Below are 115,343 nucleotides of genomic sequence, written 5' to 3' on the forward strand. Positions count from 1 at the left end.
TCCTTTTCGTTCATCATAGATGGTTTGAATCTGCTGTTTCAGTTCTCCGTCTCTATCCCACTCCTTCTGTGCAAGATATCGATAATACCCACTCCTCGATACACCAAGAAGTTTGGAGAGTTCGGTAATCGGGTACAATGCTGCCACATTCTCCATCACACGATACTTTTTTCTTACACCTCCCGCATCCAGATTTCCAAACACTTTTTTAGAATTTCGTTCTCCCGTTTCAATTTTTTCACATGTCGATCTTGATCGATGTACTCTGGACGTCGTCCACGCTGATCCAAAAGACCGAACTCCCCAAGTTGTTTGTATTTCCGCATCCATTTTTTTACTCGATCCTTATCCTGGATTCCTAAATGCTCAGTGATACGTCTGTATGTCCACTTCTCCTCTACATGCAATCGTATTGCCTCCATTTTCAACGACAAAGGATAATGCTTGAACTTTTGACCTTTGATAGCCATAAAAAATTCACCCCTTAAAGTAACATCGGTTATCCCAAGGGGTTTTTCCAATGTCTACTTTAAGGGGTGCACTCTAAATCGGACAGGGACTTTTGTTGTCTCAACACTCCCGACAGCGCGGGCAGCTGCTGCTGTTCTTCGCCGTGTGCCGGTTTACAGCTTTTTCATCGCCTGGTAGCTGGCTTCGATGGTGCGCTCAATATCCGCTTCCGTATGGGCCAGTGAGACGAACATGCCCTCAAACTGGGACGGCGGAATCATGACGCCTTCTTCCAGCAGGTAGCGGAAGTAGCGGGAGAAGCGCTCCAGATCGGATGTCTTGGCTGTCTCGTAGTTGACGACCGGCGTCTCCGTAAAGAACAGGCACACCATGGAGCCGACGCGGTTTACCGTATGCGGGATGCCCAGCTTCCGTGCGTTGTCCGCCAGTCCTTCTGCCAGGCGGGAAGAGAGTGCATCCAACCGCTCGTAGACCCCGTCCTCACCCAGTATCTGCAGCGTGGTCAATCCCGCTGCCATCGCCAGCGGGTTGCCGGACAGTGTGCCTGCCTGGTAGATCGGTCCCGCCGGTGCTACGTGCTGCATGATGTCCCGCCGGCCGCCGTATGCGCCGACCGGCAGGCCGCCGCCGATCACCTTGCCCATTGTCGTCAAGTCAGGGGTGATGCCGTACAGCTCCTGCGCGCCGCCGCGGGCAACGCGGAAGCCGGTCATCACTTCGTCAAAGATCAGCAGTGTTCCGTAGCGCTGCGTAATCTCCCGCAAGCCCTCCAAAAAGCCTGGCTGCGGCGGTACGACCCCCATGTTGCCGGCGACGGGTTCCACAATTACCGCAGCCAAATCTTCGCCGTACGCTTCAAACGCCATTTTCACGCTTTCCAGATCGTTGTACGGTACGGTGATCGTATGAATGGCCGTCGCTTCCGGCACACCTGGGCTGTCGGGCAGTCCAAGCGTGGCCACGCCAGAGCCCGCCTTGATCAGCAGGCTGTCGGCATGTCCGTGGTAACAGCCCTCAAACTTCATGATTTTGTTCCGCTTGGTATAGCCGCGCGCCAGCCGGAGTGCGCTCATCGTCGCCTCCGTGCCGGAGTTGACCATCCGCACCACTTCGACCGACGGGACGATCTCGCAGACCAGCTTGGCCATGTCCGTCTCCCGTTCGGTCGGAGCGCCAAAGCTGGTGCCAAGCGCAGCCGCTTCCTGGATCGCGGCAAGTACTTTCGGGTGGGCATGGCCCAGAATCAGCGGCCCCCAGGAACCGATGTAGTCGATGTAGGTGTTGCCGTCCACATCGACGACGCGCGCTCCCTCTCCTTTGGCAATGTAGACGGGATTGCCGCCCACGCTTTTAAACGCCCGTACCGGGCTGTTTACTCCGCCCGGTATGTACTGCTGTGCTTCCGCAAACAGCCGGATCGATTTTTCCATCTTCATCGCCTGCTCACCTCGCCAGCCATTTTGCCACGTCTTTGGCATGATAGGTAATGATCAGGTCGGCACCGGCCCGCTTGAAGCCGACCATCGTTTCCATGACAATCCGCTCTTCGTCGATCCAGCCGTTGGCCGCCGCCGCTTTGACCATGGAGTACTCGGCGCTCACGTTGTAGACGACGATCGGCAGATGAAAGGACTCACGCAGGCGCAGCACCATGTCCATGAACGCCAGCCCCGGTTTGACCATCAGGAAGTCAGCCCCCTCCGCCACGTCGGAAGCTGCTTCGCGCAGCCCTTCACGGGCGTTGGCCGGGTCCATCTGGTACGCCTTGCGGTCGCCCGACTTGGGCGCGGAATGAGCCGCATCCCGGAATGGGCCGTAGAACGACGAGGCGTATTTGACCGCGTAGGACATGATCGGCACGTGAGTAAAGCCGGCTTCGTCCAGCGCCGCACGAATTGCCGCCACAAAGCCGTCCATCATGTTGGACGGTGCGATGATGTCTGCTCCCGCTTTCGCCTGCGAGACTGCCGTCTTTGCCAGCAGCGTCAGCGATTCGTCATTGACTACGTCGCCGTCGCGCAGCACGCCGCAGTGGCCGTGGTCGGTGTATTGGCACAGACAGGTGTCGGCGATCACGACCAGTTCAGGATGTCTTTCCTTGATCTGACGGATGGCTCGCTGCGTCACGGCGTCGTCGTTGTAGGCTTCCGAACCGCAGGCGTCCTTGTGCTCCGGCACACCGAAGACCAGCACGGACTGGATGCCCAACGCTGCCACCTCGTCAATTTCCTCGTTCAGGCGGTCCAGCGAGAAGTGATAGACGCCCGGCATGGAGGGAATTTCCTCCTTGATATTCGAACCTTCCACCACAAAGATCGGGTAGATCAGATCCTCCACACGAACGTGGTTTTCGCGTACCAAGCTGCGCATCGCCGCGCTGGAACGAAGCCGGCGATGACGGTCAAATGTGAGTGCCATGTACATCCCCTCCCAGATTTGCTGTTAACGCTTGCAACAAGCCGTCCACCGTGTACTCCCTGGCCACGGCGTGAACCGGCAGGCCGAGGCGCTTGGCCGTCTCAGCCGTAACCGGCCCGATGCAGGCAATCCGCACGGAGGCCAGCAAGCCGTCCAACCCGTACGGGGCCATCACCTGCGTGAAGTGCTGCACCGTGGATGAACTGGTAAACGCAATCGCGTCGATTTCCCCCCGGCGCAGCCGCTCCGCCGCTTCCGGGGCATTCGCGCCGTCGATAACCGTTTCATAGGCGTCCACCTCGGTCACCTGCAGCCCCATGCGGCGCAGTTCATCCGGCAGCGTCTTGCGGGCGATGTCTGCCCGCGGCAGCAGCACCCGCTGGCCCGGTGTCAGACGCCCCTGGAGCGCGGTGAGCATGCCCTCCGCCACGTAGTCGGACGGAATCACATCCGCCGTCCAGCCGTGTTTTGCCAGTTCGGCAGCTGTCTTGGGTCCGACCGCCGCCACGAGGCCGGTCATCCGATCCGGACTCACGCCCAACTGCCGCATTCGCTCCAGAAAAAAGCGGACGCCGTTGACGCTGGTGAACATCACCCAGTCAAACGAATCCAGGCGGCCAATTGCGTCGTCAAGCGGTCCCGTGTCGGTCGGCGGCACCATTTTCAGCAGCGGAAACTCGTATGCCTCGCCGCCCAGCGCCTCAATCTTTTCCACCAGCTCGCGGGCCTGGCTGCGGGCTCGCGTCACCATCACCCGGACGCCGGAAAGCGGCAGGCGATCCTCGCCAATCGGCGTCAGCCGGTTCATCCCAGATTCTCCTTCTGCACCTCTGCCAGCACCTCGCCGGCTCCTTCCGCCAGCAGGGTGTCAGCCAGTTCCCGGCCGAGTGCGTCCGGATCGGTGCCGGAGACTGTCCGCTTGAACACCCGTTTTCCGTCAGGCGACGCGACCAGACCGGTCAGTGTCACGGTCGGCGCGGCATCGCCCGGCGCTTCCGCCACGGTGGCGTAAGCCCCGATCGGCACCTGGCAGCCGCCCTGCAAACGGTGCAGGAAGCTGCGCTCTGCCGTCACCGCCAGGCGGGTCGGCGGGTCGTCCAGGCGGCGCAGCAGCGCGAGCGTCTCCTCGTCGTCCGCCCGGCACTCGATGGCCAATGCCCCCTGCCCAACCGCCGGCACGCTGATCTCTACCGGCAGATACTGGCTGATCGTTCCGTCCCACTTGACCCGCTCCAGTCCGGCCGCCGCCAGGATGATGGCGTCGAAATTGCCTTCGTTCAGTTTGCGGATGCGCGTATCGATATTGCCGCGCAGCGATTCGATCTGGATGTCCGGCCGGTAGGCCAACAGCTGTGCGGAGCGGCGCAGGCTGCTCGTGCCCACCAGCGCCCCGTGCGGCAGCTCATCCAGCGTCTTGCCGTCCTTGGACAAGAGCACGTCGCGGGGGTCCACCCGCTTGGGAATTGCCCCGATCACCAGTCCCTCCGGCAGCTCTGCCGGCATGTCCTTCAGACTGTGCACGGCCAGGTCCGTCTCCTTGTCCAGCAGCGACTGCTCGATTTCCTTGACGAACAGTCCCTTGCCGCCCACCTTGGACAGGGTGACGTCCAGGATGCGGTCTCCTTTCGTGACGATTTCGTGCAGTTCAAACGACGCCTCGGGCGCAAGCCGTTTCAATTGGTCCACGACCCAATTGGTCTGGGTGAGCGCCAGCATGCTGCGGCGCGTTCCTACCTTCCAGTTTCTCATGGTAGCCTCCTTGCGTGGCGGTTACAGCCATCTGTGAAATGTGGAGATGTCGGTGGCCAGAAAGTTGACCAAGAGCAGCAGAAACGCCGTCAGGTTAAACTGGGCCAGCCGCCGCATCTGCCAGGTGTCGCTGAAACGCTTGTACAGCCAGTACGAATACGCCCCCAGCACCAGGGTCGACAGCAGCACCTTGGCATCGAGCCAAAACTTCTCGGGCAGGACCACCCTGCCCCAGATGATCCCGAGAATGATTGCCAAGAGCAGCATCGGCACCCCGACCATGTTCATCCGGTACGCGTACGCTTCCAGCATGTCGAGGCTGGGCAGCCGCCGCAGCAGCGGCGTCCAGCGTTTTTCTTTCAGCATCTTGTGCTGCAGCAGGTACATCGCCGAAAAGATCATCGACAGGGAAAACGCCCCGTAGCTGAACAACGCCAGCGTGATGTGGATCAAGAGCAGGTCCGACGTGAGCGTTTCCGATATGGCCGTCAACGGCGTCTCCGGCAAAAACATGGAGAGCACCAGCACGACAAAGCCGATCACATTGGTAAAGAATACCAGCAAATCGATGCGAAAAAAATAATTAATCAGAAGTGACAGGGAGACCAGCACCCAGGAATAAAAAAAGAGCGTCTCAAACAGTGTGATGACGGGAAAGTACGATTTCGCCGCCACCTGTGAGACGAAAAAAGCGGATTGCAAGGCCCAAACGACAGCAAGCAACCCGAAAGCCAGGCGATTGACTTTCCGGTTGCTTTGCAAGAAGTCGTTGAAATAGAAGAGAACACTTGCAGCGTAGAGAAAGATCGTCAGGTCGTAGATCCATCTCGCGTCGGCCATGTACGCTCTCCTCTCTTTCCATTTCGGTCCCTACTCGCGGAAGCCGGACGCAACGACCTGCTCACGAGAGGACAAGTGTTTTTTTTTCTCTTTTTCCCAGTCGGCTTCCCGCTCAAACCGCTCCAGGGTCTCTTCCAATGCAAAGATGGTTGAGAACATGTCCAACACGTCGTCCCCGTTCGACTTGGCCGCCATCTCTTTCAGACGGACGACCGGATCGTGCAATAACTGATTAATCATGCCCTTGGTCGTCTTGCGAATGATGTGCAGCTCGCGTTCGGTCAGGTTGGACAGCTTGTTCTCCATTTTGCGCATTCCTTCGCTGTGGATCGCCTCCGCCTTTTCACGCAGCGCGGCAATCAGCGGTGAAACGCCCAGCGTCTGGTACCAGGTGGTGAAGGCGACGATTTCATCGGCAATCATCCCCTCCAGCCGCTCCGCCTCGCGGGAACGCTCCGCCAGGTTGCTGGCGACAATACCTTCCAGATCATCAATATCGTAAAGGTAGACGTTATCCAGTTCGTGCAGGCCGGGGTCCAGATCCCGCGGCACAGCGATGTCGATCATAAACAACGGGCGGTGTTTGCGACGCTTCATGATCGGCATGAGCTGTTCCTTGGTGATCACATAGCCTGCAGCTCCTGTGGAGCTGATGACGATGTCGGCGGTGAGCAGTGCCTCAGGCAACTGCTCCATCGTACAGGCGTCCCCTTTGAATTTCTCCGCCAACATCCGGGCACGCTCCAGCGTCCGATTAGCGACCCGCACGTGCTGTGAACCGTTGGCGTGCAGGTGTTTGGCGGTCAGCTCGCTCATTTTGCCCGCGCCGACGATCAGCACTTCCTTGCCCGCGAAGGAGCCAAAAATCTTTTTCCCCAGTTCCACCGCGGCGTAGCTGACGGAGACAGCGTTTTGGCCGATCCCCGTTTCCGTGTGGGCCCGCTTGGCAAACGTGACCGCCTGCTTGAACAGCATGTTGAACACCGTTCCGGTCGTCTTGAGCTGCTGGGCGAGCAGGAAAGCGTCCCGTACCTGTCCGAGGATTTGCGTCTCGCCCACCACCATGGAGTCAAGGCCGCAAACGACACGGAACAGGTGTTCAATCGCTTCTTCGTTTCCTTTTATATAAAGATGTTGCTTGAACGACTCTTTGTCGACGCCAAACCACTCCGCCAGAAATCTCAGCACGTAGTCCCGCCCCACGTTCAACTGATCGCAGACCACGTAGATTTCCGTGCGGTTGCACGTTCCGAGAATGACGCATTCCGCTATGCTCTTCGTCTGGGAGAGGAGATGAAGAGCGCGTGCTGTCCCGTCATCGCTGAACGTGAATTTTTCCCGAATTTCGACTGGTGCTGTTTTGTAATTAAGACCCAGCAAAAGGATATCCATAATGTCCTCCCGGTATTACATGCCAGTCGGCTCTGTGTAAAATGCACTATTATTATAACATTATGTCCCCAAACGACCACTTGTAAATGTGAAAAGTTTATTAACGGGTGCAGCTGGGTCTTGATCCTACAGGCGAAACCGCTTCGTGATTCGCTGCAGCGACATCGTCTTCTCGGCCAGTGTCTCTGCTTCCTCTGCCAGCAGATGCACGCCGCCTGCCTGCTGCTCTACGGCGCTGGCCGCCGCCGAGACGCTCTCCGCAATCTGGCCTGCGATCGTCTTTACCTGGGTCAGCGTCTGGCCGATCGCCCCGCAGTGCTGGGCAAGCCGCTCGGCCCACGCGGCGTTTTGGGCCGACAGTGCCTGGTTGGCGTCCACCACCACCTGCAGGCTGCGGATCGCCTCACCCGCTTCCCGCACGTGACGGCTGGAGCGTCGCAGGTCGTCCAACTGGCGCTCCACTTCTGCCGCCGTCTCGGTCACGTCCGCATGAATGGCGGCTGCGGTGGACAGGATGCTGTCCGCAAACTGCGCGGTCTCCTCCGCCAGCTCACGAATCTCTGCCGCCACCACGGCAAAGCCCCGGCCGTGTTCCCCGGCTCGAGCCGCCTCAATGGATGCGTTGAGCGCCAGCATATTGGTCTGCCGGGCAATCTTGGTGATCGCCGCCACCTGCTGCCGAATCTGTTCCGCAGCCTGTGCCAGTTGGCGGATCGCTTCCGCCGTTTCGGCCATGCCGGACTCCGCTTGTCCCACCTGGCGGGAAGCTGTCTTCACCGCATGGTTGCCCCGCTCCGTGGTCATCGTGGCGCTCTCGCTCATCTCTCTCGTCTTGTTCAGGGCCGTCTGCATCTCCGTCAGCATGGCTGTCATTTCCTGCAGGTGCTCGACCGCTTCGGCGGCCACGTGGGCCTGTTCCTCGGTCCCCGACTGAAACTGCTGCATCATGCCGCTCAGTTCGTCAAAGGTGTCCCGCAGTTCCCGTGACCGCAGCGCCTGCTTGCGGCTGATCTCCCCCGTGCTGTCCGCCGCACCCGCGATCTCGCTTACGATGTTCTGGATGCCGATCGCCATCTTGTTTAGTTCCAGCCCCGTCTGATGAAATTCATTGCGCGAGCGGGTGACCACTTTCCGGGTCAGATCGCCGGACGAGACGGCCCGGGTCAGCTCGCGCCATTCCTGCAGGCTGGTGCGCATGATCCGGTATATCCACAGGCTGCCGATCAACCCCGCGCCGAGCGAAACGAACGCCCATACCGCCGTTTCGGCAAGCGGCAGCCCCCTCCCAAGCAAGGCCGCCCATCCGCACAGCGGCGGGATACAGCCGAGACCGATCAGCGCCGGTCCCAAAAACGGCCGGTGCAGAATCGTGCCCATCCGGAGGACGTACCGTCTGCCGCCAAATGTGCCGATCGGAGCGGCGGTGTCGATCAGCCGCTCGCCCGTGTTGCGCAGGTAAAGCTGGGAGAGGACTTCGCGCGCCGCGGCTGCACGCCGTCCCACCTCGTCGTCAAACACGATGCCCTCCCGCAGCCGGTTGGTATGGATGTGTCCGTATCCCGTCTCGTCGACAATGACGAAGTATTCGCGATTCCCCAACTGCTCGTCCAGAATCCTTCGGACAGCTTCCCGTTTCTCCTCCAACCCGCTGCTGCCTGCCAACAGCTCGGCCAACCGCTGGGCGGTGCGGGTCACTTTGGTTTCCGCCCGGCGGGCCCGCCGCGACCGAAGTACGGACTGATTCATGTGAATCCCCCTTTTGACTTTTCTTTATTTTCCGATATTTACATGCAATTGCCAAGCTGAACTCCACCTGTGCTTGATTTCCCCTCTGGCATGCCGTATCATGCAGGCATGGAACCGAAACGTTTGCAATCGTCTGAATCATTCGGAAGGAGAGAAACAACCGTTGAAAAAACAATGGATGGCTGACGTGACCCTGTTTCTGATCGCGTTTGTCTGGGGAGCCACGTTCCTCGTCGTCCAGCAGGCCATCGCCGCTCTGCCGCCCAACGCCTTCAATGCGGTGCGCTTTTCCATCGCCACTCTCTTTCTGCTCGCCATCCATTGTCTGATCGATCGCGAGCAGCTGAGGAGCTGGAACTTCCCGCTGATCAAGGCCGGATGTCTGATCGGATTTTGGCTCTGTCTGGGCTACGCCCTGCAGACGGTTGGATTGATGTACACCACACCGTCCAAAGCGGGCTTTATTACCGGTCTGTCGGTAGTGCTGGTCCCGCTGTTTTCCTTTCTGATCCTGCGCGAGAAGATCAAACCTGCCGCCATCACCGGCACGCTGATCGCCGCCTGCGGGCTCTACCTGCTGACGAAAACCTCGTCGCTTGCGTTCAACCTCGGCGACGTGCTGGTCTTCGGCTGCGCCATCTGCTTTGCGCTGCAGATCGTCGCCACCGGCAAATACGCTCCTCGATTTCCTGCCCTCCCGCTGGCGATCGTCCAGTTGGGGACGGTGGCCGCGCTGAGCTGGGGGTATGCGCTGTTGTTCGAGGACTGGCGCCTTGCCTTCGACCCGGCGGTGCTGCTGGCGCCGGAAGTGGCGCGCGGTCTGATCGTGACCTCGATCTTTGCCACCGCGCTCGCCTTTTTGGCCCAGACGGCGCTGCAAAAGAAGACGAGTTCCACCCGTGTGGCGCTGATCTTCTCCCTGGAGCCGGTGTTTGCCGCGCTCACTTCGTACCTGTGGATTCACGAAGTGCTGACAGCGCGGCAATTGGCGGGATGCGCCCTGATCTTTACCGGAATGATCCTGGCGGAGCTGCCGATCCAGGAATGGTGGAAAAATCGGCGCATCAGGCTCAATCAGGATGATGGCAGCCGAGAGTCGGCGTAATGAACAGTGACAGATAAAAAAACGGGGCTGGCTTTTGTGCCAGTCCCGTTTTTTCACATTTTCACATTTTCACAGCACACAGACGGGTGCGGTTTGCCCGCTTGCCCCACGCAGATACGCGCTTGGTTACCTCGTCTGTTTCAACTCCAGCAGCACCGCTTCCACAAACAGTTTCATCACGTTGCCGCACACCTTTTGCGGCAACCGTTCGGTCCGCTTCATCCAGCGCTTCAGCCGAAACAGGTGATACGCCGCCGTGAGCGTCCGGCCGCTTGTGCCCGCCTCGATCATGGCGGTAACCGACTGCCCGACCTTGGCCCAATGCCGGTACTTTTCCACCCAGCCGCCAATTTCGGCGGCCAGTTTGCGGTTGCGCATCCGCTCCATTAAGTGCAGCGCCGTCTCTTCCATATCGGCAAACAGACGTCCGAGCATGCGCAGTCCCGCCTGCCTGTCCCCGTACAAAAACTGAAAGCGAAACTGCAGAAACGCCTCCAGCAGCGCCGGCGACTCGGTCTCGTTGAGAAACGAACCCTGCACATTGTCTGCGAAGCGGAGTACGGCGGCGGCGTCTTCCGGACCGGCCACTTCTTCCACGGCCTTGGCCCATGCCAAGGCTGGATCGTACCCTTCCGGATCGCGCAGGTAAGCCGCTGCCGTCAGGAGCGGTATCTTTGAGCTCTCCGCCCGCGCCATCGGATTGGCCACGTATCCGGCTACGTGCCGCCACAGACCGGGATCGCGGTGGCGCAGCGGGCCAATGTGCAGCTCATCGGCCATCGCCAGGTCGTTTACCGGATAATTGTCCCAAATCAGCGGTTTGTGCCCCGTCCGTTCTGCAAAAAAGCGGGCGTCCGCCTCGGGCAAAAACGGCGAGCAGACAAAGCGGCCGGTCCAAAACAGGTCGATTGACTCCGGCAGGCGCTGTCCCAGTTCCGTGATGTACGGTTCGTCGCCCATGCCGTGATACTGGGTGGGACAAACGGTCAGCTCCACTCGCTCCTCCCAGCCATCGATCACCTCGTGCAGCTTCAGCACTACTTCCGCGTGCGCTTGCGCCAGCGTGCGGTAGCGGCTTACGTCCGCCGGATGCATCAAGGCCAGCGGGATGTCGTCAAACAGCAGGGCGAAGTGACGCACGCCCCGTTCGTACATGGACCGGTACTTTGCCAACAGGCGGGAAACATGGCTGTCATCGGCGTACTCCATATTCAAGCCGGGGCTCAAGCAGTAGACAAACCGCACCCCGGACTCCCGAGCGCACGCCATCCAGCCCTCCATCTGCTCCAAAGCCTCGGGCGGATGCGGCTCCTGCCAGCGTTCCCGCAAATAGGGATCGTCCTTGGGCGAGTAATAGTACGTATTAAACCCATGCCGCCCCAAAAAGCGAATCATGTCCAGCCGCTCCGCATTCGTCCACGGAGTGCCGTAGTAACCTTCGATTACACCGCGTACGGGAAAAAACTCACGGTTGTGCATGGACACCCCTCTTTTCCCGCAGGTGTTACGACGGGGCGTTGCCCGATTCCACCGTTTCCGGCGTCCCGCCTGCGAGATCCTGCTCAACTTCAGGGGCAGTTTCTTCCTGACGCTGCAAGCGGCGAACGATTTCACCCCACAGTTCGTCCCGTCCCTGGCCCGTTTCCGAAGAAAAGATAATGAGTGCATCGTCACCGCGCATCTTGAGTTGTTCGCGGATTACTTTCGTATGCTGAAGCCAGCGGCCGCGAGCGATCTTGTCCCCCTTGGTGGCCACGACCACGGTGGGAATGCCGATTTCCTTGCACCAGTCGTACATCGCCACATCATCCTTGCTGGGCGCGTGGCGGATGTCCACCAACTGAATCACAAACCGCAGCTCCTTGCGCTGCTTCAGATAATTTTCAATCATTTTGCCCCATTGCTGTTTCAGCGATTTTGCCACTTTGGCGTAGCCGTAACCGGGGAAGTCGACAAAATAGAGCATGTTGTTGACACGAAAGTAGTTCAGCGTCTGTGTTTTTCCCGGCTTGGAACTGGTACGGGCCAGCCCCTTGCGATTCATCATTTTGTTTAACAGCGAGGACTTGCCTACGTTGGAGCGGCCCACCAGGGCGATCTCCGGCAAGCCATCTGTCGGGTACTGTTTGGGTCCGACGGCGCTGATGACAAACTCAGCCGATGTGATCTTCATCGCGTTTCACCAACCGCTTGCCGGGTAAGCGCGTTGCGCAGGACCTCGTCCATGTGTTCCACCGTGATCAGTTTCAATTCCTTGCGCACGCTTTCCGGGATGTCTTCGATGTCTTTTTCGTTTTCCTTGGGCAGGATCACCGTCGTCAGTCCGGCCCGATGAGCGGACAGCGCCTTTTCTTTCAGTCCGCCGATCGGCAGCACACGGCCGCGCAGGGTGATCTCACCGGTCATGCCCACCTCTTTGCGCACCGGGATGCCGGTCAGGGCAGAGACGAGCGCCGTGGCGATGGTGATGCCGGCAGACGGACCGTCTTTGGGGATCGCTCCTTCCGGCACGTGAATGTGGATGTCGTTTTTCTCGTGGAACTCGGGGTCGATGTTCCACGCGGCGGCGCGGGAACGGATGTAGCTGAATGCCGCCTGAGCCGACTCCTTCATGACGTCACCGAGCTGACCGGTCAGCGTCAGTTTGCCCTTGCCAGGCAGAATGCTCACTTCTACGTTCAGCGTGTCGCCGCCCGCCTGCGTCCAGGCCAGGCCGGTTACGGCACCCACCTGGTCTTCCCGCTCAGCCAGGCCGTAGCGATAGCGCGGTTTGCCCAGCAGGCTCTCCACCGTTTTGGGCGTCACCACGACCCGCTTTTTCTCGCCGCTGACGATCAGCCTGGCTGCTTTTCGGCAGATGTTGGCCGCTTCCCGATTCAGGTTGCGCACGCCCGCTTCTCTGGTGTACTGACGAATTACCTTCAGCATCGCCTCTTCGTTCATCTGCAGCTTATCCCTGCCCAGCCCGTGCTCTTCCATCTGCTTGGGCAGCAGGTAGTCGCGCATGATGTGCAGCTTTTCCAGCTCGGTGTAGCCGGCGATGGAGATGACCTCCATCCGGTCCAACAGCGGGCGGGGAATCGTATGCGTGCTGTTGGCCGTCGTGATAAACATCACGTTGGTCAAATCGTAGGTCTCCTCGATGTAATGGTCGCTGAACTTGTCATTCTGGTTGGGGTCCAGCACTTCCAGCAGCGCGGAAGCGGGATCGCCGCGAAAGTCGGAGGCCAGCTTGTCGATTTCATCCAGGAGAAAGACGGGGTTGATCGTGCCTGCCTGTTTCATCCCCTGGATGATCCGGCCCGGCAGCGCACCCACATAGGTGCGGCGGTGGCCGCGAATCTCCGCCTCGTCACGCACCCCGCCCAGCGAGATGCGGACAAACTCCCGCTCCAGGGCACGCGCAATGGAACGGGCGAGCGACGTTTTCCCCACGCCGGGAGGCCCGACCAGGCAGAGGATGGGACCGCGCATGGAATTGACCAGCTTTTGCACCGCCAGATACTCCAATACCCGTTCCTTCGGTTTTTCCAGCCCGTAGTGGTCTTCGTTCAGCACCTGTTCCGCGTGATGGATGTCCAGATTGTCGACGGTCCTGCGCGTCCACGGCAGGGACAGCAGCGTGTCGATGTAGGTCCGGATCACCGCTCCTTCGGCGGACGTGGTCGGCATTTTCTCCAGGCGCTCCAGTTCTTTCTCGATCTTGTTCTTGATCCGCTCGGGAGCGTCGGATTTCTCCAGCTGGGCGCGCAGTTCATCCACTTCACTCTGCCGCCCGTCTTTTTCGCCCAGCTCTTTTTGGATCGCTTTCATTTGCTCACGCAGGTAGTATTCCTTCTGCGTCCGCTCCATCTGCTTCTTGACGCGGTTGCTGATCTTGCGCTCCAGTTCCAGCACCTCGCGCTCGTTGTTGAGGATGTCGAGGAGAATGTTGAGCCGCTCCTTGATGTTGGTCGTCTCCAAAATCTCCTGTTTGTCCTTCATTTTCAGCGGCAGATGGGAGGCGATCACGTCGGCCAGCCGACCCGGTTCCTCGATGTCGCTTACGGATGTAAGCGCCTCCGGTGAAATCTTTTTGGACAGCTTGATGTACTGTTCAAAATGGCTAAGCACGGCGCGCATCAGCGCTTCCACTTCGTTCTCGTCAGCCTTTTCCTCTTCCAGGTACGTGATCGAGACCTGGAAGAAATCATCCTGCCGTATATATTCATCGATTCGGGCCCGCTGCAGGCCTTCCACGAGGACGCGAATCGTGCCGTTCGGCAGCTTCAGCATCTGTTTGACCCGTGCGACAGTGCCGACGCTGAAGATTTGCTCGGCGCTGGGTTCTTCTATGTGGACTTCTTCCTGCGTCGCCAACAGGATCTGGTTGTCATCCACCATGGCCTGCTCCAGGGCGCGGACTGATTTTTCCCGTCCCACATCCAAATGGAGTACCATGGATGGATACACAAGCAGTCCGCGCAACGGGAGAAGCGGTATCTCTCGTTTACCGGAACGTTCGCCCAAGCTTATGCACCTCTCCTTGATCTGTACGAATTGCCTGCTTAACATGCAAAAACGGCTCAGACAGCCGTTTTTGAACATCGCGTAAGCTTCGCAGTGAAGCTTTTTATCATTGTAGCGCAAACGGAATCCGATGTCTAATTTCCGGGCGCACCGCCGTTACAGCGCGCCATTACAACGACAGAGACGAAGAGGCGAGATCTTCCGCCGGAAGCTGCAGGGTGAAACCGGCGCTCTCCGTCTCCGGTTCTGCCAGAAGGGCCAGATCGATTGCCTGCTGCACGGTGGAGACGGGTATCACTTCGATGTCCTGCATGTCGGCAAACAGCGACTGCCAGTTCTCCTCGGGAATCAGCACGCGTTTTGCCCCTGCCTGTCGGGCGGCTTCCACCTTGGCCACTACGCCGCCGACCGGTTTTACCTTGCCGTGGATGCTCACTTCCCCTGTCATGGCAACCAGGTTGTCTACCGGCCTCTCCTTGATCGCCGAATAAATGGCGACGGCAATCGTGATGCCTGCCGAGGGACCGTCTACCGGCACACCGCCGGGAAAGTTGATGTGCAGGTCGTAATCGTACGGCTGGACCCCCAGCCGATTCAGCACGGTCAACACGTTTTCGATCGAGCCTTTGGCCATCGACTTGCGCCGGACCGTGCGGCTGCGGCCGCCTATTTCCTCTTCTTCGACCAGGCCGGTCATGGTGACGCGGCCGGCTCCGGGTGTCGACGCCCGGCTGGCGGTCACCTCCAGCTCCATCACGCTGCCCATGTTGGGGCCGTACACAGCCAGGCCGTTGACCAGCCCCACCTGCGGCGTGTCATGCACCTGCTTTTCCTGGCGCGGCGATTTTTGGCTGCTGTGCACGACCCATTCCACATCGGCGGCGCGGATCGTCGAGCGCCCCTCGGTCATTGCGATCCCTGCCGCGATCTGCAGCGTGTTGATCGCCTCCCGGCCGTTGGTGGCGTACCGTTCGATGACGCCGACCGCGTCGTCCTCCATCGACATGTCCATTTTGGAGACGGCGGTGCGGACGATGCTCCCGATCTCCGCCGGCTTGAGCGGCCGGAAAAAAATCTCCAGGCACCGGGAGCGGAGCGCTGCCGGCAGTTCTTCCGGCATCCTCGTCGTCGCACCCACGAGGCGAAAATCGGCCGGCAGTCCGTACTTGAATATCTCGTGGATGTGTGACGGTATTTGCGTGTTCTCTTCGCTGTAGTAGGCGCTCTCCAGCATCACTTTGCGGTCTTCCAGCACTTTCAGGAGCTTGTTCATCTGGATCGGATGCAGCTCGCCGATTTCATCCAGAAACAGGATTCCGCCGTGGGCCTTGGTCACCGCCCCCGGCTTCGGCTGCGGAACGCCCGACTGGCCCAAGGCGCCAGCACCCTGGTAAATCGGATCGTGTACGGAACCGATCAGCGGATCGGCGATGCCCCTTTCGTCAAAGCGGGCAATGGTCGCGTCTACCTCCACAAACTTGGCGTCGCTGGAAAACGGAGACAGCGGATTCTGCTTCGCTTCTTCCAGCACGACGCGGGCGGCTGCCGTCTTGCCGACGCCCGGCGGACCGTAGATGATGACATGCTGTGGGTTTGGCCCGCACAAGGCGGCACGCAGCGCGCGCAGCCCATCCTCCTGTCCGACGATCTCTTCCAGTTTGGTCGGCCTGGTCTTCTCCGAGAGCGGTTCCGTCAAGGCGATCATCCGCATCCGCCGCAGTTGGTCCAGATCTTTGCGCGACTCCCGGTCACTCGATGTTTTCGCTGACCGCTGGGTGCGGAGCAGATTCCAGAAATAGGTTCCTATGATGATCCCGACGACTACTTCGATACAGGCAATCACCAATGTCGTATAGTCCATCCGTTAACCCTCCCACGCTCACTTCGCACCACATCGAGAAGAAAACGCGTCTGTTGCGGACACATGCGCAAAAGCCGGTTCTTCCTCTCGGGGATGCTTGTTTTTTGTATCAGCCCGTGTATCAGCCCGCGATCGCGAGAAGTCCTTCCTGATACAGTCGTGATCCAATCAAAAAGCGTCTCGTGAACAACTATATTGAGTAGTATTGCCTCGCAATCACGGGCGTAAACAAACCGCTCCGGCATTCCCTTGCACTTTGGCGGGCACTGCCGGCCGGGCGAACAAACGGGAGAGCCATGGAAAAACCACCCCGACAATCGGGGTGGTTGGGATGGCGTTTCCGGCGGTGCCGGTTACGCGCTTTCGTTTTTCAGTTCGCGGCCTTCCTTGGTCAGCAGCTGCGGCTTCACCTTGTCACGCACAGCTTCCTCGGTGATCACGCACTTGCTGATGTCTTCGCGGGACGGCAGTTCGTACATCATGTCGAGCATGATCTGCTCGATGATGGCACGCAGTCCCCGGGCGCCGGTGTTCCGCTTGATCGCTTCCTTGGCGATCTGCGTCAGCGCTCCCGGTTCGAACTCCAGTTCTACGCCGTCTAAGCTCAGCAGTTTTTGGTACTGCTTCACCAGCGAGTTTTTCGGTTCGGTAAGGATGCGGACCAGCGTCTCCTCATCCAGCGGTTCCAGCGTGGCCAGTACGGGGAGACGGCCGACAAATTCCGGAATCAGGCCGAATTTCAGCAGGTCTTCCGGCAGCACGTACTTCAGGTACTCGCCCGGCTTCAGGTCGCCTTTGATACCGTCGCTCAGGTCGGTGCCGAAGCCGATCACCTTTTTGCCCAGACGACGCTTGATGATCTGCTCGATGCCGTCAAACGCACCGCCGCAGATGAACAGAATGTTGGACGTGTCGATCTGGATGAACTCCTGGTGCGGATGCTTCCGGCCGCCCTGCGGCGGCACGCTGGCAACCGTCCCCTCGAGAATTTTCAGCAGCGCCTGCTGTACGCCTTCGCCGGATACGTCGCGGGTGATCGACGGATTTTCCGACTTGCGGGCCACCTTGTCGATCTCGTCGATGTAGATGATGCCCTTCTCCGCCTTTTCCACGTCGTAATCGGCTGCCTGGATCAGCTTGAGCAGGATGTTTTCCACGTCTTCGCCCACGTACCCCGCTTCCGTGAGGGAAGTGGCGTCGGCGATGGCAAACGGCACGTTGAGAATCCGTGCCAACGTCTGGGCCAAGAGCGTCTTCCCGCTTCCGGTCGGACCGATCAGCAGGATGTTTGACTTTTGCAGTTCCACATCCTCGATCTTGGCGCCGGAGTTGATCCGCTTGTAGTGGTTGTACACCGCCACCGAGAGGGATTTTTTCGCCAGATCCTGGCCGATCACGTAATCGTCCAGGATTTTGCGAATCTCCATCGGTTTGGGAATTTCCTTCATGTCGATTTCTTCTTCCGTTCCCAGCTCTTCCTGGACGATTTCGTTGCACAGTTCGATGCACTCGTCGCAGATGTACACGCCGGGCCCGGCCACCAGCTTGCGCACCTGCTCCTGCGACTTGCCGCAGAAGGAGCATTTCAGCTGGCCTTTATCGTCGTTAAACTTAAACATGCGCTTCACCTCACAACGGGTCAGTTTTTCCGTTCAATAATGGCGTCAATCAAACCGTACGCTTTGGCTTCTTCTGCGCTCATGAAGTGATCACGATCGGTGTCCTTTTCCACACGTTCGTATGGCTGACCCGTCCGTTCCGCCAGGATTTGGTTGAGCTGGCGCTTCGTTTTCAAAATCCAGTCCGCGTGGATGCGGATATCCTCTGCCTGGCCGCGTACGCCGCCGAGCGGCTGGTGAATCATCACTTCACTGTTCGGCAGGGCAAACCGCTTCCCTTTTGCTCCCGCAGCCAGCAGAACGGCTGCCATGCTGGCCGCCATGCCGATGCAGATGGTAGACACGTCCGGCTTGATGTGCTGCATCGTGTCGAAGATGGCCATGCCAGCCGTTACGGAACCGCCCGGAGAGTTTATGTAGAGTTGAATGTCCTTGTCCGGGTCTTCCGCTTGCAGGAACAGCAGTTGGGCGACCACCAGGTTGGCCACTTCATCGTCGATCTCGCTGCCGAGAAAGACAATCCGGTCCTTCAACAGGCGCGAATAAATGTCATACGCGCGCTCGCCGCGGTTCGTCTGTTCAATGACCATGGGGATTAGCATATGTATCTCCTCCTCTGCCGTCAAAGAGGTAGCGTGCAGCCGCCGGTCCGACGGCTGTGTCGGAAAAAACGCAAGATGGTGAAAAACAAGGCACGAACATTATCGTGCCTTGTATCGCTTGGCAGTCGGGTCAATCGGGAACCTGTCTGCCGGTCGTTTCATGCGTTCTTCCTAAGCTTATGCACTGACTTTGTTTTCTGCAACCAGGAAATCGACCGTTTTCCGCGTTTGCACGTCGCGGTACAGGGCAGCCATACCGTCTTGAGCGGTGAAGATTTTGCGCAGTTCATCGGCAGGACGACCGTATACGCCCGCCAGTCTGTTCAGCTCTTCGTTTACATCTTCTTCGGTCGCAGTGATGTTCTCGGCTTTAGCGATCGCTTCCAGGGTCAGCGCGGTGCGCACGCGGGTGGTCGCGTCAGGACGAAGCTGTTCGCGCAGCTGGCTTTCATCGGTGCCGGAGAACTGGTAGTACAGGTCCAGGTTCATGCCTTGGAACTGCAGGCGCTGAGCAAATTCGTTCACCATTTGGTCCAGTTCGTGTTCGATCATGACGTCCGGAATGTCGATTTCGGCGTTTTCAGCCGCCTTCAGCACGAGCTGCTCGCGGGTGTACTGCTCTTTCTCCTGAGCCGCTTTTTCTTCCAGCTTTTTCTTGGTGTCAGCCTTCAGCTCTTCCAGTGTGTCGAACTCGCTCACGTCTTTGGCAAATTCGTCGTCCAGCGCCGGGAGGTTTTTGCGCTTGAGGCCGTTCAGTTTCACCTTGAAGACTGCGTCTTTGCCTGCCAGGCTCGGAGAGTGGTACTGTTCCGGGAAGGTGACGTTGATCTCCTTCTCCTCGCCTACCTTCATGCCCACGATCTGCTCTTCAAAGCCGGCGATGAACGTGCCGGAACCCAGCTCGAGCGTGTAGTTTTCCGCTTTTCCGCCCTCAAAGGCAACGCCGTCCTGGAAGCCTTCGAAGTCAATCACAGCCAGATCGCCGTTTTGTGCCGGGCCTTCTTCCACGACAACCAGCTCGGCGTGGCGCTCTTGCATGCGCTTCAGTTCGGCTTCCACGTCCTCGTCAGTAACGTTGAACTCTTTCGACTCGATCGTCAGGTTTTTGTAGTCGCCCAGTTTCACTTCCGGCTTCACCGTTACGGTCGCCTTGAAGATGAGCGGCTTGCCCTTTTCCATCTGCTCAACATCCACTTCGGGGCGATCAACCGGTTCGATGCCGGTTTCGCGCACAGCTTGTCCGTAAGCGGCAGGGAGCAGGATGTCCAGAGCATCCTGGTAGAGCGCTTCCACGCCAAAACGCGCTTCGAACAGCTTGCGCGGCACTTTTCCTTTGCGGAAGCCCGGAACGCTTACTTTCTTTACGACCTTTTTAAACGCTTGGTCCAATGCCGCATCTACTTGCGCAGCATCTACTTCAACCGTCAGGACCCCCTGGTTATTCTCTAACTTTTCCCATTTTGCTGCCACGTAAACTTCCCCTCCTAGATTGAATCCACAGAACACCGCCCGCAGCATGCAGTCGGTACGAGCGATGCAATTCTAGCCATTATAACCATTTAAGTATAGCACATATTCACCATTTTTCAAGAAGTCAGCGGCGCAGGGAAAACTTCCCCCCCAGCCGCTCCACCGGATTGCCGTGGTGGTCGAAATAGGTAACCTGGACGCGCACTTCCCGCTTTCTCGTCTCAAGCTGTTCCAGGTATGCGTAGGTGGGAACGTCAAAGCTGCGGGGGAGCTGCAGACTACCCGGGTTGAGAAACAGGATGCCCCGTTCGACGCCGCAGACCGGAACGTGGGAATGGCCGAACAGCACGACGTTGGCCCCCGTCTCCTCCGCCCGGTAGTGCAGCCGCATCAGCGAGCTTTTCACCCCGAACAGGTGGCCGTGTGTCTGCAGGATTTTCAGGTCCTTCCACTCGGTAAGCTGTTCCTCGGGAACGTCCCTGTCCACATCGCAGTTGCCCCTGACCAAAATCATGTCGGCGAAGGGGTCCCGCTTCCGGTCGACGCAAAAATCGCCGCAGTGAAAGACCTTCTCCGCCGCGTGGCGTTCCACCGTCTCTTTCACTTCGCGTACCAAGCCGTGCGTGTCGCTGAGGATCAGGATGCCCACTGTACCGCACTCCCTTCTGCCTGTAGTCTGCCGCAAGCCGCTAACCCTGCCGCTTGATTGCCGCCAGCAGATTGCCCATCGCCATGGCCCGGTGGCTGATGCGGTTTTTCTCTTCCGGCGGCAACTGCGCCATGGTCACGCCCTTGTCCGGCAGGTAAAAAACCGGGTCGTATCCGAACCCGTTGGTGCCCTCTGGGGCTTCGGCGATGACGCCCTCACATGTGCCTTGGGCCACCACAGGCTCTTTGCCCGGTTCCGCCAGGACGAGCACGCAGCGGAAACGTGCCGTCCGCTGCTGTGCCGGCACGCCGCGCAGTTCATCCAGCAGCTTTCGCCAATTTTGCTCATCGCTGGCGTGTTCACCGGCGTAGCGGGCGGAATAGACGCCGGGACGTCCCCCCAGAGCGTCCACCTCCAGGCCGGAGTCGTCGCCCACAGCCGGCATGTTCAGGTATGTAGCAATGGTCGTCGCTTTTTTCAAGGCGTTGGCTTCAAACGTATCGCCGTCCTCCACCACTTCCGGCACGCCTTCAAACGCGTCCAGGCTGATGCCTTCCCAGCCCAATTCGGCAAACAGGCTGTTGAATTCCTTTACCTTTCCCTTGTTTCGCGTTGCCAGCACCACTTTTTTTCGCTCAGACATGACTCTTCTCCGCCACCGTTTCCTGATCGTTTTCGTTGTCGTCTGCAAACCTCAGCGGTACGTCGGCCAACGCTTCCTTCTGCGCGGCAATCAGGCCGTCGATGCCTTTTTTTGCCAGGTCAAGCAGTTCATGAAGCTGTTCGCCGGTAAACGGCGCTTCTTCGCCCGTGCCCTGCAGTTCGACAAATTTGCCCTGACCGGTCATGACGATGTTCATGTCCACCGTCGCCGTCGAATCTTCCTTGTAATTGAGGTCGAGCATCGGTTCGCCGTCGATGATACCGACCGAGGTCGCCGCCAGAAAATCGCGCAGCGGCAGCTGCTTCAAGGTGCCGGCTTCCACCAGCTTCTGCATCGCATCCACCATCGCCACAAACGCGCCAGTGATTGCTGCCGTCCGGGTACCGCCGTCGGCCTGGATCACGTCGCAATCCAGCCAGATGGTGCGCTCCCCCATCGCTTCCAACTGAACGACCGAGCGCAGCGCACGTCCGATCAGCCGCTGAATTTCCATGGTTCGTCCGCCCACTTTGCCTTTGGACGATTCCCGTGGATTGCGTGACTCCGTGGCCCGAGGAAGCATGGAGTATTCGGCTGTAATCCACCCTTTTCCGCCTCCGCGCATGAACGGCGGCACGCGATCCTCCAATGTCGCCGTACAAATTACCTTGGTGTCTCCTACTTCGATTAGACAAGAACCTTCCGCGTGTTTGATGTAATTGCGCGTAATCTTGACTGGGCGCAATTGGTCACGGTCACGGCCATCAAGTCTCATTCCATGTTTCCTCCTAGCTTGCTATCGTCAACTCCGCTCATTATACCAGACTGAAGAAACCCTCTGCCACTCCGCAACCCCCTGCAACGCATTTCCGAAGCTGCGGAAAAATCCGCTGCCGAAAGCCCAAAGAAAAATCCATCCGTTCGGCGGGAACGAAACTCCGGCAAAGAGGGGTCTTGCGCACACACACAAATTTGACTAACATCTAATTAGATAATTAACTAATTAATGGTGATTCTTATGACGTCCTCCCTGCTTTTGCGTCAAGCCAATTTTCGCAGGCTGCTGCTTGCCAACTTTCTCAGCGGAGTCGGGGATTGGTTCAACAGCGTCGCCGTCCTGAGCCTGCTGTTGGAGATCACCGGCACGGCCATGGCCGTAGGCATTACACTGGCGCTCCGCACCTTGCCCTACCTGGTGTTCGGGCCGCTCGGCGGGTTGCTGGCCGACCGCTTCAACCGCAAAGCCGTCATGATCGCCTGCGACCTGGTGCGGGCGGTGATCGCCCTCTGCTTCCTGTTCGTCTCCTCTGCTGACGACGTCTGGATCGTCTACGCCGGAACGTTTGCCCTCGTCGCCTTCTCCGCGCTGTACAACCCGGCGAGGATCTCCCTGATCCCGGACGTCGTCGAACGCGATCAGCTCCTCTCGGCCAATGCGCTGGAGGAAAGCGTGTTCGGGATCGTGATGGCGGCCGGATCGCTGGTCGGCGGCGTCTTTGCCGCCTATTGGGGGACGGATGCAGCGTTCGTCTGCAACTCGCTTTCCTTTGTGCTGTCCGCGGCGCTGATTCTGCGGATTTCCCTCCCCCCGCGATCAAGCGGTGTCCGACGCGAAGCGGACAAGGAGGAGCGCAAAGCGAACGAACCGTCCTACCGTGACCTGTTTTCGCTGATCCGCCAAACTCCCCTGGTCCTGTACACCCTGCTGATGACGACCTTGTGGCTGGTCGGGGGAGGCATTCTCAACGTGCTGATCAGCGTCTACGCCTACCAGGTGTTTGCGGCCGGCAAAAGCGGAGTCGGTCTCCTCTACGGCGCGATCGGACTCGGTTTCATCGTCGGCGGGGTTGCGGCCGATCTGCTGAAACGGCGGCCTTACCACATGGCTTCCTGCAGTTTCGCCGTCGAAGGCTTCGCCCACGTGCTGACCAGCTTCGCTCCCACCATTTACCTGGCGGCTGCCTGCTACGCCCTCTCCACCGTCGCCGGGGGGATGGGCAACGCCAGTCTGCGCACGCTCCTGATGCGGCATCTCGACAAAGCGTACCACGGCCGTGTGTTCGCTCTCGAATCGACCATCTCCAGCGTGCTCATCGGCCTCTCGATGCTCGTCGGCGGATGGCTGCTCACCGTCTTTGAACCGCGGCTGCTCGGTTTTGCCGCCGGGCTGCTGATCACCCTCTGCTCGCTGATCCTCGGCGTCTTGATCTTGCAGGCCTCCCGGGCAGCCGATAGCGCCGCCCCGGCTCAACCGGACTGACAGAACTGCCGCAAGCAAAAAACCACGCCTGCCGATTCGGGCGTGGATTCGTGCGCGCTGTCAAAACTGCATCGTGTTGATGTGGACGGGGCGGGCGACCGGCTTGGTGAAATCGTACGTTCCGCTGGTGAGCGGCTTGCCTTCCACCAGCAGTTGAACCTGTTTGGCCCCTGTGCTCTCGGTCAGCGAGAGAACCAGCGACTCCAGCGCATCCGGATTGGCTTCCCTGCCGCTGTCGTATCTGAGGATGTCGCTGCTCAGATCGACGGTAACGAGGTCATTCTCCTGCTTTACATCCAGCACCCGGGTGGTGCGCAGGAGCGAACTGAACAGCGGCGAATTGTCACTCGGTCCTTTGATCAGCTCCTCTACCGCCGCTTTGGCCACGTTCTGCGTCTCCGGTATCAGCCGGGTGACCGGTACGAAATAGGAGCGCTTGTCATCCAATTGTCCCTGGAAATAGACCGTAACCGCCGTGGTTCGACCGGGAACGGCCCCTTCCGCCAGCTCCAGGTTGATCCCGAGGTTGCGGTCCAGGGTGGACGAGATCGGTGTGCTGCCCACCGGCATTTCGGTAAGCGGCGTGCCGTTTACCCAGATCTGCACCCTTTTGACGTTGGGAAACTCGGTTAGTGCCCGGGTCACTGCGTCCAGAATCTGCTTTTCGTTCTTGCTGTCGTACTTTTTGAACTCCGGGGAAAAGTCCACTGTCGCCAAACCGTCCTTGATAACCAGTCCTTTTACCTCCGTCCCTTCAGGAAGCACCGCGGAAAAGCCGTTGGGGAGCATGTTTTCCACCGGCCCGCCTTTGACCATGTAGGTCAGCACCTGTTTCGCCACCCCTTCTGTTTTTGGCAGGGTCAGCGTAAACGGCACTACATACCCGTTGGCATCCAGCAAGTAGACGGTGCGGTCGACTGACTCTGTGACCGCGGCCTCCGTCCCATCGGCTGAGCCTTCCGCCGCCGGCAGACCGTTGGGTGTATTCTGGGCGGCTTCCGACTGCGGCGGAGGTGCATCAATGCTGGTGGCTTTCTTTTCCGGTCCGAACAGTCCGCACCCCGACAGCAGCAGTGCGCTGACCCCAAGCACGGCGGTGATTGTGCCGATGCGATGTATCTTCATCATTACCCAGCCTCCTCCAGACACTTTGTACTATCATGTATACGAGCAGGGCTTGTGTTTATGCGTTGAATTGTCCGAAACAGAACCAAAGCGAAAAGCGGCGCCATGATTGGCGCCGCTTCAGCGTGTAGACAAAGTCCGCGGCGCATGGGAGATCGGCCCCGCTCGCTCGCTTGACGCCCAGCAAAGAAGCGGATGAAGTCCGCTCCAAAACGAGACGCGGGCAGGGGACAAACATCTGGGTATTTCGAGGAAGTGAGACTTGTGTCCCCTGTTGGTCCCCGCGTCTTCGTTTTTCCGCTGAGCCGGTCGTCAAAGGAGCTCGCTTGGCCCATCCCTCCATGCGATGCCCATTGTCTTCCGCTTCGGTTGATGAATGGGCAGGCCTTCCGGCCTGGAAATCATTTTTTGTGGACGCTAACTCAATGAACCGTTTGTCTTCAGTCTGAAGCGGCGCCATGATTGGCGCCGCTTTCTTGCCTCTTTCTTATGGTTGATACGACTCCTCCAACGATCTATGCTCCACCTTCACCCGACGGCCCAGCCACTCCTCCGCGATGGAGCGGAAATTGTCGGCGCCGCCGCTGGTGAAGAACAGATGGTCGGGAGCCGCAGACGTTTTGTCCGCTCTCGCAATCGAGGCATGCCGGGTCAATTCCCGCGCGGTTTCTTCCGCAGAACTGATCAAGGTGACGGACGGCCCCATCACGTCCTGAATGACAGGGGCCAGCAGCGGGTAATGGGTGCAGCCCAGAATCAGTGTGTCCAATTCTTCCCGGATCAATGGCTCCAGCGTACGGGCCACTACCTGGCGCGCTTCCGCTGTATGCTGCTGATGGTGTTCCACCAGCGGAACAAACGCTGGACAGGCGAGCCCAGCCACATACGTCTCCGGCCGCAGCCGCAGCAGGGCTTGCTCGTACGCGCGGGTGCGGATCGTCGTCTCTGTCCCAATCACACCAATCCGGCCGTTTTTCGTGGCCCGCACCGCCGCTCGCGCTCCCGGCTCAATCACACCGATGACCGGCAGCGGCAGGAGCTGCTGCGCCTCCTTGAGGACGACTGCTGTCGCGGTGTTGCAGGCCACAACCAGAGCCTTTACGGGATATCGGGTGACAAACTCAATCAGTTGAAAACTGCAGGCGCGTATCTCTTCCGGCGACTTGGAGCCGTACGGGCATCGGGCATTGTCGCCGAAGTACAGAATCCGTTCGTCGGGCAGCTGCCGCATTACTTCTTTCGCTACCGTCAGGCCTCCCACTCCTGAGTCGATAATGGCAATTGCTCGTTGGTCGCTCATCTGTGTGTCTCCCCTGTTGTAATGTCCATCTCCCAGCATACCACTTTTTGCGTTCGTGGTATAACCATATGCGATCCGCCGGTGCCACGTACTCCGCACATGCCGCACCATCCCTGGGCGCTTTTCATACGCTGAAATAGATAAGCGAGAAAAGGAGGAATCGCGTTGGAAGAACAGATCAAACACCTCGTCCACTGGAGCCAGTGGGGCACTCAGTGGATTGAGCACCTGCGAAAATCAATGCAGCTCGGCCGGGAGCTTGAGCGCCACCTGCACAAGTTTGACGAAGCGTTTACGCTGATCGGCCGCAAAGCGGCACAGATAAAGAAATCCTCTCACCACGAGGCCGTTCCCGCGCTCGTTGCCAAGGCGGAAGAGGTGCAAAAGCAGTTTCACCAGTTCCTCCGCCTGATCCAATACAACGAACAGGAACAGCCGGAGACCATGAAAGCAGCCTTTTCCTCATCCCGTCAACCGGTTCCCGTCGCCCGCCCCGTACCCGTCGGACGCCATACGCTGCCTCCCCTGCCGTACGCCTACGACGCCCTGGAGCCGTACATTGACGAGACGACCATGCGCATCCACCATGACAAACTGCACCGCAAATACGTGGAAGACCTGAACAAGGCCGAACTGAAGCTGGCGGAGGCGCGAGCCAAAAACGACTTTGCCCTGATCCGCCACTGGGAGCGGGAACTGGCCTTTAACGGCGCCGGCCACTACCTGCACACGATCTTCTGGCAGGTCATGCACCCGGATGGCGGCGGTGAACCGCAAGGCGATCTGGCCGAGTACATCCAGCGCTACTTCGGCTCGTTTGACGCCTTCAAGGCCCAGTTCACGCAAGCCGCCATACAAGTGGAGGGGCCAGGCTGGGCAATCCTCGTCTGGTCGCCGCGAGCACAGCACCTGGAAATCCTCCAGGCGGAAAAGCACCAGAACCTCTCTCAGTGGGACGTCGTACCCCTGCTGGTGCTGGACGTCTGGGAACACAGCTACTTCCTGCAATACCAAAATCAACGGGACAAGTATGTCAACAACTGGTGGAATGTCGTCAACTGGCGGGCTGTCGAGGAGCGCTTTCAGCAGGCGAGACGTCTGCGCTGGCAACCGTATTGAGGCACAAACCGTACCGAGACACAACAATCCATCCCTCCTCTGCCGGAAGGGGCGACGTGTTTTATGAGCGAATTAACTCAATCGTAAATGAGTTGCTCATCTTCCGGCAAAAGGACGTGAATGTAATGCTCGCAGTCGCCATGCTTTTCCTGATCATTGTGTCAGCAGCCGCTCTGGCAGCAGGTCTGTCCCCAGCCGGCGAAGCGCTTCTGACGATCATTAACCGGAGTTTCCTGGCCGGACTCTCCCTGCTTGTCCTCGGCTGTATCTCCTTGGTTGTCCGCTCTGGATTCTTTACCGTGTTTGGCGCCGGCTTTAAACGGTTGAAAACGTTTTTCTTCCGCCGTCCTCGCGTGCTGGAGAGCGACTGGCACAACATGGTTGACACCGTTTTTGCCCAAAAAAAAGAGACGTTCTTCCGAATCGGAACGTCTCTTCTGCTTTGGAGCGGAGCCGCCCTGATTGTCTTTTCCGTCGCGATGCTCGTTTGGCACTACCGCTAGTCCGCGCACAGATGGCAGGTCGCCCCATGGCCTGTCCGCACTTGCCTCCGCGCAGTCTCCTCGATGGAAAGCGCCGCCGAGCATCTTTGCTCCCGGAAAGCGCCCTGTCATTCTGTCTGCCTCCCGGCCGCGACCAGTTCCTCGATGCGCGGGGCGCGCGGGTCATGCAGCCAGCAGGCAGCCTGATGACTTCCACCAAACACGGCAGGCTCCGGCATCTGCCGGTCGCAGATTTCCATGGCAAATTCGCAGCGGGGCGCAAACGGGCAGCCTTTGGGCGGATGCAGCAGATCAGGCGGCGCCCCCTCGATCGGCACCAGCCGCTGCTTTTCCCCGTCCAGCCGGGGCAGGGAGCGCATTAGTCCCCAGGTATAGGGATGGCGGGGATGGGAGAAGACGTCCTGCACGCTGCCGGTCTCCACGACCACGCCGGCATACATGACCACCATCCGGTGGGCGATTGCCGCCACCACACCCAGGTCGTGGGTGATAATCAGCACGGACAACCTTTGTTCCTTCTGCAGCCGCTTTAGCAGATCGAGAATCTGGGCCTGAATCGTCACGTCCAATGCGGTGGTCGGTTCGTCGGCGATCACCAGCTTCGGCTGGCATGCCAGGGCGATGGCGATGACCACACGCTGCCGCATCCCGCCGCTGAATTGGTGTGGAAACTGGTCGACCCGCTTCTCCGGGTCGGGGATCCCCACCATGCGCAGCAGCTCAATCGCCCGCTTATGCGCCTCTTCCCGCGAGACCCGATGATGCCGGACGATTCCCTCCGCGATCTGTCTTCCCACTTTCATTGTCGGATTGAGCGCCGTCATCGGGTCCTGAAAGACCATGCTGATCTGCGCGCCGCGAATCTCCAACTGCTCTTTTTTGCTCATCGCCGTAATCTCTTTTCCTTCAAAGACGATCCGGCCATCGACAATCCGGCCGTGCGGGGCGGGGACCAGGCCCATGATCGCCTGGGCCGTGACGCTTTTGCCGCAGCCGCTCTCACCGACGACCGCCACTGTCTCTCCCTTGTCCACATGGAAGGAGACACCGCGTACCGCCTGTACTTCCCCTTCATACGTCTTGAAGTGTACTTTCAAATTGTCGATGGTCAGCAAATGTTGTTCGGCCATCGCAGTTCCCCCCTTTTTCTTACTCGCGCAGACGCGGATCAAGCGCATCCTGCAGACCATCGCCAAACACGTTGAAGGCAAACATCGTCAGCGAGATCATCAGTGCCGGGAAAAAGAGCCGCCACCAGTCGCCGGTGAGGATGACCCCAAGCGCGTCGTTGGTCATCGTTCCCCAACTGGCTACCGGTGCCTGTACGCCCAGGCCGAGAAAGCTGAGGAATGACTCGGCAAAGATCGCCGACGGGATGGTAAACGTCAGGTTGACAATGATCACGCCAAACGTGTTGGGGATCAGATGTTTGAACAAAATGCGGGGAAAATTTGCCCCGAGCACCTGAGCGGCGAGGATGAACTCCTGGTTTTTCAACTGCAGGATTTGCCCCCGCACCAGACGGGCCATTCCCACCCACCCCGTCGCAGACAATGCGATGATGATCGTCAACATGCCCGGCTCCATCACGACCATCAGCAGGATGACGACCAAAAGGTAAGGGAGTCCGTACAGTACTTCGATCAACCGCATGATCACGTTGTCAATCCGATCCCCCCGCTTGCCCCTGCCTGCCATGTACCCGGCGATGCCGCCGACGGTCACGCCAATGATCAGGTCGATCAGCGCCGCCACCACCCCGATCGTCAGTGAGATTCGGGCGCCGTACCAGGTGCGGGCAAACATGTCCCGGCCCAAATCGTCTGTCCCGAACCAGTGCTCATCGGAAATCGGCTTGTTTTTCATTAACAGATTTTGGTCGGAATAGCTGTACGGGACGAGATGCGGCCCGATGATCGACATCGCGACCAGCGCGACGATGATGACGAAGCCCAGCATCGCCAGCTTGTTTTTCACGAGCTTGCGAATCACCAGTTGGGCGTTGCTCAGGCTCGGGCGGGCAGATGCTGCGTCAGCCTGCTTACGTTTGACCAGCGGGCGAAACAGGGGATCGACTTTTTGTTCCATCGCCACTTCCTATCCCTCCTTGTTGCTCAATTTGATCCGCGGGTCGATCAGGGTGTACGCCACGTCGATCAGAAAGATGGTCACTATCAGAATGGAGCTGTAAAAAACAGTCGTTCCCAAAATGACTGGATAATCGCGGTTGAAGATGCCGTCGACAAAGTATTTGCCAATCCCGGGAATGGCAAAGATTTTTTCCACGACGAACGTACCGGTGATCAGCGATGCAATCAGCGGCCCCAGGAACGTAACTACCGGCAGGATCGCATTGCGGATTCCGTGTTTGACCACGACTGCCCAGGTGGGAATCCCTTTCGCCTCTGCGGTGCGGATGTAGTTTTGGTTCATCACTTCAATCATGCTGGCGCGCATGTAGCGGGTAATGATCGCCAACGGACCGAACGCCAGCGCCAGCGACGGCAGCACCGTATGCAGCCAGGTCCCCCAGGTGGCGACGGGAAAGATTGGCCACTTGATTGCAAAATAGTTGATCAGCAGCGGGGCCATGATGAAGCTGGGGATTGCCACGCCGAGGACAGCCAGGGCCATCGCCCCGTAATCGATCCAATTGCCGCGGTTGAGTGCGGCAACAATGCCGAAGAAAATGCCGAACACCAGCGCAATCGCGACCGCCTGCATGCCCAGCAAGGCCGATGCGCCAAATCCGTCCGCGATCATATCGTTGACACCACGTGTATCAGATTTGATGGAAGGCCCCAAATCCAACATCATCAGATTTTTCAGATAAATAACGTATTGAATCGGCAGCGGCTCGTCCAAATGGTATTTGGCTCGCAGATTAGCGCGGATCTGCTCCGGCAGTTGATCCGAATCGGAAGCGAACGGATCGCCGGGAATCGCATGCATCAGCAAAAAGGTCAGCGTCACGATGATCCACAGCGTCAAGAGCATCATCAGGACGCGCTTTGCCAAGTAATGGAACATGCGTGCTCCTCCTTCTCTATTTGGCCAACTCGTACATCGCCTGGGCGTAGATCGCCATCGCCTGAAGCAGATCGTCAATCTCCGCATACTCGTCCGCGAGGTGGGCCGTCGACTCTTTCCCGGGGAACACTGGGCCAAATGCCACGCCGGCTTTCAGCGTCTTGGCATAAGTGGCGCCGCCGGAAGCGAGCAGGCGAGCGGGGGCGCCGGTATGCTGCTCATACACGCGGGAAAGCGTCCGGATGACGGGATGGTCCGCTGGCACGTAGTGGGACTTGGAGGTGCGCACGCTTGACAACATCCAGCCTAGCTCCTGGATGCGCGCCATCAGCCGCTCCACGTACGGCTCCGGTGCCAAGGTGGCGGGATAGCGGATGTTCAGCCGGACAAGCCCTCCCTCGCTCCTGGTGTAGCGAAGGATGCCTGCGTTGACGGTCAGCGCTCCGCTCACCTCGTCCTGACATGCTACGTTCAGCCGTTCACCGTAGTGGTCTTCGTGCAAAACCTCTGCGAGGAAGCGGAGAAACAGGCGATCGGTACCGGCAAACGGGTAGTCGTACAAAAAACGTGCCAGCAGCGTTCCGGCGTTGACTCCATTGAATGGCTCCATGCCGTGAGCCGGCTTGCCGTCGAGTTGAAACGCCAACACGTCAGGCGCTCTTGGCTCCAGCCGTCCCGTCACACCACTGGCAAGGAGAAACGCGTTCCAGCGTTCGGTCACAGCAGCCGCGGCTGATTTCGCCTCCGCTCCCGCCGGTACCATCACCGAGGCAGTCGCTTTATCCGGCACGCTGTTGCCTTGATCACCGGAGGCAAACGACAGCAGCTGCCAACCTTCGTCCGCCGCGGCCCCTGGCTGTGCAGCCAGCATCAGTGTCGGATTGATCTGCCCCTTTTCGGCGTGGATGATCGGAAACGATGCGTCCGGTGAAAAGCCGATCTCCGGAAGCACCTCCCGTTCGGCGTAGTGCTTCATGCACAACCAGCCGCTCTCCTCGTCAGTGCCGATAATCAGGCGCACGCGTTTGGTGAGCGGCAGACCCGACTGCTTGAGCAGCCTCAGCGCGAAAAAGGCGGCCAGCGCCGGCCCCTTGTTGTCGATGGCGCCGCGGGCGTAGATTTTACCGTCGCGGATGTGCGGCTCGAACGGCGGTGTCGTCCATCCTTCACCAACAGTGACTACGTCGACGTGGACGAGCACTCCCACTTCCTCTTCGCCCTCTCCGTGTTCCACGTATCCGGCGTAACCCTCCAGGTTTTTCACCGCAAAGCCGTCTGATCGCCCCAACTCCAGCATGAAGTTCAGGGCCTGCGCCACTCCGTCGCCGAACGGTTTGCCCGGACCGGCGGTCGACATATCCTCGATGCTGTTAATCCTCAGAAAAGACTGCAGCGTTTCCAAATAGGCTTCGCGCTGTGCCAAAGCCTTCTGCTTCCAATATTCGAAGTGACCGCTCATCTTACTCCCTCCTCCGTTTATCCCCGGCTTTTCTCACAGCAGGCGAGAAACACCGCCCCTTTAGTGGACAGGCGGCTGCCCTGCCGTCCTTTGCCGACGTGTATCAGCCCGTCCTGCTGCAGCAGCTTTAAACGGTACCGCACTTGTTGGCCGCTCAGCTCGATTCCCTGCCGGCTGAGCTGCTCGCCCAACGCGTACCTCCCGCTCCCCTGCTGTTTCAAAACATGCAGGATCGCGACGACATCGTCCAAAAAGCCGCGCTGTTCGTATGCCTCGCACAGCGTCCGGCATTCGTCCGCAAGCACATCATCGGCCGGAACGGCAAAAGACTCCTGCATAAACGGCAGGTGGATGGCATACACTTCCTCCTCTACTACGTGGGCCAGGTATTCCATCACGTTTTCCAATTCCCGGATGTTACCGGGCCAATCGTACTCCTGCATCGCCTTCAGTGCCTCCTGCGTAAGTGTAAACGGTGGGCGGCGCATCTCTTGGCAGTATTTGCGAATAAATTCCTCCGCCAACAAGGGGATGTCTTCCGGCCGCTGTCTGAGGGGCGGCAGGTGGATGGGCAGGATGTTTAACCGATAGTACAAATCAGCGCGGAAGCGTCCTTCACGCACCATGCGCTGCAAATCCTGGTTGGTCGCGGCGATGACGCGAATGTCGATCGGGATGACTTTGTTGCCTCCCACCCGCATGATTTGCCGCTCCTGCAGCACCCGCAGCAGCCGGTTTTGGATCGCACCGCTGGCATCGCCGATCTCGTCGAGAAAAATCGTTCCCTTGTGGGCCAATTCAAACCAGCCGATGTGTCCTCCCTTGCGCGCACCGGTGAACGCCCCCTCCTCGTAGCCGAACAGCTCACTCTCCAACAGTGATTCGGAGATGGCGGCAAAATTCACACCGACGAACGGCTCCCGCCTGCGGGGAGAGGCGTTGTGAATGGCCTGCGCGAACAGTTCTTTACCCGTTCCCGTTTCACCCAGCAAGAGCACTGTTGAGTTGCTGCGGGCAATCTTGCGGGCGATTCGCAGCACCTGTTGAAAAGAGAGGCTTTTTCCACAGATGTCGTCAAAGTGATACTTGGCCACCAGCCCTTTGCTGTACAGGCGCATACGGTAGTCGTGTTCCATCTGTTCGATTTCCGCAGCCTTGCGGAACAAGAGCAGGCTGCCGAAAAACCGCCCCTCCATGACGATGTGCATTTTGCGGAAAAAATACGTCCGGCCGCCCCAATCCACCAGTACGTCGTCGTTCTCGTCGCACTGCCGAATCATTTCGTAAAAGTCTGGCGGCAGACAATGGACCGCTTTTTCCCCCTGAATCGGCACACCCTGCAGGTGAAGGGTGTCCACCGCCTTCTGGTTGATAAACCGGATGGTATCCTTTTCGTCCATGGCAATCACAGCATCCTCGATTCGGTTGACGATTGCCTCCAGGTATTTGTGCAGCAGGTGGGCGTGATGAATCTCGTTGCTCAACTGTTTCGTGATATCGATCAGCGACTGCATCGCGCGGGCGGTCACCCGCTGAAAATTATCGCTGTCGAAATGGGCGTAAATCTCCAGCCAAGTGGACAGGTCGATAAGCCGGAAGCCGATGTCCACCACTTTGCGGATGGTGCCCGGCACGTGTTCGGCCTCACCCGGCGTGACGGCAATCTCAATGTCGCGCGGATAATCGGCCCCCGGATAGTACGGGTAGAGCTCAAAATCCATGCCGGAGTCAATCAGCAGCCTGACCGACTCCTTCGCCGTCTCCTCCGTATCGCTCACAAGCAGCACCTTTACCCCTTTGGGCACTTCCAACATTTCCCGCAAATTGTGATACGGCAGCATCCGCTTGGCAATGATCACCTTCGCTCCCGGCGGCAGATACGCCGCCACCTGCGGATAGATGCTTTTGGAGGACAGGACAACGAGCGAACCATCTGCAATCGGCCAGTAAGGCAGTTGATCCACGCGCCTGCCTTCGATGTGAAAATCCTCGGAGATGCCCAAATCACGGCATTGGCTGACCACAGACTGCAAAAATTCGTCCATTTTGGCGACAAATGTTACCGTTTTTTTCTTCATCACAACCCGCTCCATGCTGTAAAGTGAAGACAAGGGCGCGCAGCTTCAGCCCTTGTCTTCATTGTATTATTTCTTTAAAATCACCGCCCACTTGTAATCAATCGTGCCAACAGCATGGCGAACGATCCCATTCACGTTCGGCTGTTCCATGTACGCCACCGTTCTGAAATAGATGGGCACAATCGGCATGTCCTCCATGAAGATCTTCTCCGCTTCGTGCATCAGCTTGAAGCGCTCGGTTTCGTCAGCCGTGCTGCGGATCTTCTGCACAAGTGCGTCGTATTCCTTATTGCTGTAGTTGATGCGGTTGCCGGGATGATCGGTGGTATAGAGTTCCAGAAAGTTGTAGGGATCAGCATAGTCAGCCGGAATGGTGGAACGGGAGAACTGAAGCTTGCGTGCGCGCTGCTCCGCCAAAAACACGTTCCATTCCTTGTTTTCCAGTTTCACGTCAACACCGAGGTTTTTCTTGTACATCTCCTGCAGCACTTGGGCTATCGCCTTGTGCGCGTCACTGGTGTTGTAGGTCATGGTAACGGGCGGCAGGGTCGTCCAGCCTTCCTCTTCCATGCCTTTTTTCAGCAGCGCTTTTGCCTGTTCGACATCATTGTCCTTAAAATAGTCCCCTCCCACTTCACGAAAGTCGCGTCCGTCCGGTTCCAGCAAGCCGGTTGGCACGTGAGCCAAAGCAGGGAGTTCGTTGCCCTGCGTGACGTTTTCGATTAACGCCTTCCGGTCAATCGCCAGAGCAAACGCCTTGCGGATATTCTTGTTCGTAAACGGCGGCATGGACGTGTTCATCCGGTAGTAGTAGACGGATGCTTCCGACATCACTTTGGCTTCCCCTGAATCGATCAACCGCTTTTTCAAGTCGTTGGGCACAGATTGGACCATGTCAAGCTGTCCGGTTTTGTACATTTGGTACTGGGTATTTTCGTCGTTTACCATCACCCAGTCGATGCCGGCAATCTTGACCGAATCCTTGTCCCAGTAGCCTTCGTTCTTTTCCACTTTCACCGTCTGGTCATGCACCCACTCCGTCAGTTTGAACGGTCCGTTGGTAATGAGTGTGGACGCTTCGGCAGCGAAGTTCGGATTGCTTTCCACCGACTTTTTGTGAACCGGGAAGAACGTCGGCTGCGTGATGATGTTGAGGAAAAAGCCGGTCGGCGCTGTTAGCTTCACTTCCAACGTCCTGTCGTCGAGCGCTTTCACTTTTACGTCGTCTGCGCTTCCCTCTCCCTTGTTGAACTTCTCGGCTCCCTCAATAAAATAGGCAAGGAAAGCGGACGGGAAAGCGTTTTGGGGATCGACGATACGTTTCCATGCGTACTCGAAGTCGTGAGCTGTCACCGGGTCCCCGTTTGACCACTTACTGTCGCGCAGCGTAAACGTGTACGTTTTTCCATCATCGCTGATCGTCCACTGCTCCGCCATGGCCGGCTGCGGCTTGTGATCCTTGTCCAGTCGGACGAGCCCTTCCATGATTGCATTCAGCACTTCATTGGAGACGCTGTCGAAGCCCTTTGGCGGATCGAGCGACGGCGGCTCCGTCCGCAGATTGAGACGGAGTTTGGCTGTTGTGTCTGCCTCTCCACCCGCTTCCGCCGTCTGCCCTTTGCCTGGCTGATTCGGTGCAGCCGATTGGTTGCAGCCGGTGACCATCAGTGCCAGCAAGAGGGCGGACGTGCTCAAGACTTTCCATCCTTTGCGCAACTTCATCGGAACATTCCCCCTTTTCTCGGTAAATTGTATGGATCAAACCGCAGGTGCGGCCAGGCGGCCATCCGCTATTACGCGCGCAAGTCGATGCTGTCTCGGTTTAGCGCAAATCTGGTTGCGATGCGCCCGACAGCCACCCCACTCATGGTGGTCACGGCCGGCTCCGTGTACGCCGCCAATTCCTCCAACGGGCCGTCCGTCCCGATCCCCAACTGCCGCAGGACTTCGTTTACGACGGCGTAAAGGGCGCGTGCTCCTCCGTCTTCGATCTTGACTGCGATGCCCAGCCCGGTCTGCCGGTCCCCCAGGCAGTAAACCGCTTCCGCCCCCGCCTTGCCGATGACGCGGCCGCGAAACGCGCGCATCAGATCGGTGCAGTAGCGGTGATTGCCGCCGACCATCTCCGGATGGGCAGTCATCGCATCAGTGATGCGGCGGACTGCCTGTCGCCGCTGCGGGGCGGCAATTACGTCCGGTTTGGCCAGCTTCGCGTACGCCCAGGCGCAATGGGACAGCGGCAGACAGTGGACCGGCACGCCGCAGCCGTCCACAGCCAGCGCAATCTTCTCTCGCGGATAGCTGGTCAGGTCGCTGACCGCATCGAGGATGCGCTGCTGGACCGGATGATCCGGGTGATGGTAGGTGGCCACATCTTCGCCCAAATGAACGGCGGTGGCAATCATCCCGGCGTGCTTGCCAGAGCAGTTGCTGTAAACCGGCGTCAGCGGCTTGTCCTCCCGAAGCAGCTGCTTGTAGCTCTCCTCGTCCCGCGGCACGTGGGCTCCGCATTGGAGCGCTGCTTCCGTATGTCCGCAGCGGACCAGCATTGCCAGCGCCCGTTCGCGGTGGCGGAGCTCCCCGCTGTGCGACGCGCAGCATAACGACAGATCGGCTGGCTCCAGCCCGAATCGGTCCGCCGCTCCCGTCTCCACCACCGGGATCGCCTGGATCGGCTTCATGCTGGAACGGGCAAACGTGAGACGGTGAGGATCGCCGTACCAGTACAACAGGGTTCCTTGTGCATCGACGACAGCTACATGGCCGAGGTGAGAACTTTCCACGATTTCCCCTCGGTATACCTTGGCTACTACGTTCATGATTTGTCTCCTTTTGTGTTGAAGTGTTAGAATATGACTCTTCGACATGAGATAGAAGCAACTTTCATGCCACATAACGAATACGTAAAGAAGATTGGAAAAATTCCATACATTATTGCTGTTTGCGCGACTGTGCTCATTGTTTGATGTTTTTTAGGATGTCCTCTTAACCTTAACAGGTTGTCCTAAATAATAAACAGGTCATGGTTAAGCACAATCAGGTGAACACCTCTGAGTCGGACACCCCATTGTTTTGAAACCGGAACGAAAAAAAACAGCCTTTGGCAAGACTGTTTCCCGGCACATGCCGATGCGTTGATTCACGTTTTTTGCCTGCTGCTTGATGCTCCCTTTATCCCTCAATCAATCCCCTACGCCTGTTTGACTCTCTGCAGATCGGCCTCCACCATCATGTGAATCAGTTCCTGCAATCCCGTCTTGGGCATCCAGCCCAGCTCCCGTTTCGCTTTGGCGGGATTCCCCAGCAGAACGTCCACCTCCGCCGGACGGAACAACTGCGGATCGATCACGAGGTAATCCTGATAATTGAGCCCCACGTAGTCAAAGGCGATCTTGCACATTTCCTCTACCGTCGTGGTGGTTCCCGTGGCGATCACATAATCGTCCGGTTTTTCCTGCTGCAGCATCAGCCACATCGCTTCCACGTAATCACCCGCAAACCCCCAATCCCGCTTGGCGTGAATGTTTCCCAGCCGAAGTTCCTTTTTCCGGCCGGCCACGATTTGCGCAACGGTGTAGGTCACCTTCCGCGTAACGAATTCAAGCCCTCTCAGCGGCGACTCGTGGTTAAACAGGATGCCGTTGCTGGCAAACATGCCAAAGCTCTCCCTGTAGTTTTTCGTCATCCAGTACCCAAACAGCTTCGAAACCGCATACGGGCTGCGCGGGTAGAACGGGGTTTGCTCCGACTGCATCGGTTCCTGGATCAGCCCGTACAGTTCGCTGGACGACGCCTGATACATTTTGATCCCCGGGTCCACCTCGCGAATGGCTTCCAGCATGTGCAGCACGCCCATACCGGTCACCTCGGCGGTCAAAATGGGCTGCTCCCAAGAGGAGCCGACAAAGCTCTGTGCCGCCAGGTGGTATACCTCATCCGGTTTGACCGCCTTGACAGCCCGGATCAGCGACGAGAGATCCAACACGTCTCCGTCCCTGTATTCCACCTCGTCCGCGATGTTCAGGTATTCCAGTCTCCACAGGTTGCTGGTGCTTCGCCGCGGAAGCAATCCAGCCACCCGATATCCTTTTTCCAGCAGAAACTTGGCCAGATAAGCCCCATCCTGGCCGGTGATGCCTGTGATGAAGGCTGTTTTCGTCACGGTCTCGCTACTCCTTTTCCACAAGTGATTGCAGTCTGCGGAGGACGGCCTTTGCGCTGTGTTTCCACGTAAAGGCGGATCGCACCCGCTCGCTGGCCGCGCGCCCCATTTGCTTGACGAGCAAGCGGTTTTCGCTGGCCGCGCGCATGGTTTTTTGCAGGACGTGCTTGTCGACGGACAGCCACCAGGGCGGCGCCACCGTCTCCGGAAGACCTGTACCCTGCGCGGGGAGCTCAACCTCCCTGGCCGGGAGCAAAAAAGCCGTCCGCCCGTCACAAAGATCGCGGCTGGGGCCCTGGTCCGGCGCGATGACGGGAAGGCCGCATGCCATCGCCTCCGCAAGCGGCAGCCCAAATCCCTCTCCCCTGTACGGGTGAACCAGGCAGTCGCATCCCGCATACAAACCCGCCATTTCCTCATCGGAGAGGTGCCGGTCCAGATAGACAATGCGCGGGCTGCGCGGCCGGGAAGCTGCTTGACGGATTGCTTCGTGAAACGTCTGTCCTTTGTAAAAGCTGCCTGCCCCGTTGTCCTTGATCACCAGACATACATCGTCATCCGCCGTAAATTCGTCCACATATGCCTCTAGCAAGAGGTCGATCCCCTTGCGAGTGATGGTGCCGCCGACGAACAAAAAGCAAAAACTTGCCGTCCCCACGCGTAGCGGCGCAGCCTCCGGGCGGAAGACCGTTTCGTCGACGCCCAGCGGAATCACCTGGATTTTTTCTTCCGGAATGCCGCAGCGCACGTAGCATTCCTTGTTGTAGGTGCTGTACACCCAAATTTCATCGACGTCTTCCTGTAACGGGATGAACCAGTCGCGCGGAATGGCTCCGTACTCCCAGGCCTGCATGCAGATCCGGCGCTTCCCGGCCGGCTTCACCCACCTGGGCGTCCACTCGTGGACAACCGCAGCGTCTGCATCGGAAAATGGTACAAACGAAGCGGCGCGGCTGGACGGCACCCGTCCGATTTCGTCCGGCGGCACTTCCATTCTCAGGAGAAGGCGAGGATCTCGCTCCAGCTGCCTGCAGAGATTCCGGTTGACAACAGCGATGCTGTGGCCGGCAAATTGCGGCCCGACCCAGTTGACCCTGATTCGCTCGTTCAACGGCTCACCCCCGGACTGCCAAAATGACATTCTTCCTCAATATATGGCGCCGGGGCAAGGCCGGTTCCGGTTTTCCTTTGACTGCATCGTTCACCAGGACCGACGCCCGGTAATACCCTAACAACAACTGGTACTATCAAGCGGGAGTGAAAACAACGATGACCCAACATTGGCAGGACCACTATCAGCGCTGGATGACGTTCGCCCACCTTGATCCTGAACTGCGCGCCCAGTTGGACAGCCTGCGGGATGACCCCCACACACTGGAAGACTGTTTTGCCAGACCGATCGCATTCGGAACCGGCGGCATGCGCGGGGAGCTCGGTCCCGGGATCAACCGGATCAATCTGTACACCGTGCGTAAAGCGGCGGCGGGTCTGGCCCGCTATGTGACCGCACACGGGAAAGCAGCGATGGAAGCGGGCGTGGCGATCGCCTACGACAGCCGGCACAAATCCCGGACGTTTGCCGTGGAGTCGGCCAACGTGCTGGGATGGTACGGCATTCGCGTCCATTTGTTTGACCGCTTGTGCCCGACGCCTCTGCTGTCGTTTGCCGTTCGCCATCTGGGAGCGTTTGCCGGCATTGTCATCACGGCGAGCCACAATCCGCCGGAATACAACGGGTTTAAGGTATACGGCGCGGACGGCGGACAGATTACGCCGGCGACTGCCGACATGCTGCTTAGACACATGGAAGAGGCAGGCGACGAGCTGCGGATTGAGACGGCGGACGAATCGTCGCTTCTGGCGAGCGGCTTGTTGCGTTCGCTTGGCGACGAGCTGCTTAAGGCGTATCTGGAACAATTGCACCGCCGCCGCATCCCGCCCGCCGTCCAACCGGCAGGCGATCCCGTCCGCATCGTGTTCACGCCGCTCCACGGCACCACGTACGAAGCGATCACAAAAGGGCTTAACGCCTTTGGCTACCGCCACGTCACAGTCGTGAGGGAGCAGGCCGATGCGGACCCCTCCTTTTCCACCGTCTCCTCCCCCAACCCGGAGGAACATCACGCGTTTGACCTGGCCATTCAGTATGCGAAAACAGTCGGGGCCGACCTGGTTGTGGCAACCGACCCGGACGGTGACCGCCTCGGGGTGGCCGTGAAGCACCCCCAGGGAGACTACGTCGTGCTGACCGGCAACCAGACCGGAGCGCTCCTGCTGCATTACCTGTTGTCGCAAAAACAGCGAAGCGGCGCTCTTCCGGCAAACGGCGTCGTGTTGAAAACGATTGTCACGTCAGAGATGGGACGGGCGATCGCGTCTGATTTCGGGCTGGCCACCGTCGACACGCTGACCGGATTCAAATACATCGGCGAGAAACTGGGCGAGTTTGAAAAAACAGGCGCGTACACCTTCCAGTTTGGCTATGAGGAGAGCTGCGGCTACCTGATGGCTGACATCGTCCGCGACAAAGACGCCGTGCAGGCGGCCTTGTTCATCGCCGACGCCTGCGCCTGCCACAAGGCTGAAGGGCGAAGCTTGTACGACGCATTGCTCCAGTTGTACGACAGGTACGGCTACTACAGAGAAGACCTGCATGCGATCACCTGCAGGGGCAAAGACGCCATGGCCGCAATGGTATCCACTCTGTCCCGCCTGCGCAGCCGGCCGCTGACGGAGATCGCCGGAAAAAAGGTGGCTGTCGTGGAAGACTACTTGACGGGCGAACGCCGCAATATCGCCCTGGGCATAACCGATCTCTTGACCCTGCCGAAAACCGACGCGCTCAAATACGTGCTGGACGACGCATCCTGGTTCTGCGTCCGGCCGTCGGGCACAGAGCCAAAAATCAAGCTGTATGTCGGCGTCAAGGGTGACTCTCTGAAAGAGGCAGACACCAAACTGGCGACGCTCAAGCAAGCGGTCGGACACCTGTTTCAGACCCCATAGCCCGCTTTGTGCGGATCAAAACGACAACGCCTCTAAAGCGGTAACCCACCTTTAGAGGCGTTGCATTATCCGTCTGTGCAACGGGGGCACAACCTAGGATTCCTGCCATTTTTGAAACACGATCAAGCCGTTCCAGTATGTCGGATGACCGTTGCCGGCCGTCTGGACATCCATCAGGATTCGGTAACGACCGGGCCTGGATGCGATGAAGTCGAGGGTGGCTCGGCGCGGATCGGCCCAGTTTGTATCGTCGACGAGGATGACGCAGCCATCGGCGAAATAAGGTTCGGCTAGCTGCAGCGCCAGCAGCTGGTTGTGGTAGTCGTGCGGCCCGTCAAACATGTAGCAGCCGATCTGCTCCTTGTGCACGCGTTGGAAATACTCGACGTAATCCATCTCGAAAAACTTGTGGTTCCCGCTTTTATGCCGTTGAAAGTAATAGTGGAAACGGTCACGCGGTCCGCCGAATGCCGAAAAGTTGTCAATCCCGATGCAGATTTTGTCGGGGTGGTTGACCAGTCCCGCCAAAAACGTGTATCCGTGCCACACGCCGACATTCACGTATGCGTGTCCGGGAGCCATCTGCGAAACGAGGCGGTTCAGGATGGCTCCGATCGCAAAGGTGGACATTTTGGGAATGTCCCACACGCTGCGGATGTTTTCCGTCAACCTTAATCCGTCTGCCGGCAGCACGGTATTGGTTGACTGCAGCGCGAAATCGTCGGCAAAATACATGTTCTCCGGCAGTTGGTCGGTCGGCCGAATCCTGCGAAACGAGATTCCGGCCAAAAAATCGGCAGGGTTCATGCGGACGATTCCCTCCCTTCTCCAGTAACAGCTCAGCCTTGCATCTTCTGAAAGACGCAAATGTTCCATCCCATGTAGATCCGCCTGTACGAGGCAGGCAGTTCCGAAGCGAGGCGGGTGGGTCCCGGCCAGGACGGAACGTCGTCAAACACGACATAGCCTCCGGCCGGCACCATCGGACTCCACGACCAAAAGTCGCGCTTCACCGCCTCGTAATTGTGGTCAGCATCGATAAACAACAGACCGATCGGATTATTCCTGGGAAAATGCCAGGAAGTAGCCCCCGTATCTCCTCGCAGCGGCTGCACACAATCGGCCACGCCGGCGTTGGTGAGATTTTGCAAAAACTCTTCGAACAGCTGGTTTTCCTTATACCCTTTCAATAACGTCTTGCACGTCTGTTCATCAGGTCCCCCGTTTTTCGTGCCCTCCCAGGTGTCAACCGCAAATACGCGGCCTGCGCCCCGGTCTTTGACAGCATGGGCCAGCCAAACGGTAGACCGTCCTTTCCACGATCCCAATTCCACGACCGTGCCGGTAGGCGCATAAAACCGCACGAGCTGGTATAGCACCATGCCCGCTTGATCGCACACCCATCCCTGGATGGGCGCCACTTTTGCCTGTATTTCCAGAAACCGGGCATGCAGTGTGGGCGATTGCATGAAGTGTCCGCTCATTGCCCGCCACCCCCTCACGCAAGTTTTGGCACGTGCTGCCTTGTTTTCCGATGCTGCTATGATATGCATGCATGTTCAATGCGGCGTGTTCGTTGGCGGACGGGCGTGAAAAATAGGTGAGCGGGATCAGAGTCGGGGAACAGGCTGCCTGTTTTCGCGAATCCACTCTCTCAGCCTGTGCTGCTCTTTTGTAAACACACGGTAAAACGCCGCTTCTTCCCGGGACAGGGGCATAATCTCGTAGGCCATAAAACTGCACACTCGCCTGTTTGCCTGACTGTCAGGAAGAATGACATGCCACGAAGAATAGATTTCTACCCGGTTCTCCGCTTGATCGGAATGAAGCGGAATCTCCAGCTCAAACAGGTTTGCGGGTATGCGAACGCTGCCGGCATGCTGACCGTTGAGCATTACGGTCAACTGCTGAATGTTCTGCGGCTGGGCGGGAATATGATGGGGAATTTGTCCCTTGATCAAGAGCGTGTCAAGCGGATGCTCGGGATTGACCTCGATGGACAGGACGAGCTGAATCGGCACCATCCTGTCCGGGTATCGGTTCATGTCCACCAGCTTCGGAGTATTGCCGAACATCTGGTATGCTTTCACATCGCGCAGGATCCGGTAGATTCCGTATTTTCGGTAATGGGGGACGTAATGGTCGGCAAGCCACGTGTTGGAAATGGCCCCGAAGTGTTTCAGACTGGTTTTTAGCACCTCCGGTATTCCGATGGATTCCCACTGCGTGCCCGATTTGCTGGAGCCGTGATATCTGGCGTTGGCCAAAAAGTCATCAATGGTGCCGATGCGATGCGTTTTGGCAATCCGAATCCACAGGTCGTAATCCATGCAGAAATTCAGCTTCTCATCCACTCCGCCTACCTCTTCTATCACCTCTTTCCGGATGAAAGCGGACGGCTGGCAGATGTGACAGCATTCAAACAGTTCGCGGGCGTCGACCGGCAGTTTTGGGGGAAACGGAAAGACGGTAACTTTTTGATTGTATTCGTTGATGACATAGGCTTTGCCGTGAACCATCCCCCATTCGGGATGCGCTAATAGCGCCTTCACGGCTTTCATGACCGCCCCCGCCTCATACGTATCGTCCGAATTCAGCCAGCCGATGATCGCTCCCCTGGCCAACGCCAGTCCCTTGTTGATCGCGTGGGACTGACCCCGGTCAGGCTCGGACACGAAACGAAAGCGCGTGTCAACCTGGCTGAAATGCTCCAATATCGCCAGCGTTTCATCTGTCGATCCGCCGTCAATCACGATGTGCTCCAGATTGGGATAATCCTGCTGCAGCACACTCTCAATCGTTTGGCGGATAAAATGCCCCTGATTGAACGACGGCGTAATGATGCTCACCAAGGGTAGATCTTCCACAGCCACCACATATCCCTCCTTCGTTGTAAGAAGTTATGTTTCCCGGCACGATACGATAACTTATGCAAAGCGAATCCGCGGCGAGACCGGGCGATGTTTCCGGAAAGCAGGACGTGAGGCGGCCTTCATCTGCGGCTGACCGACCGCGGGAGAACGCACAGCGTTTTGAAAAAAAACTGAAACACGAAGACACTGCTGTCCAAACCATTCGGGTGAAGCGATCATATCCTACTCTATAAGGCAAAATCCGGATGCCAGCCATTTACGATGAGGGGAGAACCTGTAATGGACAATCGTCAATTCCTGAAACACGCCGTCCGCACTGCCTTGGATACGCGCAATTTTGACTGGGTCTTCCGCCAGTTTCCCAACAGATCACAATTGATTGCTCATAAACGAATTGCCCTTGTGCTGGATGTCGGTGCCAATACCGGACAATTCGCCAGCAAATTGAGACAGCAAGGGTATCGCGGCAGAATCGTCTCCTTTGAACCATTGTCCAAGGAATTTGCCCAATTGCAGCAATTGGCCTCCAGCGATCCCCACTGGGACTGCAAGCAGGTGGCGCTCGGCAGTACGGAAGGCCAGGCCATCATCAACATCGCCGGCAACTCCTACAGCAGTTCCCTTTTGCCGATGCTGGACCGGCACGTGATCGGCGCTCCCGATTCGCGCTACGTCGGCAGGGAAACCATCGTCATCACACGTTTGGATACGCTGCTGCCGTCACTGATACACGCGCACGAACGCGTCTACCTCAAGCTGGACGTCCAGGGATACGAATTGGAGGTTCTCAAGGGGGCCCAACGGACGCTGCCCCACGTAGACATCTTGGAAATGGAACTGTCGCTTGTCCCTTTGTACCAGCACCAATTGCTGTATCCGGCCATGATTGACTACGTGGATCGCCTGGGTTTTGATCTGCTCTATCTGGAAAGGGATTTTGCAGACTACACCACAGGGGAAGTGCTTCAGGTTAACGGCATCTTTGTACGGAGGTAGACAGCCATGCACCCTTTTACGCATTCGGAAGTATCACTGAATGACGTCACCATGACGCTTGTGACAAACCTGGAAGATCTGATTTCCGGCGCCGAATTACGGAGCGGGAAGAAGCTGTGGTCGGACGCCCTGGATCACGCGCGAAAAAATCTCAAACCCCATGGCCGGATTCTCTACGCCGGCGGCCATGTCGGCTCAGCGGTGATTTTTCTGGCCAAGGTGGAGCCAACCGCGCTGATCTACTGTTTTGAACCTGACCCGATCAATTTCGCGCTGTTGACGGTGAACCTGGAGATCAATCAGGTGCGCAACGTCCATGCGTTTCCGTTTGCAGCAGGAAAAACACAAGGATTTATTCCTTTTTACAAAAGCGATTGGGATTCATCCGACCACCGCTGCGCCATGCCCCGAATGGACGATCCGGACGTTACCATTTTTCACGGCCTCCCCTACCGCATCCCGATCGTGCAGCCCCCGGAATTTCTCAAAGCGTGCTATCGCAGCAAGGCTCCTCGCTCGTTTGACTTGATCGTGACCGACACCCAGGGGGCCGATGTTGACATTTTGGAAGCGTGTTTGCCGATGATTGGCCCGCATACCGGCGTGATTGCGGAGTATTCGCCCTATCACCTGTACCGCCACGGCACTTCCAGGCAGGATGTAGAACGCCTGCTTCGCCTCTTTTCCCGGGCGGAAATCGTAAACTCGCGGGTGGAAAATGTCATGCCCGCCCCCGTTACCGTTGACCAACTGCTTTCGTTTTATGACGAACACTGCGAACAGTACAAAGGCTATGTGGACATCTGGTTGACTGCACGCCAGGACCCAACACACAAATAGGAGAGTGAGGCCCATGGACACCCAATCGCTTCCGCTTGTGAGCGTCATCACCCCCTCCTATAACCACGGAAAGTACATCCAAGAAACGATCGAAAGCGTGCTTAAGCAGGATTACCCGCATGTGGAACACATCGTGATTGACGGCGGATCCACGGACAACACGTTTGCGATCCTGTCCCAATACAACCAGCTAAGCGAAAAATTCACCTTCGTATCCGAACCGGACCGCGGTCAGTCCCACGCGATCAACAAAGGCCTGTCTGTCGCGCGGGGAGAGATAATCGGATGGTTGAACTCGGACGACACGTATATGCCCGGCGCCATCCGCCGAGCGGTTCAAGCCCTGATGGCAAACCCTCACTGGGGGATGGTACACGGAAACGGCTACGTTGCCAACGAGCGAAACCTGCCGGTCAGGCCGTTTCCCGTCAAGCCGCAGGATCGGCTGAAACTGTTTGAACGGTGCAACATCCTGCAGCCTGCCGCCTTCGTCCGCAAACAGGTCTTGTACGATGTGGGAGGGTTGGATGAAACCCTCAGCTTCTGTATGGACTACGATTTGTGGATCCGCATCGCAAAGCGCCACCGCATCGGCTATGTGCCCGAATTCTGGGCAAAAGCCAGGTATCATTCCGCATCCAAATCGGTCACCCAGTGGCCGACGGTAGGACTTCAGGAAGTGTTCCGGACGAGCGCCAAACATTACGGTACCGTGTCAAACGACTGGGTGATGGAATACCTGTACTTCCACCACAACAAAGGCGTGTTTCCGCTGCTGAACTTTTTTCGGGCGCACGCGGTTTTTGGCAACGCACCGCGAATCACAGCGATGAACCGCCACCCGGACATGTGGGTCCCGCCCAATTTTCACGTCTCGATTCAATCCGATCCGCAATCTCCCGCACACACGCTGCTGATCAGGGGCGCAAGACCGGCCGGGCCGTCCGCGTCCCAATCAGCTTTCCTGCATTACGTCATAAACGGCAGCATGACGGGAACAATCGCCGTGAACGGGACGTCATTTACCGTGGAATTTCCGCTCCCGCCGGATCGGACGAACCATGAACTGGACATTTTCGCATCGTGGAACATAAAGCTTGGCTCCCCGGCGCAGCCGCGCGTCGTCAGCTTTTTGGCCGATCAGGTGCTTCCTCTCTCGTATCAGGAGCTGCAGTTTTACCGTGCATATCTGACAAATCCCGCCGGCATCGCGCAGTGGATCAGGGATCATCGCCGCCCGGTTCCCCGGCTGTAAGCTGCAGTCGGCCGCATGCGGCAAGCGGCGCGACTCGCGCATGCCGCGTCATTCAAACCGTTTTGGAAGGAATAATAGACACGGGGTGCTTGGCCCAATGGCAAGCACCCCGTTTTTTCCTTTTCCGCCCCTGTTGCTATGCGCAGCCGGCCAGTTTCAGCAGTCCGGCCAGTCTCTTCAGATCGACGACGATATCGTCTTCGATGTGGTAGCGAATGGACCACACATCGTAGACCAGCTTCCGCTTCCTGCCGATCAGGTAATAGTAATCCAGATCGCAGTGGCAGCTGATCATCCAGTATGTTTGGCGAACCCAGTGAGGAGAGAAGAATTCGATTACTTTTGTTCCCGGCCGGCAGAAGACAATATTGGCAAGGCCCGCCCCATGCGGTGCGACAATCACCTGTGCTGACGCAAACAGGCGCACCTGCTCGGCGACCGAATACTCCTCACAATGGATGCGGGTAAATCCGTGCCGTTCCAGTAGAGCAACCACTTCCTCTTCATTGCGCACATGTCGGTAACGGGCCCCTGAGCGGCTGATGTAGAGGCGTTCCCCTTTCCCGCCGGACGCGGCTGCACGCCACCCGGCGAACCGTTCGCGCAGAAAGTCGCACACCCATTTTTGCACGTGGCCGGAGTATGCCACCGGCGGAGTAATGACCAGATTGGATGCGCAGATGTGGGTATCGCTCTTGCATTCAATCAGCCGATCGGGTGTTACCCCGAGTGCGGCAAGCGTCTCATCCTGAAACGGCTGGCGCTTTTGATTGATCAGGTATTTGTCGACGGCGATCCCCTCTCGCCGCAAAAGTTCCATCCGCGCCAATACGTCGAACATCCAAAAAAAATAGTTGGAATTGCCCACATATGTCAACAGCGCAGCGGTCCCGGGCAGACGTGTGACGGGCGGCAGATATTCCTGTTCAAAGACGGAATGCTCCTGCGGCAGCCGGTACATCTCATGGGAGACATCCCATACCAGTTTGTTGTCCGGACTGATTACCGCGCCGTTCTCCCCCCACACTCTTCCGTTCGGCATGAAGGCAATGTAGTAGGGCAGCGGTTCGCCATACATCGTCCACATCGAAGGGTCAATCGGCTGCTGGAAACGGCCGGGATCATAGCGAAACGGTTCGACCGGACATTTCCGATACATGCCCGCCGCACTTTTCTGATCCGGATACGCTGCGGCCGCCCAATCCTCCGTGGAGTTGTAAAAATCACGGGGAGGAGCGATACCTTCATCCCATCGTTCCATATGTTCCCCTCCGATCAGTCGCAAACGTGCAGAGCTGCTAGCCTCTTTGCGCCCGCTGCGCGACGTACCACGCAATCGTCCTGCGCAATCCCTCGCGCAGCGACACCCGGGCCTGAAATCCGAAGTACTCCCTGGCCTTCCGGACATCGAGACATCTGCGCGGCTGTCCGTCCGGCTTTCCGGTATCCCAGCGTATCTCGCCCGTAAAACCCGTTTCCCTGGCGATCAGCTCTGCCAAATCTTTGATGGAGATTTCCTCCCCCGTGCCGATGTTGACCGGCTGATCGCCGTCGTAATGCTCCGCTGCCAGCACGATGGCTTCCGCAGCATCCTCGACATAGAGAAATTCGCGCGTGACCTGTCCTGTCCCCCAGACCACGATGTGATTCTCGTTACGCTCTTTGGCCTCCACGCATTTGCGGATCAACGCCGGAATCACATGAGACGTCACCAGATCAAAGTTGTCGCGCGGCCCGTACAGGTTGACGGGAAGCAAAAAAATCGAATTGAACCCGTATTGCTGCCGGTAGGCTTGACTTTGCACCAGGAGCATCTTTTTGGCCAACCCGTAGGGAGCGTTTGTTTCTTCCGGATAGCCGTCCCACAATGTTTCCTCCCGAAACGGTACAGGAGCGTGCTTGGGATAGGAACAGATCGTTCCGCAGGCCACGAATTTTTCCACACCGCCGCGCCTGGCCGCTTCCATCAGATGAATGCCCATGGACAAGTTGTCGTAAAAAAAAGCCCCCGGATTTTTGCGGTTTGCTTCTATTCCTCCAACCGAAGCCGCCAGGTGAATGATCAAATCAGGCTTTGTCTGCTCAATAAGCGACATGGCTGTTTGCTGATTGCGCAAATCGTAATCGCGGCTTCGCGGTACAATGATCCGGCTGCAGCCTGCCGCCCTCAGCCGTTCCACCACATGGGAACCGAGAAAGCCCGAGCCTCCGGTCACCATGATGGTCTTGTCAATCCAGCGTTTCATGCTCCTCCCTCCAGCTGGTCACGGTTTACCCGCTCCATGATCTCTTCCCACGAGAGACACAGGCGGACGATGTCGTCTTCCACCAGGCTGTCTCCCATCTGCACCTCGATGATATCCAGATCGGCAGTGGCCTTGATCGCGTGCTTGGCCCCGACCGGAATTTCCAGTACATCCCCGGCCTGAACATGCCGCAGACGATCGTCCAACACAAATTCACCCTCGCCGGCGACAATTACCCACACTTCTGAGCGATGACGGTGATACTGGTAGCTCAAATTCCGCTCAGCATGGATGTGAAGCCGCTTTGTCAATACCTCGGCCCCGCTGTCCGTGGTCTGGTAACCGATCGCTTGATACCACCCCCAGCGCCGTTCTTCAAACATCGGACGGTGGTTCCACTCTTTCGCAATATCTTTGATGCGGTGACTTTTCGCTTTATCCGATACCAGGATGCCGTCAGGACTGGCCGCCACCACCACGTCGGACGTTCCAATGACGACAATCGGCAGGTCCAATTCATTGATCACGTGGGTATTGGTACATCCGTTGTCCAGGTGCCCTTTTCCGACGAGATTCACGGTCATTTCCTCCGTGATCGTGTTCCAGGTGCCCAGATCCTTCCACTCTCCGTCGTAGGGAACGACGACGACTCGTTCCGCTTTCTCCACCACTTCGTAGTCAAAACTGATCGCGGGCAGCCGGTCGTACTGCTGAATCAGCGCGTCGTACTCAACGGGGTATCCTCTTTTCTCCAATTCCTTAATCATCGTTTCCAGGCGAAACGCAAACACGCCGCAGTTCCAGAGCGCGCGCCGCTTCAGCAGCCACTTTGCCTGCTCCTCAGACGGTTTTTCCGTAAACGAAAGGACGCGGTACATCTGCGGCTGTATCTTGTCTGCTTTTGATTCAGCAGGGACGATGTAGCCGTATTTGCTGGACGGATACGTTGGCGTAACCCCGATCAGCGCAAGATCGGCTCCCGATTGGTCGAGCACGTGCTCCAGCTGCTTGATCAGCGCGAAAAAATCTTCCCCGACGTAGGGATCGACGGGCATGACCGCAACCGTTTCCTGAAGGTCCACGCCCTCTCTGGAATACAAAAAGCTGGCGGCCAGTGCGATCGCAGGAAACGTGTCCCGCTGCTTGGGTTCAAGGATGAGCGGCACCTCCGTCCCCAACTGGTTCACGATCATGTCCGCTCGCGTTTTGCTGGTGGAAACGTACAGAGAATCGAGCAAGCCGTTGGCAGCCAACTGCCTCCACAGCCGTTGCACCATGGATTCCAACTCGCCGTTCGGATTGCGCAGCATTTTCAAAAACTGTTTGGACCGTACATCGTTTGATAACGGCCACAGTCGCTTTCCGGACCCTCCTGATAGCAATATGAGTTTCATCCACTGCACCTCTGTCCGATTTTTGTCTTGGCCTGCACTATTTTATGAACAAGGAAAGAGGGGTGATATTGAAACGGACAAAAATAGGTATTCTCTCTTCCGCCGGGATGAACGGCCGCATGATGAAGCTGTCCCGTTTCAAAACGACTGTGTTGCACATATCATATTCAATGGCACAGTGACACGAGTCTCTTCCACCAAACTCTGCATGACCTGACGGGGTCATGAAAGGAGAGGAACGGGTTTGTATCCTTTTTCGATCGCACACGTGACGTTGAACAATCTCACCATGCAGCTGATCACCCATCTCGACGACAAAGTGGCGGGAGCCGGTTTTCGCAGCGGAAACCGCCTCTGGAGCGATTCGCTGGAGCATGCGCGGAGCCTGTTAAAGCCGAAATGCCGTGTTCTCTATGCCGGGGGCCATCTTGGCTCGGCGGCCATCTATCTGGCAAAGGCTGAGCCGTCGGCGACCATCTACTGCTTTGAGCCTGACCCGCTCAATTTCGCCCTGTTGACGGTGAACCTTCACCTCAACCAGGTTCAGAACATTCATGCGTTTCCCTACGCGCTGGGAAAAAGCGGGCAGTACATCTCGTTTTTCAAGAGCGCCTGGGACTCGTCCGATCACCGCTGTGCGATGCCGAAAAGCAGCGACATGGAAGTATCGATCTTCCGCAGTCTGCCTTACAAAATCCAGATGGTGAACCCCGTGGAGATGTTCAGCAAGTGTTACGGCTTCACCGTTCCCCCGCTGATGGATCTGATCGTGATTGACACGCAAGGGGCCGACTTCGCCATTATCGAAGCGTGCCTGCCGCTGGTGAGCAAGGACACGACGATCATCGCGGAGTACTCCCCGTATCACCTGTACCGGTACGGCACCACCAGGGAAGACGCCGCGCGGGTGCTCAAGCATTTTTCGCGGATCTCGCTGAGCCGGGAGCAGCCTGCTACCGTCCAGCAGCTGTTGGCGATTTACGACGACTACTACGCCCAGTACAAAGGCTTCTACGACATCTGTCTGAGAAAGTGAAAGGAGGCTTTCTTACATGGGAGGAACATGGACCGAGTCGTTCATGCTCTTTAACGTCCCGCTGGAAGCCAAATTTCCGCAATCCCGGATTGGTGCCGGATTATTTGTAACCGCACCGCATGACGATGGGAAATAGCGCAAAAAGGGAGGCCGAGTGCATTGACCCGGGCCCCCTTTTTTCCGCATTTCATTTTGGAAGGGAGTGAGACGTATGTCCCAACAGGATCTTCCTCTCGTCAGCATCATCACCCCCTCCTACAATCAGGCCGGCTTTATCGCGGAAACGATCCAGAGCGTTTTATCCCAGGACTACCCGAACATCGAGCACATCGTGGTGGACGGAGGATCAACGGACGGCACAGTTGCCCTCCTGCAGCAGTACAGCAGCACTCTGGGGGAGCGGTTTCGCTTCGTGTCCGAGCCTGACCGGGGCCAGTCCCACGCGGTCAACAAAGGAGTAGCCATGGCAAAAGGGGAGATTATCGGTTGGCTGAACTCCGACGATACGTACGTGGCGGGAGCAGTCAGGAAAGCCGTGCAGGCATTGCGGCAGCATCCGGAATGGGCGATGGTGCATGGCAATTGCTTCGTCATCAACAAAAACAGTCGTGCCTCTTCTTCGCTCACGGTCAGCACCGCCACGCTCCAACGCCTGTATGAGAGCTGCTGTGTCTGCCAGCCTGCCGCGTTTTTCCGCAAGCACGTGTTTCAACAGCTGGGGGGTGTGGACGAATCCCTTCATTTTTGCATGGATTACGACTTGTGGATTCGCATAGCCAAACACTACACCATCGGCTACATCCCCGAGCATCTGGCAAATACCCGCGTTCACGAAAGCTCCAAAACTGCAACCCAATGGCACTCGGTCGGGATTCCGGAAGTCCTGCAAACCGTCGTCAAGCACTTCGGATCGATCTCAAATACGTGGATGAGGTACGCGGCTCCCTATCTGCGCATGGGCACCTACTCCCTGCTGCGCCAAATCAAGGCCAACGCCGCCCGCAAACAGACTCCCAAGGTCACGCACATGAACCGGTACAAGGATTTGTGGGTCCCCCCCATGTTCACGGCAACGGTGGAAGCAGATCCGAGCAGTCCGGCCCACCTCTTGCTGGTCAAGGGAAGATCATCCCAGCACATCCCGTCCCCATACGAGCAGGGGGTCCATTTCCAGTGTTCCGTCGTGGTCAACGGACGGCTGATGGCTGTGCACCAGATCACAAAACCATCGTTTTCATTGGAGATACCGCTTGACAAAAGCCGGTTGAAAAACGACGTGGCCATCTTTTCGTCGCGGTTTATCTCTCTTGAAAATCAGGTGTACCCGATGAAGCGGCAGGTCAGCTTCATCGCGGAGGATGTGCTTCCTCTATCCCAGGACGAAGCACGGCTCTATCAAACAATTCAGCATGCGTCCCGCACGCCATAGCCGCAACCGTCAACCCGTGTACAACTTGGTCTCGATTACGGCCGCTGCACCTGCGACAGCGAGAAGCAGCAGCAGAGGAAAGGCGGCCGGTACATAGACGTAAAGCGCGACGACTGCCGCTGCCGCCCAAATGCCTACGCACCAATGGCAGCTGAGCAGCATGCCGAGCCAGCGGCGCAAGCCTTCCCCGTGAAATTCGATATGCCGGATCAGTTGACCGACAGCGTCGGTCTCATACTTCTCCGTAAAGAAAGGCGCTCTCAGAAACGCAGTGATTTCGTCAAACACGATCAAGTGGGTCAGGCGAAAACTGGCCAGCACCAGAATCGCCAAATCCAGCCACGAGACGCCTTCCATACATCCCACTCCTTTTCCTGATACGTTCTTGGTTCTTTACCTCTTACGCTTACAAGGAAAGGGCGATCCGGTTATTGGCCGCAAACTGCAGCCCCTGTTCCTGAAAGAATACATAGCCCTCGACCGTCACGGTGTTTCCGGTTTCCGGTTTGGTGACGGAGAACTGGAAATTCTGAAACATCTCGGTTGTGTTCGGCTCAATCCTCACGGGATGAATCGGTGCCATCCAGTACTCCCCTCGTTCTTTCGCCTGCGTAAACCAGTCATTCTCCAGATACCGCCACCCTTTGATCCCTGCAGAACTTTGCACGGCGAGCGTTTCCACCAAATTGGGCGGCAGGATTTGTCCCCCCATCTTGATGCTGTCAGGCGGATCGGCGCGAAGGCAGACAACCGGATTGTACAGCGCTTCTGTTCCCGTATTTTTTACGCAAATATTGCCGATGAGCAAAAACGGCCGGTTTTCGACATCGGACCGCAGCACGGTGTAGTCGAAAAACACCTCTGCTTCCAGCCGCCTTGCTTCCGCCTGCCGGAACGTTTCCGCCAAAGGGACTGCTTCCTGCACAGTAACTTGCGGCTCCGCCTCGTCCGTCCTGGCTTCAGCCGTGTCAGGATCAGGCTGCACATCGATTGTCTGTGCGCCCAAGGCCGCCTCTGTCTCCAGAGGTTCCGTTGGAGCCGCTTCCTGCTGTTCGTTCACCCCGGCGGCGCTGTATGCGTCCGCTTCCTCCCCCGCATTCTTTGCTGCATCTGCCGAATCCGCCTCTTCCGCAGCAGCTCTGCCCCCAAACGCTTTCAGCAGATGGCGCGACAGGTATGACAGCGGTGAGATACGCAGACCGGTGAGAAAGTAATGAAGGATTCCGGAAGCGAGAAAAAAGGCGATGCATTCTGCGTACGCCTTGCGCTGCTGTTCATCCGTACCCTGAGGGAGTTGAAATTGAACCGCGATACCGGAGGAACCAGAGCGGGCTTCCCGCAGCAGTTTTATCACGCAGTTGATCCCTGTTTGCTTCAGTTCATGGTGGAGGCAGTCAACCAGCGTCCTGCGTGACTCGTTTTCGCTGCGAAACACGATCAACTTGGGGGAGACGGATGCGCGGATCTCCTTGACGCTAAAGCGGATCGCCACATCCTTTTTGAGAATCTTCGCCGGTTCTCCGATCACGACCTCTGCCCCGTACTCGGACAGAAACGCCTGCACCCTGTTCAAAATCTCACATTCGTAGGAGGCGTCTTTTCCGGCTTTTCCCACCGCCAGGACACAGACTCTCCCCTTTAGCCCGGAATCGAGCTCAATCCGCTTCTGTTCGGCATCCCATCTGAGCTGAAAGCCATTCTGTTTGCAGAACAGTCGAAAGGCGGGCACCGACATGTACGGTATGGTCCCGCTGCGCTGTCCCGCGTAATATACCTCGACGTCCATGCGATTCACTCCTCCAATGGGTATTTCCCCATCCGCTGTCTAGTGTATGAACAGCCGGCACCATGCGTGAGACGTGAAGCGGTCATTTTCCGAGAAGACGGGTACCCCCTTCTTCGTTCTGCCATACCATGTCAGGAGAAAGGAGTGATCCCATGTCGGACGAACACCTGCCGTTGGTTTCCGTCATTTTTCCGGCCAAAAATGAGGGAAACAACGTGCGCACCACGCTTGAATCGCTTCGCGCCGCGAAAACGCGCTATCCGTATGAGATCATCGTGGTGGATGACGGTTCTTCAGACAACTGCTGCGCCTTTTTGCAAACAGAAGAACAGAATGGCCGGGTCAAGCTGATCACCACGCCTGGAATCGGCGCAGCTGCTGCGAGAAATCTGGGAGCGGAACACGCCAAAGGCACCTATCTGATTTTCTGTGACGCCCATCTGACGTTTCCGAATTACTGGATCGACGGTCTCGTCGATCTGATCAAGTCCGGGCGCACCGATGCGGTATCTCCCGCCATCGCGTCGATGCAGGAGCCCCACAAGGTCGGCTACGGCCAGACGCTTGACCAGCGATTGGGCGTAGTCTGGACCCGGCATGTAAACCGACCGGAACCATCCGCCATCCTCCCCGGCGGCTGTCTGGCCATGCCGAAACACGTCTTTATGGACATCGGCGGTTTTGACAGAGGGTTTCGCGTCTGGGGCTTTGAAGACATCGAAATTTCCATAAAATTATGGTTGTTTGGTTACCGCTGCCATGTACAACCCTCGGTCAAAATCCTCCACCTGTTCCGAAAAGCCCATCCGTACAAAGTGGAGTTTGAGCATGTGTACTACAACATGCTGCGAATGGCGTACAGCCACTTTAACGAATCGCGGATTGCAGCTTGCAAGAAACTGATCATCCACGCCGATCCCAACCGGATTGAGCGCGAGGTGCTGCAATGCGGGGCCGTGGCCCAGCGTCTGCGGTATTTCGCCCGTCGCAAATACGACGACGACTGGTTCATGCGCCAGTTCGCCATTCCTTTCTAAACAGAAGGGCACGAAGCGAAGGCTGCGCGAAAAATGGGCATTCGTTGACAAGCAAATCTCCCGCTGCCTCCATAGTATGTAATGCAAAATCAAATACCCTATAGAAAGGAAGGGTTGTACTGGTGCATAAAGTGAAGCCCATCAGGGGTTACCAAGTGCCGACACCTACACCGACGCCAACCGCACCTCCGCCGATTCCCAACAATCTGCAGGAAGAGTGCATCCGCGTTCAAAAGGTGTACGACTGGGTTGTATTTGCCAACAGGGACCGCAACAAGGTTCCCATTCCAGACGACTGCCGGCCGTTGGTTGACGAAGCCATCCGTGCGGGACAGGACATTACGATTCAGTGCGTGGAACCGATCGTACCGCCGCCGTTCCCGCTGATTCCGAAACCGCAACCCACAATTTCGCCCGAATTTTCCTGCCGTGTCATCGGCATTCGCCGTGAGACGATCACGGTTGGCGGTGCTACCGTCCGCGTAGGCGTTGTCCGGTTCCTGTTCGGTGCTACTGTGTTGCTTCGCATTTTTGCTGATGGTACGTTCCTGTGCGAATTCCCGGCGACCATCCAGTTTGATGACGAAGTGGTGCTCTGCCTGCCGGAGCCGCTGGACGAAAACAACATTCTCTGCCGGATTACCGCAATCGAGTGCACGCCGATCGGCAGCGTTCTGCTCGGCGGCATGGTAGAATTGGAGATCACGATCTGCAAGGAAATCCAGGTGGAAGCGGAAGTAAAACTGGAGGTACTGGCCAAGTTCTGCGCACCGCGTCCGAACGACATCCCGGTACCGACACCGTCCCCCGGTCCTGGTTTCCGCTGCCCGCCGATCGTCTTCCCGCCGCAGTGCCCGACGATCTTCCCGCGTGCGAACTGCGACTGCCAGGCTACAGTCAATACGCTGCTTACCGGCGTAACAGTAAGCCTCGGCCTGCCGCCGCTGGCACCGGTAGAAATCGGTACCGTACAGTTGATCGCCGACATCTGCCCGAGCTGCAATCCGTCGGCCAGCACGTTCACTTTCAACTTCTTCGATACGCCTGGTCCGACACCGCTGCCTGACGTCATCCCCGGCGACCAAAGCTTCAGCCTCACGCCAACGACGATCAGCTCGCCGACGTGCATCACGGTTCTGCCGGACCTTGGTCTGGGAATCGTTCTGCCGACCATCCTCCTCGGTCTTGTCGTTACCGGTACCGGCGTGAGAACGTTCACGGCAACAGGCACGCAAGAAACGGTGAACTACACGCTCGTCTTGGCCGAAACCGGTCTGGGGCTGCCGGACGTCGTGCTCCTGCTGCTGACCAACGGAGCCGGACTCCCCATCTTCTCCGCAGCACTTACGATTGTCCCCGACGAGCAGCTGCTGGTCCAAGACTGCGTAACGTTCCCGGATGTAATCCCGACGCCGTCCATTCCGTAATTCGCCAGAATCGATACAAAACGGGAGAAGAGTTGCTCTTCTCCCGTTTGTGTGTAGACAAAGTGGCCGTTGCAAGGAGAACACGTTTCCGTCATCCGCTCCGTGCTCGCCCAGCAAGGAAGCACAAACTGCTCGCTCCGCATCGATTTGCGGGGGATCGCCAAAGCCGCATAGCTACGCAGCCTGTTCAACGGTGGCGATCCTTTTACCCGCAAATCGCAGCTCCGCTCGGTAGGGCTCACAAGTCGCTCTGCCTGGAAACGTGCTTCTCCTCGGTACAACCGGTTTGTCTTCAGTACGACGGGAGAAGAGTTGCTCTTCTCCCGTTTCTGTTTTAAGTGAAACATATACTCACCCGTAACAGCCTAACTCTTCTCCGCTTTTTCACACTTCCCGCTCCCTTACATATGTCTATAGGGGAACACACACTGCAAAGGAGGAACGTACGGTGCTGAAAAAAAAGACCTCCAGCAAAGCGAAGCCGGAGAAGGAAAAGCTTCTCCTGCTGAAGCGGCAAGCGCAGTTTTTTGAAGCGAAAGCGAACCAGTACTACGAAGAACTACAGCTTGCCAGCAAAAAACTGAAGGAACTGCGGGACCGGGAAGAATGGCACAACCAGCACCTGGAACAGGTAAAACGATCACTGACAGAGCAACAGCGCAGGGCAGACGAATTGAACCGCGTGGTGGCCGAACTGAAAGACCGGGTGCACGAGCTTGAACAACTCGAGGCAAGTCAGCTTGTCCTGCTTGAACAACGGGACCAAACCATCGCCTATTACAAGGAAAAGGAGGCGGAATGGCAGAAAACCCTGGAAGAGTGGAGGGAAATCGTAAGGGAAGCCCAGGGGGCGATGCTTTCAGAGGACGTTGCGCAGCTGCTGCAGCAAAAAGACGACATCATCGCCTACTATCAGGCCAAAGAGGCGGAGTGGAGCGAAAAATGGGAGTTGTTGAACCAAGAAGTCAAGGTGCACCAGCAGCAAACAGCCGACGATGCCCAGCGCATCAAGCAGCTGGAAGAAACCATCGCCAGCTACCAAACAAAAGAAGCCGAATGGCAGGGAGCGCTTGAAGAACTGACGCAGCAGCTTCACCAGCGAGACGACATCATCGCCCGCTATCAGGCCAAAGAGGCGGAGTGGAGCGAAAAATGGGAGTTGCTGAACCAAGAGCTCAAGGAGTACCACCAACAAACAACCGACGATGCCCAGCGCATCAAGCAGCTGGAAGAGACCATCGCCAGCTATCAGACAAAAGAAGCCGAATGGCGGGTAGCGCTTGAAGAACTGACGCAGCAGCTCGAATCTTCCCGGCAAAACGAGGAAGCGCTGACGCAGTTGCTTCACCAGCGGGACGACATCATCGCCCGCCATCAGGCCGAGAAATCAGAATGGCAGCAGCAGATTGATGAATTACAGCAAAAATTGATACACGCATCGACTCAATCGGAGCGGGAAGAAACCTATCAGCAGCAGCTGAAGGAGAAGGAAGAAGTGATCGCCCGCTTGCAGGCGCAGGAAGCGGAATGGCAGCGGGAACGCCAGGAGTTGAAGAAGACGATCAAAGACTTGCAGAAAAAAGAAGAAAAGTACCGGCAGGCCATCCACGATTACCAGTCACGCGAATCGCGAAGCAAAAAAGGGATGGAATCCCCTGCTGCTGCCCAGCAACAGCAACTGGCAGCGGGAGGCACGCCCGTGTTGAGACTGCCGTCCAACAGCGCTCACGCCTCTTTTCTCAAACCGCACAACACGTCTGCAGTCACTGCCTTTAATCCCTTTAAAAACGCGTAACCATGCACCCAGACCGCCCGTCCTTTCCCCGACTGCACTCCACTGTGCAACCGCCGTTCCCTTCCTTTCCGCCGACGAATACATCATAGTATACGCCGAAGGAAAGGAAGGGATTTTCATGACACCGGATCAGATCCGCGCACTCTACAGACAACGGCAAATGAGGCCTGTCCACACGCACCCCCATCTTCCGAGCAACAGTCAGCAGCACGTATCCCCTCCAGGACATACCGGATGGGGCAAGTCGCACGTGGTCAAATCGTTGCCGCAACGAAGATCGGGCGGTTGCTGCGGGAGGCGTTTCAAGCCGTAGTCCCATAGGCATCGTCCTGCCGCTGGCTTATCATGTGTGGCGAGAGATGGTTGTCCACTGCACTGCTGAACAGCCCTATGAAGCATGTGGACTGCTGTCGGGGAGATGCGGACGGGCGGAGACCATTTGGAAGATGGAGAACGCCGATAAAAGCCCCTTCTCGTTTTCCATGAGAGAGGAACAGATTCGCCAGGTCTTTGCCCAAATGGAACAGAGAGGGGAACGTCTTGTCGCCATCTACCACTCTCATCCGGCCGCTCCCGCTTATCCATCGCCGTACGATATCGAGCACGCCTGTTATCCGGAGACTGCCTATCTGGTCCTGTCCCTTGCCGGACAACAGCCGGTTCTGGGATGTTTTCGCATCCACGGCAAACAGGTGACGCCGCTCAGATGTATCCTTTATTGAGTGACGTTGGTCTTGATTGACCGGGCATGTCCCATCTCTTCACAGTCGCGAAACAGTATATAGAAAAGTTGGGAAGCGGGAGCCGTGGCTCCCGCTTTTTTGTCGTCAGGAAAGCTGCTCCGCTTTCGTCAGCACCTCCGCTTTTTCCCAACTGACAAAGGTGTCCTCCCAGAATATTTGATACCATTCCCCGTTCACCGCGATGACGATTCCTCTGGCTCCGTCACGGGTGTAGACAACGCATTCCCCCGGCTTAAACATGTTCCACCGTCCATTACCCCAGTCTGAAAATAATCCCGTGACCGCCTTTCGGGTATTCCCACTTGATGTTTTCGTACGGACAGCCAATCCGGCAGCTTCCGCATTCGTGACATCCCTCGTACCCCACATGCATGCGCACACCTTCCCACTTGTAAACTTCGGCCGGACAAAAAATCGTGCACAGCTTGTCAGGACACTTGGTGGCACAGATGTCCGCATCCAGCACGTGCAGGTGTGACTTGGTGTCTGCCTTGAAGCGGACGAGGTACTGCTTTTCCTCGATCGATTGGCCTGCGGGCAGCTCTTTCCTCATTTCATCACCCTCCATGCCTGCATCAGATCGCGGGCCATCTTCCATTTCTCCCTGGCCGTGCCCAGATCACGCCAGATTTTCTTTTGCTTCTCCCACTTGGAACTGCCGTCCACGGTAAACATCTGGCTGGCCGCCCGGTTCATCATGGGAATATATCGCTCGAAATACTGGGGAGAACGTTCAAAGTGATGCGTGGCGTCCTGATACTTTTTCAGGTCCTGGCCAATGAAGCTGTCCAACAGTCTTTTGCGGTACGTATCCAGCGTCTTTTCGGAAAAGTCTCCCGCCGCTTTGGCCTCCAGGATCGCTTCCGCCGCCAGCACACCCGAGGTCATCGCCATGTTGGAGCCCTCGCGGTGGATCGCATTGACCAGTTGGGCTGCGTCCCCTACCACCAGTACGCCGTTACCGACGATCTTGGGCATGGAGCGGTAGCCGCCCTCCGGGATGAGATGGGCCAGGTACTCCTGCTGTTCGCTGCCCTGGATGTAGGGGCGGATCATCGGGTGATTCTTGACGTAGTCCAGCAGTGCATAGGGTTTGATCTTATGCTTGATCAGACCGGACAGCATTGCTCCCACGCCGATGTTGAGGCTGTCCTTGTTGGTGTACAGCCAGGCGGTGCCGAGAATGCCTTTGGTCGAGTCGCCGAAGATTTCGATCGTACAGCCCTGATCCCCTTCCAGATTAAAGCGGTCCTCGATGATCTTGCGGTCCAGCTTGAGCACTTCCATGACGGCGAGGGCCACTTCGTCAGGTCGAAACTCCTTGTGGAAGCCGAGCGACTTGGCCAAGAGCGAGTTCACCCCGTCGGCCAACACTACCACGTCAGCGAACACCTCTCCGTCCGGCCGGTCGGTGCGTACTCCCACCACCTTGCCGTCTTCCACGATGCACTCCCGCACGACCGTTTCGTTTACCAGCAGGGCCCCCTGCTGCACTGCCTTGTCGGCAAACCACTGGTCAAACTTGGCGCGCAGCACGGTGAAGTTGTTGTACGGCTCCTTCGCCCACTCCAACCCCTTGTAGCTGAATGTCAGCGCCGATTGTTCATCCAGCATCATGAAGCGCTGCTCCACGATCGGCCGCTCCACCGGCGCTTCCTTGTAAAAGCCGGGGATGATGTCCTCCATCATTTTGCGGTAGAGCACTCCACCCATGACGTTTTTGGAGCCGGGATATTCGCCCCGCTCCAGAAGCAGGACGTTGACACCGGCCTTCGCCAGCGTGTAGGCGCACGCCGTGCCCGCCGGTCCGGCCCCGACGACGATTGCATCAAACTTTTCCGCCATACTGCACCTCCTTGTCCGATTCCGCCTGAAGCGCCTCGATCAAGAGCGGGACGATTTCAAACGCGTCACCGACGAGGCCGTAGTGGCACGCCTGAAAGATCGGCGCGTCCGGGTCCTTGTTGATCGCGATGATCAATCCGGAGTTCTGCATCCCGACCAGGTGCTGAATCGCTCCGGAAATGCCAATGGCAAAGTAGATTTTCGGCGTCACCGTCACCCCGGTCTGCCCCACCTGATGCTGGTGATCGATCCATCCCGCCTCGACGGCATCCCGGCTGGCCCCGACCGTCGCGCCGATTGCCTCGGCGAAGCGGTGGATCAGTTGGAAGCCCTCCTTGCTGCCCATCCCCTTGCCGCCGGCGACGATGATGTCCGCCTCGTCCAGCCGCACTCTCCTGCTGGTTTCGCGGACGATCTTCAGCACTTTGGTGCGGATCTCTTCCTCCCGCAGGGGAATCCGCTCCTCCACAATCTGGCCTGTACGATTGGGATCGGGCGGCAGTGCCTTCATCACCTTGGGCCGGACGGTGGCCATCTGCGGCCGATGCTTTTTGCACAGGATAGTCGCCATGATGTTGCCGCCGAACGCCGGACGGCTGGCTTCCAGCAGGCCCGTTTCTTGATCCACGTCAAGCATCGTGGTATCGGCGGTCAGCCCCGTCTCCAGATCGGTCGCCACGGCGCTGGCCAAATCCTTGCCGGTCGACGTGGCTCCGTAGAGCAGGATTTCCGGTTTGTGCTTCTGCACGCATGCGATCACGGCACGCATGTAGGACTCGGTCCGGTAGTAGTGAAAAATCGGGTCATCGTAGAGATAGACGACGTCCGCTCCGTACTGGAAGGCGACCGTCGCCAGTTCACGCACCTGGTCGCCGATCAGCAAGCCGGAAAGAGGCACACCCCGCTTGTCAGCCAGCTTTCGCCCCGCCCCCAGCAGCTCCAGCGACACCGGGGCGATCCGGCCGTCCTGCTGTTCCAAAAACACCCAGACCCCGCGGTACTCCTCCAGGTTCATGCCCGTCCCTCCTTTGCGCGAAACAAATCCTTCTTCTCCGCCAGGATTTCCATCAGCCGGTTCACCTGCACGCGCGGGCTGCCCTGCAGCTTTTCGCCCCCCTTGGGTTTCTCCGGCGGCCACACCTTGGCGACGATCGTGGGTGAACCTTTCAGCCCCAGCAGGCTCCGATCCACGTCCTCCAGGTCGTTGACGGACCAGATGACGGGCTGGTAGCGGGCGGCGCGCAGCATGTTGGGAAGCGGAGAGTACGGCACCTCGTTGATCTCCTTTTCCACGGAGAACAGACAAGGCAGCGTGGACTGGACCACTTCGTACCCGTCCTCCAGTTTGCGGTGGACGATGGCGTATCCCTTCTCCTTGTTGATCTCCACCACCTTTTTCACATTGGTCAGCGGCGGTATGTCGAGCCGTCTGGCGATGCCCGGCCCCACCTGCCCGGTGTCGCCGTCGATCGTCATCTTGCCGCAGATGATCAGATCGATCGGCTTCTGCTTGGCGATTTTCTCCAGCGCCTTGGTCAGCGCATAGCTGGTGGCCAGCGTGTCCGCCCCGGCGAATGCCCGGTCGGTAATCATGTAGCCCTCGTCCGCACCGATCTCGATGCACTTGCGGATCGCCTTGACGGCCGGCGGCGGTCCCATTGTCAGCACGGAGACAGTGCCGCCGTAGCGCTGCTTCAGCCGGACCGCCTCTTCCACGGCGTGGGCGTCATACGGGTTGAGAATGGCTGGAGCGCTGGATCGGTCCATCGTGTTCGTCTTCGGGTTCATCTTGATAACCTTCGTGTCCGGCACCTGTTTGATACAGGCGACGATATGCAGCATGCACAAATCCCTCCTCGCTGCCAGCTGCGGTCTTCAGCGAAGTCCCGCACGGGTTGTCTCTTTTTTAGGCGCATCTTGGGCAGCGTGTTGTTCATTGTTATAACGTATTGCGGGGAGCTGTCACTTAGACCTGGAATATGGGACACGTTCGAAACATTTCACAAGATTGACAGAAGTTTAATTTAGCTATATATTTTTTCTGTCAAATTGCATACGAGATCGGATGAACCATTCAGGAAAAGATCGGAAACGATCTACCGACGGGGCAAGGGAGCACATCCCGAAACTCTCAGGTCTTGGCAACAAGTGAAACTGAATGGGGACGAACCTCTGGAGAGACCCCCCTACCCGCATCGGCGAGGGGCACGGGCACCGAAGGAGCAAATTCGCGCAGCAATGCGAATGAATCTCTCAGGTAAAAGGACAGAGCGAACGACAGCTGCAAAACGACCGGAATGGCGCAAGGGGCTTATTGCTCCCCTGATTCCCCATGAACGGGCCGTTTTGCGTGTCCATGCCCGCTCCAGAAACATTTCATCCGCGATGAAATGTTTTTTCTTTTGTACGCAGATTTGTACGACAAACAAGGAGGAAACGACATGGACAAGCTGCTGCATTGGCTGGATGTAATCAACGGTTACGTATGGGGACTGCCCACGCTGGTGCTGCTGGTGGGCACGGGCGTAATGCTGACAGTGAGGTTGAGAGGATTGCAGTTCCGCAAACTGTGGTATGCCTTGAGGCTGGCCTTTGGCCGGCAGGAGAGCGGCTCGCCTGGGGATATCAACCACTTTCAGGCGCTGATGACAGCGCTGGCCGCCACCATCGGGATGGGCAACATCGCAGGTGTCGCCACTGCCGTCGCCACGGGTGGTCCCGGCGCCATCTTCTGGATGTGGGTTACTGCCCTGTTCGGCATGGCCACCAAGTATGCCGAAGCCATTTTGGCGGTCACCTACCGGATTCGCGAAGCGGACGGCCGCTATTCCGGCGGCCCGATGTACTACCTCGAACGGGGATTGAAGCAAAAATGGCTGGCTGTGCTCTTTGCCTTGTTTGGCACGCTGGCTTCGTTTGGGATCGGCAACATGGTGCAGGCCCACTCGGTGGCGGACGCGCTGCATTTGAACTTCGCCGTTCCCCCGCTCGCGTCCGGCGTGGCTCTGGCGCTGTTCACCGCGTTCGTGGTGCTGGGCGGCGTGCGCAAGATCGGCCAGGTGACCAGTGTTCTCGTGCCGTTCATGGCCCTGTTTTACATCGCCGCTGGCATTTGCGTCGTCCTGTTCCACCTGGACCGGGTGCCGCAGGCGGTATCCATCATTCTCGAAGGGGCCTTCAACGGGACGGCGGCCACGGGCGGCTTTTTGGGGGCCACGGTGGCGATGGCGATTCAAAAAGGAGTGGCCCGCGGCGTCTTTTCCAATGAGGCGGGGCTGGGCAGCGCTCCGATCGCGGCCGCTGCCGCCAAGACCGACACGCCGGCCAAGCAGGCGCTGGTCTCGATGACAGGCACCTTTCTCGACACCATCATCGTCTGTACGATTACCGGACTAGCCCTGGTGACGACTGGCGCATGGGAAACGGGCAAATCAGGAGTGGAGGCGACGACCTACGCATTCCAGACCGTATTTGGCCCGGCCGGCAGCTACGTGCTGGCTGTCGCCGTCATCCTGTTTGCCTACTCCACCATTCTCGGCTGGGCCTACTACGGCGAAAAGTGCTTCGAATACCTGGCGGGCAAGGATTCCGGCCGTTACTTCCGCCTCGTCTTTGTGGCGATGGTGAGCGTCGGTGCAACGCTGAAGCTGGACCTCGTCTGGACGCTGTCTGACATTATGAACGGGCTGATGGCTGTGCCCAATTTGATCGGCCTGATCGGTCTCTCCGGCGTCGTCGTGGCGGAAACGAGGCGCTTTTGGGAACAGGAAGCAGCCTGGACCGCGAAACGAAAGCTGGCTGGCTGACACGCTTTGCCTGTTACCTGATCTCGTTTACGAATGAGCGCCTGGCTGCTGCTCGACCGCCATCGTCAGCAGCTTTTCCAACGCCTCCAGCGCCCGCTGCTCGTCAGGCCCGTCAGCGGTCAGGGTCACCTGCTCACCCTGGGCAACGGTCAGCGACATGATGCTGATGATGCTTTTTCCGTTTGCCGTCTTCCCGCCTTTGCGCAGACCGATGTCACTGGCAAAAACGGAAGCCGTTTGCACAAATGCGGACGCCGGACGGGCATGCAGCCCTTGGGGAAGGGTGACAATCACTTGTTTTTCCAACATGAAACATTCCACTCCCAATCTCTCTTTGCAAGTGTTACACCTGCGGCAGGGCGGCGATCAGTTCTTTCACCTGGTCCGTCCTGGTCAGCCCGGTCGCCTTGTCGACGATGGAGGTATAGATGTGCGGAATCACGTGTTGGACCCCCTCCTCCAGGCAGGTTTCCACCACACGCCGGATGGAGGATGCGTCGATGCCTCCGGTCGGTTCGAATACGGACAGACCGCAGCGCACTGCCGCGCGAGCCATCGCCCGCAGTTCGTCGAGGCGTTGGCATCCGTTCACCGGGTAAAATTTGACTGAATGCACGCCGATCTCCGCCAGCATCGCCGCAGCCGCCTCGCAGGAGACGGTCTCCTGCCAGGTCCCACTTACGGGGCCGGTCGATATGATGACCCGGCCCGGTGTGCCACTGGGGGCGATCAGCGCGTTGACAATTGTATCGCTGCTCCCTGCCTGCTGCAGGCAGCCCAGTGTGTAGCCGGCGGCGGGAAACACCTGGTTGACATGGGCCGGTTTTGTCCGTGCGGCCACCTCAGCCACCTTGTTCCACTGGGTCGGGTCGCCGGCCCCCAAACCCACGGAAACGGGCACGCCGGCGCGCTGGAACGACTCTACGGCGGCAGCGGCGGCATCAACGTCAGGGTACGCTTTTACCATCACGCCGATAAGCACCCGGCCCTCGGCTGCTTCCAAAATCTCCCTAGCGTTTTCCACGTGTTTGGCAAGAACATTGAGTCGGATGGTTGGCTTGTTCGTTGACATGGGTGCTCCCTCACTTTCTGTTGCTCCAAATCTCCCGGAGGCGGGCTGCAATGATCGCTTCCTGTCCGGGGCGCAGCGGTCTCGGGTCAAAGGCAATCACGCCCGTGTTGGCGTAGTGATTGCGGGTGAAAATGGCCGGGTCGCCCGCTTCCAGGAGGCGAATCAGCTCATGGGCTGTCATCCCTGCCGTCCGCTCGTCCACTTTTACCTGCGCACGGTAGATGGCGCGCCCCGCTTCGTCCTGCACCACGGCGGCATGGAGTCCCGGCAGTTCGTTGATTGCCGCGACGAGCCGTTCGACCAGCTGAAGCTGCTCTCCGGCGTCCTTGCTGGCCAATTCGTACCGCTCAAGAGCTGCCAGCAGGCCAACGATCGCCTCCTTACCTACCTTCATCGCCCGGCCGATGCCTTTGTACTGGGCGCGGCAGGCTTCCATCAGTTCGGCTTTGCCGCAGACAAACCCGGAGGTGGGCCCACCGATTGCCTTTCCGCCGCTGTAAATGACCGCATCCGCTCCCTTGGCGATGTACAGCCGGAGGTCTTCCTCCGCGGCGGCGTCCACGATAACGGGAAGTCCGTACTCCCTGCCAAGGGCGATCATCGTCTCCAGCGGCTGCATCCCTTTCTGCACGGCGTGGTGGGACTTGACGTACAGCAGCGCCCCCGTGCGTTCGCCGATCGCTTCGCGCAGGTGCGCTTCCTCCACGTGGTTGGCGTGACCCGCTTCCACCACCTTCCCGCCGCCGAGGGCAATCATCTGCCGTACCGATGCCCCGAAGTGGACGGCATGCCCTTTTTGAATCACGATCTCGTTGCGCAGCCCCTCCGAGTCCGGCAGCTGTTCGATCAGACGCAAATTGCGGCCGGCGATGACGGCGGCGACGGCAATGGCGATGCCCGCAGCCGCACCGGATGTCGGACACCCGTCTTCTGCTCCCGTCACATCGGCGATTTTTTTGCCGGCCGCTTTCAACAGCTCGGCGATCTCCGCGTAGTCCATGGCTGCCTCGCCCATCGCCTGGGCGACAGCGGGATGGACGGCGCTGGCTCCGAGCGCCGTCATTTTGCCGCTGGCGTTGATTACCTGTCTAAGACCGTATGATTGGTAGATGCCCATTTGGTTGCAGCATCCTCCTTCCCGGTGTGTTGGGCCAAAGGCGTCACTGCGGCGGGATGGGGAACATCGCTCCCAAAATCATCGCGCCGATGATCGCCCCGCCGGCAATCGGTTTTTTGAAGTAGTAGAAAACGGCTGCCCCGATGGTGGCACCGATGCCAACCGGTATGGACGCCATGATCGCAGAAATGACGATCAGCGGACCGAGATAGCGTCCGGCTGCGTTGCCCGCTCCCATCATCACGTCAGCGCCAAACGTGGACTTGGCCGCGTTGATCGTAAACGTGCGGATCAGGACGATCACCGCGCCGATGATCAGTCCCAGCAGCGCTCCCGTTACCAGTGCCAGCGGGAACGAAAGCAGCGGGGCCGTCATGCCCGCGCTGAGCATCAGCGCCGGAACGCCGATGCCAATGCCCGTCTGCAGCGAACCGCCGATGTCCAAGATGCCGACCAGCGGCCCTTCCAGGACGCGGGCAAACAGGAAGCTGGCGCCAAACGCAGCTGCCGCTCCATACCCGCCGCCTTTTATCCCAGCTTCCAGCATGGCGACGATGGCGATGTCGTTGAAAGCTCCAACGTGATACACATAATACAGATGAGTCCCGGCAAAAATCCCGGAAGACAGGCACGCGACGAAGAGCGGAAACGCCCACTCGGAATACCAGAAACCTTTTGTCTGACCTTCATTCATCACTTGTTCACCACCGATCCAAACATCTCATGCAGATCAATCAGCCACTGCGGAACGTCCACCTGGATGCTCTTTAACAGCGCCACGTCAAATGCGCGGAAGAACCCGCTCAGGATAAACAGCAGCACCACGGCCGTCACCAGGGTTTTGGTAATCCGGTTCCATCCGCTGTCGTCCAAGCCTTTGCCGATCAGGATGCCGAGCACAATGCCCGGTACGGCGTTGCCCATGACCAGGTGGGAAAACCCGCCGAGAACGGTGCCCCAGACGCCGGTTCGTTTTCCCGCATCCATCGCAGCCATCCAGAAGACGATCGGCATGATTGGATTGATCAGCCAGTTGGCGGCCGGAACCAGGACTTTCGTCGCCACCAGCTGCATCGACTGGGGAATGGCCGTCGCTGTCGAATTGAGCAGCGTCACGACGACTGCACCGACGACTGCCCCGACGATCGCCATTTTTTTCGGGTCGTGCAAAGTCTCCTCCACGTTTTTGTTTTTCCACAGCAGAAGGGCTGCCGTCCAGTTGGGCAAAATCCGGTGGTCCACATCCTGGGTCAGCGCGCCGGCCCCGACCACGGACGCCCAGGCGTTGAAGAAGAAGCCCAATCCGAACGAAAAGTGGGAGATCGGGTCACCGGCGCAGGCGTTCAGTTCACCAAAAGTGCGAAACGCCCCCATTCCCTGCACGTTCGGTGCGTGAAACATCCGGGCCGCCCCCGCTCCCACGCCGAAGCCGACCAGTGCGCCGATTACCATCGATTTCAACGCAATCATCCATGTCACCATGAACGTTCCCCCTATTTCTTTCTATCGCTGGCCGAGCAGCTGCTTCACGCCGGTCGGCTGCTCGCTTTGCTGCCGGAACGGAATCTCCTGCAGCCGAACAAGTCCCAGCCGGACGCTTACGTCTGCGGTAATCTCGTATCGCGTGCGGGTGCGCGGAAAAAAGAGGCCAAACAGCCGCTCCCGGTATGACGTCTCCGTCGCGGACACCACCTCGACCGCGAGCGGTTCAATCCGCACCACCAGATCGGACGTCTCCCGCGCGATCGCGTGCTTGATCTGGGCGAAAATCCTGTTGAACGCCCCTTCTTTGGTCTCCGCGCTCCCCGTCAGTCTCAGCGTGCGAGTCACTTCCGTGTACATAGGCTACCTCCCCGCCAGTTTGATGAATGCTTCGGTCAACCGTTTGCCCAGCTCTTCCGTGTCCATAAACCCGAATCCGATCACCTTGCTGCCGTTTTGAAGCGCGGTAATGCCCGCTTCCACAGACCTGAGACCGTATTCGACCGGGTAGCCGTACTTCGTCTTCGCGGTCAGCGCCCCTGCGCCTCCGCTGCCGCAAAACGACAGGCCGAAATCAGCGTTTTCCCGGTACATCACGTCCCCCACTTTCATGTCCGCGCCGACGCCGGGTATCAGGATCGCCAAGCCCCCCGCCGCTTCCACGCCTTTTGCCACATTGTGGCCCTTGCCCAACCGGTCGCCAATCACCACTTTTACCTTTGCCATTCGCATACCCTCCTCCATTGCTACGGTTGTTCCTGCTGCAGCGCCCGTGCCGCTTCAAAATGGACGGCCATTAAAAACACTTCCGCATCCCCGGCTTCCCGTGCTGATCCGGCGGCGGCGAGCACGCGTCCGGCGAGATGCAGCATCTCGGGCGGGATCTCCGCATACAGCTCCTTCTCCACGGGCGGAAGCGTCTCTCCGCTTCGCATCCGCCGCAAAAATCCCAGCATGTGCACGCCCATCGCCAGCCATCTGTCACGGGAGACTGTTAATCCCAGACGGGTCGTCTCGTCAAGAGCTGCTGCCATCAGGTTGTTTAATTCAGAAATTTCAGATAAGTTAGCTTCCAACTGTTCCGCCACTTCCTGCACTATTGCCTTGATCATCTGCATGTCAGTACCTTTCCTGCTTTAATCGTCAGCCTTGCTGTAACCGACTCCTCCGCCGTGAGCTGCTCTCGTTCCGAGTCTGTCAGGACGACGGGGACGTTTGTCAGCTCCAGCACACTCAGATCGGCCACTGCACCCGGCCGCAGCGTCCCGATTTCATCCGTCATTCGCAAAACGGCGGCAGGCGCTGCCGTACAAGCGGCAATCACCTCCTCCAGCGAATAGCCGAGCGCCACAAACTTCGTCATCGTGGTCGTCAGGCTGTGTACCGGTCCCGCCGCGTTCTGCCGGTAAATGTCGGTGCTGATCGTATGCGGCGCCAGGCCGAGCGCCCGCGCCTGCCGCATGGTGCGGAAGCTGAAACTGGACGTGCCGTGCCCCACGTCAAACAGCACGCCGCGCGCCAGTGCCTTTTCCGCTTCCGGAATCAGCCGGCCCCGTTCGTCCAGGATGCCGCCCGCTTTTCCGTGAAACGCGTGGGTCACCACGTCGCCGGCATCCAGCACGCGCAAAATCTCCGACAGTGCCGGCGGTGCGTTTCCGATGTGCACCATAAGCGGACAGCCCGCTTCCCGGGCCGCTTCCTTAGCGACGAGCAGAGGCTTGATGCCGTTTTCCCTGACGACCGACGCACTCATTCTCGCCTTGATACCGCGGATCAGCGGCTGCTCCCGGATGAGCGCCACCGCTTCCCGCGGCGTGAGCCGGTCCATGTCCGCCAGCTCGGACAGCCCGCCGCACAATCCTTCGCCGGCAATGTTGAGAAACGCAAGCACGCGGGTCCCGGCCGGTTTGACAGCTTCGTCCAGGAAGGTTGCGAACGTGCGGGCTCCGGCGCTGCCCGCGTCCACCAGCGTGGTAACGCTCTGTTCGATCCCTACGCGGTCGGCCTCGATGCCGAGCGGCGTCCGCCCCGGAAATACATGGGCATGCAGGTCGATCAGTCCCGGCGTCACGATGGTCCCCGAGGCATCCAGCGTCTTCCTGGCGCCGCCCAATTGCGCCGGCAGCCGTCCCGGCTCCGCCAGCGCCGCGATCCTCCCGCCGCTGATAGCAATGTCATACCGTCCGTTGATGGACTGGGAGGGATCGACCACCCGCCCTCCCTGGATGAGCAAATCAATTGTCACTCTCTGTCACCCCTTTCCCTGAAAAATATCGCATGATTGCCGTTATCTCGCTCTCCGGCACCGCAAGCCCGGCGTTTTCCACGAGCGTTTTCAGCGTTTTGCGCCATGCGGCATAGTCTTCTCCCTCCGGCTCCGCTTCCGTCTGCCACTCCACGTAGGAGGAGCCAAACGTCAAGCGGTTGACCATTAGCATGATGTGGAGCATCAGACCGCTTGCCGCCTGTTCGGTCAAGTGTTCGCGAAACGCCGCGGTAATCGCTTGGCTCAGCTCGAATCCCTTGTAGATCACGTCCTGCGACAGCCGCTCCACCACCGGCAGGTCACGCTCGTGAAGGTCGGCGCAGAGATCGCTTCGCCGCGGCCCTCCGCCACTTCCGGACGCAGCCGAATCGGCCGACGGTTGTGCGGAGATCGTTTGCAGACAGTCGTGAATTTTTTCGAGATCGTGCCGGGTGGGCAGAGCGTTGACGACGACAACCGGCACGTCCGCCTTGACCGGCAGAACGCTGACGATCAGGTCCACTTTGCGGCTGGCCAGGTATTTCTCCACCTCCAGACTGCCGCACAGGCCGACGACGCGCAGCCCTTTCAGTTCCGCCTCCAACTGGGTTTTCAGGAACCGGGCCGTGCCCCGTCCAGTACCGCACACGACCAGCACATTCACCTTTTTCTGCTCCATCCAGCGGTCCCAGGCGGCCTGAAAGTGCAGCACGATATAAGCGATGTCCGCGTCGAGCAGACAGATGCCGCTCGGCCAGAGCACGTCCTGGCATGCCCGCTTGACCGCGGCGAACATCCGCGGATACGAGCGGCAGATTTCGCTGGTTAGGGGATTGGGGTACAGCACCCCCTGCAGGTAGCGCATGATCCTGTCAGTCAGGTGGGCAAACAGGTGCTCGTGCAGCTCGGGATCGTCGTCAAACGGCACCTGCATCGCCTGGCTGACCGCTTCCGTCAGCCGGATGGTGACGTCGTAGATGTCGGGAGCCGGGCTGCTGCCGTGCACAGCCGTCAAGGGGTAATCCACCCCCAGCAGGGGGAGGCAGCCGTACGCCAGCTCGTCGGGTGTGACCATCAGTCGCAAGGCAGCAAACAGCCGGTTGGCCGTCTGCGCGAACAAGGGGTAGCCGCTCCATCCTTGCGCGGTTTGAATGGTTGTTTCATCGGCAGTCAGGACTTTCCCCTTTTGTACCCTGTGCACGAGTATGCACAGCCGGATGTGCAGGCTGATCAGCGTCCGGTCCGTCACGGCAAACGACAACTGCGCCATCAGCTCCCGCACCGCCTGATCGATCAGGCGAATCTCCTCTTCGCCGAGCAGCCGCTGTTCCACGAGGGGGCCTGCTTCATCGGCAGCAGCAGCGATGTCCGCCGCGCCTCCCTGTACCCGCTGCACCAGCCGGAACATCTCGTCGCCTTCCAGGAGATCGTGCAGGAGACACTCCAGGGCAAAGCGCACCGACCGCTCTTCTCCGAATATTCTGACTCCATAGCGCGGCCTGCTGATCAACTCCAGCCCCCACCCTGCGAGAAAGCTCTCCGCTTCTCTGAGGTCGGATATCACCGTATTGCGGCTGACCGCCATCCGGTCCGCCAGATCGTTCAGCCGCACGTACCCGTCGGCGAGCAGCAGCATGAGCGCCAGGTGCTTGGCCCGTTCCTTCTGATGCAGGACCCAATCGCTCCGACCCCATCCCTCCAGGTGCCGGCGCAGGCGGGCCCGCTTTTCCTCGTTTTCGCTGATCCAGATGCCCTTGTTCGGCTGGGAGTGCAGGGTGACGTGGCGCTCCTTCAACCACGTGCGGATCGCTTCCAGATCGTACTTGATCGTCCGCTCGCTGACGCGAAAATCGCGCGCCGCTTCCCGGATTTTCATCGGCCGTGTGCTGTCCAGCAGCACTTTCAGGAGCGCGCGGGAACGCGAGGTCAACTGCACCTTACCTCCCCCTTCCCGTCGAATCTTGTCAGCGTTGGTTGAGTCTCATTATAAGTAACCGTTTTCTTGGGGTAAAGCACGATTCTTTTCCCCATCAGATCGTGCAACTTTTGCAAGATTCCGTCGAAACTCTCTAACATGTTAATGAGCCGTCCCCTACAGGACGGCCTCATTAACATGCCCCTTATTCAAAAAAGTTCATGCTCAGATACCGTTCGCCCGTATCCGGCGCGATGCAGACGACCCTCTTGCCTGCTCCAAGCCGTTTGGCAATCGTGATGGCGGCGTACACCGATGCTCCCGACGACGGGCCTACCAAAATCCCCTCCAGCGCGGCGAGCTTGCGCATGCAGTCCAGCGCGTCCTCGTCTGCAATCTGGATGATCTCATTGTAGATGTCCGTATTCAAAATGCGCGGGATGAAGCCCGGACTGGTCCCCACCAGCTTGTGCGGTCCAGGCTTGCCGCCGGACAGGACGGGGGAGCCTTTTGGCTCGACGACAGCGATGTACAGCTCCGGCAGCTGCTCGCGCAAGGCTTCGCCCGTCCCCGTGATCGTTCCGCCTGTGCCCGCGGTTGCGACAAAGGCATCGAGCTGTCCGTTCGTCTGCTCTAAAATTTCGCGGGCAGTCGTGACCCGGTGGATATCGGGGTTCGCCTTGTTTTCAAACTGCTGCGGGATGAAGCTGCCCGGAATCTCCTTTTGCAGCTCCAGCGCCTTGGCGATCGCCCCCGGCATGCGCTGCTCGCTCGGCGTCAGCACCACCTCGGCGCCATACGCCTTCAACAGGTTGATCCGCTCCTTGGACATGTTGTCCGGCATGACCAGTATCGCCCGGTATCCTTTGGCCGCAGCGTTCATCGCCAGGCCGATCCCCGTGTTGCCGCTGGTCGGCTCGATGATCGTGTCCCCCGGCCGAATCAGTCCTTCCGCCTCCGCGGCCGCGATCATATTGTACGCCGCGCGGTCCTTGACGCTTCCGGACGGGTTAAATTTTTCCAGCTTCACCCAAACCTCTGCCGCTCCTTCCGGGACGATCCGGTTCAGGCGAACGAGAGGCGTATTTCCGATCAGCTCTGTAATACTTTCATAGACTCTCATAAAAAACCTCCCGATCAAGCTACAAAGGCGAATGTATACGTTTAAGGATAATACAACAAAACCGATCTGAAAATAACAAAATCACAGTTTGCTTTTTACCGGATCACCGTCTGGTTGACTCTAGTTTGCAAAAAAGCCCAGCCTTCCGCTGCATCGAGCCGTCGGAAAGCTGAGCTTTTTTCCATTCGACTATCTGTACTAGAAGCCGTACTTGGCCCTCGTCTGTTCGAGCACGGCTGCCGCCTGCCGGTAGAGCTTGTCTGCGGAGGCTTTGACGCCAGCCTGCTCATTTCCCAGTGCATTGATCCGCTCATTTGCCTGCGCGATCGCGTCGGAGCCTGCCTTGACCGCTTCCGTCAACGCTTTCTCCCGCTTCTCTATATCTGTCACGCTCGCCTTGATTTCCTCCCACACCGCCTGCGCGTCTTTCATATCCGTCTCCAGCACGGCAATTATGTCTTGCATGCGCTTTTTCTTTTGCTCGATCGTGCCGTCCATGGCATTGATCCCGTCGACCAGCACCTTCATGTTGTTAAGCGTCCCGGCCATCACGTCGTAGTCCGTTTTGCTCAGACCAGGCTGTTTCGCATATGCAGTCAGCTCGTCCAAAAGTCCTTGCAGCTCGACGACCTGATCTTTGGAAAACTGCAGCTCCTCTGCGAACTGGATCTCTTGCAAATATTGGGCGCTCTCCAGCATATCGGCCGTAAGCCTCTCCGTCCGCTCGACCTTTTTGGCGAACTCGACGCGCGCTGCTTCCTTGGCCCGCTGCTCCTCCACTTCTTTTTTCTTCTGTGCAGCTTCCTGCTCGACGTTCTTCGTCCACACCGCCAGCTTGTCGTCGTACACCTGCTTGTTGCTGGCCGCGAGCAAGATTTCTGCCGGCTCGCCTTGCGCAAGCGGCCCCTGGAACAGCAGTCCGTCTCTTCTCAGCTTGGCCTGGAGCTTTTGGCTCGTCGTCTTTTCTTGAAGCGTAAGCGTATTGTTTTCCATCGTGCCCGTCCAGACGCTTGTCTCAGTCTGCAAGCGCGGAATCGTATCCTCGACGAGCAGCTTGGTCAAGGTTACTTCAACGCTGACCTGGTCATTTTCCGCTGTTGCCTTCGCGTACACCATCCGGCTGTTGTCTTCGTACATGTATCCTTCGGCCAGTGCAATAGGCCCCAGCAACCGATAGCTCCAAAAGCCCAACACAATGACAACCAGCAGTGCGATTCCAAGGTATAGACGTTTGTTTTTCCCCTGCATGTGGCGACCCCTCATCCGTTTTCTGTTTCTTTTGACCTACTTTTTTCCAAAACACGCCATAACTTCATCATACATGAACTGCAATCCAAAACCATATGAGTCGAAAGGCCAATTCCTGTGCAGTATGGCGGGGTCGTATTCTTACTTTTTTGCAGAGGGGGGATCAATTGTCAACATACTTCTCCTCATTTCCCTGCCATTTACAATGCAAAAGGCTGTTCCCCTGCCATTTTTCACGGGACAGCCCCTTTCATTCAGCTCTTTTTCTCAATATCACTCCGATAGATCAGATAGCAATCGCTAGGTTCATCGCTAATTTCTTCGTGCGCAAAAACAATCGTCCAGTCCAGCGTAGAGTCAAACAGGTACATATCAAAAGTAAAACGCGTGTACGATTTCATCAATTTTTCGGCATCCATCGTAAACACTTTGCCGGATGCAAACTCTCTCCCTAACGGGCTTGTTGCATCCCAGAAAAACAGCAGCTCTTGTTTGCTCTTCAAATAATTGGTCGCGTCTTCCAGGCTCATCCCCTGCATGTTGCCAAGAGCCACTTCACTCAGAAACTCCCAAAGGTATCCACTGTGCCAAGGTAATCCAGTGTGTATTGCTTCATATCTTTTATAGAGAAACCTGCGAATTTGGTCGCTGTCCACATCGAAATATGTTTCGATGTACTGTTTGCGAAGCTGTTTGGCCCTCGCTTCGGGCAAGACGGGGATCTGCCGCACATTCACAACATCTGGAGAGTATTCGACTAAATTATAAGTGTACGAATGATACTTGCCGCCTGCTCCCAATACAAACTTTCGATACTCGCTGCAATCGTCCTCATTACCGAGTATGTAATTCGTCATCGAAAACATATCGTGGACATAGATGTCTTGATAATCAGGCACTTTGGCATAAAGACCCGCAGGTACTTTTACAGCTACACACCTCTCCGGCAGATTCTCTATCGAACTGACTTGCTTGCCGATAATCTCTTTTTCTCCGATGGAAAAGTAATAAAAGACATGAGGATTAATCACATGGTCAATCTCTGACAAGACAGGGTCGGGGGCTTCAAAATATTCATCCCAGTCAACCCCCAATCCAATCTCAATCCCTGCGATATAAAATTCGTCCATTTCTACAATGGTTAAGCGCATGTTATCCTCCTTATTTTTTACCAAAAACATGGCAGGAAAGGGCGCAACTGTATATGTTACGCCCTACCATTACTTTAACCCACTCACGAGAAGGAATGATAATCTCCCAATCCATCGCTTTACTTTCAGTATTCAGACTTGTTGAGGCTGCTAATCTAGCAACTCAAGATTACAGATTGCAATACCTTCACTTTTAAAATCTGGATTTTGTTACCACTTGCGCTTATAACATATTTTTACTTTTTCTGCAAACAAATTTTTCCCTCCATCTCAACACTGTCATTCAAAAATGAAAGACAATCATTCAAAAATGAATGAATTTTTGCAATCAGATTCTATTTTTCCAAAAATACAAATTGGTATAATGTTTGCATACTTGAATATAAGCGCGGCACAAATAAAGGAGGATATGTCGATGCAGCATGATTGAATCAGGTTACGAGGTGTTTGACACATACCAACAAGGGGGGAACCACATGTCCCAACAGCAAAGCAACACCTTGCAAAAGAAGTTGAAACCGCGTCATTTGACGATGATCTCGATTGGCGGAGTAATCGGTGCGGGATTGTTTGTCGGCAGCGGTTCGGTGATCAATTCCACAGGTCCAGGCGCCATTCTCTCGTATGCCTTGGCCGGGCTGCTCGTGGTAATGGTCATGCGCATGCTGGGAGAAATGGCTGTCGTCAATCCGGACAGCGGCTCCTTCTCCACCTATGCCCATCAGGCGCTGGGGCCCTGGGCAAGCTATACGATCGGCTGGCTGTACTGGTTTTACTGGGCCATTGTGATTGCCATTGAGGCGACGGCAGGCGGCGCCATCGTTCACGGCTGGATTCCGTCCGTGCCGGTCTGGTTGTTGAGTCTCATTCTGACCGTGTTATTGACCATTACCAACGTGCTGTCCGTGAAGTCGTTCGGCGAATTTGAATACTGGTTTGCCATGATCAAAGTGGTGGCGATCAGCCTGTTCATGTGTATCGGGGCTGCCATTCTGTTCAATCTGATCCCTGCCATCCCCTCGCCGGGATTGACCAACCTCCTGGGACAGGGCGGATTTTTGCCCAATGGCGCTTCGTCCGTATTCGTCGGGATCGTCGTCTGCGTCTTCTCCTTTTTCGGAGCGGAAATCGCCGCCATCGCGGCAGGCGAAACACCCAACCCGGAAAAATCCGTCGTCATCGCCATCAAAAGCGTGATCTGGCGCATTCTGCTCTTCTACATCGGCTCTGTCGCCATTCTGGTGATGCTTCTGCCCTGGAACGCCGCCGACCTGCTGAAGAGCCCGTACGTCACGATGCTGGACATGCTCGGCATCCCGGCAGCCGCGCAAATCATGAACGTGGTCGTGCTCGTCTCCGTTCTGTCCTGCTTGAATTCCGCGCTGTACACCAACTCGCGGATGCTGTATTCCCTGGCGCGCAAAGGAAACGCACCGCGCTCGCTCCTGCAGGTAAACAAAAACGGGGTTCCCGTTCGCGCCGTCCTGGCGAGCACCTTTTTCTCCTATCTCTGCGCGATTTTTCACTTTGTGTCTCCGGACAAGATCTTCCTCTTTCTGGTCAACGCGTCCGGTGCCATCGCCATTCTGGTGTACCTGGTCATCGCCGTGTCGCACGTGCGGCTTAGAAGAAAACTGGAGCGGGAAAATCCGCAGGCCCTCACGCTGAAAATGTGGGCGTTTCCCTATCTCACCTACCTGACCATCGCCGCCATGGTGCTCATTCTGGTGTCGATGCTCTTCATGGAATCCATGCGATCCCAGCTCTACCTGACGATGCTGATCACCGCTCTCGTCGTCGCCTCCTACTTCCTGTTCAAGCGAAAGTCCGCCGCGCTTGCTCATGAAGCTGGCGAAACCGAAGTGGAACACCAAAACCAGAACGCCTCGTAATCCCCCAAAAAATCCGTTAGCGCCCGGAGCGTTAACGGATTTTTTCGCCAGACCGTCGCAGAAGAAAGACAGCTCTTCCCCCACAGAACAAAACAGCCGATACCTGCATGCAGGCATCGGCTCAACCTCTGCTATGAAATTGGCTTGTCGATTGCTACAGGCGATTGAAAATCACCAGTTTGCTTTCCGTCATCTCTTCCACCGCGTACCTGACCCCTTCACGGCCCAACCCGCTTTCCTTGACACCGCCGTACGGCATGTGGTCGACGCGGAAGGTAGGCGTATCGTTGATGAGGACACCGCCCACCTGGAGCTTTTCGGCAGCCTCAAACGCCGTGTGCAGATTCTCCGTGTAGATGCCCGCCTGCAGCCCGTACTTTGAATGATTGACCAGCTCGATGGCTTCCTCGACGGATGCGACCTTGTTGATCAACACCACGGGGGCAAACACTTCCTCGCATGACACTTTCAACGTCGGCGCCGCATCCAGAAGCACCGTAGGCAGCAGGCAGTTGCCCTCTGCCGTACCGCCAGTCGCCACCCTGGCGCCGTGCTGCACCGCTTCGTCAATCCAGCCGAGGACCCGCTGTACTTCGCGCGGGGCGATCAAGGCGGAGATGTCCGTCTCGGGCAGAAGCGGATCGCCCACCTTCAACGTCTGGACCGCCGCGATGAATTTTTCCACAAACTCCTCATACGCCTCCTCGTGGACATAGATGCGCTGCAGCGAGATGCACACCTGCCCCTGGTAGGAAAACGCGCTGGTCACGCAGCGATTGATGATCTTGTCTATGGTGACGCCCTTGTCGACGATCACGGCCGCGTTGGAGCCCAGTTCAAGCACCACGCGTTTTAACCCGGCCTGGTTGCGAATGGCCTTGCCGACTGCGGCACTGCCGGTGAAGCTGATCATGCTGACGCGCTCGTCGGCGACGATCTGTTGGCCCACTTCGCCGCTGCCCGTAACGATGTTCAGCGCGCCGTCCGGCAGTCCTGCTTCCTGCAGCAGCTCGGCCAGGAAAAACGCCGACAGCGGCGTCTGCGGCGCCGGTTTCAACACCACGGTATTGCCTGCTGCAATAGCGGGCCCCACCTTGTGGGCGACCAGATTCATCGGAAAGTTGAAGGGGGTGATCGCTCCGATTACGCCCAACGGCTCCCGCGTGGTATACGCCACGCGCCCTTCGCCGCCCGGGGCCGCGTCCAGGGGAATTGTCTCCCCGTGGATGCGCTTGGCTTCCTCTGCGGCAAACTTGTACGTCGTGATGGTGCGCTGTATCTCTGCTCTGGCTGTCGTAATCGGTTTGGCCGCTTCCCGCGCGATGATGACCGCCGCTTCTTCCTTGCGCTTCTCCAGCAGGGTCACCAGCTTCTCCAAAATGGCGGCACGCTGGTGCGCCGGCATTTTCGCCATGGTGTCTCGGGCCTGGTACGCCGCCTCAATCGCCCGATCCACTTCAGCTGCGGTCGCCATCGGAATTTCTGCGATCTTCTCTCCGGTATACGGGGAAAAAAGGGGGGTGTAAGCCGCGGCTTCCACCCATGCTCCGTTGATAAACAATTTTTGCTTGATCATTTGTGCTCCACTCCCTTATGATGCGAACTTACGGCGTGACGAGTTCCCCCAGGACTTCTTCAATGATGTCAAGACCTTCATCCAACTGCTCATCCGTAATCACCAGCGGCGAGAGAAAACGCAGAACATTGCCGTACAGACCTGCGCTTAACAGTACCAGCCCGCGCTGAATGCACTCCTGCACGATCCGGCCAGTCAGGTCCTTGTCCGGCTCCTTGGTGACCGGATCCTTGACCAGTTCCACCGCACACATCGCTCCCAGACCGCGCACGTCGCCGATCACCGGATACTTCTGCTGCAGGCTGCGGAAGCGCGACATGATGCGTTCCCCGATCGCGTTTGCCCGTTCCGGAATGTTTTCTTGTTCAAACATCTCAATCACTTTCAAGGCCGCCACGCAACCAAGCGGGCTGCCGGCGTAGGTGCCTCCCACCTCGCCGGGGTTGGGGGCGTCCATGATTTCCGCCCGGCCGGTCACGGCGCTGATCGGAATCCCGGCAGCGATCGACTTCGACATCGTCATCAGATCCGGCACGACGTCAAAATGCTCCATGGCAAACATCTTTCCGGTACGGCCGAAGCCGGTTTGCACCTCGTCGGCGATGAACAGAATCCCGTGCGCTTCGCAGATGCGTTTTACCCCTTGGACGAAGGTTTTGGAGGGAACCACGAATCCCCCTTCCCCCTGCACCGGCTCCATGATAATCGCAGCCACGTCTTCGGCAGGCACTTCGGTCAAAAAGAAGGTCTCCAGCCGCTGCAGAAGTTGTCGGTCCAGTTCGTCGGGAGTCAACCCGTCGGCGCGGTAGTAGTACGGATAGCTTATCTTGTAGGTGTCGGGGGCAAACGGACCGAAGCCGTACTTGTACGGTTTTACCTTGCTGGTGAGCGACATGCCCAGCAGCGTGCGGCCGTGGAAACCCCGTTCAAAAGAGATGATCGCTTTGCGGCCGGTGTACTTCCGGGCGATCTTCACGGCGTTTTCCACCGCTTCCGCCCCGCTGTTCAAAAACATCGTTTTCTTTTCATGCGTACCCGGGGTGATCTGGTTCAGCTTCTCGGCCAACTGGACATACGATTCGTACATAAACACATTAAAGCCCGTGTGAATGAACCGGTCCAACTGCTCCTTGAGCGCAGCCACAACGGTCGGGGGACAGTGGCCGGCGTTCAACGTCCCGATCGCCCCCGCAAAATCAATGAAGGTATTGCCGTCAACATCCGTGATCAGCGCACCTTCCGCCCGATCAGCGAACGAAAACACCGTATGGGATAGGCCGCGCGTCACGTGCTTGTCCCGTTTTTCCAGGATTTCCTGCGCTTTCGGACCAGGGATGGCCGTGTTCAGCTTGACAAAGGTACGAGTGGTGGTCTTCATCGTAAACCCTCCTCGGAAGTTCGTTTCGGTCACGATTTTACCTTTGCAAGGAACGTGCCAACCCTGAAAACACGCAGAGAGTAGGGCCGATGAAACTGTGTATTCCTGACAGTTATTCAAAAATGAATGACCGTTATTCAATGCTGCCGGTGTTCTCGATTCTGCTTGCAAGACAAAAAACCTTAGCCGGTGATACCGGGCTAAGGTTTTGTCTCCTGCTTTCTGTTCCGGCTGATTTTCTGAAATCGCCTGCTGAGCGTGGGCTGGCTCACTTCCAACACTTCGGCCACCTTCGTAATCGTCTTGTACTTGGCCAGGGCCAACTGGATGAGCTGCGATTCCGTCAGCTCCACCGCTTCCTTCAGCGGAATAATGCGGTTGACCTGGACGGGAGACTGGTCCTTCTCCCCACGACGGCTCAAAATGCTCGTCAGTTCATTTGCGGTAATCAGGTTTCCGGGAGAGATCACCATCGCCCGCTCAATCACGTTTTGCAGTTGCCTTACGTTACCCGGCCAGTGGTACGCGTTCAACATCTCGATGGCGTCCTCGGAAAAAAACTTGCGGGTTGAAAACTTTTTGTTGAATTTCTCCAGAAACGCATAGACGAGCGGTTCCACATCCTCGATCCGCTCCCGCAGTGCCGGGATGTACAGGGGAATCACGTGCAGGCGGTAGTACAGGTCTTCCCGGAACTGCCCGCGCTGCACCATCTCCTCCAGGTTTTTGTTGGTGGCGGCGATAATCCTCACATCGACAGGAATCGGACGGGTGCCGCCCACCTTCAGGATTTCTCTCTCCTGCAGAGCGCGAAGCAGTTTCACCTGCAAGTTGATCGGCATTTCGGCGATCTCATCCAAAAACAGGGTGCCTTCGTGCGCCAGCTCAAACAATCCCTTTTTCCCCTGCAGGCTGGCACCGGAAAAGGCTCCCTTTTCATACCCGAACAATTCGCTCTCCAGGAGATTTTCCGGAATGGCCCCGCAGTTGATTTTGACAAACGGCTTCTCCCGTCTGGCGCTGCTGTTGTGAATGGCGTTGGCGATCAGCTCTTTCCCGACACCCGATTCACCGTACAGGATCACGGTCGATTCCACCAGCGCGATCCGCTTCACCTGCTCCATCACCTGAGCCATCGCCTCCGACCGGTAAATCACCTCGTTTACGGCGACAACCTGGTGATTTCGCAGTTCATCAATTTCTTCCTTGTATTTTTGCGTCAGGCTCTTGGCGCGCTGCAGTTCGCTTTTCAACTCGCTCACTTCGGTAATGTCCCGCGACGCGATGACAATTCTCTCCAACTGCCGTTTCTTGTTGAAAATCGGATTGCCGACCGCCAGAATTTTGCGTCCGAAGCGATTTTGCTGCACGATGGAAATTTTGCGCTTCTCCTCCAACACCTTGCGCGTGACGGACGGCTTGAACCAGCCTTTTTCCTCCAGGTCGAGGATGTTCTTGCCCACCACCGTGGACAGGTTTACCCCCCATAAATTGTTCGCGCTGCGATTGGACACGCGCAGGATCGTTCCCGTCGCGTCCACGACCAGGATTTCATCGTAGATGGAATCCACAATCGCTTCCAGGTCTTTCGTCAATTCCGTCACATCCTGAGACAGCTTTCGTTTCATCAGGATGTTTTCCATTGTCACCGCATCAAGCCAGCCCGCAATCTCTCCCCGGTCGTTTTGGACAAGCCAGTAGGACGCCTGATCGGGCCGCTGCTGAAACAGCGCCTCTTCGTCCACCACGGCAAAGGGCTCGCTATAGGTCAGCTCCGCGGTTCCCTTCTCCAGCTGCCGTAGCAGTCCGTGCGCGTCGCACACGCCTACGATTTCCCCGCGGCGGCGCACGACCAGGAGACGCGCTCCGCTGATTTGTTTCAGGGCTTGTTCGATGGTAACGGGATGTTCCACGATCACAAAATCGTCGTATATTGCTGCCATACGCTCCACAGTCATCTTCCTTGTGATCCAGAATGAACGTGCTCGTTTCGTTTGCCGCCAGATCACGGCTCGATCGCGTGCGACAGAAAGGAGCACCTTGTAGATGAAGTCTACCACAAAGCGTTCAAAAGGCCAAAGCGTTGCGTTCCAAAAAAAAATCCTCCCTTCCATTCGCAAGGGAAGAAAAGGGAGGCCGGGTGGACTGGGTTCAAATCTCTAACTCACCAAGTCGAACGAGTTCGACTACTGCTTGAGATCGACCTTTGACACCTAATTTCTGCATGACATTGCTGATGTGATTGCGTACGGTCTTTTCGCTGATGAAGAGTTGTCCGGCAATCTCTTTCGTCGTCTTATCCTGGACCAAGAGTTCAAATACTTCTCTTTCTCGATTTGTCAACAACGGCTTGGTTTGATCGCTACCCTTCAATCGTGCCACCCCTCCTTGTGGGCTCTACAGGAACAAGGTTGAGGGATTACAGAGTCACCTTATCCTATGTAGGGGGGTGGGTGGTGGTGCCGGAATTACAGGGATTTTAGGCTTTTGTCTTACATCCTATTCAGAAAATGGGCGATGGGTTCCAGAGGTTGCAGCGAAGAGAATTTTCCTTACAGATAAACCAGTTAATCGCGCCCACATGCTGCTCAGATATACGATGTGCGCTTGTACGTCTCCTGGAAGTGATCGCGCAGCCCCTTGGCGAGCAGGGAAAACGACCCGACAGCAAACACGAAGCAGATCAGCGGAATGAGGAAAAGCCAGGCGTTTTTGCTGTAGACAAAGGTGCGATAGGAGCCGAGCAAGCCGGCCCACTCATGCGTGATGGATTGGTAGAGGACCGGATCGTACGACATTTTCGTGCCGCCGATGAACAGGTTGAACATGCCCATCAGCCCCATCAGCGTCATCACGGCCACCGTCTCCGTCGCCATGATGACGACCACCTGTTCCTTGATGTGCGGCAGGACGTGGCGAAACATGATCTGCCCCCGACCCGCTCCCATGGAAACAGCCGCCAGCACAAACTGCGTCTCTTTGATCTGCTCCGTCTTCTGCCGTATGGACGAAGCGACACTGGGCACGCCCAAGACGGACGCTGCGCCGATAAACAGCGCGACCAAGGTGGAGACGGACAGCTCCGAATTAATGCTGACCCCGCGGAGGAAAAAGTAGACCGGGATGAACAGCGGAATGTAGCTCCAGGCGTTTTCCACTGACAGCCACCAGCGCTGCGGCTTGTCCTGAATGCCGATGTACAAGCCAACCAGCGTGCCGAGCAGCACCCGGAGCAGCGCGACGGCCAGCGTGACGAAAATCGTGTACGGCGCCCCGTGGAGCAGCAATGTCAGCAGGTCGTAGCCCCAGTTGTCCGTCCCCAGCCAGTGCTCTGCGGACGGTGGAATCGGCGGGGAGAGGTATACTGATTTGCCGTTCACCGTCTCGCTGCGAAACACTTCCTGAAAATTCAGTTCATACGGAGCGATGTACGGCCCTATGAAACCCAGCACCACGAGAAATGCCACCAGGATTGCACCGATCCGCAATGACCAGTTGGTTCGACGTAACTGCATGACAAAACCTCACTCAAGTGGATCTAATCGTTCATTTGTAGACGAACACCCGCTCAAACAGGTACAGGATGGCCCGGATCAGCACATAGACGAGAATGGAGAGCAATATGATGCCCATCAGTCCCATGACGGCCGCGTTGAACTGCAGGTCGGCATTTTTGCTGAAAATGAACCGGGTCAAACCGACGACGTTCAGCAGGTATTCCACGACAAACAGGTTGGTTACCGTGATCGCGATCGTCTTTTTCAGATCGGCCAAAAGAAACGGTTTGACGTTCTTGTAGACGTGGTGAATGAGAATGTGCCAGATGCCCATGCCTTTGGCCAACACCGTGCGGATGTAGTCTTCGCCTCCGATCTGGGCGTACTTCAGGCTGACCCCCTTCATCAGGAAAATGGTAGGCCCGATGGACAGGATGGTCAGGGGAAGCCAGTTGTTGGTCGAGTCGTTGAAAGGCGAGAGCGAGATGATTTGGATGCCGGTCGCCTTGTAAAACTGGATGCAGCCCAGAATTGCCAGCAAGATCAGGATGAAGTCGGGCACGGTGGTGATGACGTCCAGCACCCGCTGCAGCTGGCGCACGACGCCGAACCGCTGCAGAAACAATCCAAACAATAGACTGGCGGTGACCGCGATCAGGACGCTGAAAAACAGCAGTCGAAACGAGCTCAGCGCAAACGGCCCGATGTCCTGGGCGATGCTTCGCTCCGTATTCCCCACCCAGTACGTGCCGAGTGAACCGTCGGCGATCTGCTCCAGCAAGTACACCGTGAGAATGACCATTCTTTCCGGCTCTACATGCACCTCGTCCTCGTCGGCGTACAGCATGAACGGCGCACTGCAGACGACGACCACGAGCAGAAACATCGCGATCAGCTGCTTGACGTAGGTCAAGCGAATCAGCCCTCCTTCCTACTACCAACAATACACGATTTGACAGAATTCAACCAGACAATAAAGAGTATTTTCTGTTTTCTTGCAATTCCTGCTGCTGCTGAAGAGCGCCTGCCCGAGCGCCGTAAAAATGGCGTGCCGCCTCCTGCCGCACGCCTTCTGCCTATTTCACCACGATGACCTGTATCTCCATGCGCCCCATGTCACTCAGATCCAGAGGAGCCGACAGCGCCGGGCCGCTCACTGTCAGCATGTCACTGTGCTGTATCAACTGCGGCGGCGTGATGTCAATTTCGACGCCCTGGCTGTACAGAATCGTACTGGCGTTGCCGGAGATCATGTTGCCCAGTTCGGAAATCGCGCTTTTTCCCAGCTCGTCCAGTTCACTGACGGGAAAACCGCCCATCATGGCCGAGACAATTCGCAGTGCGAGATCATTGTGCAGGCCGAACAAGACGTCACCTTCCAGATGACCGGTCATGCCGATGCGAATCCAGGTATGGTCGTCTCGGCAGTCCCACTCAGTCACAGCCAGCTCTCCCCGCGTGACGGTCACGTTGCAAAACTGTTGAATGACCATGGAGGCCGACTCCAGAAACGGATTGAGGTAATGGACGTTCATGATGGTTCCATTCCTTTCCCGGTCAAAATCTTCCTGTTTGTGCCCATTATAATGTCGAAATATGACAGTTACAAGAGATTTGCATAAAAAATCCTAATACTTTAGTCCTGGATTACAGGAACATCTGGAAAAAGCCCCCTGATTTCGGCAGCCGCATCCGCCCGCTTGGTGTAGATCCGCACGCATGTACGCAAATCCAGCACCTCCACTCCCACCTCGTGACGGCTGAGCTGCCACAGCGGCCCCTCCAGCCGTTCAAAGGCAAACACCGTATCCCCAAAGCAGAAACACTCCCGGACGCATCGCTCCGGCGGATAGTCCGCTCCCTCCTCCAGCAGGTGGACCGGTTCGAGGCCGAACTGCTGCAGCAGATGAAGCCGGTCGGCGAGCTGATCACCCCGCTTGCGCGAAACGCTGCGGCGCGGTGAGAGCAGCGGATACGCTTCCCGTACATATTCCCACTTGATGCCGTGGAAAAACACAGAAATCCCCTCCTGACCCGTAAAACGCTGTCGCGGCAATCCCCACGCTGCCGACATGGGCATAAAAACGGTGCCCTTTCAGCGAAAAAAGGATGTCACCCGGACATCCTTTATCCGCCTTTCCCGATGACGATGATCTCGCCGTGAACCTCCCGTCCCAGTGCGTCGGTGGCGATCACCGTCAGTTTCTGCTTGCCTTCCCGGACGCCGTCCAGCAGTACGCGAAACTCGCCCCGGTCGTTTACATCCGCCGGCAGCCGGCGATCGCCGTAGACGATCTGCAGCCGCGCGACGCCCGTAGCCGTCACCTTTCCGGAGACGGGAACCGATGACCCGACGCGGGCCTCCAGGCTGTTCTGTTCCAGTTTCAGCGTCGGAGCGGGCAGCGCTCTGGCCGTGTAGGTGAGCCGCTGCTCCCCGTGGTGCAGCACCAGTGAACCGGCATGGGCATCGACGTACGCGTAAACCACCAGCGAGGATTGGTTGCCGGCCCCGTCCTTGCCTTCCAACAGGATGCGGTTTTCCCCGTGCTTAAGGGACAGCGTGTGCGTGAATTGCTTCCAGACCGGCTTTTCCAACTGGTCTTCTTCCCAACTGCCGACGATCTGCCCGTTGACGCTGACCTGCCCCTTGTACGTCTGGTCGCGGTAATGGAAGCGGATCGGGACGAGCATGCGCTTGGTGGCCCCATCGTAGAGAATGTCTTCGGAGCCGTCGTTTGCCAACTGCAGGACCGGCGGCGTCGTGTCCACGATGACCCGCTGCGTGAACTGCCGGGTGTTGCCGTACATGTCGCTGGCGCTGTACGAGACGTAGTTCAACCCCTCCGGCAGGCGCAGGACGGTCTGAAACGCTCCGTCCACCTCCACCTGCACCGGTTTGTTATTGATCAAGAGGCGCACGCGGTCCAGCATGTCTTCCCCGCTGATCCGTCCGCTGATCGCCACTTCCGGCTGACGGGAAATCAGCACGTAGCGGAACAGGTCGTTGGGGAATTGCACGTACGGCGGAACGACGTCGCTCTTTCCGTTGAGGTGGACGATGCTGACATTGCCGGCGTAATCGTAGGCGACCAGCGAGACCTTTTTGTCCGGCTGGCTGACCACCGCGCTCGTGACGTTGGCCGAGTACGGTCCGCCCGTCTTCTTTCCGCCTACGTACAAGAGATAGCCCTGCACATCCTTGTCCTTGCAGCTCCATTGGACGCGGTTGCCCGCCAGCGACGCGGTGACGACGGGTGCTTTGGTGTCCACCCGGACCGGCAGGGTCAACGTCTGCCAGTTGGCGTTTGGCCCGTCGATTTTGGCACGGATGACAAACTGGTAGACGCCGTCTGGCACCGGCTCGTACGTGCCTTTTTCCGGGGAGTACCCCCTGCCGTCCCAGCTCCACTCCTCCCGCTCGGTGTAGTAATAGGGAATGCCCCGTTTGGACTGATCGTACTTCCTCACCTTTTCGTCGCGAGCCAGGGAGCGAATCAATTTGCCCGTGCGGTCCGTCACGTCCACCATGACCTGCTTCGCGTTGCGCAAAAAGGTGATCGACGGAGCGGCCGTGTCGTAGTGACCGTCGCCGTTGGGAGAGAACGCAATCTTCGCCGGGTCCACCTGCACTGTCCCGTCTTCACTCACCCCGACGACTCCCAGGTAGTCACGGTATTTCCACTTGTCGTTTTCCTTGTCGTGATACCAGGTAGTCTTCACGCCGGTCCGGTTTTCCTGGCTTTCCTCCTCCCACATGGGGGCGTCCATCACCCGCGGCTCGTCCCAATCGCCGTAAAAGCCGTAGTACGGCACGCGCAGCACGGGCTCATCGCCATTCACCGGCTCAAAGGCGATATAACCTTCGGCAAAAATGTTGCGCTCCGTCTCCGCCGGAATGTGCAGCGTTACCTTGACCTCCGCACGCTCACCCGGCCGAACGGTCACCTGCTGGCTGGAGAATTGCAGCCGTGCCCCTTTCAGCGGGGTTTCCGTCAGCAGGTTCAACCCGTTTTGACGCAGGTCGGTCAGCACGCCGAACTCGTCCTTGATTTTGTAGGTGAGCGGTTTTTTCCCGAATTTGTTGTCCACGAAGAGGGAAAACGTCGTGCGGTTGCCGATTTCCCCGAGCGAGACACCTGCCTTGCCTTTGGCATCGGTGACAATCGCCGGCGTCTTGATCGCCTTGGCGATCTGCATGAGCCCCGCACCCTGGACGCGCGGGCTGTACGGCAGTTTTCCCGGCCGGCTGCCCTCAGAAGCGGCAGCAGTCTCCCGCGGGTCGAGGACGGGATTGGCCGTATTCATTGCGGCCGCCTTTAGCGTCTCCACCAGTGCCCGCCCTTGCAGGTTGCGCCCTTGCTTCAGATACGCCTGCTTGATGAGCGCCATCCCTCCCGCGACGTGCGGCGTTGCCATTGACGTGCCGCTTTTGACCGCGTAGTCTGACTCCCGCACTATCGACAAGATCCCTCCGCCCGGTGCGGCGATTTCCGGTTTGAACTGCAAATCGGGCGTCGGCCCCCAGGAGGAAAAGGCAGAGATGGTGCCCCCATCCGGATACGGCATTGGATTTTGCGCATACTGGCCGTCAAAGGTGACCGTAACCTTTTTGCCCTTTTTCAGCGCCTGGGCCAGCCGCTCGCCCGTCTGTTTCAAAATGGAGACGGCGGGAATCTGTTTGGCATTCTCCGCGCTGATGATCAGCGGCCCCGACTGGTTGTTGTAGATGATTACGCCTGCCGCTCCCGCTTCCTTGGCCAACCGCAGCTTCTCGTCAAACGGGATGTCACCCCGCTCCAGGAGCACCACTTTTCCCTTGACGGAGACGTTGTAATCTTCCTTTTTCCCCTTGCCCATATAGATCAGCGGATACGGTTTGAACAAGGACTGGACAGGATTCATCACGCTGCCGCTGCTGGCGTGGCCGTGCAGGTAGACCACCCGCTCCAGCCCGTCAACCCCCTGTACGGCAAAGCTGTAGCCGGCCAGGGCGGTCGCATTGACCGACGCGACGGAAAAAGCGTCCGGTGCCAGACCGGGAGAGCCGATCATGGAGACATCGGGATTTTGCGCTTTTACCTTGTCGCTGCCAAAGTAAGCGTCGTTGCCCGCTGCCGCCACCACAATCACACCGTTGTCCACCGCCCGCTTGATGGCATACTGCTCCGTGTTGGTCTCGTCCACATATCCGGCCGCTGAGCCGAGGCTCAGGTTGATCACATCCGCTTTTTTCGCAATCGAATCGTTGATCGCAAACAGGATCGATTCGCTCAATCCCGGCACTTCCCCTTGGTAATTGCTGAACACTTTCTGGCTCAGCAGTTGAGCTTCAGGCGCCACGCCCTTCAGCTTCCCGTTGGCCGCCACAATCCCGGCGACGTGCACGCCGTGCTGCGATTCGCCCACGTCCTCGGTCGTCTGGTTGCGGTCTGCCCAGTTGTAGCCGGGGATCACTTTTTGCGTCGAACCGGACTTTTGCTGGGCAAGCCGCTTGTCGCGCGGCGCAGGCAGATCGGGGTGCCTGCTGTTGATACCGGTGTCGATCACCGCCACCAGCATGCCTTCCCCTTTGACGCCGGCTTCCTGCCACGCTTTCGGCGCCTCAATCATCTCCAGTCCGGAGGCAGGGGGCTGCGCCACCATTTCGCCCTTTAGCACGTGCTCTGCCGCATTCCACTCGTCTGCGCCGGAAGCAGTAATTCCGCTGCGCTCCGGTTCAGACGCAGCCGCCTTCGCCTGCCAGTGGGCATCGCGAAGATCCTGAAGCACTTGTTTGGCAAAAGCGGCATCCTGCCCGCGTTGATTGGCCTCTGCCGTCCACATGTCCGCCATCTGCGCCGGAAGCAGGGATAGTGCCATCCCGATGCACAAGATCCGTTTTTTCATCGTCTGCCCCCCAAAAAAACATCCATTTCTTTCAGTTTTCCTTTGAAGGGAGATTCGTATTCCCAGAAATCGGATGGGCGAACAGATTGACAAATGCGTTGGCGCGCTATATATTTAAATACGTTAAATATTAGACACGATAAATTTTAACGATAGAAATTGAAGTGTCGTTGATAATGGAAGGTGAGTGACATGGATCAACTGGACTTGGATCAAGCGACTGAGCGGCTTCAGATCGCCTTTACCACGACGATGAGAAAAATAGGACAGGAACTGGCGGAATCGTCAACGGATATGACCGGTCCGCAGTTTTACATCCTAAATATGCTCGCCAAAAAGGGGCCGGATTCCGTGAGCGACTTGGCGGACGCCATGTGCGTCAAACCGAGTGCGATCACAGCAATGGTAGACCGGCTGCTGAAACACGGTTACGTCCAGCGAGATCGGCACGAGCACGACCGGCGTGTCGTGACCATCCGCTTGACCGAACAAGGTGCAACCATCTTGAAGCAGGCCAAACAAAAGCGAAAAGCGGTCATTGAACGCTATCTGCGCCATCTGAGTCCGGATGAGCTGGAGGCGCTCGTCCAGCTTTTCGAGAAGCTGGCCCGTATCGCAACACATGAGAAGGAGTGACATCATATGCAAGAACAGCAAGAACAACAGGAAAAACGCGGACTTCTCATTGTCGGACTGTTAGTGGCGATGTTCTTTGCGTCGCTGGACAATACGATTGTGGGAACCGCCATGCCGCGCATCGTCGGCGAACTGGGCGGCTTGGGGGTCATGACCTGGCTGACTACAGCCTACATGCTGACGTCCACCGCTGTCGTGCCGATCACCGGCAAATTGGCGGACTTGATCGGCCGAAAAGTGATCTATGTGACCGGTTTGATTCTTTTCATGGTCGGTTCTGTCCTCTGCGGAGCTGCCCAGTCGATGAACCAGCTCATCATCTTCCGCGCGATCCAGGGCATCGGCGGCGGCATCATGATGCCGATGGCGATGATCATCGTCGGCGATTTGTTTACCGGCGAGCAGCGGGCCAAATGGCAGGGGGTCTTTGGCGCAGTCTTCGGCCTCTCCTCCATTCTGGGGCCGCAGGTTGGCGGCTGGATCGTCGACTCGTTGAACTGGAGATGGGTCTTTTACATCAATCTGCCTGTCGGCATTCTCGCCGTGATCCTGATTGCATCGGCACTTAAATCGCAGCGGCTGAACGGACCGGTCAACATTGACATCTGGGGCATGTTTACCATGACCGGCGGCGTCGTCAGCCTGCTTCTCGCTCTGACGTTTGGCGGAAAGGACTTCCCCTGGGCGTCGTGGCAGATTCTCTCGCTGTTTGCTCTCTCAGCCGCGTTTCTGATCGCGTTCGTGATCGTGGAGTCGAAAACAGCTGAGCCGATTTTGCCGCTGCATCTGTTTCGGAACAAAACCTTTTCGCTGTTGAACGGCATCGGGTTTCTCATGTCGGTCGGGATGTTTGGCGCCATCATGTTCGTGCCGTTATTCATGCAGGGCATCGTCGGCATCAGCCCGTCCGAGTCCGGGACCATCATGGTGCCGATGATGCTGGCCATGATGCTGACCAGTATCATCGGGGGCCGGATCGTGAAAAAAATCGGCGTCCGCACGCAAATGCTGGTCGGGATGATCACGATGGCTGTGAGCTTCTGGCTCTTGTCCACGATGGTCGTAACCACTTCCCAATGGGAAGCCATGGCGTACATGATCGTGCTGGGATTGGGAATCGGGCTAGTGATGCCGCTGATTACCATCGCGCTGCAGGAAGCCTTCCCCAAATCGCAGCGGGGGGTCGTCACATCCTCCAGCCAGTTTTTCCGACAAATCGGCGGAACGTTTGGCATGACCGTTTTGGGAGCGGTCATGAACCATCGCTCGACCGCCCTGCTGACGCACGACCTCATGCCGCGTTTGGAAAAACTGCCGCAGGAGGCTCACGGCATGGCGGAGCAGTTCTCCAATATGATTCAGACGAACCCGCAGGGCCTATACTCCATGCTGCTGAGCCCGGAGGCGCTGGCCGCCATTCCGGAGAACATCCGGCAGTTTCTGCTGCCAATCCTCAAGACGGACATGGTCGCCTCGCTCCATGAGGTGTATCTCGTCGGACTTGTCTTTATCCTGGCAGGCGCCGTGCTCGCCATGTTCCTCGGCAAGATCAAGCTGTCTCCACGGGAGCAAAAGGCAGCCGAACAGAAAGCCGCGTAACCATCGCACGGCGCTCACTCGGGAAAACGGCTCGAACATGATTCCAGGCAGATGCCGACATGCAAACAGGCGTGCAAACCACAGTAACGGTTTGCACGCCTGTTGTCTGTCATCCCCTGAAAAAATCAGGAGAAGAAGAATTTCTTCAGCGCGTGTTTGGTCGTCTCTTTGTTCATGTGAGCGATGGAAGTCGTCAGCGGAATGCCTTTCGGACAAGCCTGCACGCAGTTTTGCGAGTTTCCGCAGTCGGCGATGCCGCCGTCTTCCATCAGCGCTTCCAGACGCTCATGTTTGTGCATCGCACCAGTCGGATGCTGGTTGAACAGACGCACCTGGGAGATGGCAAACGGACCGATAAACGCCGATTTTTGGTTGACGTTCGGGCACGCTTCCAGGCAGACACCGCAGGTCATGCACTTGGACAGTTCGTACGCCCATTGACGTTCCACTTCCGGCATGCGCGGACCCGGTCCCAGGTCGTGGGTACCGTCGATCGGAATCCATGCCTTGACGCGTTTCAGCGCGTCGAACATGCGGCTGCGGTCTACGGACAGGTCGCGCTGTACCGGGAAGGTGCTCATCGGTTCCAGACGGATCGGCTGCTCCAGCTTGTCGATCAGAGCGGAACACGCCTGGCGCGGTCTGCCGTTAATCACCATGGAGCACGCGCCGCACACCTCTTCCAGACAGTTTGATTCCCAGTTGACCGGTGTCGTTTTTTGACCTTGCGCGTTCACCGGATTGCGCTGTATTTCCATCAACGCCGAAATCACGTTCATGTTCGGACGGTACGGAATCTTGAATTCTTCCTTGTACGGAGTGCTGTCAGGGCTGTCTTGACGAGTGATAATCAAGTGGACAAACTTTTCGGCCATGATCAGTTCCCTCCCCTCTTACTTCTTCTTGTCGGACGTGTAGTCGCGCTTACGCGGCGGAATCAGCGAAATATCCACGTCTTCGTAGTAGATCTCCGGTGCGGTGGTCTCCGGATTGAATTTGGCCATCGTCGTTTTCAGGAACTTCTCGTCGTCGCGTTCCGGGAACTCCGGTTTGTAGTGAGCGCCGCGGCTTTCGTCGCGCATCAATGCGCTGATCGTGATAACGCGGGCAAGCACCAGCATGTTCCACAGGTGACGAGTGAAGGTTGCGCCGGAGTTGCTCCATTTGCTCGTGTCGTTGATGTTGATTCGTTTGTAGCGCTCCATCAGTTCCTGAATTTTTTCGTCCGTCTTTCTCAGGCGGTCGTTGTAGCGCACGACGGTCACGTTGTCGGTCATCCACTCGCCCAGTTCCTTGTGCAGGAGGTACGCGTTTTCGGTGCCGTCCATCTTGAGGATGTTGTCGTATTTCTCCTGCTCTTTCTTCGTGTAGCTGTCGTACAGCGTGGAGGGAAGAACGTCGCAGGACTGTTCCAGACCGTTCATGTATTCGATTGCCTTCGGACCTGCCACCATGCCGCCGTAGATCGCGGAGAGCAGGGAGTTGGCACCGAGGCGGTTCGCACCGTGCTGGGAGTAGTCGCACTCACCCGCAGCGAACAGACCCGGGATGTTGGTCATTTGGTTGTAGTCTACCCACATGCCGCCCATCGAGTAGTGCACGGCCGGGAAGATTTTCATCGGTACCTTGCGCGGGTCATCGCCCACGAACTTCTCGTAGATCTCGATAATACCGCCCAGTTTGACGTCCAGTTCTTTCGGATCTTTGTGGGACAGGTCGAGATACACCATGTTTTCGCCGTTGATGCCCAGCTTCAGATCCACGCAGACGTGGAAGATTTCGCGGGTGGCGATGTCGCGCGGCACCAGGTTGCCGTAGGCCGGGTACTTTTCTTCGAGGAAGTACCACGGTTTGCCGTCCTTGTAAGTCCAGACGCGTCCGCCTTCACCGCGGGCCGACTCGGACATCAGGCGCAGCTTGTCGTCGCCCGGGATGGCGGTCGGGTGAATCTGAATCATTTCGCCGTTCGCGTAAATGACGCCCTGCTGGTACGCCGCAGATGCCGCCGTACCGGTGTTGATGATCGAGTTGGTCGATTTGCCGAAGATGATGCCAGGTCCCCCGGTTGCCAGGATGACGGCGTCGGCACGGAAGGATTGAATCTCGCCGGTACGCAGGTTTTGCGCCGTGATCCCACGACAGGTGCCGGCATCGTCCAGAACAACCCCGAGGAAATCCCAGTATTCGTACTTGGTCACGAGACCTTCCGTTTCAAAGCGGCGCACTTGCTCGTCCAGCGCGTAGAGGAGCTGCTGTCCGGTCGTTGCACCGGCAAACGCGGTACGGTGATGCTTGGTCCCCCCGAAACGGCGGAAGTCCAGCAGACCTTCCGGTGTACGGTTGAACATGACACCCATCCGGTCGAGCATGTAGATGATGCCCGGTGCGGCGTCACACATTGCTTTAACAGGCGGTTGGTTGGCCAGGAAGTCGCCGCCGTAAATGGTATCGTCGAAGTGCTCCCAGGTGGAGTCGCCTTCCCCTTTGGTGTTCACCGCACCGTTGATACCACCCTGGGCACAGACGGAGTGAGAACGCTTTACCGGAACCAGGGAGAACAACTGTACGGGAACGCCCTTTTCTGCTGCTTTGATCGTAGCCATTAATCCGGCAAGGCCGCCGCCGACAATGATCAGTTTACCTTTTGCCATGAATGAGTCCCCCAATCCCTACAGAATGAATGCAGACATCGCCCGCAAGCCAATGAGCGAAACGATTACAAAAATGCCCATGGTCAGATAAGTGGCGAAACGCTGGGAACGTGGACCGACGGTGATGCCCCAGTGTACGAGGAACGACCAGAGCCCGTTGGAAAAGTGAAACACGGTGCTGAGAATCCCGATCGTGTAGAAGACAACCATCAGCGGACTGCTGAGAATGTTGGTCATCATGTCAAAGTTCACTTCGGCACCCAGCGCTTTTTGAATGCGCGTTTCGTACACGTGCCAAGCGACAAAGATGAGTGTGATGATTCCCGTAAGGCGCTGCCAGAGGAACATGTGGTTGCGGAAATGTCCGAAGCTGCCCACATTGTGTTTCGCCTGGAAGGCAATGTAGATCCCGTACACAGCATGGAACAGGATGGGAATGTAGATGAAGATGAATTCCACGGCGAGCAGGAATGGAACGTTTTCAATCATTCCTACTACCTGGTTGAAAGCTTCCGGTCCCCGGGTTGCCTGATAGTTCGCTGTCAAGTGGAACAAGAGGAACAGCCCGATTGGGAACAAACCGAGAAGAGAATGCAGCTTGTGGTTCAGAAAGCTATGGCCTTTTGCCATACAATGGTCCCCCTTTCAATTGTAAGTAGCGTTCTTTGGTTAATCTTTTCCCCACTATCCTAACCCATTGCCCAGCCGGTTAGACATGACGGCAGCTGCCTGCCCCCCTGCTACACAGCCAGACAAATTGTGTCGGAAAACGGAAAAAAGTTGGGCAAAACGTTGAACCACAACCAATTGTACTCCTGTCTACAGAGAGCGTCAAGACAGTGAATAGACTAATTCCATTGTTGGATTACACGTATTAATCGTCCGATTTTTCTATGAATCTGTCATAGATTCGGCCGCTCTCTCATAATCTGTTACCAAACAGGTAGAGCAAACCGGCTGTAATAGACCTGGCGGCCGCAGGAGGGTCCGACAGGGGACAAGCCTCGCGCGGCCTGCAGCCGGGAAGGAGGGTCGTGACGTGAAAGAACCGGATCAACTGGAAGCCTTGCTGCCTTCCCGCATCATCGCAGATATTGAGCGCATCCACATGCCCTATCTGGGCTATCACTTACTGCGCGAGCACCTCACCCGCTCGCTTTTGGGCGAAAGCGAACCGCCCATTCTCCACTGGTTGGGAAAGGAAATGGGGCGGCAGATTCCCATCCGCTCCGCCAACGGTCTGGTGTTTCCCTTTATCCGTCTGGGGCTGGGCAAACTGGACCTGTTGGAAGACGGGGAGCGGCAGATTCGTTATCGGCTGACCCATACCATCTATCGCTACATGTCGCCCGAACGCATCAACCGTTCCCTCTCTCTGGAGTGCGGGATCATCGCCGGTGCTGTCGGCCGTTGGAAGCAGCGGGAGATGAAAACCCGGATGGAGACGGAGGAGACGGGCAGCGTCCTGATTACCGTTCACTGGTAAGGTCTGGCCGGGACGAAAGTGAGCCGACCGGGCAGGAGCGGGGAGGCGAGGCATCGCGCTGCCGCTGCCACGCGATTTCCCGCAAACATCCCACCAGAAGAAAATCCCCCTTTTTCCGCGGCGAAAAAAGGGGGACAGCATGTGTGTTCCGTATTGGGCTGTCAGCGGGTCATACTCCGTGTACGACAGCTGTTTCCGCCACGTCGAGGCCGTATGCGGTGTGCAGGCAGCGCACGGCCCGCTCGGTGTGTTCCGCCGGGATGACGCAGGACACCTTGATGTCAGACGTGGAAACCATTTTGATCGTGATCTCCTGCTCGGCCAGCACGCGGAACATCTCGGCGGCCACGCCCGGATTGTTCACCATGCCGGCTCCGACAATCGAGACCTTGGACAAGCCCTCTTCGCATTCCACTTTTTCAAAACCGAGCTGCTCGCGGTGGGCGTTCAGCGTATCGAGCGTCTTTTTCAAGTCGCTTCCTGCCACCGTGAAGGAAATGTTGGTCACGGCCGCGTCGTACGAGCTTTGGATGATGATATCCACGTTTACCTGGTGATCCGCCAGCGTGTTGAACAGCCGGGACAGCGTGCCTACGCGTGCAGGCATCCCCACAACCGTCACCTTTGCGACGTCTTCGTCGTGGGCGACGCCGCTAACTACTCTTCCTGTTTCCATATGCGCACCCTCCTCTACGTACGTGCCTTCTTCTGTCGTAAAGCTGGAGCGGACGACCAGCCGGACCTTGTGGGTCTTGGCTGCCTCCACCGAGCGCGGATGCAGCACGCCCGCCCCCAGGTTGGCCAGTTCGAGCATTTCATCATACGAGATGCTGTCCAGTTTGCTCGCCGTCGGAACCACACGCGGGTCGGCAGTGTAGACGCCGGCCACATCTGTGAAAATTTCGCATTTGTCCGCGTTGAGACTGGCTGCCAGCGCCACCGCGGACGTGTCCGAACCGCCGCGGCCCAGCGTGGTGATCTCGCCTGCTTCGCTGACGCCCTGAAATCCAGCCACGATGACGACCCGGCCGCGCGCCAGTTCCCTTCGGATTCGTTCCGTCTCAATATGGGTGATCCGGGCCTTGCCGTGGATCGACTCGGTCGTCACTCCCGCCTGCCAGCCCGTCAGGGAAATGGCGTCATACCCCTTTTGGTGCAGCGCCATCGCCAACAGCGCAATCGACACCTGCTCGCCAGTCGCCAGCAGCATGTCCATCTCCCGCTCCGACGGGTAGGGGGAAATCTGTTTGGCCATATCCACCAGCACGTCTGTGGACTTGCCCATTGCCGACACGACGACGACCATGTCGTGTCCAGCTTCCTTATATTGAATAATCCGGTCCGCTACTTTCATAATCCGTTCAATGGTACCTACGGAGGTGCCTCCGTATTTATGCACGATCAACCCCATGCGGCTTCTCTCCCTTTTCCTATTCAACATGTTCACATATCTCTTTGGATTCTTCTTTCATCAGGCCATCTTCGTTTCACTATTATTATTTCTCACTCTTGCAAAAAAGGCAGCGACGAGGATACACCTGTCACTGCCTGCCAGTTCGACATACCGGTTCCTCCTTCCCTTGGCCACGTGAACAGTTGAGCATGACAGAACATCCCCTGTTCCATTCTCAACCGACATCGTGAGATAGCTCTCCATCCGGCAACGGGAATTGCACGGATGACAGTCCTGCGCTTATTCAACGCAGACCCAGCACGGAGGAAGCGGGCCTTTCTCCGTACTTCGGCGAATTCCCCTTTCCCGTACCCGTCACAGATGCCCGATCTCAGGGAGGTACTCATGGTTTTCGCGCCTCTACCTCACTCCTAACGGGAAGTGAGGCTTGTTATGCTGTTTGTATGGGATTATACCACGTGTACGAAGGCGGTTCAATCAGAAATTTCATTAAAGTTTGCAGCACGGTAAAGTCCATGCCTGTACGAGCCGTAACTTCTGTCATAGCCCTTATTGCCAGATGATACCGAAAATTGTATATTATTTCTCAATTTCATAGATTTCATGTTGGGGGTATGCGAATGAAGACGATCGGCCTGATTGGAGGAATGAGTTGGGAATCGTCGCTCGAATACTATCGGTTGATCAACCAGCTCGTCAAAGAGCGCCTGGGCGGCCTGCATTCCGCCTGCTGCATCATGTACAGCGTCGACTTTGCACAGATCGAGGCATTTCAGCGTGAGGGGCGCTGGGACGACGCCGGTGCAGCGCTTGCACATGCGGCAAAGGCGCTGGAACGGGCGGGAGCCGACTTCATCGTGCTCTGCACCAACACCATGCACAACAACGCGGAGGCGATTGAACAAACGGTGGCAATTCCCCTGCTGCACATCGTGGACGCCACGGCAGAGCGGATTGTTCAGCGCGGAATTCGGCGCGTTGGCCTGCTGGGCACCCGTTACACCATGGAATTTCCCTTCTACCGCGAACGGATGCGCCGATACGGAGTAGAAGTGCTGGTGCCGGACGAGCCTGACCGCGCCATCGTCAACCGCATTATTTTTGAAGAGTTGTGCCTGGGAAACGTATTGCCAAAGTCCAAGCAGGAGTACCTGCGGGTAATGGACGGCCTCGTTCGCCGCGGAGCGGAGGGCGTCATCCTCGGCTGCACGGAAATCACTCTGCTGATCAAACCGGAGGATATGCTTGTGCCGCTGTTTGACTCCACACGCATCCACGCGGAGGAAGCCGTGACGCGGGCTCTTGGATGACACACGTAAAAAAGGCTGATGCCCGCACTCGTCAGGCGTCAGCCTTTTTGTCTGTTTCGCCGGATGCTCCGTTTGCATCCCCGTCCGCCTGTTGTCGCAGGTGGCGCAGGATCTCTCGGGCCAGCTTGTCGCCGATGCCGATCTGCCGGAAGTCTTCCACGGTCGCTTCACGCATTTTTTTCAGCGAGCCAAAATGCTGGAACAACAGCTTGCGCCGCTTTTCGCCAACACCGGGAATCTCGTCCAGCCGTGACGATAGCATCGTCTTGCTGCGCGCCTGCCGGTGAAATGTGATGGCAAAACGGTGCACCTCGTCCTGAATTCGCTGCAGCAGGTAAAACTCGTAGCTGTCCCGGCGAAGCTCCACCGGCTCCGGCGGATCGCCGTAGAGCAACTGCGCGGTCCGGTGCTTTTCGTCCTTGGCCAGGCCGCAGACGGGGATGTAGAGACCCAGCTCGTTTTCCAGCACGTCCATCGCCGCGCTGATCTGCCCCTTGCCGCCGTCGATGACGATGAGATCGGGCAGCGGCTGGCTTTCCTTCAGCAGGCGGGTGTAGCGGCGGCGAATCACTTCCCGCATCGCCCCGTAGTCGTCCGGCCCCTCGACGCTTTTGATCTTGAATTTGCGGTACTCTTTCTTGTCCGGCCGGCCATCGGTAAAGACCACCATCGCTGACACCGGTGTCGTGCCCTGAATGTTGGAGTTGTCAAATGCCTCGATGCGGTGCGGCGTGCCAATCCCAAGGATGTGCCCCAGATTGTGCACCGCCTGGATCGTCCGCGCATCGTCCTTGGACATCAGCGCAAATTTTTCCTGCAGGGCAATCCGCGCGTTTTCGGACGCCATCTGCACCAGTTCCCGCTTTTTCCCTCGCTTGGGCGCGTACACCTTGACGCCCAGCCACCCCGCCAGCAACTCCGGCTCGCTTCGTTCCGGCAGCAAAATCTCCTTGGGCAGCGCGTTTTGCTTGTCGTAGTAAAACTGGGTGACGTAGGACATGAAATCTTCCGTCTCGTCGCCGTAATACGGGAACGACGTCGTCTCCCGTTCGATCATCTTGCCCTGCCGCATGTAAAAGATCTGGATGCACATCCAGCCCTTGTCGACAGCAAAGCCGATGATGTCCCGGTCCACCGTGTCGGTAAACGTCACCTTCTGTTTTTCCATCACGGCTTCGATGCTGCGGATTTGGTCGCGAAGCTCCTTGGCGCGTTCAAACTCCATGTTTTCCGCTGCCTGCAGCATCTTTTCCGTCAGCTCCTGCTTGACCGCCTCGTGGCCGCCGTCGAGAAAACGGCAGATCTCTTCCACCAGCCGCTGATTCTCTTCCGCAGGCACCTCGTGAACACAGGGAGCCAAACACTGCCCCAGGTGGTAGTACAGACACACCTGCTTCGGCAGCGTTTTGCACTTCCGCAACGGGTAGAGGCGATCCAGCAGCTTTTTCACTTCGGATGCCGCTCCCGCATTGGCGTAGGGACCAAAATAGCGCGCCTTGTCCTTGACCACCTTGCGGGTGATTTCCAGGCGCGGATGTTTTTCATTGGTGACCTTGATGTACGGATAGGTTTTGTCGTCCTTCAGCATTACATTGTAGCGCGGATTGTGCTGCTTGATCAGGTTGCACTCCAAAATCAGCGCTTCGATCCCCGAAGAAACGACGATGTATTCAAAATCGGCAATTTCGCTGACCAGTAATTGCGTCTTGCCGTCGTGACTGCCTACAAAGTAGGAACGGACGCGGTTTTTCAGCACTTTGGCCTTGCCCACGTAGATGATGTCTCCGTCCTTGTTTTTCATCAGGTAGCAGCCCGGCTTCTCCGGCAGGACGGCCAGCTTGTCTTTCAAGGAGCTGTTCACGGCTGCCCCCTCCTTTCTTCATATCCGGACCAACGGCCTTCCCGCGCGGGCGGGAATATACGTTCCGCCCCCATGTTACCACGTTTTGCGGCGAAACACGAGTGTTTGCGCTGGCATAAAAAAATCAGCATCCGCGCAGTGCAGATGCTGATGACGGCCCCCGCCCGGCGCAAGCGGCCAAGCAGGTGCAGATCCGTTTTCCTTACAGGTGTTTGTTCAACGTGCCCATCAGCGCATCCTTCGGTTGGAAACCGATTACCTTGTCAACCGGTTGACCGTCCTTAAACACGATCAGGGTCGGAATGGACATTACGCCGAAACGGCCGGCAGATTCCGGATTCTCATCCACGTTTACCTTTACGATTTTCAGTTTGGTCCCTACTTCACTGTCGATCTGCTCGAGTACCGGCGCGATCATTTTGCAGGGACCGCACCACGGAGCCCAGAAATCAACCAGGACAGTGCCGCCTTGCTCCACTTCCTGGGAAAAGGTCTGGTCGGTTGCATTCACAATTGCCATGGTATCGTTACCTCCTTTCTATACGGTACGCCAAAAGGTTCCATACGCCCTACAGTATATCATTCTCCACCGGAAATGACTACAACGGACGACACTTTGCCGCGCTTTCCCCGTTAGTCTGTCCGAAATCGCCGCTCTCTATTGTCCCAAGTGCTTCAGGCGGTGATTTCCCGCTCGTGGTCGCACACTTTGCGGTGCAGCAGGTCAAAAAACGGATTCCAGCAGTTGATAATGCCGTTCCAGGCGGTCAAAGCGGCGGTTGGTTTCGTCGCGAAACGCGTACATGTCGTCGCGAAACGCGTACATTTCACGTTTGAACTCGCGGAGCTCCTCGACCGATTCCTTGACGATGCGGTTGTTTTCCGCCACCATGTGGATCAACTGATGCAGCAGTTCCTCACTCATTCCGACCACTCTCCCTTTCCTAGTTATTATAGCGGACAGGAGAAGCATACGGCAGCGGGGGCGGACAAAAAAACGGACGGCAGACAGCGACCGCTGCATGATGCCCGCCGCATGACTTCCCGTACAAAAAACGGCGCCCCGTCCAGGGCGCCGTTCCGTACCGCTCGCTTATACGAGCACTTTTTTGAATTCAGCCGTGAGCAGGGGAACCACCTCAAACAGATCGCCGACGATGCCGTAGTCCGCCACCTGGAAAATGGGGGCTTCCGGGTCCTTGTTGATGGCGACGATCACTTTGGAGTTGGACATACCTGCCAGATGCTGGATTGCTCCAGAGATGCCGCACGCGATATACAGGTCGGGTGTAACCACTTTCCCCGTCTGGCCGATCTGCATGGAGTAGTCGCAGTAATCGGCATCGCACGCGCCGCGGGACGCGCCTACTGCGGCGCCAAGCACCTCAGCCAGTTCGTAGAGCGGTTTGAAGCCGTCCGCGCTTTTCACGCCGCGACCGCCGGAGACGATGATCTTGGCCTCGGAGAGATCCACCTTTCCGCTCGTTTTGCGAACCACTTCCTTGACGATGGAGCGCAGATCCTTGATCTCCACGTCAAACGGCACCACCGTCGCCGTTTTCCCGGTGTCGGCCGCAGCCGCCGGGATGTTGTTGGGCCGAATCGTAATCATGATCATGCCGTCGCTGAACTTCCGTTTTTGGAAAGCCTTGCCCGCATAGATCGGCCGCGTAAAGACCGGACCGGGCTCCAGAGCCGTCACGTCAGAGATCAGACCGTACCCGAGACGGGCGGCAACACGCGGCGCCACGTCACGGCCGATCGCCGTGTGCCCCAGCACCACCGCGTCAGGAGAGACATGGTCAATTAACTGTTTCAGCGCTTGGACGTACGCGTCCGGCGTATACTGGGCCAGCGCGGCGTGATCCGCCACGTAGACCGTACCGGCGCCGTGATGTCCCAGTGTCGCCGCATGCGCGCCGCTGTCCGGTCCGAACAGGGCAGCCACCACTTCGCCGCCTTCTGCCAACACCTGCGCGGCGGCCAGTGCTTCCAGGGACACGTTGCGCAGTTGACCGTCACGCGTTTCTGCCAATACCAGTACCTTTTTCATCTGGATCCTCTCCCTCTCGCTTAGATCACTTTTGCTTCGTTACGCAACAATTGGACCAATTCGGACACCTGTGCCGCCAATTCGCCGGAGAGAATGCGGCCCGCCTGCTTTTTCGGAGGCAGGGTCTGGTCGACGATGACGGTCTTCGCCTGGACGTCCTGGGCGGACAGGCCAAGATCGTCCGCAGAGAGGCGATCCAACGGTTTTTTCTTGGCTTTCATGATCCCCGGGAGGGACGGGTAACGCGGTTCGTTCAGCCCCTGCTGGGCGGTGATCAGCACCGGCAGGCTGGTTTCCACCACTTCCAGGTCCCCTTCGACGTCGCGTTCCACCCGCACCTGGGTGCCGTTGATCTCCAGTTTGACAGCCGTGGAGACGTGGTTGATGCCCAGCTCTTCAGCCAGACGGGGACCGCCTTGTCCAGCGCCGGTGTCAACGGCCATCTGTCCGGCGAGGATGATGTCGTACCCCACTTTGCGGGCGACGGCAGCCAGCACTTTGGCAGTCGTGTACTCGTCGCCGAACAGGCTTTCGTCGTCAACCAGAATTGCCTTGTCCGCTCCCATCGCCAGTGCCGTTCTAAGCTCTTGTTCCACGCTGTCCGTACCGATGGAGACGACGGTCACCTCGCCGCCGTGCTCTTCCTTCAGTTTGATCGCCTCTTCCAGGGCGTATTCGTCGTACGGGTTAATGATGGTTTTCGCGCCGTCATCCAGGATTTTTCCATCCTCGATGACGATTTTTTCTTCCGTGTCAAAGGTTTGCTTCATGACAACCAAAATGTTCATGGGATTCCCTCCTTACTAGGTGGCGCAATTCCAATAGAAGCTAGCGGTCGGCAAACTGCGGCTTGCGCTTTTCCAAAAACGCGGCAACGCCTTCCTTGACGTCTTCCGAAGCGAACGCTTCAGCGAACAGTTCCGCTTCGCGCTGCATGCCATCTGCCTTGCCGAGCACCGTCCCGGCATGCACCGACTGCAGTGCCAGCCGCAGGGCGACAGCGCTTTTTTGGGCAATGGCGGCAGCCAGTTTTTTCGCTTCGTCCAGGAGCTGGTCCAGCGGATGGACCGCTTCCACCAGTCCGATGCGCAGCGCCTCTTCGCCGTCGATCATTTCGGAGGTGAGGATCATCTGCGTCGCCTTGCCCCGGCCGACCAGACGCGGCAGCCGCTGCGTGCCCCCGTAACCGGGGATGAGGCCCAGGTTGAGCTCGGGCAGGCCCAGCTTGGCTTCGGGCGCCGCCAGCCGAATATGGCAGGCCATCGCCAGTTCCAGACCGCCGCCCAGGCACGCCCCGTTGATCGCGGCAATGATCGGTTTCGGGAAGGTTTCCAGACGGTCAAACAATTGCTGTCCGGCTTTCGCCATCGCTTGGGCATCTGCGGGCACCAGTTGGGTAAACTCCTTGATATCCGCCCCGGCGATGAAAAAACGGCCTTCGCCGGTCAAGACGATCGCCTTTACCTGACCGTCCCGTTCCAGATCGTCCAGAAGCGCTGCCAGCTCCGTCAGCGCCGCCTGGCTCAGCGCGTTGGCCGGCGGACGGCTGATGGTGACGACGGCAACGCGATCTTCCTTGTGCACTTGCCAATACGAATACATCCCTCTCCCCCCTGCTTGCGTCAAGTCATGAAGCATCCGCCATCTGAGCGAACGCTCAGTCTTCACGTTTTTATTGTAACAAACGAAATCTTGCAAAAAAAGCGTTTTCTTTTGTCATTTTCCCTTCATACCGTACAGGAAGAGGTTATGAATGGGGTCAACATGGGAGACAAGATCGTACTTGCATTGTTTCATGACCCAGGATGTCGTCACTTCATCCAGCGTTCCGAAAATCATTTTCCGCGCCACGCGGACGTCGATGTCCGGGCGGAACACGCCTACCTGCATGCCTTCGTGGATCACTTCGTCAATCAGGTTAAAGTACTGCTTCATCACGGCACCAATGCCCTCACTGATTTCCGGATTGGACTGGCGCAGTTCAATCTGCGTCACTTTTGCCAGATCCGGGTCTTGGGCCAACTGGCTTAAATGGGCGTGAACCAGGACGTACAGTTTTTGCTCGACCGACTCTGCTTCAGCGATTCGTTCCCGGCAGGTTTCGATAAAGGCCCCCATCTTTTCGTTGAACAGGGAAATGAGAATGTCATCCTTGTTCTCAAAGTAGAGGTAGATGGTGCCGTCCGCTACCTTCGCTTCTTTCGCAATTTTGGAAACCTGAGCGCTGTGATAGCCATGACGAGCGATGACGCGAACAGCCGCATCAATAATGGCTTGATATTTTTCCCCCGTTTTTTTCGCCATACGTACCTCCACGTTTGCTTCGAATCAATGCAAAATGAATGATTATTCATTCATGTTTACAGTGTAATATAGGGCTCCATCCGCTGTCAATCCCTCGTCCGCCTGGCCAAAAACAAGCGGCAAGTGGACTGTCCGGGAAGTCCTCTGCTGAAATAGCCTGTCCCCCGGTCTGTCAAGAAAAAGGCCGCTCCCGATCAGGAGGGCGTTACGGGACAGCATTCACGGTCGATGCGATTGTGCGGCGGTTTCCGCCTGTCTTTCCGTTCGTTTCTGGCGGGCTTCAGCTCGTCTTGACCTGGTCTTGGTCGGCGCTCCGTTTCTTTTCTTCCTCCTGCAATTGGCGGCGCAGCACTTTGCCCACCATCGTCTTGGGCAGCTCTTTTCGGAACTCGTATAACCGCGGAATCTTGTAGGCAGCCAGGCGCTTGCGGCAGTGGTTCTCCAGCTCTTCCTCGCTTACCTGCGCTCCTTCCTTCAGCACGATAAACGCCTTGACCGTCTCGCCCCGGTAGGGGTCCGGCACGCCGATGACGGCTGCTTCCTGGACGGCGGGATGCTCAAACAGCACTTCTTCCACCTCACGCGGGTAGATGTTGTATCCGCCGGCGATTATCATGTCCTTCTTGCGGTCGACGATGTAAAAGTATCCGGCTGCGTCCATGTAGCCCATATCTCCGGTCAGCAGCCACCCGTCCCGCAGGACAGCCGCTGTGTCTTCCGGACGGTTCCAGTATCCGAGCATCACCTGCGGCCCTTTGACCGCCAACTCGCCGATCTCTCCCTGGGGCAGTTCTTCCCCGGTCGCCGGGTCGACGATACGGCAGTCGGTGTCCGGCCAGGGCAGGCCGATGCTGCCGTTGACCCGCTTCCCCCAGATCGGATTGGAGTGGGTGACGGGGGACGCTTCCGTCAGGCCGTACCCTTCCACCAGCCTGCCGCCGGTCAGCTCTTCAAATCTGCGCTGCACCTCCACGGGCAGCGGTGCGGAACCGCTGACACAGGCGGTAATGGAGGACAAATCGTATTTGGGCAAATCAGGGTGATTGATCAGTCCGATGTACATCGTAGGTGCGCCGGGAAACAAGGTGGGTTTTGTCTTGTCGATCAGTTTGAGGATTTGCTTGGCGTTGAATTTGGGGACGAGAATAATTTCCGCCGCAATGGAAATGCCCTTGTTCATCACCGTGGTCATTCCGTAGACGTGGAACAGTGGCAGGGCGGCGAGAATTCGTTCCCGCCCTCTGACGAACTTATACATGACTGCCTGGCACTGCAGCGTGTTGGCGACGAGGTTGCGGTGTGTCAGCATGACTCCCTTGGCCAGGCCGGTGGTGCCGCCGGTATACTGCAGAAGCGCGATGTCCTTTTCCGGGTCAACCTCAGGCGTGACCGGATTGGTAGCGCTTTCTTTCAACACGGAAAGAAAAGGCTCAACATCACCGCCGTAGGTTATCTGCGGATGGTCGCCCTGTTTCTTCTGCACCAGCGGATACAGTATCTTTTTGAAGAAGGGTAGAAAATCACCCACACTTGTAACGATCAGGCGTTTCAGTGGGGTGGAGGCCTTCACGGCCGCGACGCGGCTGTACAGCAGGTCCAATGTGATAATCGTCTCGGCTCCCGAGTCGTTCAACTGGTGAATCAGTTCCCGTTCCGTGTAAAGCGGGTTCGTCATGACCACCGTCCCGCCGGCCATCAGAGTGCCGTAGTAGCAAATGACTGCCTGAGGCGTGTTGGGCAGCATGACGGCGACACGGTCCCCTTTTTTCACGCCGCGCTTGATCAGCGCGTTGGCGAACTGATACGACATCGCCAGGAGCTCCCGGTAGGTGATCCGCCTGCCCATGAAGTACAGCGCAGGACGATCGGGAAACTCCGCGGCCGACTGTTCCAGAAAGTGAGTCAGTGGAACACGGGGGTATTCCAATGACGGTGCGGTCTCGGGCGGGTAATTGGCAATCCAAGGCTTGGCGTTTGACATGGGCAAATTCCCTCCAGTCCCTTATTGGCCTTACCTCTCCCGTACGATCCACATTCATAACCTCTTCCTGCTTCCATTCTAGTCGAAAGATAGGTAATTTTCCAACGAAAAAAATCGAATTGGATGTGATTTTTGCAAAAAAGGGCGGGCGCTTTCCTGCTCCGATCAATGCCGGGCAGGAAACCAGTGCCCGTGGTCAAGGGATCAGCGCCTCCATCAGCAGTTGGCGAACGCGGGACCGCTCCTCTTTTGGCACCAGATGATACCAGCCGAGGACGCCGTTGTGCCAGATCCGCTCGTCCGCTCCCGTAAGCGTGTCCGTCGTCAGCGTATTCGGCTCGGTGTCGCCGTAGGCCAGCAGGAGGGAGGCGATCTCCCGGTCGGTCAGATCGGTTTTGATATGGCTGCCGAGAATGTCCATCAGCGAAAACGCCTTGACCAGCGCCTGCGCCGACGTGCCCTTGTCAATCAGGGCCTGGACGATTTCCTGCTGCCGGGCGATGCGTTGGTAGTCGCTGTCTTCCCGCCCGATGTCACTTTTGCGGTAGCGGACGTAGTCGAGCGCCTGTTGACCGTTCAGTGTCTGCAGTCCCGGCTTCAGGTCAATGTAGGTGTCGTCGCTCGGATCAGTGTACTTCATCCGTTTTTTCACCTCGATCTGCACCCCGCCCAACGTGTCCACCACCTGCCGGAAGCCTTCGAAGTCGATCGTCACGTAGCGGTCGATCTTGAGGTTGAAAAAGCGCTCCAGCGACTGTTTGACCAGCTTGGGGCCGCCGTAGGCCATGGCGTGGTTCAATTTGTCGTAGCCTTTTCCGGGAAGTTCCATGTAGCTGTCCCGGGGGATGGAGACGAGATGCACCTGCTGCTTGGAGGGATGCACAGCCGCCAGCATCATCGTGTCAGAGCGGGCCTGCTCCCCGTCCCGGCTGTCTGTCCCAATGACGAGCAGAAGAAACGGTTTCAGCGTTTTGGCTTGGGCCAACAGCGCACCGGGCAGCTGGTCCCCCTTCGCTTGCAAAGACGCTTCCGTTCCCGCCTCGAGCGGGGCGTACCATTCCCGCGTCATCCGTTTGAACTGGAAGGCGGCAAAGGAGACCGCCGCCAATACGCCGATCGCCACAACGACTGCTCCGTACCGGGCGATTCTCTTTCCGTATCTGCGCCAAAACATATGCATGAACGAGACCTCCCTTTGACAAACAGGACCCCATCTGTGCTAAGAGATTGATGGGGTCCTGCTTCCATTGTTGACCGGGGAGATCTTGTTTAAACCTGAGCGTTGGCGCTTCAGTCCCTTTCCACAACCATCGCCATGCCCATTCCGCCACCTACGCAGAGCGTGGCCAACCCGCGCTTGACCTGGCGGCGCTTCATTTCGTGCAGCAGCGTGACGACGATGCGGCAGCCCGTGGAGCCGACCGGATGGCCGAGTGAGATGCCGCTGCCGTTGACGTTCGTGATCTCGCGCGGCAGCTCCAGCAGCTTTTCCACCGCCAGATACTGGGCGGCAAACGCTTCGTTTACCTCGATCAGATCAATGTCGGCCAGAGTCAGGCCCGCTTTGGCCAACGCCTTTTTCACCGCCGGCACCGGTCCGTATCCCATCAGATCAGGCTCCACCCCGGCCCAGGCATACGAGACGATCCTGCCCAGCGGAGCGACGCCCAGCTCCCGTGCCCGGCTCTCCTTCATCAGCACGACCGCAGATGCCCCGTCGTTCAGCCCGGAGGAGTTGCCCGCCGTCACGGTCCCGTTTTCGCGAAAGCTGGGCTTCAGCTTGGACAGGCCCTCCAGCGTGACGTCCCGACGGGGATGTTCGTCTGTCTCCACCATCGTCACCGCTCCCCGCTTCGTTACTGCAACGGGAATGATTTCCTCACGAAACAGGCCGCTGTCGATCGCCCGCACCGCGTTTTGCTGGCTGCGCAGGGCGATTTCATCCTGTTCGGCGCGGCTGATGCTGTAGCGCTCCGCCAGCCGTTCCGCCGTCTCCCCCATCAGGATGCCAAAATGGGGATCGGTCAAAAGTTCCCACATCGCGTCGGTCATCTCCCCGTGCGTGAGGCGTTTGCCCCAACGGGCGTTTTTCAGCACGTACGGCGCATTGCTCATGCTCTCCACGCCGCCGGCGATTACCACCTCACAGTCCCCCAGCAGAATTTGTGCGGCACCGCTGACGATCGCCTGCATGCCGGAGGCGCACTGGCGCTGTACGGTAAAACCGGTCACTCGGTTGCCGAGCCCGGCGTCAAGGGCTGCCACGCGTGCAATGTTGGCTTCATCGGTCCGCTGGATGCAGTTGCCAAGGATCACTTCATCAATCAGCGACGGATCTACTGACGATTTGGCAATGACGCCGCGAATCACCGTTTCCGCCAGTTTGCGAGCGCTTACATCTTTCAGCGCGCCGCCGAACGTGCCGATCGGCGTGCGTCCGGCTGCGACAATGACGATTTGTTCCATCGCAATTTCCTCCCCCGCGTTCGATTTTCCCATTTCTCCCATTGTGACACAGGTCCGATCGGGCGTAAATCGTTCCCGTACCATCTCTACTCCCGGGCGTCTTTCATCATGACCGTCACCCACTCGTCACTGTGCCGCTCCGCCACCAGCGAAAATCCGGCCTGTTCGTAAGCAGTCAGCACCTTGTCGCGATTCCACTGCACAATCCCGGAAAGGATCACCGTCCCTCCCTGCGCAATTCGCTCCCGCACCAGCGGCAGCATGGCCACGTCTTCGTCACCGCCGATATTGATCAGGATCAGATCCGCCTCCCGGGGCAGCCGCTCCTGTACGTCCGGTGCCAGCGCGTCACCCAATACGATTTCCACCGCATCCTCCGCCAGGTCGTTGTTGGCCAGGTTTACCCGGATCTGGTATTCGCTCTGCGGGTTGAGATCCACCGCAAAGACCGGCTGCCGGGCGCCGTTTTTGACGCAGAACAGCGACAGAATGCCGGAACCGGCGCCGATATCCAGCACTCGTTTGCCGGCGGGAGACCACTCCTGCAGCAGCAGCAGGATGTCCTGGGTAGTGCCGTGGTAGCCGGTGCCAAACGCCGCGCCGGGATCGATCCAGAGCACGTGTCTGGCTTGGGCCAGCGCCTCCGGCGGGGTCCACGTGGGTGCAATCCACCAGTCGCCCACCTGCACCTCGTGAAATGTCTCCTTCCACGACTCATTCTCCGCGGTCACCGTCTCTACTTCCTTAAGGCGGACCTGCTCCCCCCAGCGGCTGAGATAGTTCCGAAGCTGCTCCACATGCTCGGCTTCGCTCTCCCTGAGCGGCTCAAACAGGTAGGCGATCACCGGCCCGTCCGTCTTTTCCGCATAATCGTAGCCGTTTTCCGTCGTCAGCACCTCGATCTGCGGCTCCACCCAACCGAGTGTGTAGGCGCTGGCCAGCACCTCGCTGACAAACGCGTCTTCCGCATCCCGATCGACCAACAGGATGTACTTTAGCCATGTTTCTTCCATCGTCTGCCTGCCCCTTTCTCCCATCTGATCCTCTGAATGGATGGCGAGGATATGCGCTTGCATGGTATGATTATAGAATGGATGAAAACTTGTTTGGAGGCTTGCCATGTTTGACGAATTTTTTTACCGGCGCCGCAAGAACAAGGGGATGCTGATCCTGATGATCGCCCTGCTCATTATGGGGGCCGGTCTGTTCGCCCTGGGCTTCCTCTATTTGTTCTAGGGTTGCTTTACTTCCCCGTATTTACTCGATTATACTTGAGAATGTGTTTTTCCTGTACGTTTGATATAGAAAGAAGGTTCACTCCATGTCGCGTATTCTCATCTCCGGGTACTACGGCTTTAACAATGCCGGAGACGATGTGGTCCTGTATGGCATCATCAGCGCGCTGCGTCGGGAACAACCGAATATTTCCCTGGCCGTGTTGTCCAACCAACCGGAGCGAACGACGGCCCTGTTTGGCATTCCGGCGTACAACCGCTGGAGCCTGCCGACCATCGTGCGCGAGTTGATGCGAAGCGACATGCTGGTGATGGGCGGCGGAACGCTGATGCAGGACGTGACCAGTCCGCGCAGCGTGCTTTACTACCTGGGGATCGTCTCGATCGCCAAGCTGCTGGGTAAACCGGTCGTGTTTTACGCTCAGGGGTTTGGTCCGGTCCAGAAGCGTATCAGCCGCCTGTTGATCAAGCAGGTGGTGAACCGGGTAGATGTGATCACCGTACGTGACTTTGAATCAGGCGAAGATTTCAAGGCGTGCGGAGTGAGCAAGGCGCCGGTCTACGTGACCGCCGATCCGGCACTGACCATTTCGCCGGACGACGTGTCTGACGAGCGGGGGCGCCAGCTGTTGGCGGACAAGTTTGTCGACCTGTCCAAGCCGCTGGTTGCCATCTCGGTCCGCGACTGGAAGCAGGAGCAGCGCTTCAAGCAGTCGATCGCCCGGGCAGCCGACCTGTTTGCAGAGCGTGGATGGAACGTGCTGTTTGTGCCGATGCACTATCCCAGCGATCTGGCTCCCTCCCGCGACATCATCGCGATGATGCGCCAGCCGGGGGCAAAGCTGTTGGACGAGCCGGTCACCTTTCACGACATCATGTCCGTGCTGAAACAGTGCGAGTACGTGCTCGGCATGCGGCTGCACTCCCTGATTCTTGCCTGCATGCTCCAAACGCCGTTTACCGGCATCTCCTATGATCCCAAAATTGACCGGTTTGTCGAGCGGGCCGGCATGCCCAGCGCCGGCCATATCACCCGTTTGGACGAATCGGCGCTCCTCGCCCTTTTGGACGAGCGGCTGGCCGACCTGGAGCGGGAAAAACGCGTGATTGCCGAACGCTCGCAACTGCTCGCCCAGGAAGCGGCCAAAAGCAGTGAACTGGTGCTTCAGGCACTGCGCCGCAAAGCGTAAGTCTGACCACGTGGCTTAAAACGCCGACAGGGGCAGGTCTCCCCACAACGCGGACGAAAGGAGGACGTGCAGATGTCCGTTTCTTCCCAGTTGCTGATACGTTTGAACAAGCTGTTTCCGCTCCCCGTTCACCCGTTCAATCTGGCGAACGACGGGACGATGAGCTACACCGAATGGCAGTTCCAAAAAGGGGACCAGACGATCCAGTTTTTCCTCCCCTATCATTCGCAGGAGCAGATGTTCGTCGACAAGACAGTCCTGGACATCGGCTGCGGCGGCGGAGGCAAAACCTGCTATTACGCCACATTTGGTCCCAAGCAGATGATCGGCATCGACATTGTGCCCCATTACGCCGAGGAAGGAAACGCCTTTGCCCGCGAAAAAGGGCTGGCGGACCGGGTCTCGTTCATGACCGCCGACTCTGCCGATCTGCCGTTTGATGACAACACGTTCGACACGATTATCATGAACGACGCGATGGAACACGTCGACCGTCCGGAACAGACGCTGGACGAATGTTTCCGCGTTTTGAAGCCGGGCGGTCATCTGTATATCAACTTTCCACCGTACTACCACCCGTACGGGGCCCATCTCTCCGACGCCATCGGGATTCCCTGGGTGCACGCGTTTTTCTCCGAGCAGACGCTGATCGACGCCTACAAGCAGTTGGTTCGCCACCTGCCTGACGGCGAGGAGCGGATCTCCTTCCGCTTCGGTCAGGGGCCGGATGGCAAGGAGACCATTTCCTACATCAACCGGATGACGATCAAGCGGTTCCGCCGCATCCAGCAGGGGGTCCACCATCCAGTGGTTTACCAGCAGGAAGTACCGCTGCGCCCGGTCGTCTCCGGCCTGGCCAAACTGCCGTTTTTGCGTGAGTTTTTTGTCAAAATGGTAGTCTGCATCTATCAAAAGCAGACATAGCAGACCGATATGCGTGAAGCCGTCCCAAACAAACGGGGCCGCTTTTTGCCGGGGGCTGGGCCGCACCGGTCCTTGACAGACAGAGAAAAGGGCTGTGCCGTAATCGGAGGTGTTCCGTTTACGGTACAGCCCTTGTTTTCATGCCGCCAGGCCGAGGTCAGCGGATATCGGTCGGCGACTCTTTCCGGCGCAGCAGGTTCACCAGGCCGCGCAGCCGGTTGCCTCCGGGCAGCCACTCCAGCTCTTTTTCTTCGATCAGCGGTATGACCAGCAGCATGCCCAGGTAGACGAGCATCCCCGTTCCAACCCCGACCACCGTTTCCACCGCCCCCACCAGGCGGGCTTTTCCATGCAGCAGGAAACCGACCGTCTCCGTTGCCCCCCAGGCCAATACCAGCATCAGGTTGGCGACGAGCAGCGGATACAGCGTGTCAAAGCGCCACTGAATGTCCACCTTCACCAGACGGTTGATCGCCCGCATGTTCAGGGCACAGACCAGGGCGGTGGCGCACAGCCAGGATACGGACAGCCCGTCCATCCCCAGCAGGGAAGTAAACAGGATCGTCGTCCCGATCTTGGCCAGCACGCCCCACAAGAGGTGCAGTGCCGGCACTTTTTCCCGGCCCAGCCCCTGCAGGATGCCGTTGGTGGCCAGCAGCAGGGAAAGCGGAATGGCGCTGACGCCCAAAATCGCCATCGCCCGTGTCCCCTCCACGTCGCCGTACAGTGCCAGGTTGGCCCCTTCAGCCACGGCGGTCAAGCCCAGACCCGCCGGCAGGCCGATCAGCCAGGCAAAGCGCAGGGAGAGCTTGGTCAGCGTGCTCACCCGTTCTTCGTCACGCTGCTGCCGTGCTTCGGCGATGGCGGGAACGATCGACAGCGCAATGGACGAGCCGAACAGGCTGGCCAGCTGCAGCAGCGGTCCTCCACGGCTGTAGATGCCGAACCAGGTGTCGGCGGTCAGTCCGTCCACATGCCAGACGTAGCGAAAGATGTTGATCGCCAAAAACGAGTCGACCAGGCTGAA

Annotated in this window: 101 protein-coding genes, 2 pseudogenes and 2 riboswitches (1 of these 105 running past the window's edge); of the genes and pseudogenes, 22 read left to right on the forward strand and 81 right to left on the reverse strand. The window is 57.8% G+C overall.

The annotated features are described in order from the left end of the window. From ETC00_RS20700 to ETC00_RS12185, 9 genes and pseudogenes are all read right to left on the reverse strand, one after another. Window positions 1–330 (reverse strand): annotated as a pseudogene (locus tag ETC00_RS20700) (IS3 family transposase); the annotation flags it as partial. Next, window positions 330–470: pseudogene (locus ETC00_RS20705) on the reverse strand (IS3-like element ISBth8 family transposase); the annotation flags it as partial. The pseudogenes ETC00_RS20700 and ETC00_RS20705, both read right to left, overlap by 1 nt. Before the next feature lie 153 nt (window positions 471–623). Then, entirely contained in the window at window positions 624–1,907 is a 1,284-nt protein-coding gene (hemL, locus tag ETC00_RS12155) for a glutamate-1-semialdehyde 2,1-aminomutase (protein ID WP_171566350.1), read from the reverse strand. Between the two features lie 7 nt (window positions 1,908–1,914). Beyond that, a complete protein-coding gene (gene hemB / locus ETC00_RS12160; protein WP_171566351.1) occupies window positions 1,915–2,889 on the reverse strand; it encodes a porphobilinogen synthase in 975 nt (324 codons plus the stop codon). Continuing rightward, window positions 2,873–3,697: a uroporphyrinogen-III synthase gene (locus ETC00_RS12165; RefSeq protein ID WP_171566352.1), complete on the reverse strand. Its 825-nt coding sequence runs from the start codon at window positions 3,695–3,697 to the stop codon at window positions 2,873–2,875. The genes hemB and ETC00_RS12165 overlap by 17 nt, the downstream gene beginning before the upstream one ends. Beyond that, window positions 3,694–4,638, reverse strand: coding sequence for a hydroxymethylbilane synthase (hemC, locus tag ETC00_RS12170; RefSeq protein WP_171566353.1), 945 nt, complete (start codon window positions 4,636–4,638; stop codon window positions 3,694–3,696). The genes ETC00_RS12165 and hemC overlap by 4 nt, the downstream gene beginning before the upstream one ends. 21 nt (window positions 4,639–4,659) lie before the next feature. Further along, window positions 4,660–5,478, reverse strand: coding sequence for a cytochrome C assembly family protein (locus ETC00_RS12175; RefSeq protein ID WP_171566354.1), 819 nt, complete (start codon window positions 5,476–5,478; stop codon window positions 4,660–4,662). Window positions 5,479–5,508: 30 nt separating this feature from the next. After that, window positions 5,509–6,870 (reverse strand): glutamyl-tRNA reductase, encoded by a 1,362-nt coding sequence (hemA, locus tag ETC00_RS12180; RefSeq protein ID WP_171566355.1) that lies wholly within the window; start codon window positions 6,868–6,870, stop codon window positions 5,509–5,511. A 126-nt stretch (window positions 6,871–6,996) separates the two neighbouring features. Continuing rightward, complete coding sequence (locus ETC00_RS12185; RefSeq protein ID WP_171566356.1) at window positions 6,997–8,616, reverse strand: methyl-accepting chemotaxis protein; 1,620 nt, start codon at window positions 8,614–8,616, stop codon at window positions 6,997–6,999. A 163-nt stretch (window positions 8,617–8,779) separates the two neighbouring features. On the opposite strand from ETC00_RS12185, the gene ETC00_RS12190 reads away from it, so the two are divergent. Next, entirely contained in the window at window positions 8,780–9,721 is a 942-nt protein-coding gene (locus ETC00_RS12190; protein WP_305792674.1) for a DMT family transporter, read from the forward strand. A 126-nt stretch (window positions 9,722–9,847) separates the two neighbouring features. Here ETC00_RS12190 and ETC00_RS12195 read toward each other — a convergent pair whose 3' ends face one another. From ETC00_RS12195 to rph, 10 genes are all read right to left on the reverse strand, one after another. Further along, complete coding sequence (locus ETC00_RS12195) at window positions 9,848–11,200, reverse strand: protein O-GlcNAcase (protein WP_171566357.1); 1,353 nt, start codon at window positions 11,198–11,200, stop codon at window positions 9,848–9,850. Between the two features lie 25 nt (window positions 11,201–11,225). Further along, entirely contained in the window at window positions 11,226–11,894 is a 669-nt protein-coding gene (yihA, locus tag ETC00_RS12200; protein ID WP_171566358.1) for a ribosome biogenesis GTP-binding protein YihA/YsxC, read from the reverse strand. Further along, window positions 11,891–14,230: an endopeptidase La gene (lon, locus tag ETC00_RS12205; protein ID WP_171566359.1), complete on the reverse strand. Its 2,340-nt coding sequence runs from the start codon at window positions 14,228–14,230 to the stop codon at window positions 11,891–11,893. The genes yihA and lon overlap by 4 nt, the downstream gene beginning before the upstream one ends. 169 nt (window positions 14,231–14,399) lie before the next feature. Further along, a complete protein-coding gene (lonB, locus tag ETC00_RS12210; protein ID WP_171566360.1) occupies window positions 14,400–16,091 on the reverse strand; it encodes an ATP-dependent protease LonB in 1,692 nt (563 codons plus the stop codon). Window positions 16,092–16,444: 353 nt separating this feature from the next. Further along, entirely contained in the window at window positions 16,445–17,710 is a 1,266-nt protein-coding gene (gene clpX, locus ETC00_RS12215) for an ATP-dependent protease ATP-binding subunit ClpX (RefSeq protein WP_171566361.1), read from the reverse strand. A gap of 20 nt (window positions 17,711–17,730) precedes the next feature. Then, complete coding sequence (clpP, locus tag ETC00_RS12220) at window positions 17,731–18,318, reverse strand: ATP-dependent Clp endopeptidase proteolytic subunit ClpP (protein ID WP_268255227.1); 588 nt, start codon at window positions 18,316–18,318, stop codon at window positions 17,731–17,733. A 171-nt stretch (window positions 18,319–18,489) separates the two neighbouring features. Further along, entirely contained in the window at window positions 18,490–19,782 is a 1,293-nt protein-coding gene (tig, locus tag ETC00_RS12225; RefSeq protein WP_171566363.1) for a trigger factor, read from the reverse strand. A gap of 124 nt (window positions 19,783–19,906) precedes the next feature. Beyond that, entirely contained in the window at window positions 19,907–20,431 is a 525-nt protein-coding gene (locus ETC00_RS12230; RefSeq protein ID WP_171566364.1) for a metallophosphoesterase family protein, read from the reverse strand. Window positions 20,432–20,471: 40 nt separating this feature from the next. Next, window positions 20,472–21,074: an XTP/dITP diphosphatase gene (locus ETC00_RS12235; protein ID WP_171566365.1), complete on the reverse strand. Its 603-nt coding sequence runs from the start codon at window positions 21,072–21,074 to the stop codon at window positions 20,472–20,474. After that, entirely contained in the window at window positions 21,067–21,849 is a 783-nt protein-coding gene (rph, locus tag ETC00_RS12240) for a ribonuclease PH (protein WP_171566366.1), read from the reverse strand. Before rph ends, ETC00_RS12235 begins: the two co-directional genes overlap by 8 nt. Before the next feature lie 243 nt (window positions 21,850–22,092). On the opposite strand from rph, the gene ETC00_RS12245 reads away from it, so the two are divergent. Continuing rightward, window positions 22,093–23,334: an MFS transporter gene (locus ETC00_RS12245; RefSeq protein ID WP_171566367.1), complete on the forward strand. Its 1,242-nt coding sequence runs from the start codon at window positions 22,093–22,095 to the stop codon at window positions 23,332–23,334. A gap of 60 nt (window positions 23,335–23,394) precedes the next feature. Here the strand turns inward: ETC00_RS12245 and ETC00_RS12250 are convergent, their stop codons facing one another. Both ETC00_RS12250 and racE read right to left on the reverse strand, forming a co-directional pair. Then, a complete protein-coding gene (locus tag ETC00_RS12250) occupies window positions 23,395–24,459 on the reverse strand; it encodes a GerMN domain-containing protein (protein WP_171566450.1) in 1,065 nt (354 codons plus the stop codon). Between the two features lie 487 nt (window positions 24,460–24,946). Continuing rightward, entirely contained in the window at window positions 24,947–25,759 is an 813-nt protein-coding gene (gene racE / locus ETC00_RS12255) for a glutamate racemase (protein WP_171566368.1), read from the reverse strand. A 165-nt stretch (window positions 25,760–25,924) separates the two neighbouring features. Between racE and ETC00_RS12260 the strand changes: the two genes are divergently transcribed. Both ETC00_RS12260 and ETC00_RS12265 read left to right on the forward strand, forming a co-directional pair. Then, complete coding sequence (locus ETC00_RS12260; protein ID WP_171566369.1) at window positions 25,925–26,878, forward strand: superoxide dismutase; 954 nt, start codon at window positions 25,925–25,927, stop codon at window positions 26,876–26,878. A 125-nt stretch (window positions 26,879–27,003) separates the two neighbouring features. After that, window positions 27,004–27,381 carry a DUF3899 domain-containing protein gene (locus ETC00_RS12265; protein WP_171566370.1) on the forward strand — a complete coding sequence of 126 codons (378 nt, stop codon included), beginning with the start codon at window positions 27,004–27,006 and terminating at the stop codon, window positions 27,379–27,381. A gap of 107 nt (window positions 27,382–27,488) precedes the next feature. Here the strand turns inward: ETC00_RS12265 and ETC00_RS12270 are convergent, their stop codons facing one another. The 9 genes from ETC00_RS12270 to ETC00_RS12310 all read right to left on the reverse strand — a co-directional run bounded on the left by ETC00_RS12270 (window position 27,489) and on the right by ETC00_RS12310 (window position 39,221). After that, entirely contained in the window at window positions 27,489–28,511 is a 1,023-nt protein-coding gene (locus tag ETC00_RS12270) for an ABC transporter ATP-binding protein (protein WP_171566371.1), read from the reverse strand. 19 nt (window positions 28,512–28,530) lie between these two features. Then, the gene (locus tag ETC00_RS12275; protein WP_171566451.1) at window positions 28,531–29,469 is read right to left on the reverse strand and encodes an ABC transporter permease; all 939 of its coding nucleotides are present in this window, start codon (window positions 29,467–29,469) and stop codon (window positions 28,531–28,533) included. A gap of 9 nt (window positions 29,470–29,478) precedes the next feature. Then, window positions 29,479–30,411: an ABC transporter permease gene (locus ETC00_RS12280; protein WP_171566372.1), complete on the reverse strand. Its 933-nt coding sequence runs from the start codon at window positions 30,409–30,411 to the stop codon at window positions 29,479–29,481. A 16-nt stretch (window positions 30,412–30,427) separates the two neighbouring features. After that, window positions 30,428–31,870, reverse strand: coding sequence for a dipeptidase PepV (gene pepV, locus ETC00_RS12285; RefSeq protein ID WP_171566373.1), 1,443 nt, complete (start codon window positions 31,868–31,870; stop codon window positions 30,428–30,430). A gap of 17 nt (window positions 31,871–31,887) precedes the next feature. Then, a complete protein-coding gene (locus tag ETC00_RS12290) occupies window positions 31,888–33,948 on the reverse strand; it encodes a sigma-54 interaction domain-containing protein (protein WP_171566374.1) in 2,061 nt (686 codons plus the stop codon). Between the two features lie 66 nt (window positions 33,949–34,014). Continuing rightward, the gene (locus ETC00_RS12295; RefSeq protein ID WP_171566375.1) at window positions 34,015–35,670 is read right to left on the reverse strand and encodes a peptide ABC transporter substrate-binding protein; all 1,656 of its coding nucleotides are present in this window, start codon (window positions 35,668–35,670) and stop codon (window positions 34,015–34,017) included. A gap of 71 nt (window positions 35,671–35,741) precedes the next feature. Then, on the reverse strand, window positions 35,742–36,767 hold the full coding sequence (locus ETC00_RS12300) for an asparaginase (protein WP_171566376.1): 1,026 nt from the start codon (window positions 36,765–36,767) through the stop codon (window positions 35,742–35,744). A 371-nt stretch (window positions 36,768–37,138) separates the two neighbouring features. Next, entirely contained in the window at window positions 37,139–38,110 is a 972-nt protein-coding gene (gene gmd, locus ETC00_RS12305; RefSeq protein ID WP_171566377.1) for a GDP-mannose 4,6-dehydratase, read from the reverse strand. A 7-nt stretch (window positions 38,111–38,117) separates the two neighbouring features. After that, a complete protein-coding gene (locus ETC00_RS12310) occupies window positions 38,118–39,221 on the reverse strand; it encodes a glycosyltransferase (RefSeq protein ID WP_171566378.1) in 1,104 nt (367 codons plus the stop codon). Window positions 39,222–39,379: 158 nt separating this feature from the next. Between ETC00_RS12310 and ETC00_RS12315 the strand changes: the two genes are divergently transcribed. Then, window positions 39,380–41,116, forward strand: a complete 1,737-nt coding sequence (locus ETC00_RS12315; RefSeq protein WP_171566379.1) for a phospho-sugar mutase — start codon at window positions 39,380–39,382, stop codon at window positions 41,114–41,116. 93 nt (window positions 41,117–41,209) lie between these two features. Here ETC00_RS12315 and ETC00_RS12320 read toward each other — a convergent pair whose 3' ends face one another. The 3 genes from ETC00_RS12320 to ETC00_RS12330 form a co-directional block, all read right to left on the reverse strand. Continuing rightward, complete coding sequence (locus ETC00_RS12320) at window positions 41,210–41,923, reverse strand: class I SAM-dependent methyltransferase (protein WP_171566380.1); 714 nt, start codon at window positions 41,921–41,923, stop codon at window positions 41,210–41,212. A gap of 32 nt (window positions 41,924–41,955) precedes the next feature. After that, a complete protein-coding gene (locus tag ETC00_RS12325; protein WP_171566381.1) occupies window positions 41,956–42,600 on the reverse strand; it encodes a class I SAM-dependent methyltransferase in 645 nt (214 codons plus the stop codon). A 126-nt stretch (window positions 42,601–42,726) separates the two neighbouring features. Next, the gene (locus tag ETC00_RS12330) at window positions 42,727–43,989 is read right to left on the reverse strand and encodes a glycosyltransferase family 2 protein (RefSeq protein WP_171566382.1); all 1,263 of its coding nucleotides are present in this window, start codon (window positions 43,987–43,989) and stop codon (window positions 42,727–42,729) included. 279 nt (window positions 43,990–44,268) lie between these two features. On the opposite strand from ETC00_RS12330, the gene ETC00_RS12335 reads away from it, so the two are divergent. Genes ETC00_RS12335 through ETC00_RS12345 form a run of 3 tightly spaced genes read left to right on the forward strand, consistent with a single transcriptional unit; the run spans window position 44,269 to window position 47,080 of the window. Then, entirely contained in the window at window positions 44,269–44,985 is a 717-nt protein-coding gene (locus ETC00_RS12335; protein WP_171566383.1) for an FkbM family methyltransferase, read from the forward strand. 6 nt (window positions 44,986–44,991) lie between these two features. Beyond that, window positions 44,992–45,825, forward strand: a complete 834-nt coding sequence (locus ETC00_RS12340; RefSeq protein WP_171566384.1) for an FkbM family methyltransferase — start codon at window positions 44,992–44,994, stop codon at window positions 45,823–45,825. A 13-nt stretch (window positions 45,826–45,838) separates the two neighbouring features. Next, entirely contained in the window at window positions 45,839–47,080 is a 1,242-nt protein-coding gene (locus ETC00_RS12345; RefSeq protein WP_171566385.1) for a glycosyltransferase family 2 protein, read from the forward strand. Window positions 47,081–47,216: 136 nt separating this feature from the next. On the opposite strand, the gene ETC00_RS12350 is transcribed toward ETC00_RS12345, so the two are convergent. From ETC00_RS12350 to ETC00_RS12360, 3 genes are read right to left on the reverse strand one after another with little or no spacing between them, the layout of a single operon-like run. Beyond that, entirely contained in the window at window positions 47,217–48,341 is a 1,125-nt protein-coding gene (locus ETC00_RS12350; protein WP_171566386.1) for a glycosyltransferase family 61 protein, read from the reverse strand. Window positions 48,342–48,378: 37 nt separating this feature from the next. After that, window positions 48,379–49,326 carry a GDP-L-fucose synthase family protein gene (locus ETC00_RS12355; RefSeq protein WP_171566387.1) on the reverse strand — a complete coding sequence of 316 codons (948 nt, stop codon included), beginning with the start codon at window positions 49,324–49,326 and terminating at the stop codon, window positions 48,379–48,381. Further along, window positions 49,323–50,720, reverse strand: coding sequence for a sugar phosphate nucleotidyltransferase (locus tag ETC00_RS12360; protein ID WP_171566388.1), 1,398 nt, complete (start codon window positions 50,718–50,720; stop codon window positions 49,323–49,325). Before ETC00_RS12360 ends, ETC00_RS12355 begins: the two co-directional genes overlap by 4 nt. Window positions 50,721–50,964: 244 nt before the next feature. Between ETC00_RS12360 and ETC00_RS12365 the strand changes: the two genes are divergently transcribed. Both ETC00_RS12365 and ETC00_RS12370 read left to right on the forward strand, forming a co-directional pair. Beyond that, entirely contained in the window at window positions 50,965–51,756 is a 792-nt protein-coding gene (locus ETC00_RS12365) for an FkbM family methyltransferase (protein ID WP_171566389.1), read from the forward strand. 211 nt (window positions 51,757–51,967) lie between these two features. Next, the gene (locus ETC00_RS12370) at window positions 51,968–53,185 is read left to right on the forward strand and encodes a glycosyltransferase family 2 protein (RefSeq protein WP_171566390.1); all 1,218 of its coding nucleotides are present in this window, start codon (window positions 51,968–51,970) and stop codon (window positions 53,183–53,185) included. Window positions 53,186–53,194: 9 nt separating this feature from the next. Here the strand turns inward: ETC00_RS12370 and ETC00_RS12375 are convergent, their stop codons facing one another. Together ETC00_RS12375 and ETC00_RS12380 are read right to left on the reverse strand one after the other, a co-directional pair. After that, a complete protein-coding gene (locus tag ETC00_RS12375; protein WP_171566391.1) occupies window positions 53,195–53,542 on the reverse strand; it encodes a DUF1360 domain-containing protein in 348 nt (115 codons plus the stop codon). Window positions 53,543–53,591: 49 nt separating this feature from the next. Continuing rightward, entirely contained in the window at window positions 53,592–54,971 is a 1,380-nt protein-coding gene (locus ETC00_RS12380; protein ID WP_171566392.1) for a hypothetical protein, read from the reverse strand. A gap of 152 nt (window positions 54,972–55,123) precedes the next feature. On the opposite strand from ETC00_RS12380, the gene ETC00_RS12385 reads away from it, so the two are divergent. The 4 genes from ETC00_RS12385 (at window position 55,124) to ETC00_RS12400 (ending at window position 59,952) form a co-directional block, all read left to right on the forward strand. Further along, entirely contained in the window at window positions 55,124–56,008 is an 885-nt protein-coding gene (locus ETC00_RS12385) for a glycosyltransferase (RefSeq protein WP_171566393.1), read from the forward strand. A 155-nt stretch (window positions 56,009–56,163) separates the two neighbouring features. Continuing rightward, window positions 56,164–57,435, forward strand: a complete 1,272-nt coding sequence (locus tag ETC00_RS12390; protein WP_230076676.1) for a BMQ_0737 family morphogenetic spore coat protein — start codon at window positions 56,164–56,166, stop codon at window positions 57,433–57,435. A gap of 448 nt (window positions 57,436–57,883) precedes the next feature. Further along, entirely contained in the window at window positions 57,884–59,230 is a 1,347-nt protein-coding gene (locus tag ETC00_RS12395) for a coiled-coil domain-containing protein (RefSeq protein WP_171566394.1), read from the forward strand. A 359-nt stretch (window positions 59,231–59,589) separates the two neighbouring features. Next, complete coding sequence (locus ETC00_RS12400) at window positions 59,590–59,952, forward strand: M67 family metallopeptidase (RefSeq protein WP_171566395.1); 363 nt, start codon at window positions 59,590–59,592, stop codon at window positions 59,950–59,952. A gap of 105 nt (window positions 59,953–60,057) precedes the next feature. Here the strand turns inward: ETC00_RS12400 and ETC00_RS12405 are convergent, their stop codons facing one another. Genes ETC00_RS12405 through ETC00_RS12425 form a run of 5 tightly spaced genes read right to left on the reverse strand, consistent with a single transcriptional unit; the run spans window position 60,058 to window position 63,660 of the window. After that, window positions 60,058–60,213 carry a hypothetical protein gene (locus tag ETC00_RS12405; RefSeq protein ID WP_171566396.1) on the reverse strand — a complete coding sequence of 52 codons (156 nt, stop codon included), beginning with the start codon at window positions 60,211–60,213 and terminating at the stop codon, window positions 60,058–60,060. A gap of 13 nt (window positions 60,214–60,226) precedes the next feature. Beyond that, a complete protein-coding gene (locus ETC00_RS12410) occupies window positions 60,227–60,541 on the reverse strand; it encodes a ferredoxin family protein (protein WP_171566397.1) in 315 nt (104 codons plus the stop codon). Beyond that, window positions 60,523–61,818: an FAD-dependent oxidoreductase gene (locus tag ETC00_RS12415; protein ID WP_171566398.1), complete on the reverse strand. Its 1,296-nt coding sequence runs from the start codon at window positions 61,816–61,818 to the stop codon at window positions 60,523–60,525. Before ETC00_RS12415 ends, ETC00_RS12410 begins: the two co-directional genes overlap by 19 nt. Next, window positions 61,802–62,833 (reverse strand): electron transfer flavoprotein subunit alpha/FixB family protein, encoded by a 1,032-nt coding sequence (locus ETC00_RS12420; protein WP_171566399.1) that lies wholly within the window; start codon window positions 62,831–62,833, stop codon window positions 61,802–61,804. Before ETC00_RS12420 ends, ETC00_RS12415 begins: the two co-directional genes overlap by 17 nt. After that, window positions 62,830–63,660: an electron transfer flavoprotein subunit beta/FixA family protein gene (locus ETC00_RS12425; protein ID WP_171566400.1), complete on the reverse strand. Its 831-nt coding sequence runs from the start codon at window positions 63,658–63,660 to the stop codon at window positions 62,830–62,832. Before ETC00_RS12425 ends, ETC00_RS12420 begins: the two co-directional genes overlap by 4 nt. A 320-nt stretch (window positions 63,661–63,980) precedes the next feature. Then, a riboswitch (glycine riboswitch) is annotated at window positions 63,981–64,097 on the forward strand. 162 nt (window positions 64,098–64,259) lie between these two features. Between ETC00_RS12425 and ETC00_RS12430 the strand changes: the two genes are divergently transcribed. Further along, the gene (locus ETC00_RS12430; RefSeq protein WP_171566401.1) at window positions 64,260–65,624 is read left to right on the forward strand and encodes an alanine/glycine:cation symporter family protein; all 1,365 of its coding nucleotides are present in this window, start codon (window positions 64,260–64,262) and stop codon (window positions 65,622–65,624) included. Between the two features lie 27 nt (window positions 65,625–65,651). Here the strand turns inward: ETC00_RS12430 and ETC00_RS12435 are convergent, their stop codons facing one another. From ETC00_RS12435 to ETC00_RS12495, 13 genes are all read right to left on the reverse strand, one after another. Next, entirely contained in the window at window positions 65,652–65,933 is a 282-nt protein-coding gene (locus ETC00_RS12435) for an HPr family phosphocarrier protein (protein WP_171566402.1), read from the reverse strand. A gap of 34 nt (window positions 65,934–65,967) precedes the next feature. Then, window positions 65,968–66,696 carry a KDGP aldolase gene (locus tag ETC00_RS12440; protein WP_171566403.1) on the reverse strand — a complete coding sequence of 243 codons (729 nt, stop codon included), beginning with the start codon at window positions 66,694–66,696 and terminating at the stop codon, window positions 65,968–65,970. 10 nt (window positions 66,697–66,706) lie between these two features. Next, window positions 66,707–67,813: a DgaE family pyridoxal phosphate-dependent ammonia lyase gene (locus tag ETC00_RS12445; RefSeq protein WP_171566404.1), complete on the reverse strand. Its 1,107-nt coding sequence runs from the start codon at window positions 67,811–67,813 to the stop codon at window positions 66,707–66,709. A gap of 43 nt (window positions 67,814–67,856) precedes the next feature. Beyond that, window positions 67,857–68,507 carry a DUF4310 family protein gene (locus ETC00_RS12450; RefSeq protein WP_171566405.1) on the reverse strand — a complete coding sequence of 217 codons (651 nt, stop codon included), beginning with the start codon at window positions 68,505–68,507 and terminating at the stop codon, window positions 67,857–67,859. Next, on the reverse strand, window positions 68,507–69,295 hold the full coding sequence (locus tag ETC00_RS12455; protein WP_171566406.1) for a DUF4311 domain-containing protein: 789 nt from the start codon (window positions 69,293–69,295) through the stop codon (window positions 68,507–68,509). Before ETC00_RS12455 ends, ETC00_RS12450 begins: the two co-directional genes overlap by 1 nt. A 21-nt stretch (window positions 69,296–69,316) precedes the next feature. Beyond that, entirely contained in the window at window positions 69,317–69,655 is a 339-nt protein-coding gene (locus ETC00_RS12460) for a DUF4312 family protein (RefSeq protein ID WP_171566407.1), read from the reverse strand. Window positions 69,656–69,658: 3 nt separating this feature from the next. Then, on the reverse strand, window positions 69,659–70,021 hold the full coding sequence (locus tag ETC00_RS12465) for an SFCGS family glycine-rich protein (RefSeq protein ID WP_171566408.1): 363 nt from the start codon (window positions 70,019–70,021) through the stop codon (window positions 69,659–69,661). A gap of 20 nt (window positions 70,022–70,041) precedes the next feature. Next, entirely contained in the window at window positions 70,042–70,413 is a 372-nt protein-coding gene (locus ETC00_RS12470) for a hypothetical protein (RefSeq protein WP_171566409.1), read from the reverse strand. Then, entirely contained in the window at window positions 70,404–71,540 is a 1,137-nt protein-coding gene (locus ETC00_RS12475) for an amidohydrolase/deacetylase family metallohydrolase (RefSeq protein ID WP_171566410.1), read from the reverse strand. The genes ETC00_RS12470 and ETC00_RS12475 overlap by 10 nt, the downstream gene beginning before the upstream one ends. Further along, window positions 71,530–73,476 (reverse strand): BglG family transcription antiterminator, encoded by a 1,947-nt coding sequence (locus ETC00_RS12480; RefSeq protein WP_171566411.1) that lies wholly within the window; start codon window positions 73,474–73,476, stop codon window positions 71,530–71,532. Before ETC00_RS12480 ends, ETC00_RS12475 begins: the two co-directional genes overlap by 11 nt. A 184-nt stretch (window positions 73,477–73,660) precedes the next feature. Then, a complete protein-coding gene (gene cysK, locus ETC00_RS12485; protein ID WP_171566412.1) occupies window positions 73,661–74,578 on the reverse strand; it encodes a cysteine synthase A in 918 nt (305 codons plus the stop codon). Between the two features lie 198 nt (window positions 74,579–74,776). Next, window positions 74,777–75,826 (reverse strand): hypothetical protein, encoded by a 1,050-nt coding sequence (locus ETC00_RS12490; protein WP_171566413.1) that lies wholly within the window; start codon window positions 75,824–75,826, stop codon window positions 74,777–74,779. 254 nt (window positions 75,827–76,080) lie between these two features. After that, the gene (locus tag ETC00_RS12495) at window positions 76,081–76,977 is read right to left on the reverse strand and encodes a hypothetical protein (RefSeq protein WP_171566414.1); all 897 of its coding nucleotides are present in this window, start codon (window positions 76,975–76,977) and stop codon (window positions 76,081–76,083) included. A gap of 476 nt (window positions 76,978–77,453) precedes the next feature. Between ETC00_RS12495 and ETC00_RS12500 the strand changes: the two genes are divergently transcribed. Further along, window positions 77,454–78,869, forward strand: coding sequence for an amino acid permease (locus ETC00_RS12500; protein WP_171566415.1), 1,416 nt, complete (start codon window positions 77,454–77,456; stop codon window positions 78,867–78,869). 154 nt (window positions 78,870–79,023) lie between these two features. Here ETC00_RS12500 and ETC00_RS12505 read toward each other — a convergent pair whose 3' ends face one another. From ETC00_RS12505 to ETC00_RS20905, 9 genes are all read right to left on the reverse strand, one after another. Then, a complete protein-coding gene (locus ETC00_RS12505; RefSeq protein WP_171566416.1) occupies window positions 79,024–80,445 on the reverse strand; it encodes an aldehyde dehydrogenase family protein in 1,422 nt (473 codons plus the stop codon). Window positions 80,446–80,473: 28 nt separating this feature from the next. Next, complete coding sequence (gene gabT, locus ETC00_RS12510; RefSeq protein ID WP_171566417.1) at window positions 80,474–81,823, reverse strand: 4-aminobutyrate--2-oxoglutarate transaminase; 1,350 nt, start codon at window positions 81,821–81,823, stop codon at window positions 80,474–80,476. Between the two features lie 200 nt (window positions 81,824–82,023). Beyond that, the gene (locus ETC00_RS12515; protein WP_230077878.1) at window positions 82,024–83,766 is read right to left on the reverse strand and encodes a sigma-54 interaction domain-containing protein; all 1,743 of its coding nucleotides are present in this window, start codon (window positions 83,764–83,766) and stop codon (window positions 82,024–82,026) included. A 208-nt stretch (window positions 83,767–83,974) separates the two neighbouring features. After that, complete coding sequence (locus ETC00_RS12520; RefSeq protein ID WP_003387736.1) at window positions 83,975–84,196, reverse strand: helix-turn-helix domain-containing protein; 222 nt, start codon at window positions 84,194–84,196, stop codon at window positions 83,975–83,977. 215 nt (window positions 84,197–84,411) lie between these two features. Next, complete coding sequence (locus tag ETC00_RS12525) at window positions 84,412–85,338, reverse strand: ABC transporter permease (RefSeq protein WP_171566419.1); 927 nt, start codon at window positions 85,336–85,338, stop codon at window positions 84,412–84,414. 31 nt (window positions 85,339–85,369) lie between these two features. Beyond that, a complete protein-coding gene (locus ETC00_RS12530; RefSeq protein ID WP_230076663.1) occupies window positions 85,370–86,233 on the reverse strand; it encodes an ABC transporter permease subunit in 864 nt (287 codons plus the stop codon). A 163-nt stretch (window positions 86,234–86,396) separates the two neighbouring features. Continuing rightward, on the reverse strand, window positions 86,397–86,855 hold the full coding sequence (locus tag ETC00_RS12535) for a chemotaxis protein CheX (protein WP_171566420.1): 459 nt from the start codon (window positions 86,853–86,855) through the stop codon (window positions 86,397–86,399). Window positions 86,856–86,956: 101 nt separating this feature from the next. Further along, on the reverse strand, window positions 86,957–87,337 hold the full coding sequence (locus ETC00_RS12540) for a hypothetical protein (protein ID WP_171566421.1): 381 nt from the start codon (window positions 87,335–87,337) through the stop codon (window positions 86,957–86,959). Between the two features lie 110 nt (window positions 87,338–87,447). Continuing rightward, complete coding sequence (locus ETC00_RS20905) at window positions 87,448–91,206, reverse strand: S8 family serine peptidase (RefSeq protein ID WP_171566422.1); 3,759 nt, start codon at window positions 91,204–91,206, stop codon at window positions 87,448–87,450. 192 nt (window positions 91,207–91,398) lie between these two features. On the opposite strand from ETC00_RS20905, the gene ETC00_RS12550 reads away from it, so the two are divergent. Both ETC00_RS12550 and ETC00_RS12555 read left to right on the forward strand, forming a co-directional pair. After that, window positions 91,399–91,842 carry a MarR family winged helix-turn-helix transcriptional regulator gene (locus ETC00_RS12550; RefSeq protein WP_171566423.1) on the forward strand — a complete coding sequence of 148 codons (444 nt, stop codon included), beginning with the start codon at window positions 91,399–91,401 and terminating at the stop codon, window positions 91,840–91,842. 6 nt (window positions 91,843–91,848) lie between these two features. Beyond that, window positions 91,849–93,441 carry an MDR family MFS transporter gene (locus ETC00_RS12555; protein WP_171566424.1) on the forward strand — a complete coding sequence of 531 codons (1,593 nt, stop codon included), beginning with the start codon at window positions 91,849–91,851 and terminating at the stop codon, window positions 93,439–93,441. Between the two features lie 125 nt (window positions 93,442–93,566). On the opposite strand, the gene sdhB is transcribed toward ETC00_RS12555, so the two are convergent. From sdhB to ETC00_RS12570, 3 genes are read right to left on the reverse strand one after another with little or no spacing between them, the layout of a single operon-like run. Beyond that, a complete protein-coding gene (sdhB, locus tag ETC00_RS12560) occupies window positions 93,567–94,316 on the reverse strand; it encodes a succinate dehydrogenase iron-sulfur subunit (protein ID WP_171566425.1) in 750 nt (249 codons plus the stop codon). An 18-nt stretch (window positions 94,317–94,334) separates the two neighbouring features. Continuing rightward, window positions 94,335–96,092 (reverse strand): succinate dehydrogenase flavoprotein subunit, encoded by a 1,758-nt coding sequence (gene sdhA / locus ETC00_RS12565; protein WP_171566426.1) that lies wholly within the window; start codon window positions 96,090–96,092, stop codon window positions 94,335–94,337. Window positions 96,093–96,110: 18 nt separating this feature from the next. After that, on the reverse strand, window positions 96,111–96,722 hold the full coding sequence (locus tag ETC00_RS12570) for a succinate dehydrogenase cytochrome b558 subunit (protein ID WP_171566427.1): 612 nt from the start codon (window positions 96,720–96,722) through the stop codon (window positions 96,111–96,113). A 409-nt stretch (window positions 96,723–97,131) separates the two neighbouring features. Here ETC00_RS12570 and ETC00_RS12575 point away from each other — a divergent pair, with 409 nt between their 5' ends. Continuing rightward, window positions 97,132–97,578, forward strand: coding sequence for a DUF2507 domain-containing protein (locus tag ETC00_RS12575; RefSeq protein ID WP_171566428.1), 447 nt, complete (start codon window positions 97,132–97,134; stop codon window positions 97,576–97,578). A gap of 169 nt (window positions 97,579–97,747) precedes the next feature. Here the strand turns inward: ETC00_RS12575 and ETC00_RS12580 are convergent, their stop codons facing one another. Next, window positions 97,748–98,989: an aspartate kinase gene (locus tag ETC00_RS12580; protein WP_171566429.1), complete on the reverse strand. Its 1,242-nt coding sequence runs from the start codon at window positions 98,987–98,989 to the stop codon at window positions 97,748–97,750. A gap of 227 nt (window positions 98,990–99,216) precedes the next feature. After that, a riboswitch (Lysine riboswitch) is annotated at window positions 99,217–99,402 on the reverse strand. Window positions 99,403–99,612: 210 nt separating this feature from the next. On the opposite strand from ETC00_RS12580, the gene ETC00_RS12585 reads away from it, so the two are divergent. Beyond that, window positions 99,613–100,302, forward strand: a complete 690-nt coding sequence (locus ETC00_RS12585) for an aspartate/glutamate racemase family protein (protein ID WP_171566430.1) — start codon at window positions 99,613–99,615, stop codon at window positions 100,300–100,302. Between the two features lie 31 nt (window positions 100,303–100,333). Here ETC00_RS12585 and uvrC read toward each other — a convergent pair whose 3' ends face one another. The 11 genes from uvrC to ETC00_RS12640 all read right to left on the reverse strand — a co-directional run bounded on the left by uvrC (window position 100,334) and on the right by ETC00_RS12640 (window position 111,980). Continuing rightward, entirely contained in the window at window positions 100,334–102,163 is a 1,830-nt protein-coding gene (uvrC, locus tag ETC00_RS12590) for an excinuclease ABC subunit UvrC (protein ID WP_171566431.1), read from the reverse strand. A 202-nt stretch (window positions 102,164–102,365) separates the two neighbouring features. Further along, on the reverse strand, window positions 102,366–102,683 hold the full coding sequence (gene trxA, locus ETC00_RS12595; protein ID WP_171566432.1) for a thioredoxin: 318 nt from the start codon (window positions 102,681–102,683) through the stop codon (window positions 102,366–102,368). Between the two features lie 204 nt (window positions 102,684–102,887). Then, the gene (locus ETC00_RS12600; RefSeq protein ID WP_253264294.1) at window positions 102,888–103,088 is read right to left on the reverse strand and encodes a hypothetical protein; all 201 of its coding nucleotides are present in this window, start codon (window positions 103,086–103,088) and stop codon (window positions 102,888–102,890) included. Window positions 103,089–103,256: 168 nt separating this feature from the next. Beyond that, window positions 103,257–104,216: an electron transfer flavoprotein subunit alpha/FixB family protein gene (locus ETC00_RS12605; RefSeq protein ID WP_171566433.1), complete on the reverse strand. Its 960-nt coding sequence runs from the start codon at window positions 104,214–104,216 to the stop codon at window positions 103,257–103,259. Window positions 104,217–104,236: 20 nt separating this feature from the next. Continuing rightward, window positions 104,237–105,004 (reverse strand): electron transfer flavoprotein subunit beta/FixA family protein, encoded by a 768-nt coding sequence (locus ETC00_RS12610; RefSeq protein ID WP_171566434.1) that lies wholly within the window; start codon window positions 105,002–105,004, stop codon window positions 104,237–104,239. Between the two features lie 40 nt (window positions 105,005–105,044). Then, the gene (locus ETC00_RS12615; RefSeq protein ID WP_171566435.1) at window positions 105,045–105,818 is read right to left on the reverse strand and encodes an enoyl-CoA hydratase; all 774 of its coding nucleotides are present in this window, start codon (window positions 105,816–105,818) and stop codon (window positions 105,045–105,047) included. A 114-nt stretch (window positions 105,819–105,932) separates the two neighbouring features. Next, window positions 105,933–106,520 carry a fatty acid metabolism transcriptional regulator FadR gene (locus ETC00_RS12620; protein ID WP_171566436.1) on the reverse strand — a complete coding sequence of 196 codons (588 nt, stop codon included), beginning with the start codon at window positions 106,518–106,520 and terminating at the stop codon, window positions 105,933–105,935. A gap of 280 nt (window positions 106,521–106,800) precedes the next feature. Further along, window positions 106,801–108,501 carry a long-chain-fatty-acid--CoA ligase gene (locus ETC00_RS12625; RefSeq protein WP_171566437.1) on the reverse strand — a complete coding sequence of 567 codons (1,701 nt, stop codon included), beginning with the start codon at window positions 108,499–108,501 and terminating at the stop codon, window positions 106,801–106,803. 196 nt (window positions 108,502–108,697) lie between these two features. Next, window positions 108,698–109,681 carry an LCP family protein gene (locus tag ETC00_RS12630; RefSeq protein WP_171566438.1) on the reverse strand — a complete coding sequence of 328 codons (984 nt, stop codon included), beginning with the start codon at window positions 109,679–109,681 and terminating at the stop codon, window positions 108,698–108,700. A gap of 110 nt (window positions 109,682–109,791) precedes the next feature. Beyond that, window positions 109,792–110,967: a thiolase family protein gene (locus ETC00_RS12635; RefSeq protein WP_171566439.1), complete on the reverse strand. Its 1,176-nt coding sequence runs from the start codon at window positions 110,965–110,967 to the stop codon at window positions 109,792–109,794. A gap of 86 nt (window positions 110,968–111,053) precedes the next feature. Continuing rightward, entirely contained in the window at window positions 111,054–111,980 is a 927-nt protein-coding gene (locus tag ETC00_RS12640; RefSeq protein WP_171566440.1) for a 50S ribosomal protein L11 methyltransferase, read from the reverse strand. Between the two features lie 308 nt (window positions 111,981–112,288). On the opposite strand from ETC00_RS12640, the gene csaB reads away from it, so the two are divergent. Both csaB and ETC00_RS12650 read left to right on the forward strand, forming a co-directional pair. Next, window positions 112,289–113,392: a polysaccharide pyruvyl transferase CsaB gene (csaB, locus tag ETC00_RS12645; RefSeq protein ID WP_171566441.1), complete on the forward strand. Its 1,104-nt coding sequence runs from the start codon at window positions 112,289–112,291 to the stop codon at window positions 113,390–113,392. Window positions 113,393–113,464: 72 nt separating this feature from the next. Beyond that, window positions 113,465–114,316: a class I SAM-dependent methyltransferase gene (locus ETC00_RS12650; protein WP_171566442.1), complete on the forward strand. Its 852-nt coding sequence runs from the start codon at window positions 113,465–113,467 to the stop codon at window positions 114,314–114,316. Window positions 114,317–114,473: 157 nt separating this feature from the next. Here ETC00_RS12650 and ETC00_RS12655 read toward each other — a convergent pair whose 3' ends face one another. After that, window positions 114,474–115,343, reverse strand: the 3' portion of a protein-coding gene (locus ETC00_RS12655; RefSeq protein ID WP_171566443.1) for a putative polysaccharide biosynthesis protein. It continues 762 nt past the right edge of the window; only the last 870 of its 1,632 coding nucleotides appear in the window; its start codon lies off the right edge, out of view — the gene reads right to left on this strand; it ends in the stop codon at window positions 114,474–114,476.

The organism is Brevibacillus sp. MCWH, assembly GCF_013096935.1.
Lineage (GTDB): Bacteria > Bacillota > Bacilli > Brevibacillales > Brevibacillaceae > Brevibacillus > Brevibacillus aydinogluensis.

Excerpts from the sequence above, each read along its gene's own strand:
- hemL (WP_171566350.1), bottom strand. The coding sequence starts at position 1,907 with ATGAAGATGGAAAAATCGATCCGGCTGTTTGCGGAAGCACAGCAGTAC.
- hemB (WP_171566351.1), bottom strand. The coding sequence starts at position 2,889 with ATGGCACTCACATTTGACCGTCATCGCCGGCTTCGTTCCAGCGCGGCG.
- ETC00_RS12165 (WP_171566352.1), bottom strand. The coding sequence starts at position 3,697 with ATGAACCGGCTGACGCCGATTGGCGAGGATCGCCTGCCGCTTTCCGGC.
- hemC (WP_171566353.1), bottom strand. The coding sequence starts at position 4,638 with ATGAGAAACTGGAAGGTAGGAACGCGCCGCAGCATGCTGGCGCTCACC.
- ETC00_RS12175 (WP_171566354.1), bottom strand. The coding sequence starts at position 5,478 with ATGGCCGACGCGAGATGGATCTACGACCTGACGATCTTTCTCTACGCT.
- hemA (WP_171566355.1), bottom strand. The coding sequence starts at position 6,870 with ATGGATATCCTTTTGCTGGGTCTTAATTACAAAACAGCACCAGTCGAA.
- ETC00_RS12185 (WP_171566356.1), bottom strand. The coding sequence starts at position 8,616 with ATGAATCAGTCCGTACTTCGGTCGCGGCGGGCCCGCCGGGCGGAAACC.
- ETC00_RS12195 (WP_171566357.1), bottom strand. The coding sequence starts at position 11,200 with ATGCACAACCGTGAGTTTTTTCCCGTACGCGGTGTAATCGAAGGTTAC.
- yihA (WP_171566358.1), bottom strand. The coding sequence starts at position 11,894 with ATGAAGATCACATCGGCTGAGTTTGTCATCAGCGCCGTCGGACCCAAA.
- lonB (WP_171566360.1), bottom strand. The coding sequence starts at position 16,091 with ATGGACTATACGACATTGGTGATTGCCTGTATCGAAGTAGTCGTCGGG.
- clpX (WP_171566361.1), bottom strand. The coding sequence starts at position 17,710 with ATGTTTAAGTTTAACGACGATAAAGGCCAGCTGAAATGCTCCTTCTGC.
- ETC00_RS12235 (WP_171566365.1), bottom strand. The coding sequence starts at position 21,074 with ATGTCTGAGCGAAAAAAAGTGGTGCTGGCAACGCGAAACAAGGGAAAG.
- rph (WP_171566366.1), bottom strand. The coding sequence starts at position 21,849 with ATGAGACTTGATGGCCGTGACCGTGACCAATTGCGCCCAGTCAAGATT.
- ETC00_RS12245 (WP_171566367.1), top strand. The coding sequence starts at position 22,093 with ATGACGTCCTCCCTGCTTTTGCGTCAAGCCAATTTTCGCAGGCTGCTG.
- ETC00_RS12250 (WP_171566450.1), bottom strand. The coding sequence starts at position 24,459 with ATGAAGATACATCGCATCGGCACAATCACCGCCGTGCTTGGGGTCAGC.
- racE (WP_171566368.1), bottom strand. The coding sequence starts at position 25,759 with ATGAGCGACCAACGAGCAATTGCCATTATCGACTCAGGAGTGGGAGGC.
- ETC00_RS12265 (WP_171566370.1), top strand. The coding sequence starts at position 27,004 with ATGCTCGCAGTCGCCATGCTTTTCCTGATCATTGTGTCAGCAGCCGCT.
- ETC00_RS12270 (WP_171566371.1), bottom strand. The coding sequence starts at position 28,511 with ATGGCCGAACAACATTTGCTGACCATCGACAATTTGAAAGTACACTTC.
- ETC00_RS12275 (WP_171566451.1), bottom strand. The coding sequence starts at position 29,469 with ATGGAACAAAAAGTCGATCCCCTGTTTCGCCCGCTGGTCAAACGTAAG.
- ETC00_RS12280 (WP_171566372.1), bottom strand. The coding sequence starts at position 30,411 with ATGTTCCATTACTTGGCAAAGCGCGTCCTGATGATGCTCTTGACGCTG.
- pepV (WP_171566373.1), bottom strand. The coding sequence starts at position 31,870 with ATGAGCGGTCACTTCGAATATTGGAAGCAGAAGGCTTTGGCACAGCGC.
- ETC00_RS12290 (WP_171566374.1), bottom strand. The coding sequence starts at position 33,948 with ATGAAGAAAAAAACGGTAACATTTGTCGCCAAAATGGACGAATTTTTG.
- ETC00_RS12295 (WP_171566375.1), bottom strand. The coding sequence starts at position 35,670 with ATGAAGTTGCGCAAAGGATGGAAAGTCTTGAGCACGTCCGCCCTCTTG.
- ETC00_RS12300 (WP_171566376.1), bottom strand. The coding sequence starts at position 36,767 with ATGAACGTAGTAGCCAAGGTATACCGAGGGGAAATCGTGGAAAGTTCT.
- ETC00_RS12315 (WP_171566379.1), top strand. The coding sequence starts at position 39,380 with ATGACCCAACATTGGCAGGACCACTATCAGCGCTGGATGACGTTCGCC.
- ETC00_RS12320 (WP_171566380.1), bottom strand. The coding sequence starts at position 41,923 with ATGAACCCTGCCGATTTTTTGGCCGGAATCTCGTTTCGCAGGATTCGG.
- ETC00_RS12325 (WP_171566381.1), bottom strand. The coding sequence starts at position 42,600 with ATGAGCGGACACTTCATGCAATCGCCCACACTGCATGCCCGGTTTCTG.
- ETC00_RS12335 (WP_171566383.1), top strand. The coding sequence starts at position 44,269 with ATGGACAATCGTCAATTCCTGAAACACGCCGTCCGCACTGCCTTGGAT.
- ETC00_RS12340 (WP_171566384.1), top strand. The coding sequence starts at position 44,992 with ATGCACCCTTTTACGCATTCGGAAGTATCACTGAATGACGTCACCATG.
- ETC00_RS12345 (WP_171566385.1), top strand. The coding sequence starts at position 45,839 with ATGGACACCCAATCGCTTCCGCTTGTGAGCGTCATCACCCCCTCCTAT.
- ETC00_RS12350 (WP_171566386.1), bottom strand. The coding sequence starts at position 48,341 with ATGGAACGATGGGATGAAGGTATCGCTCCTCCCCGTGATTTTTACAAC.
- ETC00_RS12355 (WP_171566387.1), bottom strand. The coding sequence starts at position 49,326 with ATGAAACGCTGGATTGACAAGACCATCATGGTGACCGGAGGCTCGGGC.
- ETC00_RS12360 (WP_171566388.1), bottom strand. The coding sequence starts at position 50,720 with ATGAAACTCATATTGCTATCAGGAGGGTCCGGAAAGCGACTGTGGCCG.
- ETC00_RS12370 (WP_171566390.1), top strand. The coding sequence starts at position 51,968 with ATGTCCCAACAGGATCTTCCTCTCGTCAGCATCATCACCCCCTCCTAC.
- ETC00_RS12375 (WP_171566391.1), bottom strand. The coding sequence starts at position 53,542 with ATGGAAGGCGTCTCGTGGCTGGATTTGGCGATTCTGGTGCTGGCCAGT.
- ETC00_RS12380 (WP_171566392.1), bottom strand. The coding sequence starts at position 54,971 with ATGGACGTCGAGGTATATTACGCGGGACAGCGCAGCGGGACCATACCG.
- ETC00_RS12385 (WP_171566393.1), top strand. The coding sequence starts at position 55,124 with ATGTCGGACGAACACCTGCCGTTGGTTTCCGTCATTTTTCCGGCCAAA.
- ETC00_RS12400 (WP_171566395.1), top strand. The coding sequence starts at position 59,590 with ATGGTTGTCCACTGCACTGCTGAACAGCCCTATGAAGCATGTGGACTG.
- ETC00_RS12405 (WP_171566396.1), bottom strand. The coding sequence starts at position 60,213 with ATGTTTAAGCCGGGGGAATGCGTTGTCTACACCCGTGACGGAGCCAGA.
- ETC00_RS12410 (WP_171566397.1), bottom strand. The coding sequence starts at position 60,541 with ATGGAGGGTGATGAAATGAGGAAAGAGCTGCCCGCAGGCCAATCGATC.
- ETC00_RS12415 (WP_171566398.1), bottom strand. The coding sequence starts at position 61,818 with ATGGCGGAAAAGTTTGATGCAATCGTCGTCGGGGCCGGACCGGCGGGC.
- ETC00_RS12420 (WP_171566399.1), bottom strand. The coding sequence starts at position 62,833 with ATGAACCTGGAGGAGTACCGCGGGGTCTGGGTGTTTTTGGAACAGCAG.
- ETC00_RS12425 (WP_171566400.1), bottom strand. The coding sequence starts at position 63,660 with ATGCTGCATATCGTCGCCTGTATCAAACAGGTGCCGGACACGAAGGTT.
- ETC00_RS12430 (WP_171566401.1), top strand. The coding sequence starts at position 64,260 with ATGGACAAGCTGCTGCATTGGCTGGATGTAATCAACGGTTACGTATGG.
- ETC00_RS12435 (WP_171566402.1), bottom strand. The coding sequence starts at position 65,933 with ATGTTGGAAAAACAAGTGATTGTCACCCTTCCCCAAGGGCTGCATGCC.
- ETC00_RS12440 (WP_171566403.1), bottom strand. The coding sequence starts at position 66,696 with ATGTCAACGAACAAGCCAACCATCCGACTCAATGTTCTTGCCAAACAC.
- ETC00_RS12445 (WP_171566404.1), bottom strand. The coding sequence starts at position 67,813 with ATGGGCATCTACCAATCATACGGTCTTAGACAGGTAATCAACGCCAGC.
- ETC00_RS12450 (WP_171566405.1), bottom strand. The coding sequence starts at position 68,507 with ATGAATGAAGGTCAGACAAAAGGTTTCTGGTATTCCGAGTGGGCGTTT.
- ETC00_RS12455 (WP_171566406.1), bottom strand. The coding sequence starts at position 69,295 with ATGGTGACATGGATGATTGCGTTGAAATCGATGGTAATCGGCGCACTG.
- ETC00_RS12460 (WP_171566407.1), bottom strand. The coding sequence starts at position 69,655 with ATGTACACGGAAGTGACTCGCACGCTGAGACTGACGGGGAGCGCGGAG.
- ETC00_RS12465 (WP_171566408.1), bottom strand. The coding sequence starts at position 70,021 with ATGGCAAAGGTAAAAGTGGTGATTGGCGACCGGTTGGGCAAGGGCCAC.
- ETC00_RS12470 (WP_171566409.1), bottom strand. The coding sequence starts at position 70,413 with ATGCAGATGATCAAGGCAATAGTGCAGGAAGTGGCGGAACAGTTGGAA.
- cysK (WP_171566412.1), bottom strand. The coding sequence starts at position 74,578 with ATGAGAGTCTATGAAAGTATTACAGAGCTGATCGGAAATACGCCTCTC.
- ETC00_RS12490 (WP_171566413.1), bottom strand. The coding sequence starts at position 75,826 with ATGCAGGGGAAAAACAAACGTCTATACCTTGGAATCGCACTGCTGGTT.
- ETC00_RS12495 (WP_171566414.1), bottom strand. The coding sequence starts at position 76,977 with ATGCGCTTAACCATTGTAGAAATGGACGAATTTTATATCGCAGGGATT.
- ETC00_RS12500 (WP_171566415.1), top strand. The coding sequence starts at position 77,454 with ATGTCCCAACAGCAAAGCAACACCTTGCAAAAGAAGTTGAAACCGCGT.
- ETC00_RS12505 (WP_171566416.1), bottom strand. The coding sequence starts at position 80,445 with ATGATCAAGCAAAAATTGTTTATCAACGGAGCATGGGTGGAAGCCGCG.
- gabT (WP_171566417.1), bottom strand. The coding sequence starts at position 81,823 with ATGAAGACCACCACTCGTACCTTTGTCAAGCTGAACACGGCCATCCCT.
- ETC00_RS12515 (WP_230077878.1), bottom strand. The coding sequence starts at position 83,766 with ATGGCAGCAATATACGACGATTTTGTGATCGTGGAACATCCCGTTACC.
- ETC00_RS12525 (WP_171566419.1), bottom strand. The coding sequence starts at position 85,338 with ATGCAGTTACGTCGAACCAACTGGTCATTGCGGATCGGTGCAATCCTG.
- ETC00_RS12535 (WP_171566420.1), bottom strand. The coding sequence starts at position 86,855 with ATGAACGTCCATTACCTCAATCCGTTTCTGGAGTCGGCCTCCATGGTC.
- ETC00_RS20905 (WP_171566422.1), bottom strand. The coding sequence starts at position 91,206 with ATGAAAAAACGGATCTTGTGCATCGGGATGGCACTATCCCTGCTTCCG.
- ETC00_RS12550 (WP_171566423.1), top strand. The coding sequence starts at position 91,399 with ATGGATCAACTGGACTTGGATCAAGCGACTGAGCGGCTTCAGATCGCC.
- ETC00_RS12555 (WP_171566424.1), top strand. The coding sequence starts at position 91,849 with ATGCAAGAACAGCAAGAACAACAGGAAAAACGCGGACTTCTCATTGTC.
- sdhB (WP_171566425.1), bottom strand. The coding sequence starts at position 94,316 with ATGGCCGAAAAGTTTGTCCACTTGATTATCACTCGTCAAGACAGCCCT.
- sdhA (WP_171566426.1), bottom strand. The coding sequence starts at position 96,092 with ATGGCAAAAGGTAAACTGATCATTGTCGGCGGCGGCCTTGCCGGATTA.
- ETC00_RS12570 (WP_171566427.1), bottom strand. The coding sequence starts at position 96,722 with ATGGCAAAAGGCCATAGCTTTCTGAACCACAAGCTGCATTCTCTTCTC.
- ETC00_RS12580 (WP_171566429.1), bottom strand. The coding sequence starts at position 98,989 with ATGGGGTTGATCGTGCATAAATACGGAGGCACCTCCGTAGGTACCATT.
- ETC00_RS12585 (WP_171566430.1), top strand. The coding sequence starts at position 99,613 with ATGAAGACGATCGGCCTGATTGGAGGAATGAGTTGGGAATCGTCGCTC.
- trxA (WP_171566432.1), bottom strand. The coding sequence starts at position 102,683 with ATGGCAATTGTGAATGCAACCGACCAGACCTTTTCCCAGGAAGTGGAG.
- ETC00_RS12600 (WP_253264294.1), bottom strand. The coding sequence starts at position 103,088 with ATGAGTGAGGAACTGCTGCATCAGTTGATCCACATGGTGGCGGAAAAC.
- ETC00_RS12605 (WP_171566433.1), bottom strand. The coding sequence starts at position 104,216 with ATGAAAAAGGTACTGGTATTGGCAGAAACGCGTGACGGTCAACTGCGC.
- ETC00_RS12610 (WP_171566434.1), bottom strand. The coding sequence starts at position 105,004 with ATGAACATTTTGGTTGTCATGAAGCAAACCTTTGACACGGAAGAAAAA.
- ETC00_RS12615 (WP_171566435.1), bottom strand. The coding sequence starts at position 105,818 with ATGTATTCGTATTGGCAAGTGCACAAGGAAGATCGCGTTGCCGTCGTC.
- ETC00_RS12620 (WP_171566436.1), bottom strand. The coding sequence starts at position 106,520 with ATGGCGAAAAAAACGGGGGAAAAATATCAAGCCATTATTGATGCGGCT.
- ETC00_RS12625 (WP_171566437.1), bottom strand. The coding sequence starts at position 108,501 with ATGTCAAACGCCAAGCCTTGGATTGCCAATTACCCGCCCGAGACCGCA.
- ETC00_RS12630 (WP_171566438.1), bottom strand. The coding sequence starts at position 109,681 with ATGCATATGTTTTGGCGCAGATACGGAAAGAGAATCGCCCGGTACGGA.
- ETC00_RS12635 (WP_171566439.1), bottom strand. The coding sequence starts at position 110,967 with ATGGAACAAATCGTCATTGTCGCAGCCGGACGCACGCCGATCGGCACG.
- ETC00_RS12640 (WP_171566440.1), bottom strand. The coding sequence starts at position 111,980 with ATGGAAGAAACATGGCTAAAGTACATCCTGTTGGTCGATCGGGATGCG.
- csaB (WP_171566441.1), top strand. The coding sequence starts at position 112,289 with ATGTCGCGTATTCTCATCTCCGGGTACTACGGCTTTAACAATGCCGGA.
- ETC00_RS12650 (WP_171566442.1), top strand. The coding sequence starts at position 113,465 with ATGTCCGTTTCTTCCCAGTTGCTGATACGTTTGAACAAGCTGTTTCCG.